This is a genomic window from Pseudomonas sp. Mn2068, from assembly GCF_049319725.1.
Lineage (GTDB): Bacteria > Pseudomonadota > Gammaproteobacteria > Pseudomonadales > Pseudomonadaceae > Aquipseudomonas > Aquipseudomonas gingeri.
Window position 1 is genome coordinate 168,752 of the sequence record NZ_JBMOUG010000005.1, and the last position, 115,343, is coordinate 284,094.

Genomic DNA, 115,343 nt, shown 5'->3' on the forward strand with positions numbered 1-115,343 from the left:
GGGAAAACACCTCGCTGACCGCCGAGGAAAAGATCGCCGTGACCGAAGTCGCGGTGGACGCCTCCAGGGGCCGCGTGCCGGTGATCTGCGGCGTTGCCGAGTTCACCAGCGTGCAGGCGGCCAAGGTTGCCAATGCGGTGCGCAAGGTCGGTGTCGATGGTGTGATGCTGATGCCGGCGCTGGTCTACGGCTCCAAGCCGTTCGAGACCGCCGAGCACTACCGCTATGTGGCCAGGCACGCCGACGTGCCGCTGATGGTCTACAACAACCCGCCGATCTACAAAAACGACGTGACCCCGGACATCCTGATTTCCCTGGCCGACTGCGACAACGTGGTGTGCTTCAAGGATTCGTCCGGCGATACCCGGCGCTTTATCGACGTGCGCAATGAAGTCGGCGACCGTTTCGTGCTCTTCGCCGGTCTCGACGACGTGGTCCTGGAAAGCATCGCCGTCGGTGCCGAGGGCTGGGTCTCGGGCATGTCCAACGTGTTCCCCAAGGAAGGCGAAACCATCTTCCGCCTGGCCAAGGCCGGCCGTTTCGCCGAAGCCATGCCGATCTACGAATGGCTGATGCCGATCCTGCACCTCGATGCCCGCGCCGACCTGGTGCAGTGCATCAAGCTGTGCGAGGCCATTGCCGGTCGCGGCAGCGCGCTGACCCGTCCACCGCGCCTGGCCTTGCCGGAAGCGGACCGGGTATTTGTCGAGCAGATCATGGCCAAGGCCATGGCCAATCGTCCGGCGTTGCCGGATGTGGGTCTCTGAATAAAAGGTTGGGAGCAGCCCGCCAGAGTGGCGGTGACTGTCCCGACGCCTTCGCGGGCAAGCCCGGCTCCTACAGAGCTTGAGTCGAATCCGGATCTTGTCGACGACACAAAACTGTAGGAGCCGGGCTTGTCCGCGAATAGGCCCTGCCCCCACAGGAAACCCAAAGAGCTCGACACGAGCCCCTGTCAATCGGAGTTCCCCATGCCCGAGATCCTCGGTCATAACTACATCGGTGGCACTCGCAGCGCTGCCGGCAGTGTCGTCCTGCACAGCCACGACGCCAGCAGCGACGAAGCCCTGCCCTATCGCTTTATCCAGGCCACCCCGCAAGAAGTGGACGCCGCCGCCCGGGCCGCCGCCAGCGCCTATCCGACTTATCGCGCCCTGCCGGCCAGTCGCCGCGCCGAGTTCCTCGAAGCCATCGCCAGCCAACTGGATGCCCTGGGCGACGACTTCATCCATCTGGTCACCCGTGAAACCGCCCTGCCCAACGCGCGCATCCTCGGCGAGCGCGGCCGTACCAGCGGACAGATGCGCCTGTTCGCCGATGTCCTGCGTCGCGGTGACTTCCATGGTGCACGCATCGACCGCGCGCAACCCCAGCGCCAGCCGCTGCCGCGCGCCGACCTGCGTCAATATCGTATCGGCCTCGGCCCGGTGGCGGTGTTCGGCGCCAGCAACTTCCCGCTGGCCTTCTCCACCGCCGGGGGCGACACCGCTGCCGCCCTCGCCGCCGGTTGCCCGGTGGTGTTCAAGGCCCACAGCGGCCATATGGCGACGGCCGAACGGGTCGCCGATGCGATCATCCGCGCCGCCGAACAGACCGGCATGCCCCCGGGCGTGTTCAACATGATCTACGGCGGCGGGGTCGGCGAAGCGCTGGTCAAGCACCCGGCGATCCAGGCCGTCGGTTTCACCGGCTCGCTCAAGGGCGGCCGGGCCTTGTGCGACATGGCCGCGGCGCGCCCGCAACCGATCCCGGTGTTTGCCGAGATGAGCAGCATCAACCCGGTACTGGTCCTGCCCGAGGCGCTGGCCATGCGCGGCGAGACCATCGCCCGGGAACTGGCCGCTTCGGTGGTGCTCGGTTGCGGGCAGTTCTGCACCAATCCCGGACTGGTTATCGGCTTGCGCTCGCCGGCGTTCAGCGCCTTTACCGAAAGCCTGGCGGCCTTGATGGGCCAGCAACCGGCGCAGAGCATGCTCAACAGCAGCACCCTCGGCAGCTATGAAAAGGGCCTCCAGGCGCTGCAGGCGCATCCGCGGATCACCCATCTGGCCGGTCTGCCGCAACAGGGCAGGCAGGCCTTGCCGCAGCTGTTCAAGGCCGATGTCAGCCTGTTGCTGGACGGCGATCCGCTGTTGCAGGAAGAAGTGTTCGGCCCGACGACCGTGCTGGTCGAGGTATCCGACCGGGCCGAGTTGCAACGCGCCCTGCAAGGACTGCACGGTCAGTTGACCGCGACGTTGATTGCCGAGCCCGGCGATCTGCAGGCGCACGCCGAGGTACTGCCGCTACTGGAACAGAAGGTTGGCCGGGTGTTGTTCAACGGTTATCCGACCGGGGTCGAGGTGTGCGAGGCGATGGTTCACGGTGGGCCCTATCCGGCGACATCCGATGCCCGTGGCACCTCGGTCGGCACCCTGGCCATCGACCGTTTCCTGCGGCCGGTGTGCTACCAGAACTGCCCGGATGCGTTGCTGCCCGATGTGCTGAAGAACGCCAACCCGCTGGGGATTTCCCGGCTGGTGGACGGTCGGAGCAGCCGCGAAAGCTGGTAGTTTCCGGACGCGAGAGCTGTGGGAGCGGGCTTGCCTTGATGCCCTTCAGTCAAGGCCGGCACGCTCCCTGTAGGAGCGCCTGGCTTGCCAGCGATGAGGCCCGTGAAGCCGCCAGAAGCTTCGGGGGCAAGCCCCCTCCCACATAGTCGCCTGCCACGCCGGCCCATTCCCACAGGTACAACCCTTCAAACCCAGCCCCAGGGCGCCGAGCCCTGTCAGGCCAACAGCGCCTTGAGGTCGTTGTACAAGGCCGTGGGAATCTCCACGCCGTCCACCCGGCTACGCGCCCGAGCCTCGTAACGCCGCTGCGACGGCAACCGGGCGCCCTGCCCCTGGATACTCTCGAACAGGCTTTCGGCACGGGCCAGGTGCTGTTCCGTGGCGTCGCCGAGAAAGCGCCGCGGGTCAAGGGCAATGATCAGTTCGCCATGGTACGGCGACGACTTGCTGCCGCCGTCGTGGGCCAGGGATTCGGCGCTGGTCAGGTCGCCGATCAGCGGTCCGGCGATCAATTCCACCATCGCCGCCAGCGCCGAGCCCTTGTGCCCGCCAAAGGTCAGCATCGCCCCCAGGTCGAGCACCACGTTCGGATCGGTGCTGGGCTGCCCCTGGGCATCCACGCCCCATCCCTCGGGAATGGCCTTGCCGGCACGCCGGTGCAGTTCGATCTCGCCCCGGGCAATGGCGCTGGTGGCGAAGTCGAAGACAAACGGATCATGACCCGCGCGCGGCCAGCCAAAGGCAATGGGGTTGGTGCCGAACACCGGCTGGTTACCACCGGCCGGTGCGACCCAGGCATGGCTCGGCGTGCAGGCCAGCGCCACCAGGCCGGCCTCGGTCAGTTGCTCGATCTCGACCCAGAGCGCGGAGAAATGCACACAACGGTTGATGGCCATGGCGGCAATGCCATTGGCCCGGGCCTTGTCCTTGAGCAAGGGCAAGCCGGCCTGGAAGGCCAGTTGGGAAAACCCGCCGGCCGCATCGACCCGCACGATGGACGGTGCCTGGTCGACCACCTCGGGCCGGGCATCGGCCTCGACCTTGCCGGCCTTCAGCGAAGCGACGCAACCGAGCACCCGGTACAGGCCGTGGGAGGCACAACCATCGCGCTCGCCGGCCGCCACCGTATCGGCCACGGCATCGGCATGGGCAAGGCTGAAACCATTGTGCAGCAGGATCAGTTTGGCCAGGGCATGGGCCTGGTCCAGCGTCAGTCGAGTCATAGGTCACTCCAGGAAGAAGGGTTCCAGAGTTGCCCATGGGCGAGCCCGAGGCTTGATCAGTTTGACTGCCCGGCATGACGAATTCGGCACAGCATCGCGACCGGGGATGCGGATGCAAAAACGCCACTCGGGCGAGTGGCGTTTTTGTGCAGCCTGTGGCGTTGACGCGGGTATTGCTTACAGCGCCATGTCAGCCTTCGGATTGTCCTCGGCCTTCGGCTTGTCGGCAGCGGCAGGAGCGGCCGGTGCCGCTGCGGTCTGGCCGATCACCGGAGGGGTGGTCAGTTGCAGGACTTCAGCCGTGTAGTTCCACTCTTTCTGCACAGCCTCGGGGCTGTTGTTCAGCTTGGTACCGTAGCTAGGCACGATCTGGTGCAGCTTTTCCTGCCAGGCAGGGGTTGCCACCTTGTCCTTGAAGACCTTCTCCAGGATGGTCAGCATGATCGGCGCGGCGGTGGAAGCACCTGGCGATGCACCCAGCAGGCCGGCGATGCTGTTGTCCTTGGCACTGACCACTTCGGTACCGAGCTTCAGGACGCCGCCCTTCTCTTCGTCACGCTTGATGATCTGCACGCGCTGACCGGCCTGCCACAGGCGCCAGTCTTCTTTCTTCGCCTGCGGGAAGTACTCCTTCAGGGCGTTGAAGCGATCGTCATCGGACATCATCAGCTGACCGCCCAGGTACTGGACCAGGTCGAACTGATCGATACCCACGCGGGTCATCGGCCAGACGTTGTGGGTGGTGGTGCTGGTCAGCAGGTCAAAGTACGAACCGTTCTTCAGGAACTTGGTGGAGAAGGTCGCGAATGGCCCGAACAGGATCACGCGCTTGCCATCCAGCACGCGGGTGTCCAGGTGCGGAACCGACATGGGTGGCGCTCCGGTCGAAGCGATACCGTAGGCCTTGGCCATGTGCTTGAGGGCGATATCCTGGTTATCGGTGACCAGGAACGAACCGCCGACCGGGAAGGCCGCGTAGTCGTTGGCCTCGGGGATACCGGACTTCTGCAGCAGGTGCAGCGCACCGCCACCGGCACCGATGAACACGAACTTGGCGTCGGTCTGGGTTTCAGTACCGTCTTTCAGGTTCTTGTAGACCACGCGCCAGCTGCCGTCTTCATTGCGCTTGATGTCCTGCACTTCGCTGGACAGCTTGAGCTTGAAGTTAGGCTGCTGTTGCAGGTGCGCGACGTACTGGCGGGTGATCTCGCCGAAATTCACGTCGGTGCCGATCGGAGTCCAGGTGGCGGCGATCTTCTGCTTCGGATCACGCCCTTCCATCATCAGCGGGACCCACTTCTTGATCTGCTCCTGATCTTCGGTGTACTGCATGCCGCTGAACAGCGGGCTGGTCTGCAGGGCCGCGTAGCGATCCTTGAGGAACTTGACGTTGTCATCGCCCCACATGAAGCTCATGTGCGGTGTCGAGTTGATGAACGAGTGCGGGTTCTTCAGCACGCCCTGGCGAACCTGCCAGGACAGGAACTGACGGGTGATCTGGAACGACTCGTTGATCTCGATCGCCTTGGAGATGTCGATCTTGCCGTCTTTGCCGTACGGCGTGTAGTTCGACTCGGCCAGGGCCGAGTGACCGGTACCGGCGTTGTTCCAGCCATTGGAGCTTTCTTCGGCAACGCCATCGAGGCGCTCGACCATTTCCATCGACCAGTCAGGCTGCAGCTCGTTGAGCCAGATGCCCAGGGTCGAACTCATGATCCCGCCGCCGATCAGCAGCACATCGACCTTCTTGGCCTCGGCCGCGAACGAGGACGTGACCCCTATCGACAAGGCCAGGCCCAACAGCGCCTTGTTCACTTTTTTCAACATATAGTCATACCTACGATAGATCGCCATCCGCTCCTCCACCCTTGCTCACACAGGATTCCGGGCTGATACAACGCCGTGGATTCCCGCACTCGAAAGAACTGGAGAATGGGCACACAAGGCCGCCATCACTGGCATAGGCCTCACTTTTTATGTCGCTCCTGCGCTGACTTCTTATCGTTGTTGGCTTCAGCTGACTTGAGTGACATGAATTCTGTTGGTGCGTGGTCGCACACATTGTCGGCATCGCTGCCATCAGACTCCGACACCATGGGACGAACAGGCCACTTGGCGACCGCGGGGTCGCGAAATGCCCGGCCTTGGCTGCAATCTCGCGCGGGAAAAGCGAAGAGACTGGCCAGCATCAATGGTGGCGGAAATGCCATTGTCCACGGGACGCGCAAATCCGTCAAAAAAAGCGTCTCACTCCTACCTTATTTTGACTAAAGCCTGACATCGTTTTCTTTCAAATCATGGTAGCTGAGCCTGCTCATATCGATCGTTCCCACGCTCCAGCGTGGGAATGCCTCACTGGACGCTCCGCGTCCGCCCTGCAGGTGACGCGGAGCGTCACGGGCTGCATTCCCACGCAGAGCGTGGGAACGATCAGACGCTCTAGCGTGGGAACGATCAGCACATGCAGCCGACACCTGACATCAAACTGTCATCGCTCCTTTACCTGATCGCCATCTTCGATCCGTACTGTCGCTGGCCAATGAGATCGATCTCAAGGAAGCGACAATGACCGATTTGAAAGATGTGGCGCGCCTGGCCGGCGTCTCCCGGGCGACCGCCGCCCGCACCTTCGCCAGCCCCGAAGTGGTGCGTCCGACCACCCGCGAGCAGGTCTTCGCCGCCGCCCGCGAACTGGGTTTCCGTCCCAACCACCTGGGCCGCCAACTACGCCTGCAGCAGACCAACCTGATCGGCGTGATGGTCCCCAACCTGCTCAACCCGGTGTTCGCCGAGCAGTTCCAGGCCATGGAGCGCGCGGCCCGCGCCTGGGGCTACAACCTGCTGCTGGCGACCACCGACTACGCCGCCGACCGCGAAAGCGCGGTGGTCGAAGAGTTGCTGCGCCAGCGGGTCGACGGCCTGATCCTGACCGTGACCGATGCCGAGCACAATCCGCTGCTGGAAAGCCTGGCCCAGGAGGAAACGCCCTTTGTGCTGGCCTACCACCAGCCGGACAACACCGACTACTGCGCGGTATCGGTCGACAACCGCGCCGGCATGGCCCTGGCCACCCGCTACCTGCTGGATGCCGGGCACACGCGGATCGGCATGGTCGCCGGCCCGGCCCTGCAGTCCGACCGCGCGCGCCTGCGTTACGCCGGCTACTGCGATGCCCTGCTGGAACGTGGCCTGACACCCCTGCCGGTGATTGAAATGCCTGCCCATACCAGCGCCGACTTCGCCGCACTCTCCCCGCTGCTGCGCGGCCCGCAACCGCCGAGCGCGCTGGTCTGTTCCAACGACTTGCTGGCCATCAGCCTGATCGCCGAACTGCGCCGCAACGGCTGGGGCGTGCCAGAACGCCTGTCGGTCATCGGTTTCGACGGCATCGCCATCGGCACCCAGATGCATCCGACGCTGTGCAGCGTGGTCCAGCCGATCACCGCCCTGGCGAACACCGCCATCGAACACCTGCTGGCGCGCATCAACGGCGCCAATCCCACTTCCCAATGCCTGCCCTGCCATATCCGGCCGGGCGAAAGCACCCGGCCCTACGAGGAAATGCGTCATGACCCAGCTCAGTAAGACCCTGGCGGCCCTGTTGCTCGGCGGCATCGCCAGCCTGGCCCACGCCGCCGAAACCGCCATCTGCTACAACTGTCCGCCGGAATGGGCGGACTGGGGTACGCAGCTCAAGGCGATTGCCGACAGCACCGGCGTCCAGGTGCCACTGGACAACAAGAACTCCGGCCAGGCCCTGGCCCAGCTGGTGGCCGAGCGGGCCGCACCGGTTGCCGACGTCGTCTACTACGGCGTGACCTTCGGCCTGCAGGCGCAGAAAGCCGGGGTCCTGGGCGACTACAAGCCCAAGCACTGGGACGAGATCCCGGCCGGCCTGAAAGACCCGGCGGGCCACTGGTTCGCGATCCACTCCGGCACCCTCGGCCTGATGGTCAATGTCGATGCCCTCGGCGGCCTGCCCGTACCGCAAAGCTGGGCCGACCTGCTGAAACCCGAATACAAGGGCATGGTCGGCTACCTCGACCCGTCCAGCGCCTTTGTCGGCTATGTCTCGGCGGTGGCGATCAACCAGGCCATGGGCGGCACCCTGGACAACTTCGCCCCGGCCATCGACTACTTCCGCAAGCTGGCAAAAAACGCCCCCATCGTGCCCAAGCAGACCGCCTATGCGCGGGTGCTCTCCGGTGAGCTGCCGATCCTGGTGGACTACGACTTCAACGCCTACCGCGCCCGCTACAAGGACCAGGCCAACGTGGCCTTCGTGATTCCCAGGGAGGGCAGCCTCAGCGTGCCGTACGTGATGAGCCCGGTCGGCAATGCCCCGCATCGGGCCAATGCCGAGAAGGTCCTCGACTTCGTCCTTTCCGACCAGGGTCAGGCCTTGTGGGCCAACGCCTATCTGCGTCCGGTGCGACAGATGAAAATGCCCGCCGAGGTCGCCGCCCGCTTCCTGCCGGACAGCGATTACGCCCGTGCCGGCGTGGTCGACTACGAGCACATGGCCGCCGTCCAGGAAGCCTTTGCCGCTCGCTACCTGAACGAGGTGAAGTAAGTGGCGACATCGGTCGACAAGGCCCTGGCCGTGCCCGCCGGCAGTTGGCCGCGGCTGCGCCTGCCGCCGGCGGTGACCTGGGCACTGGCCCCGGCCATGGCGATGCTGCTGGCGTTCTGGCTGCTGCCGCTGGCCCATCTGATCCTGCTCGGCGCAGAAAGCCGTGACACCGCCGGCAGCGGCTACTGGCAGGTGCTGGGCAGTGCGCAGTACCTGGGCAGCCTGGTGCAGACCGGCCTGCTGGCGGCGCTGACCACCCTGGTGGCGCTGCTGATCGGCGGTATCAGCGGCGTGTTCCTGGCCCGCCAGCAGTTCTTCGGCCGCTCGACGCTGGTGGCGCTGCTGACCTTTCCCCTGGCCTTTCCCGGCGTGGTGGTGGGTTTCCTGGTGATCCTCCTGGCCGGACGCCAGGGCCTGTTCGCCCAGCTCGGCCTGCAACTGGCCGGCGAGCGCTGGATCTTCGCCTACTCGTTGACCGGATTGTTCATCGGCTACCTGTATTTCTCCATTCCCCGGGTGATCCTGACGGTGATGGCGGCCTGCGAGAGCCTCGACCGCAGCCTGGAAGAAGCCGCGCACTCCCTCGGCGCCGGGCACTGGCGGGTGGTCTGCGACGTGATCGTACCGGGCCTGGCCCCGGCACTGGTGTCCTGCGGGGCGATCTGCTTCGCCACCTCGATGGGCGCGTTCGGCACCGCCTTCACCCTCGGTACCCGCCTCAATGTCACTCCGGTAGCGATCTACAACGTATTCACCAACTACGCCAACTTCGCCGTCGCCGCGGCGCTGTCCGTGGTACTGGGTGGCGTGACCTGGGCGGTGTTGCTGCTGGCGCGGCGCCTGGTCAAACAGTCGAGGACCGTCCTTTGAAACGCTCAGGCCTGTTTTTCGGGCAACTGTTGTTCACCCTGCTGGTCTGCGCCTTCATGCTGGTGCCGGTGCTGCTGTCCCTGCTCGCCGGAGTGACCCGCAACTACTTCCAGGGACCTTCCAGCGGCCTGACCCTCGACTGGCTGCTGCAGGTCTGGCAGGCCTATTCCGGCACCGTCTGGCTGTCCCTGCAACTGGCCCTGGCCTGTGCCCTCTGCGTGTGCATCATCGGCGTACCGGCGGCCTATGCCCTGGTGCGGATGAACAACCGCTTCAGTCGTGCCTTCGAGGAGTTGATGGTGCTGCCGGTGGCCATGCCGGGCCTGGCCAGTGCCCTGGCGCTGCTGCTGACCTACGGCCAGTTCGGGACCTTTCGTGGCAGCTGGCTGTTTATCCTGGTGGGCCACGTGCTGTTCACCCTGCCCTTCCTGGTGCGGCCGGTGATGGCGGTGATGCAGCGCCAGCATCTGCCGGTACTCGAAGAAGCGGCGGCCAGCCTGGGCGCCGGTCCGTTGCGACGCTTCTTTACCGTGGTGGTGCCCAACAGCCGCGCCGGCATTCTCGCCGGGGTGTTGATGGTGGTCACCCTGTCCCTGGGTGAATTCAACCTGACCTGGATGCTGCACACCCCGATGACCAAGACCCTGCCGGTGGGCCTGGCGGACAGCTACGCCTCGGCGCGGCTGGAAGTCGCCAGTGCCTACACCCTGATTTTCCTTCTGCTGATCGTGCCATTGCTGATTGCACTGCAGGCCATCAGCGCCCGTCTGTCCCGTGGAGAACGTCGATGACCGGCACCACCATTCGCCTGCAAGGCTGCCGCAAGGCCTTTTCCGACGGCACCGTCGCCGTGCATGACCTGAACCTGACCATCGAACCGGGGGAAACCCTGGCGATCCTCGGTCCGTCCGGCTGCGGCAAGACCACCACCCTGCGCCTGATCGCCGGACTGGAGCGCCCCGACAGCGGGCAGATCTGGTTCGGCGACGAGGACGTCACCCGTGTCCCCATCGAGCGGCGTGACGTCGGCATGGTGTTCCAGAACTATGCGCTGTTTCCCAATCTCAACGTCGCCGAGAACGTGGCCTATGGGCTCAAGGTCCGTGGCATGCCCGCGGCCGAGCGCCACAAGCGCTGCGCCGAGCTGCTGGAACTGGTCGGCCTGGGCGATCACGGCCGGCGGGGCATTCACGAACTGTCCGGCGGCCAGCGCCAGCGGGTCGCCCTCGCCCGCGCCCTGGCGCCACGTCCCAGGGTCCTGCTGCTGGACGAACCGCTGGCGGCCCTGGACGCACAACTGCGCGAACGCTTGCGCAGCGAACTGGACCAGTTGCTGCGCAGCCTCGGCATCACCTCGGTGTTTGTCACCCACGACCAGGGCGAAGCCATGGCCCTGGGCGACCGCATCCTGGTCATGGAACAGGGCCGCATCGCGCAACTGGGCAGTCCACGGGAGATCTACCAGAAACCGGCCAATCCGTTTGTCGCCGGCTTCGTCGGCAATCTCAATGCCTTCGCAGTGCTCGAACGTACCCGCGATGGCCTGAAAGTCAGCGGCGGCGAATTGCCCTGGAGCGGCTCGCACCTGCCCGCCACGGTCTATTGCCGCCCGGAACACCTGCGGGTGATGGAAGGCGACGGTCATTTGCGCGGCCGCTTGCTGGGGCAGTTTTTCCAGGGTGCCCAGAGCCGCCTGCTGGTGGACATCGGCGGCGCGCAACCCTTGCTGGTGGACAGCGCCGACCCGCAGGTCCACGCCACCGGGGCAGCCATCGCCCTGGCCATCGAACCGCAGGCGCTGTTCACCCTGCACTCGTGATGATTTCTCCGTACCAGAGGCTTTTGTGAATTCTTCGTTTCTTATTGCCCACATCAGCGACCTGCACCTCAAGGCCGGCCAGCGCCTGACCTACGGCGTGGTCGACACCCTCGGCGCCCTGCGCCGCGCCGTCGACCAGTTGAACGCCAGCATCCCGCGGGCGGACATCGTGGTGATCAGCGGCGACCTGGTGGACTTCGGGCGACCGGATGAATACGCCGTGCTGCGCCCCGAACTCGCCCGCTTGCAGATGCCCTGCTACGTGGTGCCCGGCAACCACGACGAGCGTGAACACCTGCTGGCGGGCCTGCCGGAGCACACCTACCTGCCCCGCTCGGCGCAGGGCCCGTTGGACTGGGTGGTGGACCAGCATCCGGTCAGGTTGATCGGCCTCGACTCGACTACGCCAGGCGCCCATGGCGGGTGTGTGCGCGACAGCCAGCTCGAGTGGCTCGATCAGCAGTTGATGCGCCGTCCCGACGTGCCGACGCTGGTGATCCTCCATCACCCGCCGTTTGTCACCGGCATCGGCCATATGGACCGCGAGTCATTTCAAAACGCCCCGGCGCTGGAGGCCGTGATCGCCCGGCATCCCCAGGTCGAACGACTGCTGTGCGGGCATATGCATCGGCCCATGCAGCGGCGGTTCGGGGGAAGCATCAGTTGTGTCTGCCCGGGCACATCCCATCAGATCGTGCTGGACCTGCAAGACACCGCGCCGGCGCATTTCAATCTGGAACCGGCGGGGTACCTGCTGCATGCCTGGCACCCGCAGCACGGGCTGGTGACCCATAACGGCGTGTTCGGAGAATATCTGGGGCCGTATCCGTTTTACGATGGCAATGGGTTGATCGACTGAGCCTTCAGAGACAGCTCACACCTCAGTGCCAAAGCCCCGGGGCAGAGGCAAACCAATGTCGTCGATTGACACCTGCTTTCGGCAATATCCGTAATCTTGCCGGATGTCCTTGAACCCAATGGAAGCCATCCCTCGGCGTCAATGCTGAAGGAATCGGTGATAACAGCAGAACACTGGCTTGACAGACACGACGTCGTCACAATGGTCATCTTGGTTCTCACCGGACCGTGAAGATACTCAACGGAGCTTGATAGAAATGGAATTCGATAACCTGAGCTGGCCTGCAAAGATATCTGAAACAATCGCCCTTCATGGACAGCCGTTTCAACCAAAGGAAGCGCCAGATTCAAGATTTTCGATACTGGCCAAGCAGCTTGAACACACCTGGATGTATGCGCGCGAAAATCTCTACGACAAGCGATCAGACGTCACCCTCGAGTTGCTGTTTCTCGACAACAAATTGATCAATGCCATTGCCCAGACCGCGAACAAGGGAGAGGACCTAAGCGACTTCATTATGATTTTCAGAGGTACATTGCTGGCAATCGTGGAAATCAGCAATCGGCTATTCAGCCGCTCAGACTTCATGCCTGATCTGGGCAACGTATTAGTAGAAAACAACAATCGGACCCACATCGCTCAGTGGTACGCGGACACCGAAGTAAGGTTCGCCCAACAGGTAATACCTTTAAATTCTGTCAGGCAGCAGGCCGCACAGGTGTTTTCCGCAGCAGTGGCCAGCTTTGTGTTTTTTCATGAACTGACCCACCTGAGAAACGGGCATACCGAACTTGGTAGATGTCAGTACAACCTGCCGGCCATTGCAGAGGATCATCGCGAGGAATCAGTCTCCCTGCCAATGGAGATCAAAAGAACGCTTGAGATCGATGCCGATACAGGAGCGATCATCCATCTGTACACCTACCTCAAACACCTTTCGTCATCCCCCCCGACAGATAAGGACTTCAACCCGCAGATCATCGCCAGCTTCTACGGCGACGAAAAGAGGCTTCGCCAAACCTGCCTCCAAATTATCGATGTGTACTTCAAGCTGTCCCATCAGGAAGGCTGGAACCCCGAGAAAGACAAAGACAAGACACATCCAGGTGCTGCTTTCAGACGATGGATGACATATCACACATTCAACCAGTTCTTAGGCAGAAACATACAGCACGTCAAGCACGATACACAGGCCTTCGTTGATCAGTTCGTGACACTGGCGCTAGAGATGGAGAGCATATTCTCGGACATGCTCAACCAAGCTCCGGATTTCAAGCAACTGACCTCCATGATAGAGCACCAGGAAAGTTTTAACGTACGGCTGGATGAGTTCAGGAGATGCTGGACGAGTCTAACCCCAAAACTGGAGCCCTTTGTCAGAGGGGGTGAGCTGAATCTAGTCGTATGATCGAACTTCCCGGTGTAAACGGTTGGCCACTTTTTTGAAAAATGACGATCGAAGGACATCAACTGGCACGCCACAGTTCACCCTTCACTGACACAGGAACGGTCGATAGTCGATGTCCAGTGGCACGGGCTTGTCCTGTACCAGGCTGGCGATGATACGGGCGACGATGGGCCCGGCGGTGAAGCCCATCCAGGGAAAGAAGCCCATGAAGAACCCCGGGACGCCGGGGGCTTCACCGAGAATCGGGCGCCAGTCGTCGGTACCGTTGACCACGGCGGCCCATGTGCGGATGACCCGCAACGGCCCCAGCGCCGGAACGGTCTGCAGGGCCAGGGCCATGTTCTGCGCCAGCGAGTCGGGATCGGTCACCGGATGCCCGCGACCGTGCCAGCGCGCCGGCCAGCCACCACCGATCAGCACCGAACCGATGGCGTTCTGTTTCAGCGTGAGCTTTTCCCCCGCCGAGTACACCAGATGCGGAATCAACGGTCCGGTCTGCTCGGTCACCGCGACCTGAATCGCAAAGCCCTGCACGTCCGTATGGATGCCCAGCATCGCGGCGATTCGTCCGGCATCGGCGCCCGCCGCGTTGACCACGCGCCGGGCCACCAGGTCCTCGCCGGCCAGCCGCACCCGGAAGTTCTGCTGGCCCTGCTCGATGCCGATGACTTCGCTGTGACGACGGAACTTCACCCCCAGGCGCTTCGCCGCATCGGCATACGCCAACGTTGCAATCAACGGACTGGCCTTGCCCTCGATCGGACAGAATGCACCGCCGAGGACCCGATCCGAGAGATACGGCGCCAGTTCGCGCACCGCACTCTGGTCGAGCAGGTCGATCTCCAGCCCATGCTCGCGTTCGAGCGTCGCCTTGGCCTCGATCTCACGCAATTGTTGCTCGCTGGTGGCCACCAGCAGACCGCCCTTGGTCGAGACTTCGAGATCGACACCAAGCTCCTTGGGCAATTCGTGCCACATGGCGATAGAGCGCGCCATCAACGCGATGCTCGGGGCAAACCGCCGCGCCCACTCCGGGCCCTTGTTGACGAAAGGGTCGTGGGGAATCTGCGCATGCAGGCTGCCGGCATTCGAACCCGATGCCTGGGTATTGAGTTCGGTACGCTCCAGCAGCAACACATCGACGCCGTCCCTGGCCAGGTAATAGGCCGTGGCGCAGCCGACCAGGCCGCCGCCGATGACAATCACATCGGCCATGGAAACAACTCCGCTTCATCACTCATGTGGCTTTCACCTGCGTGTGTACCTGACGGCGGGCGAGAAAAAAACCGTGGGATCTCGGCAACAGATCATGGGCGTCGGGGACCTGCAGTTCCAGCGCCGCGTGATAGGCGAAGCTCGGATCATCGAGCAATGCCCGACCCAATGCCACCAGGTCGGCGGCACCATCGACGATCACCTGATTGGCCTGTCGCGCCCCGGTGATCAGCCCCACCGCCATGGTCGCCACCCCGGCTTCGGCACGGATGCGCGCGGCGTACGGCACCTGGTGCCCCGGCAAGGCCACCGTGGCGGAACGTGCTACCGGGCCAAGGATCCCGCCCGCCGAACAATCCACCAGGTCAACGCCTTCGGCCGCCAGCAACGCGGCCAGGCGCACGCTGTCATCCAGGCTGATCCCGCCTTCACCGTCGTCCACGCAAGACGCCCGGTACCACACCGGCATGCTCGCCGGCACCACTGCGCGCACGGCTCGCACGACCTCCAGCGCAAGCCGTGCACGGTTGGAAAAGTCGCCGCCGTAGGCATCATCGCGACGGTTGGCCAACGGCGAAAAGAACTCATGGATCAGATAGCCGTGCGCTCCGTGGATCTCGACAAAATCCAGCCCCGCTTCAACCGCCCGGCGGGCCCCGTCGGCGAATGCCTGGACGACCTGCCGGATATCTTCGAGACTGGCCGCCTGCGGCGTCGGCCAATCAGCGGCATGGGCCAGCGTCGAAGGCGCCAGCGTCGGCCAGGCCGGGGTTGCCGAGCCTGCCGTCAGCGGACCACTGCCGAGCCACGGCACCGCCGAACTGGCCTTGCGTCCGGCATGGGCCAGTTGCACGCCCAGCGGCACGTCATGCTGATGATAGAGTTCGGCGAGGCGCCGCAGGCCAGGGATCTGCTGGTCGCTCCAGATCCCCAGGCAACCGGGGCTGATGCGACCGTCGCGCGTCACCGCGGTGGCTTCGAGCAACGCACCGCCGATCCCGCCCAGGGCGAACCGGGCGTGATGGGCGTAATGCCAATCGTTGACCAGGCCTTCGACAGCCTGGTACTGACACATCGGCGACACCACCAGGCGATTGCGAAAACGTACGCCGCGGGAGTCGAAAGGCGTGAACAATGGCGGACGGCTCATCCCTGCTCCCTGATCACTTCGCCGCTTGGGCGGCAACGTAGCTATTGATGTCGTCGATGATGCTGACGATCCGCGCGCGGCGATCCAGGCCTTCCTGTCCAAGCTCGGCGAACTGCGTCAACGGTGCGCGGACATCACCGACCGGATACCCCTGCGACGCCGCCAGGGCTTTCGAATAGCACTGATGGCCGTAGGTGGGGTGACCTTCGGCAATGATGTGATCGAAGCTGCTGATCATCGCCTGGATCTTGCCCGCCTCTTGCAGCTTGCCTTCGACCAGCGCTTCCCAGAGCCGGGTCGACGCCCGCGGAATGTAGTTGGCATACGGATTCACGTACCCCACCGCACCGAGCAGAAAGCTTTCGACCGGACGCTCGCCGGCAAACACGTTCATCACCCCCTCGGTGCCTTCGACGATGTCGTAGATACGCCCGACATCCATGCTCGCCTCCTTGATGTAGCGCACGTTGTCGAAGGCCTTGGTCATGCGCGCGACGAGCGCGGCGGACATGTCGACGTTGGTGGTCACCGGGTTGTTGTAGAGCATGATCGGCAGCGAGGTCGACTCGGAAATCGCCCGGTAGTACTTGAAGATTTCGTCTTCGGTCGGGGTGTAGTAGTACGGCGGCGCGATCATGAAACCGTCGGCGCCCAGCGCTTCGGCTTCACGGGTGTAACGCACGGCGTTGGGGGTGTAGGCGTCCATGGTGCCCACCAGCACGTCGATACGGCCGTTGACCAGTTTCACCGTGGTTTCGATGTACTGGGTGCGCTCATCGTCCGAGATGGTCAGGAACTCGCCGGTGGTACCGAGAATGATGATGCCCGGCGAACCCGAGGCGATTTGCCATTCGATAAACGCGGCCAGGGCCTTGTAATCGATCTGGCTGCCATCGGCGGTAAAAGGCGTCACTGTCACGCCATAGCTGCCGCGAAATTCTTTGCTCATGCTTGACTCCGATTTTCGTACGTTTGTGCGCGGAAAAGATCAACGTTCGCGCATTTATGTCAGTTAATGACGTTCTTACTGCAAAACTCACTCGAAAAGCCTTATTCGAAGCGACAGAATCCTGTACATCCTGAAACGAATGTTACCATGGCGAACATTAGTTCGCGTTATGTGGTTTAATTTTTTTCCAGCGAACCGGCCAATTCGGCAATGGTCACCGGTTTGACCGGCAGGCGTGGAGCGAAGCCGGACAGCTCCGAGCGTTGCGATCCATTGAGTTCACAGACTTTCTCGTCGAGAGTGGCCGCGCAGTAACGACCCTGGCAGCGGCCCATGCCAATCCGTGTATGCCGCTTGATGGCGCCGGTCGTACTGATGCCATCGTCCAGCGCCTGTTGCAGCGTGGCAAAACTGACTTCCTCGCAGCGACAAACCAGGCATCCGCCCTGCGCCGTCGCAGTCACCGCCGGCGGTTTTGCCTCGGCCTTGTACAACGTCCACAACGCCTTCTGGAATGCACGCTGCCGATTGAGTTCGGCTTCGGCTTCGCGGCTGCTTTCGTGCAGTTCGCCGGACAGTTTGAAACCACTGGAGACGGCGGCTTCCAGGCCGACCATGCGTCCTTCGGCCAATGCGGCCCGGGCACCGCCCAGCCCCGTGCAGTCGCCCAGGGCAAACACACCGTCGATGTCGGTCTGGCCGCGGGCATCGCGGCGGGTCACCAGTTGCTCACCCTGCGCCTGGATCCCGGAGACCAGTGCCTGGTGAATCATCCGGCCTTTACCCCGCAGCAATGCCAGGCGATACGCCAGGCCCTCCAGCATCAATCCCGGCGCGGCGATGGCCATGCGCGCCAGGCTGGCCAATGTCGCCAGACCCGGTGCGGCGGCCGCCTCGACCACCGCCACCACCGTCGCCCCGCCCGCCCGCAGCTCGGCCGCCAGTTGCAGGTTCAACGGACCATTGCCGGCGATCAATACCCGCCGCCCCGGCAAACGTCGGGCGGTGCGCCATAACGTCTGCGCCGCGCCGGTGGTCATCACGCCCGGCAAGGTCCAGCCCGGCACTTGCCAGCCACGCTCATAGGCACCGGTGGCGACCACCGTGCTGCGCGGTTTCCAGCGCTGGGTATGACCGTTGATCACGACACCATATTCGCCGGGTTCGAATGCCCCCCAGACCAGCGCGTCGCCGATCAATTCGACACCCGCTGCCCGTACCTCGGCGATCAACCGGGCGCCTTGTCGATGCTGGCGGTCGGGCGGCGCGATGTCTGGCCCCTCTACGCTGACCTGCTTGTAATACTGCCCCCCGGCAATGCTCCGCTCGTCCACCACGACCACGCTGGCCCCCGCCTGCCGTGCCGCCAACGCCGCCGACAGGCCGCCTGGCCCGGCACCGATCACCAGGACATCCGGCGTGCGCACCGGGATCGGCTCGATCACCACGTTTTGCGCCACATCCAGCGGCAACGGCATATTGGCGATGCTGCGCCTGACGTTGATCGGCGCCACGACCTTGGTCATGCACGCGCGCTGATTCGGCCGACCGTCGATGTCGACCAGACACTCCTGGCACACGCCCATCCCGCAGAAAAGACCGCGACAGGCACCGCTGCGGGTTTCCCGGAAATGCCGCACACCGCCAGCGATCAGGGTCGCCGCCAACGACTCGCCGGGACGAGCCGTGTACACGGTGCCTTCGAAAGTGATAGCAATGCCTTTCATCAAGCGTCTCCAACAGCTGTCGGTCCGCACGCCCCGCAACCGGCAGGGCGAGCAACACGGGATGAGTCGATTCGAGCCTCAGTGACGCAGGATCTTGCCGACGAATTCGCGAGTGCGCGCCTCGACAGGCGCCTCGAAAATCTGCTGCGGCGTGCCGATCTCGACGACCTGGCCCTTGTCCATCATCACGATGCGCGTCGAGACCTCACGCACGAAGGACATCTCGTGGGAGACCAGCAACATGGTGATCCCTTCCTTCGCCAGGGCGCGGACCGTGTCGAGCACCTCGTTGACCAGCTCCGGGTCGAGCGCGGCCGTGACTTCGTCGAGCAGCAGGATCTGCGGACGCAACGCCAGCGCCCGGGCAATCGCCACGCGCTGTTGCTGACCACCGGACAACTCGTCCGGATAGGCGTGATATTTCTCCCCAAGCCCGACCTTCTTCAGCAACGCCTTGGCCTCGAGTTCGACTTCGGCACGCGGGCGTTTCTTGATCTTGGTCGGCGCGATCGTGACGTTGCGCAGCACATCCATGTTCTGGAACAGGTTGTACTGCTGAAAGACGATGGCCATCTTGTCCCGCGCGGCACGCAGGCTGCTTTTCGACACGTAGTCGAGCGGCTCGTCATCGATCAGCACCCGTCCGGCCGTTGGCGGCAACAACCCCATCAGCACACGCAACAAGGTGCTTTTGCCCGACCCGGACGGCCCGATCAGGCTGATCACTTCACCGCGATCGACCGACAAACTCACGTTTTGCAGGACCGGAATTTGCGCGTACGCGCTGGACAGATTTACGACGTTGAGGTGAGGCAAGACGATTCTCCAGGTAAGCGCCCAATCGGCTGAGTGGGTAAGACAGGACGAAATAAGCAGCAAGTACGACGCCGTACACCAGGAACGGCGAATAACCTCGGTTCATCAGCACCTTGCCGGTGAACGTCAGCTCGACGACGCCCATCTGCGACGCCAGCGAGGTGTCCTTGATGAACATCACCATGAAGGCGAAGGCCGGCGGCAGGATGACTTTCCATGACTGCGGCAGGAGCACCATGAACAGCGTGCGGCTGAAGCCGAAGTTCATCACCTGGGCCGCTTCAAGCTGCTGCCGCGGCACCGACTCGAGCCCGGCGCGGATGATCTCCGACAGAAACGCGGTGGCAACCAGGCAGATCGAGACCGTCGCAATCGCCGACAGCGAAATGTTCGAGCCAAGCCCCTGCGAGGCGTACATCACGATGAACAGGATCACCAGGAACGGGATACGCCGGAACACCTCGACATAGACCGTCACCGCCAGCCGGAACAACATCATCCAGTTGCTGGTGGTACTGCGGATGACGGTAATGGCGAAGCCGGCCACGGCCCCGACCGAACAACCGATCACCGTCATCATCAACGTGCGGCCCATGGCTTCGAGAACGAAGACCAGCGTGTACCAGGTGAAGAATCGCGGAGCCTGGGAAATGATCAGATCAAACATCAGAACACCTTGATTTTTGCGCGGAACAGGTGACGGCCTACCAGCCCCAAGGCAATCGACGCAACAAAGGTCAATGCCACGTATATCGCTGCCACCACCGAGAAGGTTTCAATCGTTCGCAGGTTGGCGGTCGAAATGTTGATGGCCCGGCCGGTCAGTTCCTCGACACCGAAAATGGCCCCGATGGAGCTGCCCAGCACCAGCCAGACAAAGAAGTTGCACAGCGGCGCGTAAATGGTCTTGGCGATGTGCGGCAAGATCACGTAGCGCACGGTCTGCAGCCCGGACATGCCCAGGGTCACGGCGGTTTCGATCTCGGCCTTGCGCACCGACTCGACACCCGAACGCAGGATGTCGGTGAGGTAGGCACCGGAGTTGAGTGTCAGGCCGATCAGCACGGCGGTCATCGGCTCCAGCACGATGCCGACATCCGGCAAGGCGTAGAACAGGAAGAAGATCTGCACCAGCGCCGGGGTGTTGGTGAACAGCGTGATGTAGACACTGACCAGACCCCGCAACAGGCGCCCGCCATGCAACTTGGCCATGGCGCCCGCCAGACCGATGGCGGACCCGAGCCAGAACGAAACAAACGCGATTTCCAGTGTCAGCCCTGCCCCTTTCAACAGGTAAGGGAGGTTCTGGATGACGTTGGAGAACTGAAAGGTGTAGTCCACGAGGCTATCCGTCCTTTTCGCCGACCCGTACCGGGGTACGGGTCGGCGCGGGGGTTAGAAGTACGGGTTTGCATCCACGGGCTTGAGCATCGGCGCGCCGTATGCCTTCTGCCAGGTGGTATTGATGAAGCCGCTGCTGTGCATCTCGAACAGCACGACGTTCAGGTAGTCGCGCAGGCCGGTGCTGTTCTTCGCCACGCCGATGCAGTCGTATCCGACGGAAATCGGGTCCTTGAGCACGCGCCACTTCACGTCAGGATAGTTCTTGGTGAAGCTCATGAAGAAGTCGATGTTCTCGACAATCGCGTCGCCCCGCCCCTGGGCCACGGCACGCACGGTATCGGCGATGGTTTCCACCAGCAGGACGTTGGACTTGGGCAGCTCTTTTTTCAGGTAGTCGACCGACCAGTTGCCGCGCATGTTGACCAGCTTGATATCCGGACTGTTGAGATCCTTCCAGTTATCGACCTTGAGCTTGTCGGTGGTCAGCACCGCCATGGACTCGGTGTGCAGCGGCACGGTGAAATCGATCAGCTTGGCGCGTTCGGAGTTGCGCGTCAGGGCGCCGAGGGAGATGTCGATCCGATCCGATTGCAGGAACGGCACACGCTGGGCACTCTCGGTTGGCACGAACTCTGCCTTGACGTTGAGGTTGCGGGCGATTTCGTTGGCCGCGTCGATGTCGAAGCCCACCAGTTCGTTCTTGTCGTTGTAGGAACTCATCGGTGGAAAGTTCGGGTTGACGCCGACCCGCAGGGTGCCGCTCTGGATGATCGAGTCGAGGCTGCGTGCTTGCACGACGCCAGACACGGCCGCGGCAACAACGGCCAGCGAGAGAATGACAGCTTTGAATTTAAGCATGTGAAACTCCTGATTGGGGTTACAGGCGACGCCAGCGCTGACTGGAATCTCAATGTCTGACTTCGCCGCATCTATGTCAATAATTTAATGCGCAATACGAACAAAAGATGTCAATGCGCACTTTTGATTGCAGTCAATCGGCTCAACGAACGTAGCTGGCACCGTTCACATCGAGCGTGGCACCACTGAGGTGACGCGAACGCCCGCTGGCCAGAAACGCCACCAGCGCCGCGATGTCGCTCGGCGGCACCCACTCACCCATTGCCAGTTGCGCGGTGACCCCCTCCTCGCCGCCCTGGGTACGGGCAAACGACTCGGACATCTGCGTGCGCACCACGCCCGGCGCAACGATGTAGGCGAGGATTCCGTCCTTGGCATAAGCCCGGGCGACGGTCTGGGTCATCGACCGTACCGCGGCTTTCGACGCGGCGTAGGCGATGGTGTCCGGATTGGTCACCCCGCGCTGCGCCGCCCAACTGGAAATGGTGATCAGGATGCCGCCGCCATTGGCGTGAAAATGCTTCACCGCGCGGCGGATCAGGCGCGCCGGAGCCAGCACATTCACGTCCAGGGTTTCAGCCCAGACGCTGTCCCAGGTTTCATCGTCCGCGGCCATTCCGCCGTGCCAGCGCATGATCGCCGCGTTGTTGACGAAGCCATCGATACGGCCCTGCCAGGCCTGCGCCTGGTCCCACAAGGTTTCCACGCAGGCCAGGTCATGCAGGTCGGCCTGCAGGAACAGCTTGTCCGCGGCCGGCACATTGGCGAGCGCCTGTTCCGCCCCCGCCCGATCACCGCCGTAATGCGCGATCACCCGTGCGCCGGCCTCGCCCAGCGCCGTCGCGATAGCCGCGCCGATGCCTTTGGATGCGCCGGTGACAAGCAATGTCTTGCCCTTCAGGTCAAACATTGGAGACTCCATGCAATGGCCCGGGCATCGACAGTTCCTATGCACGGGCAAACAGGTTGTCTGGCCGGATTACCGACCGCCGATGTAAAGGTGAAATAACGCGCAGCCGGTGTTGGCGGACTGGCGTCGAGACAGGGCCCAGGGGGCTGGAGGAAGCGCGGGCACAAAGCCTCGCGCGGGTGTCAGGTGCATAAGAATCACTCCATCGCTTAATGTTTTTGTTGTCGATGTGAGTGTTAACTTATCGCACAATTGTGCGCATTGCAAACTAGTGTTCGCAAAATTCTGAAAGGGATTTGTAACAGCCGTGCCAGGCAAATCCCGGGCAAAAAAAACGCGCTCGATCAAGGATCGGAGCGCGTTATCGAGCAGTGACCAGGGGCTTATCCCTGGAGAGCCTGCGTGATGTTTTTCGAAGCTTCCAGCAGTTCGGTGAGTATCCGCGTGCTCATGTCCTGCAAGGTCACGCGTTCGGTCGGACACGGCACGTTGAGCGCCGCGACCACCTTGCCATCACGATCGCGAATCGGCACCGATATCGAGCGCAGGCTGATTTCCAGTTCCTGATCGACAATCGACCAACCGCGCAAGCGGGTTTCGTTGACCAGCTCACGCAGCTTCACCTTGGAGGTCACCGTATGCTCGGTGAATTTGGTCAACGTGGTCTTGTCCAGGTATTCCTGGAACTCCGCCTCGGGCAACGCCGCCAGCAGCACCCGCCCGGTCGAAACGCTGTGCGCCGGTGAACGACTGCCGATCGATATGCTGATGTTGACCACGCGCGTCGAGTTGGCCCGTGCCACGTAGATCACCGAATCGCCATCCAGCACGGCGGCGAAACAGGATTCCTGCAAACGGTCGGACAACGCACTCATGATCGGCTGCGCCACGTCCCAGATATTCATCGAGGACAAGGCCGAAAAGCCGATCTCGAGGATCTTCGGCTTGAGGCTGAAGTACTTGCCGTCACTGTCGGCATAACCTTCGCGCACCAGGGTCAGCAGGAACCGGCGCGCGGTGGCCCGGCTCATGCCGCTGGCCTCGGCGACCTCGCTGAGGGTCCGCCGCGGCGTATGCCGGGTGAACGTCTTGATGACTTCGAGGCCACGAGCGAAAGAACCGACATAATCGCGATCACGGTTCTCAAGGTCGTCGATCGATGATTCTGATTCGAGCATTTTTGACACCATTTCCTATTAAAAGCCTGTGCGACGTGCGCACAGAAGTTTAGACCGGAATATATCAGCTCACCTGGGCAACGCATACATATTTGAGCTCGGTGAACTCCTCGATGGCGTGGTGCGAACCTTCGCGACCGATACCTGAAGACTTCACCCCGCCAAAGGGGGCGCCTTCATAGGAAGTCGCACCGGTATTGACCCCGACAATGCCGACTTCGAGCGCTTCGCTGACGCGCCAGACCCGTCCGTTGTCACGCGTGAAGAAGTACGCCGCCAGGCCGAACTCGGTGTCGTTAGCCGCCGCGATCACCTCGGCTTCGGTCTCGAAGCGGAACACCGGCGCCACCGGGCCGAAGGTCTCTTCCACGGCAATGCGCATGCTGGCGGTCACATCGGCGAGCACAGTGGGCTCGAAGAAGGTCTGTCCCAGGGCATGCCGATGACCGCCCGTGACAATCCGCGCGCCCTGCGCCAGGGCGTCATCTATATGCTCCTGAACCTTGCGGACCGCTGCCTCGTCGATCAACGGTCCCTGCTGCACGCCTTCCGCCTGCCCATCGCCAACCCGCAGCGCCGCCACGGCCTCGGCGAAACGCGCGACGAAGCGATCATGGATACCGCTCTGTACATAGATGCGGTTGGCGCAGACACAGGTCTGGCCCATGTTGCGGAATTTCGAGGCGATGGCACCCGTGACAGCCACGTCGATATCGGCGTCGTCAAAGATAATCAACGGTGCGTTGCCGCCCAGTTCCAGCGCGACTTTCTTGATGGTGCCGGCCGCCTTGGCCATCAGCGAACGGCCGACCTCGGTCGAACCGGTGAAGGTCACTTTGCGCACCAGGGGATGTGTCGACAACTCGTCGCCCACTTCACCGGCAGCCCCGGTCACCACGCTGAATACGCCCTCTGGCAGCCCGGCACGACGGCCGAGTTCGGCCAGCGCCAGGGCTGAAAATGGCGTCGCGCTGGCCGGCTTGAGCACCATGCTGCAGCCGGCGGCAATCGCCGGTCCGGCCTTGCGCGGGATCATCGCCATGGGAAAGTTCCACGGCGTGATCGCCGCGCACACACCGATCGGCTGGCGCAGGACCAGCATGCGCTGGCCCTGCTGCGGCGCGGGGAGGATTTCGCCGTAGACACGCTTGGCCTCCTCGGCGAACCACTCGAAAAAGGCCGCGCCGTAGAGGATCTCGCCCCGGGCCTCGGCCAGCGGCTTGCCCTGCTCGGCCGTCAGGATCAACGCCAGGTCGTCGACATGCTCGACAATCAGGTCATACCAGCGCTTGACCACCTTTGCCCGCTCGCCCGCCGGACGTGCCGCCCAGGGACGGAAGGCCCGTTCCGCCCCTTCGATGGCCTCGACTGTCTCGGCGCGCCCCGCCTTGGGCACCCGCCCGACCCGCTCACCGGTACTCGGATTGGTCACCTCAATCCAGCCGCATCCCTCGGGAACCGACCACGCGCCATTGACGAAGATCGCTTGCTTGAGCAGTGAAGGGTCTTTCAAGTTCAGCATGATTTGTTTCCTCGTTGCAGGATTAAGGTGCTACATTTATGTTCGCACAACGCCCACAACACCGCAATGCGCACAAATAATCATCCGAAAACTTGGTTAGCAACTGGAGAGATCATGGATCCACGTACCCCATCGACCGATCTGCATGACTTGGATCGGCGTTATTTCCTGCACCCTTTCACCGCCCTGGCCGAGCACGAACGCAACGGCCCACTGGTGATGGTCAAGGGTGAAGGTGTCTGGCTGGAAGACACCAACGGTCGCCGCTACATCGACTCGATGGCGGGGCTCTGGTGCGTCAACGTCGGTTACGGGCGCAAGGAAATCGCCGACACCCTGCATGCCCAGGCGATGCGCCTGCCCTACTACCATTCGTTCTCGTCGATGGCCACCGATACGCCGATCCTGCTCGCCGAGAAGCTGATCCAGCTGTCGCCGGTGCCGATGTCCAAGGTGTTCTTCGGCAACTCCGGCTCCGATGCCAACGACACCCAGGTCAAGCTGGTCTGGTACTACAACAACGCTCGCGGCTTGCCGCAGAAAAAGAAGATCATCGCGCGCAATCGCGGCTATCACGGGGTGACGGTGGTCGCGGCGGGCCTGACAGGGTTGCCCGGCATGCACGCGGGCTTCGACCTGCCACTGCCGTTCATCCGGCACACCACGGCGCCGCACCGCCTGTGGCAGGCCGAACCCGGCCAGAGCGATGCCGCCTTCGTCGCACGCCTGGCGGCCGACCTGGAGAACCTGATCCTCGCGGAGGGCCCGGACACCGTGGCAGCGATGATCATGGAGCCGGTGATGGGCGCCGGCGGCGTGATCGTCCCGCCCGCCGGCTATTACGCCGCGATGCAGGCCGTGCTCGATAAATACGATGTATTGCTGATCGCCGACGAGGTGATCTGCGGCTTCGGGCGCCTGGGCACCCAGTTCGGCAGTGAAAAAATGGGCATGCGCCCCGACCTGATGACCGTCGCCAAAGGCATTACCTCGGCCTACGTGCCGTTGTCGGCCTGCATCGTTTCCGAAAAGATCTGGCAAGGCCTGCTGCTCGGCGGCGAAAAATACGGGGCCTTCGCCCACGGCTATACCTACAGCGCCCACCCCCTGGCCGCGGCGGTCGCCCTGACCAACCTGCAGATCATCGAGGAAGAAGGCCTGGTGGCCCAGGCCGGTGCGCGGGGCGAACTGATGCATCGTCTGTTGCGCGAAACCTTTGCCGATCATCCGGCCGTGGGTGAAATACGTGGCGTGGGCCTGATGGGTGCCGTCGAGTTTGTCGCCCGCAGGGATCCGGCCACCGCCTTTGACCCGGCACTGAAGGTCGCCCCGCGCATCGCCCGCGCGGCACTGGAAGAAGGCCTGATCACCCGCGCCCTGCCCCAGGGCGACTCGATTTCGTTCTCGCCGCCGTTCGTGATCAGCGAAGACGAAGTGGTTGAAATGGTCGCCCGTGCGCGCCGTGCAGTGGACAAGGTGTTCAGCCAACTGCACGCCGAAGGTCACTGGAAAGGCTGAGACAACCTCCAGCCGCTGGCGCAGGTCGCGCCAGCGGCTACCGACCGCGCGTCACAGGTTATTGTGTGCCGGGATGCTTGCGCTGATAGGCGCGCCAGGTCGTCGCCCAGCGGGCCGGGTCTTCGAGGGGGCCGGTATCAAGGCGACCGATGGGATGATTATGCGGCGCCGTGCGCACCAGGTCCGGGTTGTCATAGGCTTCCCGGCACACCTGCGCCAACACCGCGATCCAGTAATCGATATCTTCCTTCGACCACATCTCGCCGGCCTCGGGGGTAAACGGCTGCGCAATCACCCAGGGTTCATGGGCCAGCCAGAACGCATCGACACCGTAGTCGACCATGCGGTTCTGCACGTCGTAGGCACTGATGCCGGTCTCGCGCTCCAGGGTTTCCAGACTGTAGCGCGTCATTTCCAGGCGCCACGTCTTGATATGCGGGTGCGAACAGGTCACCCCGCGGATCTCGGCGAGCCTCTTGCCCATGTAGTTGTTGGCCAGAACCGACAGATCCGAGGCCTCGGCAATCCCCTCGATACCCATGGCCCGCACCCAGGCATATGCCTTGATGATCTGCGGCAGATTGCCAAGGAACTCGCGCACCCGGCCAATGCCCAGCTCATCACCCGCCTCCAGGCGAAACCTGCCCTGTTCCTCGACCAGTAACGGGCCCGGCAAATAGGGGATCAGTTCCTCGCTGCAACCATAGGCACCGACCGCCGGCCCGCCACCGCCCTTCGGTGCGCCGAAGGTCTTGTGCAACATGAACATGCAGGCATCGAAGCCCAGGTCCCGTGCCCGTACCTTGCTCATCACACCATTGAAATTGGCATGATCGTAGAAGCACAGGCCACCCGCCTCCTTGACCACCCGCACCCACTCGGCGATATCCGGATTGTAGATCCCCATGTCGTCGGGGTTATTGATCATCAGGGCCGCCGTACGCGACGACACCGCCGCCTTGAGCGCCTCTAGCGATGGATAACCGTTCTCCTCCAGCGGCAAGGTGATGATCTTGAATCCCGCCGTCGCCGCCGTCGCCGGATTGCACGGGTGCGACTGGATCGAGGTGATGATCTCATCGCGGGTTTCCAGCTCGCCGCGGGCGGCGTGATACGCGCGGGTCACGCAGACATGCAGAAACGCCGCATCGGCACCGCCCGCCGCCTGAAACACAAAGCGGTCCATGCCGGACAACGCCCGCAGATTGAGATCCAGGTTATGCATGACCTGCAGCGAGCCCTGCAAGGTCGAGTCGGGCTGGCGTGGATGCAACTGCGCGACATCATCGCGCGCGGTGATCGCTTCGTTGACCCGCGCGTTGTACTTCATCGTGCAGGTGCCAAACAGCGAGATCCCCATCATTCCCAAGGTTTGCTGCGACAGGTGCAGATAATGTCGCAACACATCGGGCTCGGACATTTCCGGCAGTTTGGGCAAGGTCTTGCGACGCATCGCCGCCGGGATCACGCTCAGATCGCAAGGCACCGCCGCCGTGGGAAACACCACGCCACGCCGGCCGGGACGCGACAAGGTCATCACCACCGGCTCATCCCACACGGCGGCCTGGTATCGGCGTAACTTGACGGATTCACTCATGGTTCAGTACCTCGCGAAGGGCGTCGATCAACTGGTCGATGTCCGCGTCCTGATGCAATTCGGTCACGCAGTACAGCGCGCTTTGCCCGAGCTCCGGGAACTCCCGGCTCAGGTCATGCCCGCCGAAGATGCCCCGTGCCAGCAAGCCCTGGTTGATGGCCGCCACCGACTGGCCGCTGGCGTTGAAATCCACCACGAACTCCTTGAAAAAACCGTCGCCATAGCGGATCGAAACACCTGGCAGCTCATTCAGGCGTCGCGCCGCCTGATGGGCCTGGGCAACGATCAGCTCACCGACGTCGACAAATCCCTGCGGCCCCATCAGCGACATGTACACCGCGTTGGCAATGGCCCACAGGTACACCGAGTTACCGGTCCAGTCCTTGCCGTTTTCGCGCAAACCATAAGACGACTGCTCGGCCAGGGACAGGCCGAAACCGACTTCACCCGGATGCGCGGTGGTGGTGATGCTGATCAGCAGCGTGGGGTATTCACGGGCGTAACGCTCTTCGTCGCGCGTGGCGATAAAGCCGCCCAGGCCGCCGCCGCCGTACATCGGAATGCCCAGCGTCTGGATGGTGCCCACCACGATATCGGCACCGTAATCCGGCGGGGCCGCCAGTACGCCAAGAGAGATCGGGTCGACGCCGACCACGAACTCCGCGCCCTGGGCGTGGGTCAACTCGGCAATGGTCGCGGCGGCGCCATCGATCAGGCCGAAGTAGTTGGGCGCCTCCAGGTACACCGCCGCCACATGGCTGCCAAGTTTGCCCTTGAGGTCCTCCAGGTCCATCACGCCGGTCACCGGATCCGCGGCGACAAACTCCAGCTGCAACTCATTGGCCATGTTCGGTTCGCAGTAGTTGCGGATCACCGCCAGCCGCTCCGGATCAATGATTCTCGGCAACAGCAGGGTGTGACGCCCGTTCAGGCGCGAGGCCATGCGCAAGGCATGCCCGGCGGCACAGCCCCAGCTGTAGACCGGCAGGCCGACATACTCGCATCCCACCAGTTCACCCAACTGGCTGCTGAACTCGAACCATGCCTGGCAACGTCCCTGGTCGGATGAAGGCGTGCCCCACACCGACGTCAGAAACTCACTGCGACCGGCAATCTCATTGCAGATGGCGGGCACATGATGCTGCCAGCAACCGCCACCGAGAAAGCTCAGGGTTTCGGCGCAATTGCGGTTGCGAGCGAGGATCTCGCGCAAATGACGGCTCAGGGTCGCCTCTGAGCGCATAGCGCCCATAAGTTCGGGCTTTTCCTGCAATCGGTGAGCCTCAGGAATCTGTTCGAAAAGCTCTTCAACAGATTCGATACCAAGGATATTCAACATCTCCTGCTTGATATCTGGCAGGGCGTTGGCCATAAACGGATGGGCTGATCTGGGTTGACTCATCTTACCTCCGGACGCAATATGAGGACGAATGCGAACTTAAGTTTGTATTGCGCACAATCTACGTGGCAATGCTGACACTCGCAACTGCTCAATCACCCGAAGGCGAGTATCGATGGCGTTCAAGATCGGCCTGCTCATCAATCCCTTCGCCGGACTCGGCGGAACCACTGGCCTGAAGGGCAGCGACGGCGCCGACATGGTGGCCCTGGCGCTGGAACTGGGCGCCCGCCCCAAGGCCCATGAGCGTTGCGTGCGCGCACTGCGACGACTGGTCGGTGGTGATGCGCAGGTCGTGACGGTGACCGGCGAAATGGGCGAACGCGCCTGTCATGAGGCCGGTTTGCCCGCGCAAGTCATCGCCACCCCACCCACCGAGCGCTCGGCGCGCGATACTGTGGAGGCCTGTCATGCATTGCTCGCCGAGACCGTCGACCTGCTGCTGTTCGCCGGTGGCGATGGCACCGCCCGCGATGTGGCGGCAGCCACTGCGACCACGCCGACGCTGCTGCTCGGTATTCCCTGCGGGGTGAAAATGTATTCCGGCGTGTTTGCCCGCTCGCCTGAGCATGCCGGTGAAGTCGCCCGCCAGTGTGCCGGTGGCGGGGTCGGCAGCCGCGAGGCCGAGCTGCTGGATATCGACGAAAACGCTTCCCGTAACGACCGTGTCAGCACCCGCCTCTACGGCTACGCGCGCGTGCCCGCCGACCCGCGGCACATGCAGGGTGCCAAGTCCGGCAGCGCCAATCCGGACCACGCCGTGGAGGCCGAGGCAGCTTTGTTCGCCGCCCGGATGCATCCGGAACATGTCTATTTCCTGGGTCCCGGCCGCACGATCCAGTCGCTGGCCAGGCACCTGAGTGGAGAAGCAACGCTACTCGGCGTCGACGCCTACCTCGGTCGGACATTGATTTGTCGCGACGCCAATGAAAGCGATCTGCTCGCACTCGCCACACGCCATCCCGCACATGTGGTCGTCAGCCTCACGGGCGGCCAGGGTTGCCTGTTCGGCCGCGGCAACCAGCAGATCAGCGCCGCCGTTCTCGCCCTGATCGCCCCGGCACATCTGCACGTATTGGCGAGCAGCGCGAAAATCGCCGCCCTGCCCCAGGGACAGTTGTTCGTCGACAGCGGCGATCCGGCACTCGACGCCCGTCTCAGCGGTTTTATCCGGGTACACACAGCACCGGGACGCAGCGCCATGGTGCGCGTCGTTCACTGATTTGTTCATCCTAAAAAAACAACAGGAGAGCCCATGAACCCATCCTCCCACGTGGTCGCCGTTATCGGCGCCGGCAGTATCGGCGTGGCATTCGCCATCGTCTTTGCCCGCGCCGGCTGGAGCGTGCGCCTGCAGGACCCGGACAGCCAACGCCTGAAACTGGCCAGCCAGGAAATCGCCAGTCGCTGCGCGGAGCTGGTTCACTACGGCCTGCTGCAGGAAACGCCCGACGTACTGGTGTCCCGGGTCAGCCTGTGCAGCGATCTGGAAAGCGCGGTGGCCGGCGCCGACCTGATTCAGGAATGCGCCCCGGAGCGGCTCGACCTGAAGATCGAACTGTTCCGTCAACTCGACAGCCTGGCCCCTCCCGACGCGATCCTGGCCAGTTCGTCCTCGGCCCTGACGGCTTCCAGTTTCGCCGACACCCTGCCCGGACGCAGTCGTTGCCTGGTCGCGCATCCGGGCAACCCGCCGTACCTGCTGCCGGTGATCGAGATCGTCCCTGCCCCGTTCACCGCCGTGCAGCCTGTCGAGCGGGCTCTGGCGTTGTACGCGCAAGCGGGCCTGACGCCCGTGCGCCTGCAAAAGGAAATAGAAGGCTTTGTGTTCAATCGCCTGCAAGGCGCGTTACTGCGTGAAGCCTATTGCCTGGTGCGCGACGGCATCACCTCGGTCGCCGACATCGATAAGGTCGTCAGCCAGGGCCTGGGCCTGCGCTGGGCATTCATGGGGCCCTTCGAGACCGTCGATCTCAACACCCGTGGCGGCATCGGTTCGCATGCCCTGAAGATGGGCCCGGCCTATGCCCGCATGGGCGCCGAACGCGGACAGCACGATCCCTGGACCGCCGACCTGGTGGCCATGGTCGAAGGACAGCGTCGGGCATTGGTGCCGCTGGAAAACTGGGAAGAACGGGTCGCATGGCGAGACCGCGCATTGATGGAGCGGGCCAGCGACCGGTTGAAGCGGGAAAGGCAACAGGGCCACGTCATCGATCAGCACGGTGCAGGTCACGTAGAAACAGAAGCATAGGGAGCCTCCGTCAGGGGGTCATCTGGCCTACTTATCGGTCCCTCCTCCACGGCATGATAAACGTGGAGTCTCCTGATATTCTCACTGAATCAGGGACCATGGATGACCACTCTGATTGAACTCAATTCAATACTCGCGGCAGCAGAAAAGATAAAGGGGGGAGTTGCCCGAACTGCGGCCACGCTGAGAGTCGTGCTGCCGCCGGCGGCGAAGTTTTTCCGCGATGAACAGATAAAATGAACCATTCTGAAAACAGTTCGACTATATCTTCTTCAGACAAGTCGATTTGTATCAGAACTGAAACCCGTTAAATGGAGTAAAGAGTCCCTTTTTATTAGCCTGTCGAGATATCATCAAGAACTTGTAGGAAAAGGACTTCGGGCAATAATACGAAACTCGCCGGCCAGAATGCGAAACTTTCGCATCATACTAATTAAAACAGCCATCCGGAGGCGACCAATGATTGTGACAAGGACGTCGGGCGGAATTTTTTCCAGCCCGTGGCAGCACCGGGAACTGCTGCTGTCAATGATCAAACGGGAGATACTGGGACGCTATAGAGGCTCGATGATCGGGCTCCTGTGGTCATTCCTCAATCCGTTGTTGATGCTGGCGGTCTATACGCTGGTATTCAGTGTGATGTTCAAGCAGAAATGGCAGGGAGGCAGCGAATCGCGGAGCGAATTCGCCCTGCTGGTATTTGCCGGCCTGCTGGTGTTCAACATCTTCTCGGAGTGCGTGCAGCGCGCTCCGACGCTGATAGCTGCCAACGCGAACTACGTCAGGAAGGTCATTTTCCCGCTGGAGATACTTCCCTGGGTGACCCTTGGCTCGGTGCTGTTGCATGCCATGGCAAGCTTGTCGATCTGGCTGGTTTTCCACCTGCTGTTCATCGGCCTCCCCCCCCTCACGGCCCTGCTGCTGCCCTTGGTGCTACTGCCCCTGGTGCTCTTTTGCATGGGCATCTCCTGGCTGCTGGCCGCCGTGGGCGTTTATCTGCGCGACATCGGCCAGGTGACCGGCGCCTTCACCACCGCGCTGTTGTTTGTTTCGGCGGTTTTCTATCCGATCAGCGCCTTGCCCGAAGCGTATCGGCCATGGCTGCTGCTCAATCCGCTGGCACTGATCATCGAACAGGTTCGCAATGTGCTGTTCTGGGGAGTGGCGATCAATCCATTGGACTGGGCGACCGGCCTGGTGCTGGCGTTCGCGATAGCCTGGCTGGGCTTCCAGTGTTTCCAGCGAATGCGCAAGGGATTTGCCGATGTCCTCTGATTTCGCGGTGCAAGTGACAGGACTGGGCAAGTGCTTTCATATCTACGACAGCCCCCAGGACAGGCTGTGGCAAATGCTGTCTCCCCGAAAGAAGCCGCGTTACCGCGAACTGTGGGCGGTCAAGGACGTCTCGCTCACCATCGAGAAGGGCGAGGCGATCGGCATCATCGGTCGCAACGGCAGCGGCAAGTCGACACTCTTGCAGTTGATCTGCGGCACGCTCGATGCCAGCCGTGGCACGGTTGTCAGCCATGGTCGCATCGCAGCGTTGCTGGAGTTGGGCTCGGGCTTCAACCCCGACTTCACCGGCCGTGAAAACGTGTTTCTCAACGGTGCCATACTGGGGCTGAGTCGCGCCGAGATCACCCAGCGATTCGACGACATCGCCGCCTTCGCCGGCATCGGTGACTTCATCGACCAGCCGACCCGGACCTACTCCAGCGGCATGCTCATGCGCCTGGCCTTCGCCGTTTCCGTCTGGGTGGAGCCCGATATCCTGATCGTCGATGAAGCACTCGCGGTTGGCGATGCTTCCTTCCAGTTCAAGTGCCTCCAGCGCCTTGAGGCGCTTACCCAGCGCGGCACCACACTGCTGTTCGTCTCCCATGACATGAGCATGGTCAAGCGCTTCTGCAAACGAGCGCTCTACCTTCGCGATGGCCAGGTCCGGGCCAACGGTCCGCCAGACGACGTCGCCGAACGCTACCTGCTGGACATGCGCGACGAGCAACGCCGCTGGGCCAGCGGGGACACGGTGACGGTATTGCCCAAGGAGCATCTGGCAAACACGGGCGGCATCGCCTTCGGCACCGACGAAGGGCGCATTCTTTCGGCCTGCTTCACCAATACCGGGGGGATGCACTCGACCTTTGTCCACGGCGAGATGATCGAAGTGCGCATTGAGGTGCTGATTCGTGAATCCATCGCCTTGCCAAGCATCAGCCTGACCATCCAGGAGCCACGCCTGCTGGTGATCGGCGGCGCCAACCTGGCACTCGAACCGCAAGCCGCCCATGCAGGCTGGCGCAAGGCATCCGTCACGGCCCGCTTCCCCTCGCGCTTCGCCGCCGGCCGATACCACATCACGCTGAAACTGATGAATGGCCATACCGAAGAAAGTGCCCACCTGATCGAAAAACAGGTCGCGCTGATGACGTTCGACACCCTGGTGGAGAGCAACGCCTTCCTCGGCATTGTCGACCTTGGAATCGAGCCGCTGTACCCCGCAACCAGCAGTGCACCGCTGCCAGAACACGAAGCAGAAAGGAGATGAGCCCCAGCGTGGAAAAGGTCATGAGCAGAGTCTGGCAGATAGCGATTCACGGCACCTTCGACGTAGAGAACTACGGCGATCTGCTGTTTCCTGTCATTGCCGAAGAAGAATTGTCCCGCCGCCTGGGTACGGTGCAGATGCACCGGTTCTCCTATCACGCAAAGAGCGCCGCGCAATGGCCCTACGCCGTGACCTCGCTGACCGAGCTGCCGAAGATTGCCCATCGCCTGGATGCGACCCTGATCGGTGGTGGCTTTATCATTCGCTTCGACAAGTTCGTTGCCGAGAACTACCTGCCCCCTTCCCCCTCCATTCATCACCCGACCGGTTACTGGCTCACCCCCGCCCTGATGGCCGTGCAACATGGCGTGCCGCTGATCTGGAACGCCCCCGGCATGCACTGCAACGATGTGCCGGAGTGGGCCAGGCCGCTGTTGAAACTCGTCATCGAACAGAGTCCCCACGTCAAGGTTCGCGACGCGCTGTCGCAAGCCACCCTGCAGCAGTTGACCGAGCACGGCCGTGTCGAAGTGCTGCCCGATACGGCGTTCGGCCTGCCACGGCTGCTGGATCTGCAAACCCCGTCCGCAGAGTTGAACAATCTTCGCAGCCAATATGGCCTGGACGGGCCCTATCTGGTGGTGCACGCCATCGGGGGCCTGGAGCGTTTCCTCGATCTCTGGCGCCGTCACAGTGCTGAACTCACCGATCTGCGTCTTCTGGTCGTGCCCATCGGGCCAGTTCTCGGTGACCACGCGTCAGCGCTGGGAGAGCCGCTGGATCGCTCGGTGACATTGCCATTCTGGCCCTCGCCGCTGCTGCTGGCCGAACTGATCGCTCACTCTGTCGGCGTGGTCGGCCACAGCTATCACCTGGCAATCAGTGCAATCGCCTTTGGCCTGCCGGTGTTCTGCTCGGCGGATCTGAAAAACGGCAAATACACGGCGTTGCCGGCCTACGGGCGCGTCTTCCAGGTGAGCCACGACCAGGAGCTGGACCCTCACTGGTTTGCCCGACAGCTCGGCAGGCGTCCCCTCCCCGCCGCCACCCGGCAAGCAGCAGCGCAGTTGGACGAGCACTGGGACCGGGTCGCAGAGCTTGTTGTCGCCGGCCGCGTCGCCGAACCGGAGGGGCTGAGCCGCTTCTGGCAATCCCTGCCAATGCAGCTCGAAAACTTGCAGGCACGACAGACCGAGAGCCTGCAGGCACAGCGGATTGAGCTGGAGGCCAGCAGACGGCAGTTGGCACAGTTGCCGATGTCGGACCTGCGACGTCTCTACCATCTGTTCAAGAGGTTTTTTGCAAGGAGCACGCAATGATCAACCTGGAAAAGATCGCCCGACAACAGTTGCAACACCATCCGTATCGCTGGGCAGAAATCGGTGGCCTCTACAGTGCCGAAGACGCTGCTGCACTGGCCGAAACCTATCCCCACGATCACTTCAAGGTGGTCCAGGGCTACGGCGGCGAGAAAAACTACGAGTACGAAGCCAGGCAACTGATCGACATGACCGACGGCGAGGTGGTCAACCCACAGGCTTTGAGCCCGCAGTGGCGACAACTCGCCCGGGATCTGCGCTCAGCGACCTACCGGCAGGCACTGGGAGCATTGACCGGGGTGGACCTGAGCCAGGCGCCCATGGAGGTCAACCTGTTTCACTACGGCCCCGGCGCGAACCTGGGGCCCCATCCCGACCTGTCCGACAAGGTGGTCACCCATATCCTCTATTTCAACGAAACCTGGGACCCCCGGTACGGCGGCTGTCTGCAGATCCTGAACTCGCGAGATCCCGGCAGCGTTGCCAGGGAGATATCTCCCCTCGTCGGCAACTCGGCGGTGCTGGTCCGCTCCGACACCTCGTGGCATGCCGTGTCACGGGTGATCGACAATTGCAGCGTCTCCCGTCGCAGCGTCACCGTGACGTTCTATCGCCCTGGCTCGACCAGCTCCATGTGGCCCGAGGGCGACGACACGCCACTGCATGACTACCCTCGGCAAAAATCTGCGTCCTCCGAAAACAGGACCGGCGCATATGGCTGAAAACGATATCCAGCCCAAGCCAACGATGAGTGTGGCCATGCGCCTGCTCGCACGCTATCGCCAACTGCCGCTACCCCGGCCATTGCGCAGGTACCTGTCGGCAATCTACCGGGGCGCGTTGCTCAGGCCCCTGCATCGATTGCGTCATCGGTTGCAGCAACGCGACACACTCGCGGAGATCAACCTCGAGACCCTGCTGGGGGAACCCCGATATCCCGACTACATCATCTGGGGTGTCATCGACTGGCATTTCCGCCATCAGCGGCCGCAACAACTGGCCAGAATGCTGAGTGCCAGCGGACGCCGGGTGTTTTACGTCTCGAGCACACTGAAAGAGTCGAAACACCCCGGATTCTCCATTTCCCCCCTGAACGAGCACGGGAATCTGTTCGAAATCCAACTGCACGTCAGCAGAGCTCCGTCCATCTATTCGACCGTACCCAGCGCGGAACAGATCACCCAATTACGAAAAGGCCTCGGCAAGCTGCTGCTCTGCACCCGGCCATCCGCCGTTGTCGCACTGATCCATCATCCGTTCTGGCTTGAAGTGGCCAAGGCAACACCCAACAGTCGCCTGGTCTACGATTGCATCGATCATCACGAGGGTTTCAGCAACACCCATCCAGGGATTCTCAAGCTCGAACAGCAATTGATCCGCGAAGCACAACTGACCGTCTACACCTCAGACTGGCTTGCCCGACAATGGGATCACACCCCATCGAAGCACAGCGTGGTGGTCAGAAATGCCGCGGACTACGGGTTCTTTTCCATCCGCCCGACCTCGGTCTATCAGGATCCGGCAGGCCGCAGGATCATCGGCTACTACGGCGCGATTGCCGACTGGTTCGATACCGGACTGGTTGCGGCGGTCGCCAAGGCCTTTCCCCAGCACCTGATACTACTGATCGGTGCCGATACCGCCAATGCCCGGCGTGAGCTGCGCCAGTACCCCAACGTCAGTTTCACCGGCGAGGTACCCTACGGCGTACTTCCCGGCTACCTGCATGCCATGGACGTCTGTCTCCTGCCCTTCCGGATAACACCGCTGACACTCGCCACCAACCCGGTGAAAGTCTACGAATACCTCAGTGCCGGCAAACCAGTGGTCGCCGTCGACCTGCCCGAGATCGAGCAGTTCGGCTCCCTGGTCCATCGTGCACGAAACGAAGATGAGTTCATTGCCAGCATCGCCCTGGGGCTGGCGGAGCAACCCGGCGAGCAAGGCCGCCAACGCCGGGCGTTCGCGGCCGAACAATCCTGGGCACAGCGCATTGACACCTTGCTTGGTGCGACCGAGGGCCAAAGGACGGCGAACGAGATCAGCGTGATTGTCGTGACCTACAACAATCTGGCCCTCACCCGGGAATGCCTGGCCAGCCTGATCGTCGATGGGCGAGGTAGCGAACTGGAAATCATCGTGGTCGACAACGGCTCCCACGACGGGACGCCGGAGTTTCTCCGGCAATGGGCCAAGGACAACGGGCAGCGGGTCATTCTCAACGCAACCAACCTCGGTTTCTCCGCGGCCAATAACCAGGGCCTCGCCGCCGCGACGGGGGACTACCTGGTACTGCTCAACAACGATACCCAGGTCACGCCCGGCTGGGCGGATACGCTGCGCAAGCACCTGGACCGCAACCCCGGTATCGGCCTGATCGGTCCCGTGACCAACAACATCGGTAACCAGGCCAGGATCGACATCGAGTACTCGCTGCCGGACATGGCCCGACAGGCCTGCCTGCATACCTACAAGCACCTCGGTGAATGGTTCCGCCTGCCGACAGTGGCATTCTTCTGCGTCATGCTGCGACGCAGCACCTATGCTCAGGTCGGCCCTCTGGATGAAGCCTTCGGCTGTGGTTTCTTCGAGGACGACGACTACTGCCGTCGCGTTGAGCAAATCGGCCTGTTCAATGCCTGTGCCCGCGATGTCTTCGTTCACCATCACCTGTCGGCCAGCTTCAACCTGATGGACGCGAAGGAGCGCACGGCCCTGTTCGAACGAAACAAGGCTATTTACGAAAGCAAGTGGGGAAAGTGGATCCCCCATAGCCATGGATGACATCAGATGAGTCAACGCAAGATAGTCGTCGTGGTGGGCACACGGCCGGAAGCGATCAAGATGGCGCCGGTCATCCATGCCCTCAGGCGCTCGAAGCAGTTCGCCTGCCAGGTGGTCGCCACGGCCCAGCACCGCGAGCTCATGGATCAGGCACTGTGGGAGTTCGACATAGAACCGGATCTGGATCTGGACATGATGCGGGCGAACCAGTCACTTTCCGAATTGACCAGCCGTCTGCTCACCGCCTTTGAACAGACCCTTCTCGAATCGCGTCCAGATGCAGTACTGGCGCAGGGCGATACCACTACCGTGCTCGCTGTCGCGCTGTCGTGCTTCTACCAGCAGATACCCTTCGGCCATGTAGAGGCAGGCTTGCGCACGGGCGACATCGCCAATCCGTTTCCAGAGGAACTGAACCGGACAGTGGCCAGCAGAATCGCCAAATGGCACTTCGCGCCCACCCAGAAAGCCCGCCACAACCTGCTGCGCGAAGGTATTGCCGAGCAAGCCATTCATGTCACCGGCAATACCGTGATAGATGCCCTGCTGCACAGCCTCGAACGGCCCCATGAAGCCGACGAGGCAAGCGGCGACGGCCAGCGTGTGCTGCTGGTGACCCTGCACCGCCGGGAAAGCTTCGGCGTGCCGCTGCTCAGCATCTGCACGGCCATTCGCAGCCTGGTGGAGCGTAACGACGATATCCGGGTGATTTTCCCCGTGCATCCCAACCCCAACGTGAAAGGACCGGTGGAGTCTGCGTTGGGCGGGCATCCGCGTATTGAGCTTTGCCCCCCGCGGGGTTATCACCGGTTCATACGAATGATGAAAAGTGCCTATCTGGTGTTGAGCGATTCCGGCGGGATCCAGGAGGAAGCGCCCGCGCTGGGTATTCCCGTCCTCGTGCTGCGCAATGAGACAGAACGCCAGGAAGCGATCGAACACGGCATGGTGAAGCTGGTCGGTACGGGCAGCGACGACATCGTGCAGGCGGTGCAGCAGTTGCTGGATGACGCCAACCACTATGCCGGAATGATCAGGCAGGAGTCGCCTTATGGCGATGGCAACGCCGCAGAGCGGATAGTCCAGATACTGGCGGAGTACTTTTCGACATGCGCCTGATCTATCTCTCACCGATGCCCTGGCACAGCTTCAGCCAACGTTCCCATGAGCTGGTGCGCTGCTTCCATGAAAAAACCGACGAGCCGGTGCTCTGGATAGAGCCTTATCCCACCCGTTTTCCGGCACTCGGTGACCTGCGCCAGTTGCGCCTGGCATCGGCAGGCGCAACACACCCACGCCCGACCTATCCCGAGACGCCTTCCTGGCTGACCGTTCTCCAGCCTCGCGCCCTGCCGATAGAACCCATTCCCGGTTCGGGATGGATCAATCGTCCCCTGTGGCAGCCCATTATTGTCCAGGCTCGCCGCTTCGCTCGACACCCCACGTTACTGGGTATCGGAAAGCCTTCGAGCCTGGCATCCAGGCTGCTGCGGGAACCGATCTTCGAAGCAAGCTTCTATGACGCCATGGATAATTTTTCCGAGTTTTACCGGGGCCTGTCGCGCAAGGCCATGGAGCGCCGCCAGCAGTCGACGGCCCGGGCAGTCTCGATGGTACTGACCTCCTCGTCAGCGCTACAGGCGCAGATGTCCACACTGTCCGGCAACGTCAGACTGCTCGGCAACGCCTGCGCCACCGAGCGCCTGCCAGAGAGACGGGAGAAGCGCAGTACACGCCTGGACAACCCGGTCCTTGGCTATGTCGGCACCATCGCCAAGTGGTTTGCCTGGGAAATAGTGGTGGCGTTGGCCAAGGCCTATCCCCACGCCGAAATACGCCTGATCGGCCCGGTGCACACCCGCCTGCCGGCGCACCTGCCCGGCAATATCCATTTCATTGGCGAGGTCTCCCATGAGGCGGCGATGGACGCCATGGCCGACTTCGACGTCGGCCTGATCCCGTTCAAGTGCGATGCCCTGACGCGGTTCGTGGACCCTATCAAGTACTACGAGTACCGCGCCCTGGGCTTGCCGGTGATCAGCACGGCTTTCGGAGAGATGGTGGGCAGGGACGCCTGTCCAGGCACCTTCCTGCTGGACGGGCCTGAGGACATAAGCCAGGCCATGGACCAGGCCCTTGGCTTCGATGAACCGGAAGAACACACCCGACGTTTTCGCTGTGACAACTCATGGAGGGCACGTTTCTCCCTGGCCATCCCCTGAATGACCGGGTTCATGGATAGCGGTGGAGTTGAGCCACAAGGCATCGCCGACTCGTGATTGCGCCGTTACCAGAAGACAAGCGTGGCAAATGGAGTGACGATATTGAATGCACTAGAACTGCCCGGCGTTGATGAACGGATCCGGTCTTCATTACAGGACGAGTGTGACGTGATCATCGTGAATTACAACGCAGGGGGACTATTGGCTGCTTGTGTCGACTCGGCATTTGCCGCCGGCGCCTGCCGGGTAATCGTGGTGGATAACGGCTCCCACGATGGCAGCCTGATGAAACTGGAGCCCCCTCAAGCCCCTGGCAAGGCGCTTCGGATACTGCATAACACAGCCAACCTCGGCTTCGCCGTGGCGTGCAACCAGGGTGCCCGGCTGTCAACGGCGCCCAACCTGCTGTTCCTGAATCCGGATGCCGTACTGGCCATCGATGCCATGGACCGCCTGCTAAGGGCGCTGCACCGCTCACCGGAGATCGGCGCGGTCGGAGGTTTCCTGTGCAATCCGGACGGCACCGAACAGGCCGGCGGACGCCGGGTGTTCCCGACGCCCAGACGGGCCTTCATGCGCGCCTTCGGACTCTCGCGGCTCACGAAGTTCTTCCCGGCCGTGTTTTCCGATTTTTTATTGCACAAGGAGCCCCTGCCTGCCGCCCCCATTGTCGTCGAAGCCATTTCCGGGGCCTGCATGCTGGTCAAGCGCGAAGCGATCGAAAGTGTCGGGCTCTGGGATGAAGACTATTTTCTGCATTGCGAGGATCTGGATTGGTGCATGCGTTTCCGCCAGGCAGGCTGGAGTGTTCTCTTCGTGCCGGATGCACGGGTCACCCATGTGTTCGGTGGTTGCAGTCGTGATCGGCCCTATTTCGTCGAGTGGCACAAGCACCGTGGCTTCCTGCGTTTCTATCGGAAGTTTTTCCGCCAGCGATATTCCCTCCTCCTCTGGATAGTAGTGGTCATCGGGGTCTGGTTTCGATTCAGCCTGATGGTATCCCGTCACGCGGTTATCCGGCTGTTGAATGGATTGTCCCCGGGAAAAGAGAACTGAATTGCACATAGGCATATTGGGCGCTTCCAGCTTCCTGGGTGAACATGCATTGCTGTCGCTGGCGCAGGCAGGCCATCAGGTCACTGCGTTCACCCGGCAACTGCCCAGGGCTTCCCGCAGGGGCATCAACTGGCAAAGCATCGACGACTGGCATGAGCTGGCACTGGACACCTTCCTGTCACTTGCCCCCATCTGGGTTGTACCGGAATATCTGGAGCGCCTCGCCAACACCGGGGTCAAGCGCGTGGTCGTCTTGTCCTCCACCAGCCGCTTCACCAAGCAAGCCTCGCCAGACGCCCGGGAAAGGCAACTGGCGCTGCGCCTGGGCAATGCGGAAGAACAGTTCGTGAAGTGGGCGATCGAACGGAAAGTCCAATGGGTGATCCTGCGACCGACAATGATCTACGGATTTGCACGCGACCAGAACATTACCGAGATCGTCCGCTTCATCCAACGCTTCGGGTTCTTCCCGCTGATCGGTGGCAGCAGAGGTTTGCGCCAGCCGGTACATGCCGATGATGTTGTTCAGGCTTGCCTGGCAGCCATGACCCTTCCGGAGTTGCACCATGGCGCCTACAACCTGTCCGGGGCAGAAGTCCTGCCTTATCACGCGATGGTAAGACGCATATTCCAGGCCCTGGGACGCCCGGAACGCACGCTGGCGCTCTCCACCAGGACATTGCACGCACTGGTTTGGCTCCTGCGATGCCTGCCACGCTACCGGCATCTTTCAGGGGCACTGGTGGAGCGCATGAACCAGGATCTGGTATTCGACCATGCGGACGCCAGTGACCAGCTCGGCTTTTACCCCCGGCCCTTTGAATTGAAACACGAAGACTTGCCCCTGCGATGAGACATGGTCACCGCGGCAGAACACCTGCCGCGCTGCCCATCCATCAGGGTCGCAGGGACTTTCCAGGATGTCATGCCCCCTTACAACGCCGACACAGCCCTCGCCGAAGTGCGTTGTATGGCCTGGGGCGGTTGCCCGAATGCCCGGAGAAATGCCTGGCGCATGCGTTCCCGGTCGCCGAAGCCGGTCTCGCGAGCAATGACTTCTATCGGGTGCAGCGTCGTCTCCATCAGCAAACGTGCGGCCTCGACGCGCAAGCGCTCGATGGCCTTGGCCGGCGACTGGCCGGTTTCCTCGCGAAAGACTCGACTGAATTGACGCGGACTCAGCCGTGCGGCTTCGGCCAGGGTTTCGACTGACAGGACACTGCCAAGATGCTCTCTTGCATAAGCGAGCGCCATCTGCACGCGGTCGGACTTTGCATCCAGTTCCAGGAGCGCCGAAAATTGCGATTGCCCACCACCACGGCGCTGATGCACCACCAGCTTGCGCGCGACCATGCGGGCAGTCTCCAATCCGAAATCCTTTTCAACGATCGCCAGGGCGAGGTCGACACCGGCGGTCATGCCCGCCGACGTCCAGATTTGCCCATCCACCACGAAGATGCGGTCTTCATCGAGCAATGCGCCGGGGTACTGCTTCTTGAACGCCTGGGCATGAAACCAATGCGTCGTGGCACGCCTGCCTTCGAGCAGACCGGCGGCAGCCAGTACGAACGCACCGGTGCAAATCGCCGCCACGCGCCTGCTCCGGCTTGGCGCCTGGCGTATGTAGTCAAGCAGGCTGGCACCCGGCAGGCGACAGTCATTGGCACCGGCGACAATGAGTGTGTCATAGGTCGAGTCCTGAAGCCGGTCGGTATTGACGGAAAAACCCTGGGACGTCATCACCGGCCCCCCGCCTTCAGAAACCAGACGGAAGTGATAGACCCTCTCGCCGCGCAAGAGATTCACGTATTCGAAAACGCTCGCAACGGCGAGCCCCAGAGACTGGAAATCCGGATAAACGACGAGTCCGACAGTGTGCATGATGGTCTCTCAAACGCAGCTCATGACGCCCGGCAGGCAACTCCCTGCAAGGACCGGTGCAACGAGACATGATGGCATGAATCATTGCATATATGTCATTGAGGACGCACCGCGTCAAATCCAGAATGACTACCGACCCGACATCCCGTCGGGCAAGCATTCTGAAAGAGAGACGACCATGACTTCCTCCGATATCTCCCCCAAAGGCACGGCGCTGATCACCGGGGCCTCCACCGGCATCGGCGCGGTCTATGCCGATCGCCTGGCCAAGCGTGGCTATGACCTGATCCTGGTGGCTCGCAACGCCGATCGCCTGAAGACATTGGCCGACCGCCTGACGACGCAGACCGGCCGCTCGGTGAAGACCCTGACGGCGGATCTCAACGACAAGGCCGCACGCTCGACCATCGAGAGCGTCCTGCGCGACGACAACCGCATCACCCTGCTGGTGAACAACGCCGGTGTCGGCTCGGTGGCTTCGATACTCAATAGCGATGTCGACGAAATGCAAGCAATGATCGACCTGAATATCACCGCGCTGACACGCCTGACTTATGCCGTGGCGCCGGTATTCGCTGCCAGGGGCTCGGGCACGATCATCAATATCAGCTCGGTTGTCGGCATCGCCGTCGAACTGCTGAACGGCGTCTACAGTGCCTCGAAGTCCTATGTCCTGAGCTTCGGCCACGCACTGCAACGCGACCTCGCCGACAAGGGCGTGCGCATCCAGACGGTCCTGCCGGCGGCGACGGCCACCGAGTTCTGGGATGTGGCGGGCTACGCCAAACAGAAAGAGGCGGCCAGTACGATGACCGCCGAGGATCTGGTCGACGCGGCACTGGCCGGACTCGATCAAGGCGAACTAGTGACCATCCCGACGTTGCAGGACAACACGGACTGGACACGCTGGGAAGCGGATCGCCGCGCGCTGGCGCCAAGCTTCGCCAACGCCAGGCCCGCTCCACGTTATGCCCTGTCGCCCGGGCAGGCCTGAGCCCCACAGGCAAAACAGGCCATCCAACTCACCGCTGAGCTAGAGAAGGATCTCGATATCGGCGGTGGGAAACGCCACGCAGGAATAGAACCAGTCGAAATCACGATCGGACTTGCGCAGGTGCGCCTCCCGGGGGTTGAACACCGACCCGGACACCAGCTTGACCCGACACAGGCTGCATTCACCGGAACGACAGGCGTTCTCGGCGAAATAGCCGTTGCGCTCCAGGGCATTGAGCAACGGCTCTCCCACCCGGCTCTTGAAAGCGCCACGACCTTGCACGGTCACCAGCACTTCATCGTCCAGTGTTACGCCTTCCGGCCAGCCGGGTTGCTCGTGCGGTGCCTTGGGCGCACCGTTGGCCTCGACCCGGATGCGCCGACGCTTGACGCCCAGCGCCGTGAGCAGCTCGATGCAGTGGTCGTTGAACGGCGTCGGACCGCAGATGTAGAACATCTTGTCGCCGAGGTCGCCCAGCAGTGCCTGCAGCAACGTCTCGTTCAGCCGCCCCGCATGGCCCCGGTAATCGGCCGGCGGACGGGAGATCACCTGGGAGAGAGTGAAGTGCTCGTGACGCCGGGCCAGGGCACGAAACGCCTCGTCGAAAATCACATCGTCAAGATGGCTGTTCACATAGACAAGATGGAAGCGATGCGCCAGGCCACGGTCGAGCAGATCCTGCAGGATGCTGCGGGCCGGCGCGGAGCCGGAACCACCGGCGAGGAACACCAGGTCATCGCCATGGTAAAGCGGGTTGTGATGAAACGTACCCATGGGCCCGGAACTGAGCAGCCGCTGACCCACCACCACCCGGTCCAGCAGGTAGTTGGAGACATAACCATCCCTCGCCCGCTTCACTGTCAGGTCGTAGTAGCCCTGCTGCGAGGGCGGCGAGGAAATCGCATAGGGCCGGGCTGTCGCGACACCGTCGATGTCCACGAACAGGTTGATGTACTGGCCGGCCAGGAACGGCGGCAGAACCTTGCGATCGACGGCGACCACCCGCAGCGTGCGGGTGCTGGAGGTCTCCTCGATGATTTCAGCGACCTCCAGTTGCAGGCGTTTCGGATGCAACTGGACGACCATGTTGCCGACTTCGCCCCTGATTTCGTAGAAGTCGCTTCCGCTCTGTTCCAGGGCCTGCTTGGCCTGCCGGGCCTCGCGGTAGCCGGCGACCAGGTCCATCAGGTTCTGTTCAGACATGCCGCACCTCCTTGACTTTCAACTGCTTGAGCACCGCCCTGGCGGTGGACTCGCCCGCCATGTAGGTCGGCTGGAAACCGCCCATGGAAGTCCACGAGCCGGCGATATAAAGCCCCGGCACCGCATCCAGGCGCTCGCGCAGCAGCGGCGAATCCTGGGTGCTCTGCTGGAAACCGTAGATGGCGCCGCCGGGGGTGTTGAGGTAGCGCATCATGGTCAGCGGCGTGGCCACTTCAACTTCCTCGATGTACTGGCGCACCTTCGGGTAGACCTTCTCGATCACTCCGATCAGCTTCTCGGCGAAGGCATACTTGGTCTGCGCATAACGCTGCGGCGGAACCGACTTCCAGACCTCGCCGTATTGCAGGCACACCAGCACCACCTGGCTTTTCCCGGCGGGCGCGGCATCGGGGTCCTCGAGGTTGTAGCAGGTGAGCATGCCGCCCAACGGCGGCTCCAGGCTGCCCATGCGCTGGTGGATCGCCTCCTCGTCGAGGGTCTCGTAGATAAAACTGGATGCCGTCTCCACGCCCAGTTCCTGTGGCGTGCAATCCAGCCCCAGGTAGATCACGAAGGCGGAAGTGCCCATGCGCCGGGAGCGGAAATCCTGCTGGACGCTCGGTGGCGGCTGGTCGAGATCCAGCAGTTCGTGGAAGGTCACCAGCGGGCTGGCGTTGGACACCACGGCGGCGCAGGTGACGGTTTCACCGCCCTCCAGGCGCACACCCCGGACCCGCCCCTCAGCGGTGATGATCCGCTCCACGGCACAGTTGAAGCGCACTTCGCCACCCGCTTCCAGGAACGACTCCACCAGCGCGGTGGACATCGCCTGGGAACCGCCCTTGATATGCCAGGGCTTGAACACCGCATAGGCGTAGATCATCGCCGCCACATCGGAAAACGGCAGCATGCTCGGCGGCACGCCGAGGTAGAGCCAGTAGGTCGCCAGGACGCTCTTGAGCCTGGCGTCATCGAAGAACTCGTCGAGCACCTCCTTCAGCGGCCGAAAGCCATACTCGACGAAGTACGGACACATCGACTTGAGCGCCGCTTCACTGTTGGAGCGGCGTGCCTGGGGCAAGGTGGTGAAACTCTCCACGGTGACCTTTTCGCAGACCAGCAGGAACCGCTCGATAGCCTCGCCCTCGGCCGGGAACAACTGCTGCAGCGTGCGCCGTATGCCCGACCAGCTCGCCGGCAGGGTGATATCGATTTCGCCGGGCACCACCAGCCGGTACAACGCGTGTTCCTGCACGAACGCCACCTTGTCCATCACCCCCAGCTTCTCGAACAACTGGCGCATGATGAACGGCTTGTCCGGGGTCCCCAGGCCGCTGAGCTGGTGCAGGGCCACCTCGAATTCGAAGTCGCCGCGCACAAAGGACGTCGCGCAACCACCGGGAATATTGTGGCGTTCGAGCAACAGCGTCCGGCAACCGCCACGCTGCAGGGCCGTCGCCGCCGTCAATCCGGCGTTGCCGGCGCCAATTACCACGGCGTCATAGTGCTTCATGATTCACCTCAAACTTATCACCGATAAGATTCAGCTGGAAAAACCGGCCTGCAGCGGCCACCGCACTTCCGTGCGCGGCGCTTTTCGGACTGTTGGTCCGAGGATGATCCCTTCCGGCCTTGTCATGGAGCGCAAGTTAAGGGCATATCTTTACACTGTCAAGATACTTCCCCATGTTAGGATTCCCGTCTGTTACAGGCCCTGATGACGCACCCGCACCGATGACCAAGACACCTCCCCGTACACGCGAAACCTACCATGTGGGCAATCTGGCTCCGCAGTTGCTGGCCACTGCGCGGGAGATGCTCGAAGAAGTGGGACCGACCAGGCTGTCGCTCAGGGCGGTATCGGAAAGGGTCGGCGTGAGCGCCACCGCGGCTTATCACCACTACGCCAATCGCGGCGAACTGATCGGTCACCTGGCGGCCCAGGGCTTCCACGAACTGGGCCGTACATTGGTCATCAAGGATGCGCAGAGCGCCGGCAAGCAACGGCTGCGCAACGCTACCCTGGCCTACTTCGGTTTCGCCCGGAAAAATCCGGCGCTCTACCAACTGATGTTCGGTCCTGAGTTCGCCGACGGCGGGATGATCCCGCAACTGCGCAGCGCGCGCGAGGAGGCCTTCGGCGAACTCAAGCGCATCATCGCCGAGCTGCTCGACTGCGAGGTCGACAGCGCCGAAGTGCGTCGGGCCTCACTCGCCAGCTGGTCCTACATCCATGGCCTGGCCTCGCTGGTCATCCACAACGTGCTGCACTTCCCCGCCGGGACCAGCGACGAGCGTTTTGTCGACAGCACGCTGCAAGGGCTCGAGCAGCTTTTCCAGTTGAAACGATGAATCTGACCGGGCACAACCTGTCACTCCCTGGCAGGTACTCACGCCACTTATGCCTGGCATATGAAGAATCGATTTCAACAATAAAATTCGCCTCAATAGGATGCCTTCGTTTCGAACTGAAGGTCTCCTGCCATGCTCAAGATCACCGCTCCCCGCATCCTGCACTACACCGTACTGACTACCGCACTGGCGCTCGGCACCCTCGTCGCCCCGACTGAGGCCCTTGCCGCCGCGCCCCAGGTCAAGACCCAGGCACCTGGCTTCTACCGCATCATGCTGGGCGACTTCGAGATCACCGCGCTGAACGACGGCACCATCGACGCGCCCTTCGACAAGCTGCTCAGCGAGCCCGCCGCAAAGACCACCGCAGCGCTGCACAAGGCCTTTCTCGGCGTACCGACCGAAACCTCGACCAACGCCTACCTCGTCAACACTGGCACGAAGCTCGTCCTGATCGATACCGGCGCCGGCGCGTTCTTCGGGCCGACGCTGGGCAAGCTGGTCGCCAACCTGAAGGCCGCCGGCTACACACCGGATCAGGTCGATGACGTGCTCATTACCCATATGCACCCGGACCATGTCGGCGGCCTCGTCGCCAACGGTGCCGTGGTGTTCGCCAACGCAACGATCCACGCCGATCAGCACGACGCCGATTACTGGCTCTCCAAGGCCACGCTGGATCATGCCTCGGCCGATGCCAAGAGCTTCGTGCCGGAATTCGTGAGGGACGCAATGGCCTCGCTCACCCCGTATATCGCCAGCGGAAAATTCCAGCCGTTCCAGGGCAGCGGGGAAATCCTGCCGGGCTTCAAGGCCTGGTCCAGCTATGGCCATACCGTGGGCCACACCAGCTATATCGTCGAGAGCAAAGGCCAGAAGCTGATCGTCGCTGGCGATCTTGTCCATGCCGGCGCGATACAGTTCGCCGATCCGTCGGTGACCATCGGCTTTGACACGGACAAGAAAGCCGCCTCAGCGGCCCGCGAGACGGTGTTCACCCTGGCGGCAAAAGAAGGCGCGCTGGTCGGGGCGGCACACATCTCGTTCCCCGGCCTCGGCCATCTGCGCTCTCGCGGCACCTCGTGGCAATGGGTGCCGGTGAACTACTCGACCGAATTGAAGTGACCCGCAGGCGGCCCGATCGCCACGTCGACCAGGCCCGCCTGATAGGCCTCGCGGGGAATCATGGAAATGAACTCCGACTTGAAGATGCCTTCCATTACCCGCATGAAATCCGCCGTCAACTGCGAGCGTTGCTGGTGGCCGGGAAACACCATGGAAATCTCGAAGGGTATGTCCTGATCGAGTTTTCTGAAGGTAATGCCCGGGTACTTCGAGTAGGACGCCGTGAACGGATCGCAGATCGTCAGTCCAAGTCCCCCCGCAACCATACCGCAGGCCGCGTGGGCCGCCGTGGTTTCCACGGAGGAACTACCTGCCACACCGCGGGCCTCCATCGCCGACGTGATGCGTCGCTGCAACGGATTGTTCGTATTCAGCGTTATCAAGCGACGGCCGTGCAAGTCATCCAGCGTGACGACATCTCCAGAGGCCAGTACATCGTCAACCGGCATCACACACACCGCGCTGACGTGCGGCAGCGGCACCACCTGGATACCTGGATAGTCTCCAGTCGGGATCTGGACGAAGCCGATATCGATCTGGTTGGCCGATGTCAGCTCCAGGATGCCCAGCGAGTTGCGCACATCCAGGGACGTTCTGACGTCCGGGTGTTTTCGAGCGAAACGGCACACCCCTTCAGCCACCACGCTCAGCCCCAAAGTGCTCATCGACGCTATTCTCAACGTGCCCGTGCGCAGCGTTGCCAGGTCCTCGGCGACACGCTCGATTCGCTCGATTCCCTGATAGAACTTGTCGACTTCCGCATACAGGACCTGTGCTTCCGCACCGGGAATGAGGCGATTGCCTTCGCGGCGAAACAATCGAAGAGAAAGGACTATTTCAAGATCGCGGATAAGCCGGCTGACAGCCGGTTGAGTTATCTGTAGCGCTTCAGCTGCGATGGTCATGCTACCCGTGAGCATGACCGTTCGAAAGGCTTCCAATTGGCGGGGATTCAATTTCATTGCAGCTCTCGTCCGGGTGTTGGAAGTCGCTATTCCACCAGCGTATAACATTTTGTTATGTGCGTCCAACATGTTACGGGTTTGCCATAATTGTATGACAGCGCGATGATTCAGTTGCGTAGTTTTACCTGACAGCAGTGTTCCACAATAAGTGCGGGACAACGCTGGCGCAAAATAAAAAGAGGATTACTCGTGCTGAATTATACCCTACGCAGGTTATTACTCCTGCTACCGATGCTACTGGGAGTATCCATTGTGATATTCCTGGTAATGCATTTCATCCCCGGAGATCCGGCACAACTAGCCGCCGGGCCCGATGCAACGGAAGCAGATATAGCACAGATACGGAAGAACTACGGCCTCGATCAACCGCTTGCCACTCAGTACATCATTTACGTAAAGAAGATTGCCAGTGGTGACTTCGGAGAATCATTCCAGACTTTTACCCCTGTACTGGAAAGTATTGCCAGAACGCTACCCGCCACTATTGAACTGACCGCGGCAGGCATGCTGCTTGCTGTCCTCATTGGTGTTCCGCTGGGTATTGTCGCCGCATTGAAACCCAGGGGGTTGCTGGACAGTTCATTAACCACGATTGCCGTCCTCGGCATATCAATACCCGGATTCTTCCTGGGACTCATATTGATGCTGATATTTTCGGCAAATCTGGGCTGGCTCCCACCCACCGGCAGAGGTGGACTGCAGCACCTGATACTGCCCGCCGTCACCCTTGGCCTGCCCTACGTCGCAACGTTTTCGAGGCTGGCCCGTTCGACAATGATGGATGTGTTGAAGGAAGACTATATCCGTACCGCGTACGCAAAAGGTGTTCCCGGCTACAAGGTCATTCTGAAACACGCACTTTCCAATGCCGCCATTCCACTGGTTACGGTCTTCGGCATGGACTTCGGCCGACTACTGGGAGGCGCTGTCATTGTCGAAACCGTATTTGCCTGGCCTGGCATGGGACGACTTCTTATTGATGCGATCATGGCCCGGGATATCTATGTAGTCCAAGGCACAGTCATCGTCTTTGCGGCCGCCGTAGTTATCATCAACTTAATTGTGGACCTCGTATATGGCATCCTCGACCCTCGCATCACCTACAACTGAGGCTGATATGCCAACAGCAAAAAAGCGTCGGCCGGGTTTTATCAGCTTCCTTGTAATCCACAAGCGCTGGTTCGCCCTGGGTGCATTTATTGTAATTCTGGCAATGGTGGCCGCCGCAGTATGCGCGCCCCTGTTGTTTGATTGGGACTCGGTTACCCGGATCAATCTGTCCAGGTCGCTTATCAGCCCTGGAACCGACTCTTTCCTGGGCACCGACCAACTTGGCAGGGATTTGCTGGGGCGAGTCCTCTGGGGCGCGCGCATCACTCTGACTGTCGCAGTTTCAAGTGTGGCTATTGCAATGATTATCGGCATCGCGGCAGGTGCATTTTGTGGTTATTACAATAATGCCCTCGCCAGCCTGGTAATGCGGATCATGGACTCCATGATCGCATTTCCCAGAACGCTGGTGGCGATCCTGGTGATTACCGTTGCGGGCAACAGCATATTGAGCCTGACACTGGCCATCGCCATTTCAAGCATTCCTATCTACGTCCGTTTTTTTGCCGGACCGGTAATGGCGCTGCGCAACCGCGAGTTTGTACTGGCCTCGAAATCCATCGGTGTCGGCGACCTGCGCCTGCTGCGGGTGCATATCCTGCCAAACATCGGTTCGCTGGTCATCATCCAGGCCACCGTATCGCTGGCAGAAGCCATCCTCATTGGTTCCGGGCTCAGCTTCCTGGGCCTTGGCCCGCCCCCGCCAACGCCGGAATGGGGTTCGATGATCGCCGAGTCACGGCCTTTGCTGACAACACATCCCTATGTGCTGTTCGCCCCCGGGCTCGCCCTGGTCCTGACAATACTGAGTTTCAACATTGTTGGCGATGCACTGCGCGACTACATAGACCCGAAATCGCGTAACGCTTAAACGAGATCGGCATGGCATGGCCGTCATGAATTTCCACAAGAATTATCCAGCGAGAAAGATTATGCGTCGCTTGAATCGCCTGACAGTATTCATACGCGGTTTTGCTGTTCTGGGCTTCATCGGATTGTCGACAGGTTTGCCGTCCGTTGCCAGCGCCAAGGAAATAGGACAGCTGACCTTCGTGCAGGGATCGGATATCGACACCCTGGACCCCGCTATTTCCCGTAGCGTGCCGTCGCTCAATGTGATTGATCATCTGTTTAATCGCTTGATCGCCTGGAACGGCCAGGACCGTACCCGCTTCATACCTGATCTGGCAGAGTCATGGTCCAGGTCCGAAGATGGTAAACAATGGACATTCGTGCTGAAACAGGGCGTGAAGTTTCACGACGGCACGGACTTCAATGCGGATGCCGTGAAATTCAACCTGGACAGGATTCGCGACCCCAAGCTGGGTTCTCCGCATCGCTCCTACTATGCGGACATTCTGTCGGTAGAGGCGGTATCGCCGTACCAGGTAAGGATCACCACAAAAAGCCCTTCGCCAACCATGCTGGAACTGCTGGCGAAACAATCATCGTCGATCAATAGCCCGGCAGCAGTTGCAAAATACGGACGGGCCTATGGGCATCATCCAGTCGGTACTGGCCCTTATGTTTTCGACAGTTGGATACCCAATGACCAGGCAGTTATTGAAAAGAACATCGCCTTTTATGGCGAAAGCGCAAAACCATCGAAAATAGTATTCCGTCCGGTGCGGGAAGACTCCTCACGCGTCATTGAGTTGCGGACCCGAAATGCCGATATCGCGGCAAATTTGTCACCGGAAGCCGCTATCGAACTCAAGGAGCTCAACAAGTCGACATTGCTGCGAATACCCAGCACCTTCCAGGTATTCTTTGAAATGAACCTGACGAAGCCGCCATTCGCTGATCCGCGTATCCGCCGCGCTGTCAGCATGGCCATTGATCGTCAGGCGCTGGTCGATAAAGTGCTGCTTGGATATGGCAAGGTTCCTACCGGTCCCTTTCCAGAAGGTACGCAGGCACGACGTGCCTTTGCGCCGGTGAAATACGACCCGGAGGCTGCCAGGAAGATTATCAATGAAGTCTATCCCGGTGGTTATCCGGGCACCATTGTCATGTGGACTCCGGCGGGCCGTTATACCAAGGACCGTCAGGTCGCCGAAGTTGTTCAAGGCTATCTCAATGCCGTCGGGCTCAAGACCGAGTTCAAGGTGTGGGAATGGGCCACGTATCAAAAGAACCTGTATCGGCCCGACTTAGACAAAAACACGGGCAAAGGCACCGGCAAAGGTAGCAATGAGGCAAACATGTGGTTACTGGGCACCGGTATTTCCGATGCCGATATCCGCCTGCGGCGCAAGTTGTCCAGCGGTGACCCACAAAACCTTACGGGCTACAGCGACCCCCATGTAGACAAACTCCTCCAACTTGCTTCCCGCGAGTTGGACCCGAACAAACGCATGTCCTATTACGGCCAAATACAACAGATCCTCTGGGAACAGGACCCGGACAATCTGCCTCTCTTTGACCAGGAGCAGATTATCGGTGTGCGTAAAGACTTGAATGGCCTGGATGTCGATTACGAAGGGACCATTGATTTCAAGCGTGTAGAACTTATTGAACGGTGATTTGAAATGTCCATTGCACATGACAACGAAAGCTTGTTGACCGACGCCCGCCTGAGCGCACCTGCGGCAGAGCGCATGGTCAGGCATCACGATATCCCGGCGCTTGAAACCGAGAAGCGTCAGTACCATGAGTTTGTCGAGGTTGACCTGGCTCACACCGTGATGCTGGTGGAGCAACAGATCCTTTCCAAACCGGTGGGACAAGCCATCCTGGCAGAGCTGCGCCTGATCCGGGACCTGTCGCCCGCGGACTTTCCCTTCGATGTGAAGAAAGGCAGCTTCTTGCTTCAGGTCGAGTCGTACCTGTTCTCCAGGATCGGCGAAGATTCGGCAGGACAGATGCACACCGGTCGCAGCCGTATCGACCAGGGGGCAACGGTGCGGCGCCTGTACGACCGCAAACGCATTCTTGCCGTGCTGGATCGCATCAATGAATTCCAGGTGGCACTGATCGAGAAGGCCGCGCGGCATGGCGACACGATCATGCCCGGCTATACCCACATGCAGCATGCACAGCCCTGGGTCTTCGGCCACTACCTGCTGAGCTTCACTTCAAGATTGCACGACAGCTTCAGCCGCCTGACCAACGCTTACGGCCGGGTCAATCGCAACCCGCTTGGCGCCGTGGGCCTGGCCGGTACATCCTGGCCACTGGATCGCGCTCGTACCACGCACCTGCTCGGTTTCGACAGCCTGGTCGAGAACTCCAAGCTGGGCCGTGAAGCGTGGTACGCGGCGGAGACCATCGGCGCCCTGTCATTCGTCATGGCAGACCTCAATGACCTCGCCACGGACCTGCATATCTGGTCGAGCGTCGAGTTCGCCACCGTCGAGAGCGACGACGGCTACTGTGGTACCAGCAGCATTTTCCCGCAGAAGAAAAACCCCAGCGGCCTGGAAACCATCAAGAAGGCCGCCGGTGGCTCGGTGACCTGGCTCAGCACGGCGCTGGCGACGTTCAGGTCCGAAGGAACCGGCGACCAGGCCATGCGTGACCTGCCATTGATCCATGATGCCCTGGCAATCACCGAAGGGATGCTGGACCTCTTCACCGGCATCATCGAAACCTTGGTGGTGCATGAGGACCGGATGGCGACCCTGCTCTCCGGGAGCTGGTGCACCGCCAGCAACCTGGCCGATGTCATCGTTCGAGAGCAAGGCATCTCCTTTCGCCAGGTCCACCATGTCGTGGCGCGCCTGGTCCGCAACTGCCTGCTCGCCGGTGTATCGCCTGCCATGGTAACGAGTGCGGCGCTGAACCAGGCCGCGATGGAAACCATCGGTTCGCCGCTCGAGTACACGGATGCACAGGTCCGCGACGCCCTGAACCCGCGCCGCTTCGTTGAAACCCGTGTCTCCGCGGGCGGGGTGGGCCCGGACGAGGTCAAGCGCCTGCTGTCGATCGCCAGGGACGAACTGGCGCAGGACTGCGAATGGGTGGCCACGAACAAGCTGAAGCTCGCCAGCGCCCGCGCTGACCTGGATACCGCCGTCGCGCGGATCGTCGATTGAAGGAGCGCCCCATGAACGAAAATCTGGTAGCTCGCGTCGAAAACCTGAGCGTGGCCTTCGGGCCCGCCACAAACGCATCGCCTGTCGTGCGGGACGTGTCCTTCGAGGTCCGGCGCGGCCAGACGCTGGCGATCGTCGGCGAATCCGGCTCCGGCAAATCCGTGACCTCGATGGCCATGATGGGCCTGATCCAGCGGGCCGGGGGAAGAATCGTATCCGGCTCGATGCACCTGCAGACCCGCGCCAACGAGGTCATCGACCTGGTCACCGCCCCCGAGTCCGTCATGCGTCAACACCGGGGATCGTCCATGTCGATGATCTTCCAGGAACCCATGACCTCGCTGAACCCGGTCTTCAGGATCTGCTCGCAGCTCACCGAGGCCATCGTCCTGCACAAGCGCTGCAGTCGGGCAGAGGCTCAAGCCCAGGCACTGCGCATGCTGGACCTGGTACGTATTCCCGATGCGAAGCAGATCATGAATCGCTATCCCCACGAGCTTTCCGGCGGGATGCGACAACGGGTGATGATTGCCATGTCGCTGGTCTGCGAGCCGACCTTGCTGATCGCCGACGAACCGACCACCGCGCTGGACGTCACCGTCCAGGCGCAGATTCTGCGCATCATCAGGGAACTGCAGGACAGCCTGGCCATGGGCGTGATCTTCATCACCCACGACATGGGCGTGGTGGCCGAGGTCGCCGACCACGTGATGGTGATGAAAAAAGGCGAAACCGTCGAACACGGCGCCGCGAGGGAAGTTCTGCAGGCGCCCCGGCAACCCTATACACAGGCGCTGTTGGCCGCCGTGCCGAAGATCGGTGCGATGAATGGCACCCATCTGCCGGCGAAATTCCCGTTGATCGACGACCTGGCTGGCACGATCCCGGCGGACTCGGTGCCGGCCCATGAGGTTGCCCCCGACTACGAAAGCCCGCCCCTGCTCAGCGTCAAGTCGTTGTCCATCCGCTATGACCTCAAGGCCGGCCTCCTTGGCAAAGTCAGGCGTCGCGTGCATGCCGTCGAAGCCATCGACTTCGACATCTATCCGGGCGAAACGCTGGCGCTGGTGGGTGAGTCCGGCTGCGGCAAGTCCACCAGTGCCCGGGCGATTGCCGGCCTCATGCCGATCCAGGGAGGCGATATCATGTTCGGCGGCAAGCACCTGGCCACGTTGAACAGGCACGGCCTGAAAACCCTGCGCCGGGATATTCAGATGGTCTTTCAGGATCCCTATGCATCCCTGGATCCACGCCTGACGATCGAAGACAGCCTGTTGGAACCGCTGCATGTCCATGGCATCGCCCGCGGCGCGGAAGCCCGCAGGCAAGTACGCGACCTGCTCGAACGGGTCGGGCTGCCCGCCGAATATGCCGGACGTTATCCCCACGAGTTTTCCGGAGGGCAGCGCCAGCGGATCTGTATCGCCCGAGCCCTGACGCTCTCGCCCAAACTGATCATCGCCGACGAAGCGGTTTCGGCGCTGGATGTCTCCATCCAGGCCCAAGTCATCAATCTGCTGCAGGACCTGCAGCGAGACATGGGCATTGCATTCCTGTTCATCTCCCATGATCTGGCGGTGGTCGAACGGGTCAGCCATCGGGTGGGCGTGATGTACCATGGCCGCATCGTCGAAATTGGTCCGCGTCGCTCGATCTTCGAGAATCCTCACCACGCCTACACCCAACGGTTGTTGAGTGCAGTGCCCTCGGCCGACCTCGACGTACCCAGGAAACCGTTCAGTCTGATGGAGGAGACGGTGCCCAGCAGGATCTACGATATCGATTACCAGGCGCCGGGCATGGACTACCTGGAAGTGGCGCCCGGTCATTTTGTGGCGTCGTCCGCCCTGATGTGATCCGGTGCTTTGACCGAGGCTCGGAAAGCCGCCTGCAACCACTCGCTGAAGCCTCGGGTCAGCGAACTCTTTTCACTGTCGCGGTGAATCAGGCAGACCCAGTCGGGCCCCGGAACCGTCTGTTCGCTCAAGGGCGTCAACAGGCCATTGGCCCGTGCATTCGCCGCCAGCAACTGACTGACCAGAGCAATGCCACTGCCCGCGCACGCCGCGTCGAGCAGCAGCCCCGGATCGGAAAAATTCAATCCGTTGCTGCGCTGGCCGACGTGCTCGCCGCCCTGCACTACCCAGTGACTCCAGTCCATTTCCCGCTCGCCATGCAAGGTGGTGCGCTGCTCCACCGGCAGTGCGAGCACGTCGGGATGACAGGCCGGGTAGAAGCGATCGTTGCACAGTTCCCGGTAGCTGCATTCGGCCTGCGGGCCGAGGTCGTCGCGGATCGTCAGGTCGATGGTCTGGGTCGCCATGTCCGGCGCGTCGAAGCTGGTGAACAGCCAGAGATCGACATCGGGGTACTGCCGGTGGAAATCGTTCAACCGCGGCAGCAGCCAGTGCCGGGCGAATGCCGGGGTGGTGTTGACCACCAGTTGGTTGGGCTTGCGGTACTGCTCCAGACGCCGGATCCCGACGGACATCTGCTGCAGCATCGACTGGGTCGTACTGTGCAGGTCATGCCCGGCATCGGTCAGGCTGACGCTGCGGCCGCTACGGAAAAACAGCGGCTGTTCGAGAAAGGTTTCCAGGCTGCGGATCTGCTGGCTGATGGCGGACTGGGTCAGGTGCAACTCTTCGGCCGCCTTGTGAAAACTGCCCAGGCGGGCAGCGGCTTCAAAGCCGCGCAGTGCATTCAAGGGAGGCCAATGCTTCAGCATATCGATAAGCCCTACTGATCAGTTGTGCGCTAAATCTATCGTTTGTTGCGACTTTTATGAAGCCATAGCATGGGTATCACTCCGCGATAGCGGTTTTCAGTCATAAATAATACTTAACTGAAAGGTGAGAAACATGCAGAGCAATGGCGTTCAGAGCACGGGCTGGTCGATGCCCGCGGAATGGGCCCCCCATGCGGCGACCTGGATGGTCTGGCCCCATAATCAAGCCTTGTGGGAGTCCGCCTGGGGCGTGACCCTGGCCCAGGTGCAGGTCGACTTTGCCCGTGTCGCCAATGCCATCGCCCGCTTCGAGCCGGTAAAAATGGTGGTCGATCCCTCGGCACGGGCCAGCGCCGCCGCCCTGTGCCAGGAGAACATCGAACTGATCGAACTGGCGGTCGACGACAGCTGGTGCCGCGACTCCGGGCCGAGCTTTATCTGCCATCCGCAACAGGGGCTGGCCGGGGTCAGCTGGCGCTTCAATGCCTGGGGCGGCAAGTCGGCCCACGACCTGGATGCGAGCCTGGGCCGGCGGGTCCTCGATCACCTCGGCCTGGAGGGGTTCACCACGTCCCTGGCCAACGAAGGCGGAGCGATCCACGTCGACGGCGAAGGCACGCTGATCACCACCGAGTCGGTGCTGCTCAATTCCAACCGCAATCCGGGCATGACCAAGGCCGAGATGGAGGATATCTTCACTCGCCTGCTGGGGGTGAAGAAGACCCTCTGGCTGCCGGGCGATCCGGACCATGTCACTGGCGACATGACCGACGGCCATGTCGATGGCGTCTGTGCGTTCGCCCGTCCCGGCGTCCTGCTGGTGGATGCCACCCATGAACGCGATTCCGTGTATGCCGAAGTGGTGCGGGAAAATCGTCGCGCCCTGGAACTGGCCAGCGATGCCCGGGGACGGCGTTTCGAACTGATCGACCTGTTCGAGGCCAGCGAAGCCGTCGACAGCGACGCCGAAGTGTTCTGCGCCTCCTACACCAATTTCTACCTCGCCAACGGCGCGGTCATCATGCCGGCCTATGGCGTTGACGCCGACCAGGCGGCGGCCGTCGTGCTGGCAGAAGCGTTCCCCGGTCGCGAAGTGGTGCCGGTGCGGATCAACCACCTGGCCCATGGCGGCGGTGGCGTGCATTGCATCACCCAGCAACAGCCGGCCTGGCCGGTCAAGGAGTGATGCCATGTACCCGCTGAAAATTGCCACGACCCAGATGCCCTGCTCCTGGGACCTCAGGCACAACCTCGATCAGGCCGAACAACTGGTGCGCGATGCCGCGGCCCGGGGCGCCCAGGTGATCCTGCTGCAGGAACTGTTCGCCACGCCGTATTTCTGCATCGAACAGGATCACAAGCACCTGGCGCTGGCCGAGGAATATCGCGACAGCAAGGTGCTCAGGCGCTTTGCCGCGCTGGCCGGTGAGCTGGGCGTGGTGCTGCCGCTGAGCTGGTTCGAAAAAGCCGGCAACGCCTTCTTCAATTCCTTGAGCGTGGCCGACGCCGACGGGCGCCTGCTGGGGGTCTATCGCAAGACCCACATCCCCAACGCCATCGGCTACCAGGAGAAGGAATACTTCAGCCCCGGCGATACCGGATTCCGCGTCTGGGACACCGCCTTCGGCCGCCTTGGCGTAGGGATCTGCTGGGACCAGTGGTTCCCCGAAACCGCGCGCTGCCTGGCGCTGCTCGGCGCCGAAGTACTGCTGTTTCCCACCGCCATCGGCTCGGAACCGGGGGCTGCCGCCCTGGACTCCCGCGATCACTGGCAGATGACCATGCGCGGCCATGCGGCGGCCAACATCCTGCCGGTGGTGGCTGCCAACCGCATCGGTCGCGAAGTGGCGACCACCGATGCGCAACTGCAAATGAGCTTCTATGGCTCGTCGTTTATCTGCAACCACAAGGGCAAGCTGCTCGCCGAGGCCGACCGTGACAGCAGCGGCGTGCTGGTGCACAGCCTGGACCTGGGCGCGATGCGCGAAGAACGCCTGACCTGGGGCATCTACCGTGACCGCCGTCCGGAAATGTACGGGGCCCTGCTGGGGCTGGATGGTCGGCACATCAATGCGCGCTGGAACACTCAAGGGGTATGACATGAACCTGAGCCAAAAATGGCTGCTCTGCTCCCTCGGGCTGGCGCTGAGCGCCGTCCTGTCGTCGGCGCGGGCCGAGGAAAAGATCCTGCGGCTGTACAACTGGTCCGATTACTTCGCCGAGGACACCCTCGCCGCGTTCACCGCCGAAACCGGGATCCAGGTGATCTACGACGTCATGGATGGCAGCGAGACACTGGAGGCCAAGCTGATGGCCGGCGGCAGCGGCTATGACCTGATCTTCCCTGGCGATACCGTGGGCGAGCGCCTGATGCATGCCGGCAGCCTGCAGCCGCTGGACCCGTCGAAGCTCACCGCCCTGAGTGACATCGAGCCCGGCCTGCAGAAGCTGCGCACGCATTACCTTTACTCGAACAAGGCCACCGTACCCTACACCTGGGGCACCATCGGCCTGACCTACAACACCGGGCAGATCGCCCAGCGCCTGCCCGATGCCCCGGTGAACAGCCTCGACCTGTTGTTCAAGCCGGAACTGGCGGCGAAGTTCGCCGACTGTGGCATCTCCATGATCGACTCACCGGACGAGGTGCTGGCAGTGGTGCTCAACTACCTCGGTCGCGATCCGCGTAGCGCCAGGCCAGAGGACCTGGCCGCCGCCAGCGGGTTGCTGCTCAAGCTGCGGCCGTACATCCGCAAGTTCCAGTCGCAACCGGTGACCGACCTGGTCAACGGCAACCTGTGCCTGTCCCTTGGCTACAGTGGTGATATGACCCAGGCACAACGGGCCGCCGATGCCGCCGGCAAACAAACCCGGTTCGACTATCACATTCCCCGCGAAGGCACGACGGTGTGGATGGACACCATGGCGATCCCCGTCGACGCCCGGCATCCGGAATACGCCTACGCCTTTATCAACTTCGTCATGCGTCCGCAGAACATGGCGGCCATCAGCAATTTCACCGGCTACCCGACCGCCAACGCCAGGGCCCGGGCGAACGTCGACCCGGTGATGCGCGACAACCCGCAGATCTACCCGGACGACGCCACCTTCGAGCGGCTGATTCCCGGCAAGGATATTCCCCAGGCCGACATGCGCGCCCGGATGCGCACCTGGACCAGGTTCAAGACCGCCGCCGTCAAGTAGGCAAAAGCCTGTACCCTCCAGCAGCCAGGAATTAACTAGCTGTTTTCAAACAAATTTATTTTCACAAGGGCTTCCCAGGGGCGGCGAAAGTTGATAAATTTCCGCCCACTCCTGCGATGGCCCTTACGGGGCTGACCACAACGGGAGCCGAGTGCCAGGCACTCTTCGCAACAGCTACAGGGGCGTCGCCAAGCGGTAAGGCAGCAGGTTTTGATCCTGCCATGCGTTGGTTCGAATCCAGCCGCCCCTGCCATTTTCCTTGTGTTCATTCCGATATGACCCGACCGGCAGCCCTTGCCGAGCGTCCGGGATATCTGTCTTTATCCTCCCCTCTCTCTTCCTTGCGCCCCTCCCGCAGAGCCTTGCACGCGAACGGTTTCTCGCCAATATCGTCGGCATCCCGGCATCTGTCGCGTGTTTTCAAAAATTAAACATATGGATATACGTATATTCGAATAATCGTATATATTACCGACGAGTACTCACTCCGAGGAGAAACCCATGAAAGTCCTGTTCATGTGCACGGCCAACAGCTGTCGCAGCGTGCTCTGCGAAGGCCTGTTCAATCACACAGCACCCGCGGGCATGAGCGCGGTCAGCTCCGGCAGCTTCCCCAGCGGGCGCCTCAACCCGCGTGCGGTCAGTACCCTGCAAGCACTCGGGGTAGACACTTCGGCGCTCTACAGCAAGGGTTCGGAAAGCTTCGCCGACACACCGCCGGACCTTGTCATCACCGTCTGCGACAAGGCTGGCGGCGAGCCCTGCCCGGTGTACTTCGGTCCCGCCATCAAGAGCCATTGGGGATTGGCTGACCCATCCGAGGTAACCGGCACCGACGCAGAGATCCAGGCCGCGTTCGATGCCACGGTGGCGCAGATCCGCCTGCGCTTCGCGGCCTTCTTCAGTCTCGATCTGCCAGCCCTCGACCCGGCAGCACTGAAGCAGGCACTGGACCGTATCGGAGCGCTCTGATGAACGACTTGAACAACGATTCCCCCGTCGATCTGCCAAGCCTGGACCTGTCCCTGCTCGACCTGCCGACACCGGAAAAACTCGCCCAGGGCGAGCACCCCGGACACAAGCCACGCATCCTGCTGTTGTATGGCTCGACCCGCGAACGCTCCTTCAGTCGACTGCTGACCGAGGAAGCGGCCCGCCTGCTCGAACACATGGGCGCCGAAACGGCGATCTTCGACCCCAATGGCCTGCCCCTGCCCGATGCCGTTCCCGACGACCACCCGAAAGTGCAGGAACTGCGCGACCTGGTGCTGTGGTCCGAAGGACAGGTCTGGTGCTCGCCGGAACGCCACGGTGCCATGTCGGCAGTGTTCAAGGCGCAGATCGACTGGATTCCCCTGGCGCTCGGCGCAGTCCGTCCGACCCAGGGCAAGACCCTGGCGGTGATGCAGGTATGCGGCGGCTCGCAGTCGTTCAACACGGTGAATCAGTTGCGTGTACTGGGCCGCTGGATGCGCATGGTCACCATCCCCAATCAATCGTCCGTGCCGAAAGCCTTCCTCGAATTCGACGAGAGCGGGCGGATGAAGCCCTCTGCCTACTACGACCGCGTGATCGACGTGATGGAAGAACTGATGAAGTTCACCCTCCTGCTGCGCGGTCGCGAGCACTATCTGGTGGACCGCTACTCCGAACGCAGGGAAAGCGCCGAAGCGCTCTCCAGCCGAGTCAATCAGCGCGCTATCTGAATTGACCGGACGCCGCGGCAGGCAACCCGTCCTGAGCCGTTATTGCTTGTGCAAGTCACTGGGTTTCCAGCTCTGGTCGAAGAACGCCTGCTTGGGTCCATAGAGCCGGACGATCACCAGGAACCCCTTGCCCGGGACCGTGCGGATCCAGTTCTTGCCCGTACCCGGTGACTCGGGCCCGAAATAGATATCGGTGGAGCCGTCGCCGTTCTGCACCGGCTTGTCCATCTGGTTCAGCGACGGGAACGGCTGGCCGTTGTCCAGGCCCGAGGCGGTCAGGCCGTCATAGGCGGTCACCGACCAGAACAGGGCTGCCGGGACATTGGCCGGCAGATTGAGCTTGTAGGCCTTGGCGCCATCGAGGAAATGCCCGTCGGCATCGCGCGAGGTCGCCGGGTACTTGGCCCCCGCGCCGACCAGATTCATCACCATCCCCGGGCTGTCGGAGTAGGCCGAGGTGAAGAACGCCACGCGCTGTTCGAGGTTGGTGAAGGTTCCGCTGGCCTGGAACTCGGTGTTTTCCCCGGCGAAGGTGTTCACGAACTGGCGGTCCTTGTAGTACAGCCCACCGGGCTCATTCACCAGCAGATTGTTGCTGATCACCTTGCTCATCTTGAAGGCGGTGCGCGCGGCCTGGTCGAGCAACTGGCGACGCGCGGCATCCGGCGCGAACGGTTTGCCCTTCTCGATACCGAGGGTGTGCAGGAAGCCGCGCATGTCCAGATCCGCCGGATCGACGGCTTCCGCCTCGATAAAACGCGAAAGCATCTCGAAGTAGCGACCGTCCTGCGCAAACAGCATGTTCACCGGCACGCTGGTGGCATCGGGAAACTCCATCGGCAGGGCCGAATCCTTCTTGCCGAGGGGATAGATCTTCGTCCGTTCGACTTGCGCCACCGGCACGGACAAGTCCTTCGGGTCCTTGAAGAAGGTACGCCAGAACAGGAACACGTTATAGGTCCGCGAACGGTAGACGTAGCCCTCGCTGGGCATCGGACCGCTGTAGCCCGGCGGCAGGATCACATAGGTGCCACCCTTGCCCTTGTCGGGCCCGGCCAGCCCGACGTCGCCACGCCAGGTCCGACCATCGAGCGTCGGACCGACCAGGGGACGCTGGAAGAAGTCATCGAACATCCCCTGCACGCCGGGCGGCGCCTCCACCACCAGCGGGCCGTACTTGTGCAGGTCCAGGTAACTCATGGCGTAGACCAGGTCGGAGTTCGGCGTGGTGACCAGGGTCTTGGCGTTGATACGCTTTTTCCATGTCGGCAGGATATTGTAGCCGGCACCGAACTGTTTCTCCGACGCTTCCTTCATCGACCAGATATTGATCGCCGGCAACGCCCACAGGTACGACTGCACCGCACGCTGGAACACCAGCTCGTCAGCCAGGCTGCGGGAGGTCTGTTCAGTGGGGAAACCATTCTCGAACGGCAGGTTGGCCAGTTCCTCGTAACGCGAATCCGCCTGGGCGAGGCTGCTCAAGGATACGGCCATGGCCAGGGCTGTCAGGGTAATGCGCAGTCCGTTCATATGAAGTCCTTGTGGGGTATGTTTGTACGGATGACACGTCGCGAATCCGGGCTCGCGACTCAATCGAGCTTGACCACCGCCGGTGGCGTCCACTGGCCGTCCAGGGTCGCCGGTTGCGGCCAGTAGGCGCGGACATAGAGCGAGAAATCCGTGCCCCTGGGCGCCGGCAACCAGTTGCTTTCCTTGTCCGCGCCTGGACTCTCATGCTGTACGTAGAGGGTCAGCGAACCATCGGCATTGTGTTTGAGCGACTTGTTCTTGGTACCGAGCGAGTAGCGCCCCAATGGGTTCTCGGCGAAGAAATGCTGCGGGTTGTACAGCGTCAGCGACCAGAATCCCTTGACCGGCGGCGTCTCGCCCTTGGCGAAGGTGACGGTGTAGCGCTGGTCGCCGTTGAGCCGGGCCCCACCCTGGTCGAGGTCCTGATAGAAATACTTGGTCTCGATCGACTTGTTGACGAAGATGTTCGAGCGCGCAACCGCCGTGCGCAGAAAGTAGTCGGTCCCGAAGGCGGCACCGTTGCCGATGGTGCTCCAGTGATGCGGCAATTGCTGGCCGTAGTTGCGGAACTGCAGCAGCGGCGTGACCACCTCGCTGTCGGCCTTCTGCGCCTCGTCGATCATCACCTGCTTCATGGCGGGGTCAGCCTGGGCGATCTTCGCCAGCGCGGCCAATTGCGCATAACGTGACGCCTCACCCGGCAGCGGTCGGGCATCCGCCAGAATGGCCGGCAACTCGTCGAAGAATTTTTCCGGCAACACCCAGCGGGTCTCTCCATCACCCTGGGCTTCGGCCGGGAACCTGGGTACCTTGCGCCAATCGCGTTGCTTGACCTTGCCGTCGTACTTCGACAGCGGGTACATGTCGATGCCCGACAGGTACGGTTGGATGGCCTGGCGATCCTCGCTCGTGTCGTCCTGGAAGACCCGCGGGATAACAAAGCCGGTGTTGGTCGGGGAACGGAACACCCGGGTGATGCCCGCCGGCACCTTGCCCTTCCAGTCCGGCCCGACCAGCAGGTAGAAACCGGGCTTGCTACCGTACATCTTGCCCAGCTCGGCAAAGCTGTCAGTGCGCAGGTCGACCACCTGGTACACCCAGAAGCGCTGCCCGAAGTCGGGCACCTGCAGCACCACCGGCTCCTGATCGAGGGCAATGCTGCCGGCGCCGTAGACCACGTCCTGGTTGGGACAGGCGACCAGCCGCTCTCCCGGCGCGATGTAGTCGGTGAGCATGGTCAGATGATTGATCGGTGCCACGGGCACGATGCCCCCCCATGAGTCCCGACTCCGGCAGGTCCTTGAACTTCTGCCGGCGATTGAACACATTCGCCATCGGCCAGCCCCAGACATACGCCTCGCGCGCCATCATGCGCACATAGGCCTCGGTCACCTTGACGTTGTCCTGTGGTCCGGCGACCTGGGCACCGGGTTCGGCGAGGGTGGGCACGACCGTATCGGCCAAGGCCCAGTGTGCGGGGGTGAGTGCCAGCAGAAAAACCGCTGTCGGAAAGACTTTCGACATTGTGCTTCCTCCATCCCTGGTGGCTCAGCCTTGCGCAATACGAAGGCTGCAAGATCAGTTGCAGTCCCTGGCGGACTACTGATCAAACTAGCAGCTAACATCCTGTTAGCCAGTCAATCGGATGGATTGGTTATGATTTGCCGTAGGGCGCGTCGACAATCAGCAGCGGATCAAGACTGCGGATACGGCTCTCAGAGTGGTAGGCGCCATCGTCGTTGTAGCGCAGATAGGCGCGCCCGCATTCCAGGCACTCCCAGACGCCGCACTGGTTGTAGGGGTAGTACAGCGGAGCGATCGGCGCATTGACCGACCAGTAGGAGGTGCCGTCCGGATGGTATTCATCGAGGGTGGCCTCCTCTTCCGCCAGTTCGGCCAGCGACCCGATCTGCCGCAGCTGCGCCTCGCGCAGGGAAACCGGCCATCCCTCCCAGCCGGCCAGGGATTTGGCGATGCACTGGCAGGTCTTGCTGATGGAGGCTGAGCGCTGGGCGATGTCGCGCAACGAAGGCAGGCCGAGAAGCGGTGACATGAGGGTCTTCCTGTCAGGTCATGTTCGTCGTCAGGGATGATCGAAAGCGCTCTGCAACGACACTTTTCACGTATCCCTCTCGTGATTGGAACCGTCCGCGCCCAGCACGATACCCGGCACGCTGGCAAAGTCGCCGTCCCGCAGCGAGCTGGCCGTGCGCTCCAGCAGGTAACGCGCCGGCGGCTTGCCGACCGCCTTGCGGAACATGGTAACAAAACCACTGGCGCTTTCGTAGCCGAGGTCCAGGGCCACCGTCTGCACACTTTCGCCCCGGCTCAGTCGACGCAGTGACAGGATGATATGCAACTGCCGGCGCCAGCGGCCGAAACTCACGCCGATCTCCTGCATCAGCAGCCGGCTCATGCTCCGCTCGCTCATGCCGATGCGCGTGGCCCATTCACTCATCGGGATCTTCGCCGAGGGATCGGCCAACAACTTCTGCGCCAACAACCGCAGTCGCCGCTCACGCGGCATGGGCAGGTGCAGGTCCTCCACCGGGGCCTCGCACAGCTCGTCGAGCAGGGTCGCGATCAAGCGGGCCTCGCGGCCCTCCTCGGCATATAACTGGGGAAAGCTCGCCGCCCGCAGCAGCAGTTCGCGCAGCAGCGGCGACACCGCGAGGGTGCAACAGGTGCTGGGCAGGCCCGGCACGGCATCGGGTTCGACGAACAGGCAGTAGCACTCGGTTTCGCCGGAACTGCGCGCTACATGGGGCATGTCCCCCGGTATCCACACCGCGCATTGCGGCGGGACGATCCAGACCCCGTCATCGATCTCGCAATTGAGGATGCCGCGCACCGAATACAACAGCTGTGCCTTGCGGTGATGGTGCTTGGCGTGTTCCCAGCCATCGGATACCAGGGAGGCATTCAAGGCGTACACGGCACGGGGTATCTCATCGACCTCCCGCGAGCCCGCCGGGTCTTCGGTTGACGTGTGAATCACGGAAAGTACACCTCGGCGACTGCTCAGGCCATTGGCCGGTTTGAACAATAGTGTGGCGATATTGTGCAATGACGTCCAGCCGGACGCTGAGTATCGTGGAGTTGATCCTATCTGGAGGGACAACCCCCATGCACATCCCCACCCACATCGTTGCCATCAGTACCGTTGAAATCCAGGCCGCGGAAGGTCACTCAGCCGACTTGCAGGCTCGACTGCACGCATTGGTCGAAGCCTTGCAGGGCGACTCCGGTTGTATTGCCTACCACCTGGCCCGCTGCTCTTCAGGTCGCGACGTCTGGATCATGACCGGCTACTGGAGCGCGCTGACGACCATGCAGGCGCATTTCGAACTGCCCTGCCTGACGGAGCTGTTCGCCCTGGCGAGAGAACGATTCGCCAGTGCCCTCACCTTCGGTACGTTCCGGCTCGGCACATTCGCGGCGAAGGACAACACGACAGGTCGCAGGCTCCAGCCCTGCGCCGTCACGGCGTTTCTGGAAAACTTTTGATACAAACTCTCGCCCCCCTGCGCAGCCACACACGGCCGGGATTTATAGCTATTAGCCATCAAGTGATCCATCCCACAAAAACCAACGAATTAATCCATTCGGCTGGCTAACGAAAAGTTAACTGCTAGGTTCATTTGTAGCTCGCCAAGCGCGCAGCCGGCCTTGCAACCCCCGTATTTTGTGGGGTTGAGCCACCAGGGATGGGGGGATACGATGTCGAGAGCCTTGCTTTTACCCACTTTTCTACTGGCCATGACACCCGCATTTGGAGTGTTTGCCGATAACGCCGATACCGCCAACAAGAGCAACAACCCGCTGAACCTGGCACCCGGTGCGAACCTGCAGGACTACTACACACCCAGGGTCTACGACAGCAATGTCCACACCAACGACCTGTTGCTGCGCGGCACCCTGCCGGTGGCTCCCGGCGAGTTCGTGCCCGTCCCGCAACTGCTGCGCGCCACCCTGCCCATCAGCACCCGCCCCGATCCCCATGGCGGCTACAGCACCGGCATCGGCGACCTGAACCTGTTCGATATCTTCCTGCTCAAGACCGAAGGCGTGCAGTTGGGCATCGGCCCGCAGATCACCGCCCCGACCGCCGCCCGCGATGAACTCGGCACCGGCAAATGGCAGGCCGGCCTGGCCGCGGTGGCCATCGACGCCTCGCCCCGCGGCCTGCTCGGCGCCCTGGTGCAGTACCAGAGCTCGTTCGCCGGCGACAGCGACCGCCAACGGGTGGAAACCGCCACCCTGCAACCCTTCATCATCCATAACCTGCCCAAGGGCTGGTACCTGCGCTCCACCGGCACCTGGACCTTCGACCTGAAGAACGACACCCGCTATATCCCCATCGGCTTCGGTGTCGGCAAGGCCAGCAAGGTCGGCCACAACATCTACAACTGGTTCCTCGAACCGCAATGGACAGTGGAACGCAAGGGTGACGGCCTGCCGCAATTCACCCTGTTCGCCGGGATCAATGTCACCCTCGGAAAATAAGGAATGCCCATGAATCCATGGATGCGCAACAGCGTTGCCGGTTTCGCCGTCAGCGTCATGGCGGTCAGTTGCGGAGTCGGCGCGCAGCCCCTGGAAACCCGTATCGGCCCGATCAACATGCAGGGCGAACTGCCGGCACCGGAGGCGATTGCCAGGCTGTATGCCGAGCTGGATTTCCAGCAGGCCAGCCAGGCCTACCTGTGGGCCCTGCCACTGGTGTCCTATGCCCAGTGGCAGGAAGAATTCCGCGACAAGCTCGGTGCCCGCAGCGGCGACCTGATGGTGCTCGACAGCTATGAAGACAAGCTCGGGGTCATCACCGCCAACGCCACCACTCCCTACATCCTGGGTTTTGTCGACCTCAACGAGACCGGGCCACTGGTGATCGAATTGCCGGCCGGCCCTACCGCCGGCGGCATTGGCGACTTCTGGCAGCGGGCGATCATCGACATGGGCCAGACCGGCCCGGACAAGGGCCAGGGCGGCAAGTACCTGGTGCTGCCACCGGGCAGCCAGCCACCGGCGGATGCCGATCAATACCACCTGGCCCGCTCGGAGACCATGAATGTGCTGGTGGGTTTCCGGGTGCTCGATCCGGATCCGGCCAAGGGCAAGGCGCTGGTCGAACAGTTCCGCATGTACCCCTACGCCCAGCGCGCCACACCGGGCAAGACCCGCCTGCTGACCCCGGGCGGCAAGCGCTGGTCCGGCACCCAGCCACGGGGCATGGCCTACTGGGAACGGCTGCACCAGATCATCCAGAAGGAGCCGGTGAACGAACGCGATCGTTTCTACATGGCGATGCTGGCCAGCCTGGGCATCGAGAAAGACCAGCCCTTCCACCCCTCCGACCTGCAGCGCCAGGCCCTGGAGCAAGGGGCCCAGGTCGGCGAACTGATGGCCAAGGCCAACACCTTCGCCAAGCGTTTCCCCCAGGCGCAGTACTGGAAGGACCGGCACTGGGACACCGTGCTGAACATCGCCGAACCGTCCCAGCGGGTGAAGTACTACGACCAGTTGTGGGAGCGCAGCGCCTGGTTCTATGAGGCGGTGACCAACACCAAGGGCATGGTTTCGAAAACCCCGGGGCTGGGGCAGACCTACCTCGGCGCCTACACCGACCAGCACGGCAACTGGCTCGACGGTGCCCGCACCTATCGCCTCAGGGTCGCCGCCAACCCACCGGCCAGGCAGTTCTGGTCGATGACCGTCTACGACAGCGACAGCCGCTGCCTGATCGACAATCCCCAGCGCAAGGCCGACCTGTCCTCGCGCCAGGACCTGAAGAAAAACCCCGACGGTTCGGTCGACCTCTACTTCGGCCCGAAAGCGCCCAAGGGTTTCGAAAACAACTGGGTGCAGACGCTGCCGGGCCGGCACTGGTTCAGCTATTTCCGGCTCTACGCGCCGACCGAAGCCTACTTCGACAAAAGCTGGAAGCTCGACGACATCAGCCTGGTGGAATGACAACCCTTGAAGGAGCAATGCCATGGGATCAGCTTTTCGACTGAGTGCATGGAGTGCCGCGGCGCTGGCCCTGGTCCCGGTGCTCGGCCATGCCGACAACGCCCGCGACTGGCAGAACATCCCGATCGACCTGAACATGGTCTTCGGCTACTACAACCGCGTCGACACCAACACGCCCATAGACACCTCGCTACCACTGGATGGCCTGTCGCTGAACGCCGACCTGTACATCCTGCGCCTGGCCCGCTCTTTCGCGGTGGACGGGCGCAACAGCGCCATCCAGATCGTGCAGCCCTATGCCGATGTCTCGGCGTCCTTCGACAACGCGCGCTTCTTCACCGGCACCAAGCACAACGGCGGCATGGGCGATACCCAGATCGTGCTGGCGCACAACATCTTCGGCGGCCCGGCGTTGACCCAGCAGGAGTTCGCCAACTGGACGCCGGAGACCTTTCTCACCGGGGCCTTGTGGATCACCACCCCGACCGGCGACTACGACAAGAACCGGGTGATCAACATCGGTTCCAACCGCTGGGCGATCAAACCGGAACTGGGCTTCGGCACGCCCTTCGGGCCGACCTGGCTGGAGATCAACACCTGGGTCTCGCTGTTCGGCGACAACAAGGATTATCACGGCGACAGCAAGCTGGAACAGAAACCGCTCTACGCCATCGAGGGCCACTACAGCTACACCATCAACCGCGCCCTCTGGGCCTCGCTGGACGCCACCTACAGTCGGGGCGGCGAGACGAAGATCGACGGCGACTGGCAGGACAACAAGCAGGAAAACGCCTTGCTCGGGGCCAGTGTCGGCTTCATGTTGTCGCCGCAGTTCGGCGGGATGGTCGCCTACTCCGACACGGTTTCCGAACGCAAGGGCTCGCCGGACGTGAACACCTGGACGCTGCGCCTGCAGTACGTCTGGTAGCCGGCCATGAACCCGGCCCTGATGCGCACCGGACTGACCCTGTGCAGCGCCCTGTTCGGTGGCATGGCCCAGGCCGGCCCGACGCTGCCCGAGCTGGGCGCGGCGCCCGGCGCCAAGGCCGATGCGCAGACCTGCCAGCAACTGCAACAGGACTTCGAGATCGACCTCAAGCAGGTGGTCAAGGCCGGTTGCGAGCCGTCCACCGAGCAGATCGCCAGGCTGATGGACAACCCGGTGGGCAACCTGGTGCTGCTGTTCAACCAGTTCGACTACACCGCTCTCAAGGGCCCCCACAGCAACGGCACCCGCTACCTGGGCAAGTACAGCTTCATGCCGACCTTCCCGGTCTCCCTGGGTGAGGACTGGAACCTGATCAACCGCCTGCCGGTGAGCTACGTCAGCGCCCCGGTCAACCGCAAGGCCGGCAACCTGGCCGGCCTCGGCCCCTACGAAGTGCTCACCGACCGCGACTTTCCCTCGGTGCTGCAGGACCCGTTCGAGCGTACCGGCGGCTTCGGCGACCTGGCCTATGTCGGGGTGTTCTCGCCCAAGCAGCCGGTGCGCTTTGCCAATGGCGGCAAGCTGGTCTGGGGCGTCGGCCCGACCGCGATGTTCCCCACCGCCGAGCATGACGTACTGGGCACGGGCAAGTACTCCCTGGGGCCGGCGTTCGTCGCCGCCTACCTGGGCCCGGACTGGACCCTGGGAGTGTTCCCCCAGCACTGGTGGTCGGTGGCCGGCGACGAGCGCCGCAAGGACGTCAGCCTGACCAACATCCAGTACTTCATCCAGCGCGCCATTCCCGGCCCCGAGCAGTGGCGGGTCGGCATGACGCCCAATGTCACCATCAACTGGAAAGCCGACGGCGGCAACCGGGTGACCTTTCCCATCGGCCTCGGCGCCGGGCGGATCTTCACCTTCGGCAAGCTGCCGGTGCGCATTTCCGGCGAGGTGCAGTACTCGGTGATCCATCCCGATGACCTGATCAGCAGCCGCTGGAATTTTCGCCTGTCGTTCATTCCCGTCATCCCGACCTTCATGTTCTGAGCAGGAGCTGCCATGCCAAGCCTTCACCGCCATGCTCTGATCACCTTGCTCGGCCTGATGCTGTGCGGCGGACCGGTCCGTGCCGCCGACAGCGAACTCAACGCCAACGCCCTGAGCGCCCTGCAACGCATGGGCACTTACCTGCGCAGCCTGACGCATTTCCGCATCAGTGCCAGCAGCCATACCGACCAGGTCCTGGACAGCGGCCAGACCCTGGAATTCTCCCACCGCACCGAGTTGCAGGCGGTGCAGCCGGACAAGTTGCAGATCACGGTGAGCAATGGCGAGCTGACCCGCAGCCTCTACTACAACGGCCAGACCTTTGTCCTCTACAACAGTCGCCACGGCTATTTTGCCCGCAGCGAGGCCCCTCCGCGCATCGATCAGTTGCTGGACCAGTTGAACGAGCGCTACGGCATCGAACTGCCCCTGGCCGACCTGTTTCGCTGGAACAGTACGACGGCCGCCGAAGTCGGCATCGATACCGCCCTGTATATCGGCAGCGAACAGGTGGACGGTGAAACCTGCACCCACTACGCCTACCGCCAACCCGATATCGACTGGCAACTGTGGGTGCGCGACGGTGACCAGCCACTGCCCTGCCGGCTGGTGATCAGCCGCCGGGACCTGGCCGAGCAACCACGGCACAGCGTGGATTTCCACTGGGACCTGAAACGCCCGAGCCCGGCCAGCGCCTTTGAATTCAATCCGCCCGCCGGCGCCCTCGCGGTGCCATTGCGCGCCCTGGATGCCGCCCAACCGGGCCTGGAGACGAAGCCATGAAAAGCGTCGGCACCTGCCTGCTCGGCATCGCCCTGTTCGGCCTGCTCGCCCCGCCGGCCGCCCAGGCCTGGAACCTGCGCGGGGGTGGTGGCGCCCGCACCTTCGTCGTGCCCCATGGCGGTGGCCATGCCCTGCAACCGATGCACCCACCGATGCCACCGGCACCGCGTCCGCAACCCCAGCCGCGCCCGCAGCCGCATCCCGAACCCGGACCGCATCCCTACCCCGGGCCGGGACCGCAGCCGGGTCCGCATCCTTATCCGGGACCGGGCCCACAACCAGGTCCCCATCCTTATCCAGGGCCACAACCCTATCCGGGACCGGGCCCCGGACCGGCGCCGCATCCTTATCCGATGCCGCCCCCTCCGCCGCCGCCACCGCCTCCCCCCCACGGCGATGACTGGTATCACCCCTGGGCCACGGCGGCGGTGATCGGTGCCACCACGGCCACGGTGATCGCCATCGGCACCCATGTCAGCGAGGTGCCGCCGGACTGCGTTTCGGTGATCGCCTACGGCGTGTCCTATCAACACTGCGGTGCCACCTGGTACCAGCCGCAGTACATCGGCAGCTCGGTGCAATTCGTGGTGGTCCGGGCGCCATGGTGAATCCAGGGAGAATCCCATGACAGTACGCAACGATATCAACGCCCTGCAGGCCAGCATCGCCGAAGCGGTGCTGGGCCAAGACGCGGTGATCCGGCAGATCCTGCTCGGACTGCTGGCCAACGGGCACCTGCTGCTGGAAAGCCTGCCGGGACTGGCCAAGACCCGCACGGTCAAGGCCCTGGCCCGCCACCTGGACGCGAGCATGAGCCGGATCCAGTTCACCCCCGACCTGCTGCCCTCGGACATCACCGGCGCCGAGGTCCTGCACCAGGTCGACGGGCATAACCAGATCCGCTTCCAGCCCGGCCCCCTGTTCGGCAACCTGATCCTCGCCGACGAGATCAACCGCGCTCCGGCCAAGGTCCAGGCGGCGCTGCTCGAAGCCATGGAGGAACGCCAGATCACCGTGGCCGGCGCCAGTCACCCGCTACCGGCGCTGTTTATCGTGGTCGCCACGCAGAACCCGATCGAACAGGAAGGCACCTACCCGCTGCCCGAGGCGCAGATGGACCGCTTCCTGATGAAAGTGCTGCTGGACTACCCCAGCACGGAAAACGAAAGCCAGGTCCTGCGCCTGCTGCGCAACGAGGAGCAGCAACACGCCGCGACCGCCACGACAGCCGGCTTTACCCTGGCCCAGGACGTGATCTTCGCCGCCCGCCGCGAAGTCAGCGCGGTGCAGGTGGCACCGGCCATCGACCGCTACCTGATCGACCTGATCAACGCCACCCGGCACCCAGGCGACTACGACGCCGACCTGGCCCGCTGGATCAATATCGGCGCCAGTCCTCGCGGTGGCATCGGCCTCGACCGCTGCGCGCGGGCCGACGCCTGGTTGCGGGGACAGGACTTCGTCACCCCGGAAAATGTCCAGGCAGTGGTCCATCCGGTGCTGCGCCATCGCCTGCAATTGAGCTACGACGCGGTCGCCGACGGGGTCAGTGCCGATCAGGTGCTGGACCGGCTGCTGGCCACAGTCGCGATTGCGGCCTGAGCAGGTGCAGCCCATGTCCAGCCCACGTCGGGAAGCAGATGGCCAGGTCTATGTCTCGCTGACGCAACTGATGGCGTTGCAGGCCCAGGCCCGCGACCTGAGCTTTCTCGCCCGGCAGCCGCGAGCCAGCCTGCTGGCCGGCAACCATGCCTCGCGCCTGCGCGGACGCGGATTGAACTTCGACGAACTGCGCCGCTATCAACCCGGCGATGACCTGCGCCACCTCGACTGGCGCGCCTCGTTGCGCAGCGGCAAACCGGTGGTGCGCACCTTCACCGAGGAACGCGACCGCCCGGCGCTGATCGTCGTCGACCAGCGCATGTCGATGTTCTTCGGCTCGCGCCGCAGCTTCAAGTCGGCCATCGCCGCCGAACTGGCGACCCTGGCGGCGTGGATGGTGTTCAACGCCGGCGACCGGGTCGGCGGCCTGGTGTTCAACGATCAACGTATCGACAGTGTCGCCCCGCTGCGTAGCCGCCAGCGGATCGAGGCTCTGTGCAGCCGGATCGTCGAACACAACCAGGCGCTGCACGCCGGCAATCCCGACAGCGAAGGCCAGGACCAACTGGACAAGGTCCTGCAGCACTGCGCCGCGCTCGCCGGCCACGACCACCTGATCTGCCTGGTCAGCGACTTCGCCGGTGCCGGGCCGCGTACCCTGCAATGGCTGCGGCAACTGTCGGCGCACAACGATGTGATCGCCATGCAGGTCTACGACCCGCTGGCCCTCAACGTCCCCGACCAGGGCCGGCTGCGGGTGACCCAGGGGCAGTTGCAGGTCGAGCTGGCCGTGGAGCAGCGCCGGGTCCATCAACCCCTGGGCGAATTTCTCGGCGGTCGCCTGCGGGACGTGGCCCAGTTGCTGCGCCGCAGCCAGGTGCCACTGATGATGTTCAGCACCGCCGAAACCGCCGCGACGCAGTTGCGTAACGAACTCGGTCGCCAGGGGAGTGCCAGGCGATGAGCGCGCCGCCGAGCCTTGACCAGTTGCAGGAAATGGCCCTGCCCGCACCGGTCAGCTATTGGCCGCAGACCTGGGGCTGGGCCGTGCTGCTCGGGTTGCTGCTGGTCGGCCTGCTGGCCTGGGGCGTGCGCCGCTACTGGCGCTGGCGGCAGAACCGCTACCGACGCGAAGCCCTGGCGCGGCTCGAACACTTGTCGCTCCACCTCGAACAACCGGCGGCGTTACGCGAACTGCCCGAACTGCTCAAGCGCGTCGCCCTGTCGATGCCCGGCGTGCCCGCGTCGACGGTCACCCAGCTCAGTGGCGAGCCCTGGCAGGACTTTCTCGCCAGGCATGGCAGCCATCCGTTGCCCGCCGATTTCAGCCGGCAACTGGCGGAACTGGCCTATGCCCCGGACAGCCGCCTGCTGGCCCTGCCACCGGAGCAACGGCAACAGTTGCTCGAACAGTGCCGGCACTGGGTGGAGCATCATCATGTGGCAGCTTGATTACCCCTGGCTGTTGCTGCTGGTGTTGCTGCCGGGGATCGGCTATCGCTACCTGCCCGCCTACCGTGAAGCCCGCAGCGCCGTGCGGGTGCCGTTCTTCGCCGCCATGAGCCAGGCTGTCGGCCAGGTCCCCGACGTTGCCGGCGGCACCCGCAACCGCGGGCAATTGCTGCTCAACGCCGTGGTCTGGGTGCTGCTGGTGCTGGCCCTCGCCCGGCCGGTGTGGATCGAGCCGCCCATCGAGCACCAGCAACCGGTGCGCGATCTGATGCTGGCCATCGATATTTCCCAGTCCATGGAAACCCGCGACTTCACCGATGCCGAGGGCCGCCAGGTCGATCGCCTGAGCGCCGTCAAGCAGGTGGTGCAAGGCTTTATCCAGCGGCGCCACGACGACCGCCTGGGACTCATCGTGTTCGGCAGCGGCGCCTATCCCCAGGCGCCCCTGACCCTGGACCACGCCAGCCTGGCAATCCTGCTGGCGGACACCGGCATCGGCATGGCCGGGCCCGACACCGCCATCGGCGATGCCATCGGCCTGAGCCTCAAGCTGCTGGAGCAGGCCCATGAACCCGAAAAAGTGCTGATCCTGCTCACCGACGGCAACGACACCAGCAGCGCCATTCCCCCCGAGCGCGCGGCGGCCATGGCCGCCGCCAAGGGCGTGATCATCCACACCATCGGCATCGGCGACCCGGATGCCGACGGCGAAGCCAAGGTCAATCTCGCCAGCCTGCAGCAGATCGCCCGGGTCACCGGCGGGCGCTTCTTCCGCGCCGAAGACCGCACGGCCCTGGACCAGGTCTACAGCACCCTGGACCAGTTGACCCCGCACCAGGTCAAGACCCTCAGCCACCAGCCCAAGCGCGAATTGTTCTGGCTGCCGGTGGCCGCCGCCATCAGCCTGCTGGCGCTCTATCACCTGGCCGCCTGGCTGCGACCACGGTTGCAATCGGCTCGTCGACGGCAGGAGGGCTGATGGATATCGACCTCGCGGCCCTGCATTTCCTTCGTCCCGGCTGGTTGCCGCTGGCGCTGCTCGGCCTGCTGCTGCCGCTGCTCTGGCGGCGCAGCCAGGGCCTGGAGCGGCGCCTGCGCGGGACCATCGACCCACACCTGCTGCCCCACCTGCTACTGACCCCGAACGACCCGCACCGCCTGCGCCCGGTGCACCTGGCCAGCGCCCTGCTGGTGCTGGGGGCCATCGCCGCCGCCGGGCCGACCTGGGAACAGGACCGGCCGGACTTCCTGGAAAACCGCGCGCCGTTGCTAATCGCCGTCGACCTTTCTCCGTCGATGGACGCTGGCGATATCCCGCCCAGCCGCCTGGAAGCGGTCAAGCACAAGCTGCATGAACTGATCCAGCGCCGCAACGGTGCGAAGACCGCGTTGCTGGCCTATGCCGGCAGCGCCCATCTGGTACTGCCGCCAACGGACGATCCGGCGTTGCTCGACAGCTTTGTCCAGGCCCTGGGCACCGACCTGATCAGTCATCCGGGGAAAAACGTCGCCGCCGTAATCGATGAGGCCAGGCGCCTGCTGGCCGCCGAGCAGGTGCCGGGCAGCCTGCTGCTGATCACCGATGGCGCCGATACCACGCAATTGCCGGGGCTGGCCCGGCAACTCAACGGTAGTCTGCTGCAGGTGCTGGTCCTGACGGTCGGCAGCGAGGACGGCGGCATCCTGCGCGATGCCTCCGGACAACCACGCACCGACAGCAGCGGTCGTCCGCAACTGGGGCGCTTCGACCGCGCCGGATTGCAGCAATTGGCCAAGGCCCTCGACGCCCCCCTGGGCAGCCTGACCCTCGACGACAAAGACCTGGAATGGGTCGAGTTGCACGCCAGGCAGCACTTCCAGGCCGCCAGCGCCGAACAGCAGCAACTGCGCTGGAAGGACGCCGGCTACTGGTTGAGCTGGCCGCTGGTAGTGCTGGCGTTTTTCACCCTGCGCAGGGGTTGGAGCCTGAACTGGAGCGCCGCCGTGCTGCTATGCCTGGCGGCCGGCCTGGCACCGACGCCGGTTCGCGCCGGAGTGCTGGCCGATGCCTTCCTCACCCCCGACCAACAGGGCCGCCTGGCCTTCGAACAGCAGCACTACCCGGCCGCCGCCGCGCATTTCAGCGACCCGTACTGGAAAGGCATCGCCGCCTACCAGGCCGCCGACTACGATCTGGCCCTGGCCAGCTTTGCCCGCCTGGACAGCGCCGCCGCGTATTTCTACCTGGGCAATATCTACACCCGGCGCTTCAAGTTCGACCAGGCCATCGCCGCCTACACCCAGGCGCTGAAATTGCAAGCGCAGTTCCCCGAAGCCAGCGCCAACCTGGCCCTGGCCATCGCCCTGCAAAAAGACACCGACAGCGCCGCGCAGAACGCCCCCGAGGTCAAGCCCGACCAGGTGCAGTTCGACAAACCCGCCGGCAAGGGCAAGACCCAACAGGTACAGACCCCACAGGCAGCCAGCGACGAACTCTGGCTGCAGAACCTCAGCACCTCGCCGGCGCGTTTCCTGCGCCAGAAATTCAGCCTGCAGGACCAACGGGAGGCAAGCCGATGAACCCCCGCTTGCCGGCGATCACCGCCCTGCTCTGCGCCCTGGCCTGGCCCGTGCTGGCCGAGGAACCGCAATTGCGGGTACAGGCCCGACTGCAACCCGGCACCACGGCGGTAGTCGGTGAAACCCTGAGCCTGCAGGTCGATGTACTCACCGACACCTGGTTTACCCGTGCCGCGAATCTACCCGCGTTGACACTCGCAGGCGCCCAGGTCGAGCCGCCGGGCAGCGAAGCCGAGCACCTGAACCTGACGCTGGAGGGCAAGCCCTTCTTCGGCCTGCGCTACAGCTACCGGATCACCCCGCAGCAAGCCGGCGAGTTCGTCATTCCGGCGCTGACGGTGCGGGCCACCCCCGGCCAGGCCAGCCACGAACTCAGCGCGCAGATCCCGGCACAGCACTTCAGCGCCCGCCCACCGCCGGGTTTCGATCCGGGCGAAACGGTACTGGTGGCCCGCGGGCTGCGACTTTCGCAAAAGATCACCCATTCATCCGACCCGCCCACGGTCGGTGACAGCGTCACCCGCGAACTGACCCTGCAAGCCGACGGCACACCGGGCATGGCCTTGCCCGCACCGGTGCTGCAGCAGGTGCCGGGCCTGAGCCGCTACCTGAAGACACCCGCGATCAGCAACCTCGACGATGGCCGCGGCAACCTCGACGGCGGGCAGCGCGTCGACCAGGCCAGCTACCGCATCGAGCATCCGGGCCACTTCCAGCTGCCGGCGGTGCAACTCAAATGGTGGGATAGCACCACCCGGCAGGCACGCACCCTCGAAGTACCGGCGGTGAGTTTCGACGCCATCGCCAATACGCACTATCGCCCGGTGTTTTCGGTCGCCGAAGACGTCCAGGCCCTGGCCCGCCAGGGCCGTATCCATCTGTCACGACACTGGCTGACCTGGGGCCTGGCCGTGCTGGCGCTGGGGTTGCTGGTGCGCCTGGGTCCGCCCCTGGCCCGTCGCGGCGGCCGCGCCTGGCAACGCTGGTGGCGCGCCCATCGCTCAACGGGCCTGCGCCCGCTCAATCCTCGTCTGGAGAAGGAGTTCCCATGACCCGTCCATCGCCGCTCTATCGTCGTGGCTGGCTGCTGTCGCTGCTGTTCACGTTGTCGCTCCTCACGTTACAGGCCCTCACGTTACAGGCCCAGGCCGCCGCCGATCCGTTGCCGTCATGGCAGGAAGGCCCGGCCAAGGCTGCCATCATCGAGTTTGTCCGGGCCGTCACCGAGCAAGGCTCGAAGGACTTCGTCAAACCCGCCGAACGCATCGCCGTGTTCGACAACGACGGCACCCTCTGGAGCGAACAGCCGGCCTATTTCCAGGTGCTGTTCGCCTTCGATGAAGTGCGGCGCCTGGCCCCGCAGCATCCGGAATGGAAGAGCCAGCAACCGTTCAAGGCGGTGCTGGAAAACGATCAGAAGGCCCTGGCCGCCAGCGGCATGGACGGCCTGCTGAAGATCATCGGCGCCACTCACACCGGGATCACCACCGAAGCCTTTATCGACCGTGCCCGAACCTGGCTGGCCCAGGCCCGGCACCCGAAGACCGGCAAGCCCTACACCGAGATGATCTACCAGCCGATGCTGGAAATGCTCGACTACCTGCGCCGCGAAGACTTCAAGACCTACATCGTGTCCGGCGGCGATACCGCGTTCATGCGTGCCTTCGCCGAGACCGTGTACGGCATTCCACCAGAGCAGGTCATAGGCTCCGGTTTCATCACCCGCTTCCAGCTGGACAACGGCACGCCGTCGATCCTGCGCACCGCCAAGCTGGCCCACAACGACGACGGCCCGGGCAAGCCGGAAAGCATCGACGCGATCATCGGCCGCCGCCCGCTGCTGGCTTTCGGCAACTCCGACGGCGACTTGCAGATGCTGCAATGGACCGCCGCCGGCGGCGGCAAGCGCTTCATGGGCCTGGTGCATCACACCGATGCCAGGCGCGAGTGGGCCTATGACCGGCAATCGAACATAGGGCGCCTGGACAAGGCCCTGGATGAGGCCAACCAACGGGGCTGGACCGTCGTCGACATGGCGAGCGCCTGGCGCAAGGTCTACCCCTTCGAGGCCGCCCCCACCGAGCAAGTGCAGTAAGCGGAAAACGTAACTCAGGAAGGTAGAAACGTTGGTCGTCGCAGGACGGCTCAAGCTAGCGCAAAAGGAGCAAGTCATATGACTGGCATACGCAAGTGGCTTCCCCAGCTCGCCCTGGTGACGGCTTCAGTGATGGGGCTCTCGGCAGGCGCCGGGGCCGCCGAAAAACCCAACATCCTGGTGATCTTCGGCGACGACATCGGGCAGACCAATATCAGCGCCTACTCCATGGGAGTGGTCGGCTACAAGACGCCGAACATCGACCGGATCGCCAAGGAAGGCATGCTGTTCACCGACTACTACGCGGAGAACAGTTGCACCGCCGGGCGCTCGTCCTTCATCACCGGGCAGACACCGCTGCGCACGGGGCTGTCCAAGGTCGGTATCCCCGGCGCGCCGGTGGGTTTGCAGAAGCGCGATATCACCATCGCCCAGGCCCTCAAGTCGCAGGGCTACGCCACCGGCCAGTTCGGCAAGAATCACCTGGGCGACCGCGATGAGTACCTGCCGACCAACCATGGTTTCGACGAGTTCTTCGGCAACCTCTATCACCTCAACGCCGAAGAGGAACCGGAACGCCCCTACTGGCCCAAGGACGACGCGGAGTTCGTCAAGGCCAACTCTCCGCGCGGGGTGATCCACAGTTTCGCCGACGGCAAGATCGAAGACACCGGCGCCCTGAACACCAAGCGCATGGAAACCATCGACGACGAAACCACCGCCGCCGCCCAGGCGTTCATCGAGAAACAGGCCAAGGCGGACAAGCCGTTCTTCGTCTGGATGAACACCACCCGCATGCACGTGTTCACCCACGTGCGCGACTCGATGAAGGGCCAGAGCGGCATGCCCGGCAACGAGTACGCCGACGGCATGCTCGAGCATGACGGCGATGTCGGCAAGCTGCTCAAGACCCTCGACGACCTGAAGATCGCCGACAACACCATCGTGGTCTACACCACCGACAACGGGCCGAACCAGTTCTCCTGGCCGGACGCGGCGACCACGCCGTTCCGCAACGAGAAGAACTCCAACTGGGAAGGCGCCTACCGGGTGCCGGCGATCATCCGCTGGCCGGGCAAGATCAAGGCCGGCGAAGTCTCCAACGAAATGTTCTCCGGCATGGACTGGTTCCCCACCTTGCTGGCGGCTGCCGGCGATGCCGGGGTCAAGGACAAGCTGCTCAAGGGCTGGGCACCGGTGACCGGCGGCACCAGCTTCAAGGTGCACCTGGACGGCTACAACCAGCTGCCCTACCTGACCGGCCAGCAACCCAAGGGTGAACGCAAGGAGTTCTACTACTTCAACGACGACGGGGTGCTGGTGTCGATGCGCTTCGACAACTGGAAGGTGGTGTTCTGCGAACAGCGCGAGCCGGGCGGTTTCCGGGTCTGGAGCGAACCGTTCGTGTGCCTGCGGGTGCCGAAGATCCTCAACCTGCGGATGGACCCGTATGAGCGGGCAGACGTGGTGTCCGACCAGTTCTACGACTGGAACACCAAGAACGTCTACCTGGCGGGCGTTGCAGTGACCAAGTCGGCGAAGTTCCTCGAGACCTTTATCGAGTACCCACCCAGCCAGAAACCGGCGAGCTTCAGCATCGACCAGATCCGCGCGGCGGTGGATGCAAAGATCGCCGAGAAGATGAAAGCGCAACCCAAAGAGTAATGGCAGGACCGCCGCCCGCCACCACGGCGGGCGGCCCTATCGAGTCCCCCAGCACAAGGCAACCGCACCATGTCCGTACCTCGCAGCGCCACCCTGTCATCGGCCCAGTCCGCCCCCGTCGCGACGACCTGGCGCCTGCCTGCCCTGCTGCTGTTCGTTTCCGGTGCGGCGGCCCTGGTCTACCAGGTGCTGTGGATCAAGCAACTGTCGCTGGTGGTCGGCGTCGAGGTGTATGCGATCACCACGGGCATCAGCGGCTTTTTCGCCGGGCTGGCACTGGGAGGCCTGTTGTTCGGCCGCTGGGCCGACCGCATGGCGCAGCCGCTGCTGCTGTACGCCGCCCTGGAGTTGTTGGTCGCCGTGCTCGGCATCGCCGCCACTGTCAGCCTCGGCCAGGCCGCCGCGCCGTTCGCCTGGCTTGAGCAGCAACTGGGCCTGGCCGCCTGGCTGTTGCCCTTCAGCCTGGTGGGGATTCCGGCCTTCCTCATGGGCGGCACGCTGCCGGTGCTGATGCGGGCCCTGGCCGCCGATCCGCAACAATTGGGCCGGGCCGGCGCGCGCCTGTATGCCGCCAATACCGCCGGGGCAATTGTCGGCACCCTGCTGGCCGCCTTTGTGTTGATCGCCAGCCTCGGCGTGCGCGGCAGCGCCATGGCCGCCGCCCTGCTCAACCTGCTGGCGGCCGCCGGCGCGCTGTGGCTGCTGCGTCGCGAGCGCCCGCTGCCGCCAGCAGTGCCGGAACGGGCCCAGGCCGAACAACCGCCGGCGCGCCTGGCCATGTGGCTGTACGCCGTCGCCGGTGGCGTGGCCCTGGGTTATGAAGTGGTGTGGTCGCAGTCCATCGTACAGTTCATGAGCACCCGCACCTATGCCTTTGCCGTGGTGCTGGCGACCTACCTCGCCGGGCTGGTGCTGGGCAGCAGCCTGATGGCCCGGCGGGTCGACCGCCTGCGCGATCCCTGGGGCGTGTTCGGCTGGTTGATCAGCGCCGCCGGATTGATTGCCTTGCTGGAGATCGCCCTGCTCGGTCGCTGGCTGGTGCTCCTGCAGACCCAGGCCGAAGCCATGGTGCTGGCCCTTGGCGGCACGCCCCTGGCCGGCATGAGCGGCCGCTTTGCCGTGGCCGCGCTGAGCATCGTGTTTGTCCCGACCCTGCTGCTGGGCGCCGCCTTTCCCCTGGCCCTGCGCCTGGGCGTGCAACAACGCCAGGTCGGCCGCGATGTCGGCAAGGTGGTGGCGCTCAATACCCTCGGTGGCATTGTCGGGGTCATGCTCTGCGGGTTCGTGCTGATTCCCTGGCTGGGGCTGGTGCGCACCCTCGGCGTGCTGGCGCTGATCGCCGCCGCGGTCGGCTACCTGGCTGTCAGCCGGGGCCGTGCGTTGCGCAAGGGCAATCGTCAGGGCGTGGTGGTCCTCGGCCTGTTGTCACTGACCGTGGCCTGGCTGACACCCGTGGATCGCCTGGCCGAACTACTGCCCGGAGCCCGCAACGGCCAGTTGGCGTTCTACCAGGAAGGCCGTGGCGGGACCGTCGCCGTGGTCACCCAGGGCAGTGGCCAGCGGCAGTTCCAGCGCCTGTATATCCAGGGCGTGTCGAACACCGGCGACGCCATGCCGTCGCTGCGTTACATGCGCATCCAGGCGCTGCTGCCGCTGCTGATCCATCGCGGCGAACCGGACTCCGCCCTGGTGATCGGCTTCGGCACCGGGATCACCGCCGGCGCGCTGTTGCAGTACCCGTCGCTGCACCAGCGCGTCGTCGCCGAACTGCTGCCGACGGTGGTCGCCGCCGCGCCGTTGTTCAAGGGTAATTTCCAGGCCACGGCCGACCCGAACCTGCAGATCCGCCTGCGCGACGGGCGCCAGGAATTGCTGCGCAACCCGCAACGCTACGACCTGATCACCCTCGAACCCCCACCACCTTCCGCCGTCGGCGTGGTCAACCTCTACTCCCGGGACTTCTACCAGTTGGCCGCCAGCCGCCTGGAAAAAGACGGCCTGCTGGCCCAGTGGTTGCCGCTGCCGACGCAGAACATCGAGGACTCACAGGCCCTGGTACGCAGTTTCCTCGACGTGTTTCCCCATGCCACGCTGTGGACCAGCGAGTTCCACGAAATGCTCCTGGTGGGTTCCCTGCAACCGATCGAACTGGACGCGACACGGATCGCCGAACGCTTCGACCGGCCCTCGGTGCGCAGTGCCCTGCAGGACGTGGGCATCAGTTCGGCCAGCGCGCTGCTGGCGACCTGGGTCACCGACCGTAGCGGCCTGGAACGCTTTGCTGGCGAAGTAGCCGCCGTGACCGATGACCGGCCCTCGATCGAATACGCGCCCTGGGTCCGTGCCGGGGAAATCAGCCGGGTGCTTCCAGCCCTGCTCGACCTGCGCCAGCCTATCCCCCTGCAGAATGCGGACAAGCTGTTCACCGATTACCTGCAGGGTTACCAGCAGAACCTGATGCGTTTCTACCGCGCCAGCCTGCACGCCTATGCAGGGGATCGCCAGGCCTGGGCCCGGGAGATGAGCGAGGTGATGCGCGACGAACCGGGCAATCCGTACTACCGCTGGTTCGGCGGACAGGCCCGATAGTCATCCGCGGCCCAGACGAACGCCATCGCCGGCAAGCCGGCTCCCACAGGTTTTCTCGTCTTACACAAACATCAGGTACAACTCGAACAAGGTGGGAGCTGGCTTGCCAGTGATGAGGCCAGGGAGGTCTTGCATCAACCTCTCGGACGCCATCGCCGGCAAGCCGACTGTTACCGGTTCTTGAGTTTGAGATACGACTGGTGCATGTCCGAAGCCCAGCCGTCGATCACGTTTTTCACGTCGGAGGGTTGCATCACCTGGCTGTCGTTTTCCAGCGGCTTGCCGGTGCCCTGGCGGACCACTTCGGCGAGCACTGCCTGGTTCTGCCCATCGAGGAACACGGCTTCGGTGCCCAGGGTGGTTTCCTGGTCACGAATCCCCGATGCGGTGCTGACCGCCGCTGCCACCAGCGCCACCGGGATCAGCTCATAGGGCTTGAGGCTCTCGGTCTTGCTGCTCACCGCCGTGATTGCCGCGCGTACCACCACCACGCCGGGGCCCGGACCATTGGCCAGGGGCAGGGATTTGCTCAGCTCACGCTTGAGTGCCTGGTCATAGTAGTGAGTGATGCCCTGCAGGGTCGCCTGGGGAATTTTCACGGTGGGTTGTGGTGCGGGATAGAACTGGGTGGGTTCGATATAGGCACTGGTGTATTTGCCTACGTCGAGCTTGGGATCGATCCAGCGCATCACCTCGACACCCGACGGGCTCTTCTCTTCCTTGAGGCGACTGTAGTCCTTGAGAAACCCCGAGTAGTGATCGGGTTGGGCGGACTGGCTCGAACAGCCGACCACGGCAAGGGAGGCGATACACAGCGCACTGATCATGAATCCTGACTTCATGCCGAAACTCCTTCTGGCTAGCCGGTACCGCTGCCGGCACGGGAAAGGTAGGTATAGCCAAGGAACGCCGCGCCGGCCCGAAAATGTCGATTATTGCGCGCGCAATGTGGGCCATTTCTCAAAGCTCATTTGACAGGAGCCGCCGCGCCGTCAAAGCTGGACCCAGCGTCGATGCTCGCCTGGCGGGTCAATGCAGTTGGACAACGGATGTATCAATGCCCAAGCAAAAAAAACAAACCGCACCCTCCGCTTCCCCTTCGCGCCTGTCCCGCTACCTGCTCCCCGTCACCGCCGCGCTCCTGCTGCTGGTGACCGTGGGCATCTGGTGGTCCCTGCAAGACAGCACGCCCGTACGGGCACTCCCCTCCGCGCCCCCTGCCGGCCCGCCAGCGGTGGCGCAGGCCCCTGCGGCTCCCGTCGCGCAAATGGTCGACGAACAACAATGCCAGGGCTGCCACGCGCCCCAGGCCAAGGACTGGCAAGGTTCCCACCACCAGTTGGCGATGCAGGCGGCAACAGCGGAAACGGTACTGGGCGACTTCGCCGATGTCAGCGTGAACCTGGAACAGCAGCAGACCCGCTTCTTTCGTCGCGACCAGGACTTCTGGGTCAACACCCAGGGCGCCGACGGTGTCGCCGCCGACTTCAAGGTCGCCTATACCTTTGGCATCGCGCCGTTGCAGCAGTACCTGCTGGAAGCCCCCGGTGGCCGCCTGCAGGCCCTCGGCGTCGCCTGGGATACCGAGAAGCACCGCTGGTTCCACCTCTACCCCGGCCAGGGCGTGGACTTCAAGAACCCGCTGCACTGGAGCAAGCCGAGCCAGAACGCCAACTTCATGTGCGTCGAGTGCCATACCACCGGTTACCAGCGCAACTTCGACGCCGCCGGCAACCGCTTCGCCAGCCACTGGAACAGCCTCGGCGTCGGCTGCCAGGCCTGCCATGGCCCGGCGTCGAATCACCTGCAATGGACAGCCGCAAAGAGCGACCTGATCCACAAGGGGTTCGCCGTCGACCTCGCCAGCAAGGACGCTACCGTCGAGATCGAGACCTGCGCCCGCTGCCATGCCCGTCGTGCCCCGCTGGGTGACGGCTACACCGTGGGCAAGCGCTTGATGGACGACTACCTGCCCAGCGTGCTGACCCGCGAACTCTATGCCCTCGATGGCAAGATCAAGGACGAGGTGTTCGAGCACGGCTCGTTCCTGCAGAGCAAGATGTTCGACAAGGGCGTGCGTTGCAGCGACTGCCACAACCCCCACAGTGGTGAACTCAAGGCCACGGGAAATGGCGTGTGCCTGCAATGCCACAACCCCTCGGGCAAGAGTGCCGTCGCCGGTGTCGACGGCCGTGGCCTGCACGCAAAAGACTACGACTCGCCCGAGCACCATCGGCATCAACCCGGCCAGCCGGGAGCGCAATGCACCGACTGCCATATGCCGGGCAAATTCTATATGGGCAACGACTTTCGTCATGACCACAGCTTCAGTATTCCCAACCCGGAACGGGCCAGGGTCCTCGGCACGCCGGATGCCTGCCTGGGTTGTCACCAGGGAGCGGCGGGCGACAAGGTCACCGCGCAGTTCAAGCTCTGGCACGACAGCTCGGCACCCGCCTCCCCCCGTTACGACAAGAGTCTGCTGTTGATCCGTGACGGTCGCCCCGGCGCGGCCGAGGCCCTCTACCAACAGTTGCAACGCAGCAACCTGCCGGCGATCCAGCGCGCCACCCTGCTGGCCGAATTGCCGTCCTACCCCAGTGAGCAGGCCTTGAAACTCGCCAGCAAGGATCTGGCCCATGGTGAACCGCAGGTGCGTGAAAGTGCCCTGCGCGCCGTCAGCGCCTTTGTCCCGCCGGCCGAGCGCACGGCCCTGCTGGCACCGCTGCTCGAAGACCCGGTCAAGGCCGTGCGCATCAGCGCCGCACGCGAACTGCTGGGTGCTTCGGCCACCGGCTTGGGCGCCGCCCAGCCGGCCTGGAACAAGGCCATCGGTGAGTACGAACAGGTGCAGTCGAGCCTCAGGGAACGCGCCGAGGCCAGCCTCAACCTGGCGATGCTGTATCAGGCCACCGGCCGCGGCCCCCAGGTCGAGGCACTGCTGCGGACCGCGTTGCTGCGCGATCCGGACTTCCTGCCGGCGCTGGTGACCCTGGTGCAATGGCTGGAAGCCAACGGACGCGGCAGCGAGGCCGGGCAACGGCTGGACCAGGCCCTGAAGGAACACCCCGATGCCGCGTTACTGCAACACGCCCGGGGCCTGGCGCTGATCCGCGCCGGCAACACCGCGCAGGCCCTGCCGGCCCTGCGCAAGGCCGCACGCCTGGAACCGCAGAATCCCCAGTACGGTTATGTGCTGGCGGTGGCGCTGCACGACAGCGGCCAGGTCGAGGCCGCCTGCGCCGAACTGGAAACGCTGCTCAAGCACCAGCCGACCCAGCGCAATGCCCGGCTCTCATTGATCCAGTACTACCTGGAAAACGGCCACGAACCCAAGGCCCAGGTCTTGCTCCAGGCCTGGAAACAACTCAATCCGGGGGACCCTGCGTTGAAATAGCGACATGAAAGACGGCCTCAGGACGAACTGCCCAAGGCCTTCAACAGCAGCGGATCGCGTGCATAGATATCCGGCGCATAGAGCAAGGCGCCGTCACCGTCGACCTGGACCGTCCAGTAGCCGAGCAGGATCGGCACCGGTGCCGCCAGGCGGAACTCGTGGGTGGTGCCGCTGGCCAGCAGTTCGTCGGTCCTGGCCCGCTCCACCGGGGTCAACAGCAGGTCGCGCAGGTGCAGCGGTTGCTCGACCCGCACGCAGCCCGAGCTGAAGGCCCGGGGCCCCTTGGCGAACAGGGGTTGGCTGGGCGTGTCGTGCAAGTACACCGAGAACGGATTGGGAAAACGCAGGACGATCTTGCCCAGCGGGTTGCGCGGACCGGCTTCCTGGCGCAGGAGGATATTGCCCGGCCGCTCCCAGTCGATGCTGTCCGCCGCCAGCGGATGGCCTTCGCTGTCCAGCACTTGCAGGTTCTGCTGGCTCAGGTACGCCGCCGGGTCCAGGCGGATGGCCGGCAGCTTGTCTTCGCGCAGGATGGTCGGCGGCACAGTCCAGGTCGGGTTCAGGGTCAGGCGGGTGACCCGCGATTTCAACAGCGGCGTCTGCCGCTCGGCCCGGCCGACCTGCAGGCGGGTCTGCCAGATCGGCGCGCCTTCGTGGTAGACGCTCAACTGCGCCGCCGCGACATTCACCAGCACGCCTTCGGGCTCCAGGTCCGGCGCCAGCCAGCGAAAGCGTTCGAGGTTGATGCGCAACTGCTCGCGGCGCAGCGCCGGGCTGATATTCAGCTCGGTCAGGGTGCCCGGTCCGATCACGCCATCGGATTGCAGCGAATGCCGCAGCTGGAATTGCCTGACCGCATCGGCCAGTTCTTCGCCGTAGGTCTTTTCCGGACCGCCGGGCAGGCTTTGCAGGTAGCCTTCGGCCAACAGCCGCTCGGCCAATACCGGCACCCGCGGGTCCTCCATGCCCGGACGCAGCAAGGGGCCGCCGGCCACCATTGGCCAATGCAGCAGTGGCTGCAGGCGCTGTTGCGCGTAGATGCGCCGCAGGCTGAGGTACAGCTCGGCATTCGGCCGCGCCTGAGCGAACCCCCGGGCCATATCCTGCAACCCGGTCGCGGCCAGCGTCAGCAACCGGGCGTCCGCGTCCTGCGCGGCCGGCTGGGAGTGCCAGACCGGCTCGAAACGGGCCTGAGACAGGCGACCGAAATGCAGGTCCTGCAGGACTTGCAGGTACTGGCGGCTGATCTCGATATCGGTGCACAGCGCATTGCCCGCATCGGTGTCACGGGGCAACGGATAGCGTGCCGGATCGAGGCCGTCATCGGCCAGCAACGGTAGTTGCGCCTGCAACGCCGACAGGCGGTCATTGCCGGACCAGAGCGGCACATTGTCGTGCTGCAGATAGAACGCCTGCAGGCGCAGACGTGCCGGCGCATCGAGTTGCACCGCCAGCGCGGGGCAGTCGGTCGACAACTGTGCCAGCGCCGATTGCAACGGCGTCGACGGCTCGACAGGCAGATCCTCCGCCGTCGCGACCAGCGGTGCAACGAGCAGGCAAATGCTCAAGTAACATGCGTGTTTTTTGAACAAAGGCTTGGCTCCAATCCACGGTCATTCCATGGGCGGTCTATAGTTACGACAGAGGCGACAAGCCCTCAAGGCAGCCCGTGATCGTGCTGTTCCGGGACCGATGGGATGCGCAGGCCTGCACCAACGGCGGAGACGCTCCCTATATGCTGACATCTTGCTACCGACTCTGCCTGAGCATTCTGAGCCTGTTCATTATGACCCTGGCCGCGCCCGGCAGTTCTGCCCTGGCCGCCAGCGCTCCGAAACCGACGCTGTATGGCAGCCTCGCGCACGCCGCGCCGGAACTCAACCCCCTGGTGCTGAAAAGCGCCCTGAACGCCATGCAATGCGCGATCAATCAGGGCCATGGGCAATCCGAACGCCTAGCCGTGATCGACTACTCGCAACCCTCGACGGCGCGGCGCCTGTGGATCTTCGACCTGCGCAAGAGAACCCTGGTGCTGCGTGACCTCGTCGCCCATGGGCAGAAATCCGGGGAAAACTTCGCCACCCGGTTCTCCAACCGGATGGGCAGCTACCAGTCGAGCCTGGGCCTGTTCCGGACCCAGGAAAGCTATGAGGGCACCCACGGTTACTCGTTGCGCATGGACGGCCTGGAGCCGGGCTTCAATGACCTCGCCCGCGACCGTGACATCGTGATTCATGCCGCCGACTACGTCAGCCCGCTGTGGAGCAGGCGCGAAGGTCGCATCGGCCGTAGCCAGGGCTGTCCCGCCGTGCGCCCGCAGGTGGCGCGACAGGTGGTCGACAAGCTCAAGGACGGCCAGTTCATGTTCTCCTGGTATCCCGACCGACGCTGGCTGAAGTCCTCGCCCTACCTCAACTGCAAGCCCCAGCAGATGGCCAGTGCCAGCGGCACCCAGGGCGGTTGAAGCCGCGGCGAACCGCGCCAGGTCGATAACGTGCCGCCGGGCGAGTGCAAGTCGCGCTAATAGCGGACAATCTCCAGGCCTTCGGTTTCCCCAGGGGCGCTGAAGTAGCTGGAGATCAGGTCGAATTCGGCATCCGTTGCCGCAAAGTCATGATCGCCCCTGGCGTTTCGCTCATGCAGGCGAGCCCGGCAGGTGGCATCATCCAGATCGATGAAATGCAGGTTGTGGCCGGCCCCGGCCTCGTCGGCCAGGGCCCGCAGCCACAGGCGATCAGCGGCCGTATTGGCAGGAAAATCCAGCACCACCGACAGGCCCTTCGACAGCATCCCGGTGACCAGCGGGCCCAGCACGCCGCGAATTCGCCGAGCGCAACGGACATAGTCGGCCACCGAGGCGATCTCCCCCGGATAGAGGGTGGCCAGCCACGGGTCTTCGCCCAGCAGAATGGCGTCGTGGGCCTCGGCGAGGGTTCTCGCCAGGGTGGACTTACCCGAGGCGATCTTGCCGCACATCAGGTGCAGCCGGGGCTGGGCCATGGTTCTCACTCCTTGATCAGAACCCCGGATAATGCCCAGTGACCGGGACGCGGGCAACAATAGATGCAGACAACCCCATCCTGCCGATAAGGCCCTGCCCCTTGAGTCGCCACGACGCTCCCGAGTCACCCCTGCCCGCGGCTTGCCTCACTGGCATCGTGCTGGCGCGCATAAGCGGCGCCGATCAGGTAGAAACAGCCGCCGGCGATGATAAAGCCCGCCAGCATGTAGAACATGAAATGCGGCGCCCACCAGGCCAGGGCAAAACCGCAGAGCACCGGGCCCAGCGCACCGCCCAGGGTGGACAGGTTCTGCGCGCCGTAATACATGCCGCGCAGGTGCTGGGGAGCGATACGGTCGATAAACATGTACTCGGCGGGAAACACGATGATTTCCCCCAGGGTGAACACCGCCATGGCCAGCGACCAGTGCAGCACCGTGCTCGACAGGGCAAACCCGGTCACCCCGAGCAGGAACAGGCTGAAGCCCGCTGTCAGCCACAGGTTCAGGTGCTGTTGGCTGATGCGTTTGCCCACCACGAACTGCAGGCAGATGACCACCACCGCATTCACCGCCACCACCGAACTGATGATGCTGTAGGCGAACTCCGGGGTGCCGGTGGTCACCAGGAACTGTGACAGATAGGCGGTGAACTGGCCGAACACCACGGCGCTGAGCAGGCCGCCCAGGGTGAAGCAGACCAGGCGCTTGTCACGCAGCAGGATCCGGCCCACACCGATAAAGGACACCGGCGCCCGGGCCCGATCGACCGGGCTGAGCTGCCGGTCACCGAAGTTGTAGTAGGTCAGCAATGACACCACGCCCAACAGGGCGGAGACCACAAAGGGCAAGCGCATATCGAGGTGCGCCAGGCCCGCGCCGATAAACGGCCCGACCGCATAGCCGATATTGATCAGCGTGTAGCGCACCGAGAACACGCTGGCCTGTTCCGCTTCCGGCAGCACGCGGCCCAGGGTCGCCTTGACCACCACGTCGATCACCGAGTAGGCGAAGTTGAACAGCACCAGGAATATGAAGAACAGCCAGAGCCGGTGGGTCATGCACATGCCGATAAAACCGAGCACGAACAGCGCCGTGAAGCCCAGGATCAGGTGGAAGCTGGAACCCTTGTCCGTCAGGTAGCCGCCATACACGCTGAGCAGCGACCCCGCCACCAGCGCAATGCCGACCACCAGGCCGATCTCGCTGATCCCCAGGGAAAACTGCGAGGACAGGAAGATCACCAGGTAGGGCAGCGTGATGGCCCGTCCCAGGGTCAGGATCAACGAAGAAGCCAACAGCAGATTGACCGAAGTCGGGTAACGCCTGAGTACCGCCAACATCCTGATCCGGCTCCTTGCGGCCCGCGCACTCCGGCACGGACCTGATTTCGATATCGCCCTGGGGCGAAAGCCTCCCAGTATCGCTCAAGGCGCGAAACCCGTCATGCTCCCGGTTCAGTTTGTCGAGACCAGTTTGAGCCCGATAACCCCCGCCAGGATCACGCCGATGCAGAGGATGCGCAGCGGCGCCATCGAGTCGCCCAGCAACGCCATGCCCAGTATCGCGGTGCCTGCCGCGCCGATCCCGGTCCACACCGCATAGGCCGTCCCCACCGGCAACGTGCGCAGCGCCAGCGAGAGCAGGACGACGCTCGACAGGCCGCAGGCAACCGTCAGCAGCCCGGGGACCAGGCGGGTAAAACCTTCGGAGCCCTTCATGAAGAAGGCGAAGGCGATTTCGAGAATGCCGGCAATGCCCAACAGTGCCCATGCCATAAATGCCAATTCCTTCGAAGTGGTGGGCGCCAGGCCAGGGGTCGGGCGCCACGGGGTGGGTATCAGGCCTTGCCAGCGGCCACGGGAGTCGAACGGAAGGTCACGCCAAAGCGGTTGAAGGCGTTCATCAGCCCGATGGCATAGGTCAGGTCGGCGAGTTCCTTGTCGCTGAACTCGGCCGCCGCCGCGGCATAGTCGGCATCCGGCACGCCGCTTTCGGCGACCCGGGTCACGGTTTCCGCCCACGCCAGGGCCACCTGCTCGCGGTTGCTGAACAGCGCTCCGGCATCGCGCCATACCGGCACCAGCACCAGTTTCTCGACGGCCACGCCGAGCTTGAGCAGGTCACGGGTGTGCATGTCGATGCAGTAGGCACAACCATTGAGCTGAGACACCCGCAGATAGACCAGATCGATCAGTTCGGCGGAAAAACCACACTTCTGCAGGTACACATAGACGCCTCCAAAAGCCTTGTAGCCTTCGGGCGAAGCGGTAGCGTAGTCGAGACGTTGAGTCATGATGAATCCTTGTATTGGCTGTTTGAAGGGTTCTATCCTGCGACGACTTGGCCCATTGAAAAAGATCCATGATTAGCCTTTAGTTATAGGCCATGAGCCATTCTCTTCCAGAACCATAGCGACCATGACCCGACCGACTCCGCGTTTCTCCCCCCTCGATCCCGATTCGAAGGAGCCCGTCTACCGTCAGCTCTACTGGCGCTTTCGCGGGGCGATCAGTGACGGCCTGCTCAGCCCCGGCGAACGGATTCCCGCCGCGCGGGCGCTGGCCAAGGAGCTGGGCCTGGCCCGTGGCACCATCGACACCGCGTATTCCCTGCTCAGTGCCGAGGGCTACATCCAGTCCCGGGGCCAGGCCGGCACGGTGGTATCACCGGACATCAGGAGCCCGGTACTCAAGAGCCATCCGGACCAGGGACCCAACCCGGTCGAAGGCCTGTCGATCCGGCACAAGGCACCGGTCCTGCCGTTTCAGATGGCCCTGCCGGCCCTGGACGCCTTTCCCCGGAAAATCTGGGCGCAGTTGGGCGCACGCTGCGTGCGTGCCACGCAGATCGCCGACATGGCCAACCCCTCGGTGCTCGGCCTGGAGTCCCTGCGCACGGCCATCGCCAGCTACCTGCAGGTGGCACGGGGCATCGCCTGCCTGCCCTCCCAGGTATTCGTCACCTCGGGCTATCGCAATACCCTGGCGCTGATCGCCCATGCCCTGCTCGAACCGGGAGACCGCGTGCTGGTCGAGGACCCGGGCTATGCGCCGACCCGACAACTGCTGGAGTACCTGCGCATGGAAACGGTCGCGGTCGCGGTCGACCAGGATGGCATGCGGGTCGGCGACGGCATCGAACGCTCCCCCGCCGCCCGCGCGGCGGTGGTCACACCGGCCCACCAGAGCCCGCTGTCCGTATCGCTGTCCCTGCCCCGGCGCCTGGAACTGCTGGAGTGGGCCGGCCGCCAGCAGGCCTGGATTGTCGAAGATGACTACGACGGCGAGTACCGCTACGTCAGCCGGCCATTGCCCGCGCTCAAGAGCCTGGATCGCGAGGGTCGGGTGCTGTATGCCGGGACCTTCAGCAAGGTGCTGTTCCCTGGCATCCGGATCGCCTACCTGGTGGTGCCCCCGGCACAAGTGGAACGTTTCGAACAGGTTGGCCAGATGTTTCTCGGCAACTGCCCGGAGCTCACCCAGGCCATCGTCGCCACGTTCATGAGCGAAGGCCACTTCGCCCGGCATATCCAGCGCATGCGCAAACTCTACGCCGAACGCCGGGAAGCGACCGTCAGGGGTTTGAACAAGGCCTTGGGCCAGGAGGTGCGGATCGATGCCCAGCCGGGTGGCATGCACCTGATCCTGCGACTGGCGCCGCAGCAGTGCGACCGGGCGCTGGTGGCCCGCCTGCGACAGGCCGGCATCTACGCCGAAGCCCTGAGCGAATGGAACATCGAGGGGCAAACCGGCCCAGCCCTGCTGCTCGGGTTCGCTAACATCGACTCGCAGGCGCACGCGGAACAGATGGGCAAACGCATCCTGGAACTGCTCTAGCGCACACCCGCCAGCGTGCTCATGGCCTATTCGAACAGACGGTTCTTGGATCTTCTTCAGGGGGCCGGGAGCCCCCATCATGGCCATTCTGACAGCCAGCCAGCAAAGGATTCATCCATGAGAGTACTGCACGTGACCTGCAGCCCCAGGGGCCGCGCCTCGGAAAGCCAGCGGCTTTCGCAAACCCTGATCAACGAGCTGATCGAGCATCATCGCGGTCATGACGTCGTGATCACCGAACGGGGTGTCGGCGCACTGGCGCATATCGATGGCGCACATGCACAGGCTTCGAGCAAACGCAGGGAACCTGCCGATACCCTGGGCGCGAGCGGCACCCTGCTGCAATCCGAACAGTTGATCCGCGAGCTGGAAAGTGCCGACTACGTGGTGATCGCCACGCCCATGCATAACCTGACGGTGCCCTCGACGCTGAAGGCCTGGCTCGACCATGTGGTCCAGGTGGACCGGACCTTCCGCATCACCCCCGCCGGCAAGGTCGGCACTCTGCGCGACCGTCCCGTGCTGGTGGCCATCGCCTCCGGCGGCCTCTTCTCCAGCGAAAACGCCCAGCAGCCAGACTTCCTGCGGCCCTACCTGAAAGCCGTACTGGCGACCATCGGCCTGCTCGATGTGACATTTTTCAGTGTCGAGGGCACGGCACAGCACCCGGACGCCCTGGACCTGCGGCGGGAAAAAGCGCAACAGGCCGTGGTGCACCACGTACTGAACCATCTCACCAAGCCGCCGGCTCCAGGCCCCCTCGCACAGAAACACGCAACCAGCCATCCGGAAACATAAAGTTTCAATTTTCCCGACCGATACCTCTGCTGTGACCTAATCAATCGAGGGCCAGGCGCCCTCCTATCAGCGGTTCGTACCGGCGGAGATTGTTCAATGCTTGCCCCCATTAACAGGATGCTGGAGAACATAAGCGTCAGAGCCAAGCTCGCCCTGGGCTTTGGGATCGTCATGGTGCTGACCCTGTTGATCGCGACAACCGGCTGGCTGGGTATCAAGTCGCTGAGTGAACGCAGCGACCGGATCCTCGATATCGCCAAGCTCAACGATCTCGCCCGGGACATGCGCAACGGTCACCTCTACTACAGCCTCAACCCGGATGCCGAACGCGCCGCGGCGGTGGTCAAACTGCTGGACAGCCTCGACAGCCACCTGGCCCACAGCCGTTCGGTATTTGTTTCTCCGGTCAGCATTCCCTACCTCGAAACGGCGATCACCACGGTCAAGAGCTACCGCGCCCACTTCAACGATTTCACCCAGGCGGTCCAGGCCCGCGATGCCACTCGCTCGGTGTTTGGCGGTCACGCCGACGACGCCGTGGCCGAACTGAAAAAGCTCATGGAGATCGCCACTTCGCCCATCGGCGACCAGGCCCAGATCGACGACCTGGTGAAAGCGCAGACCGTGGTCCAGCAGGCGCGCTTCCAGTTGCGCGGCTACAGCTACAGCCTCAAGGCCGAGCTGCAACAACCGGCCAAGGACGCGATCGACCAGGCCATCGCCTATATCAAGACCCTCGGCACCCTGCTGCCCGCCGCCGAAGCTGACGGTGTGCAGCGCCTGCAACAGGCCATGGTCGACTATCGCGCGACCGTCGGCCTGTTCAGCGATGCCCAGACCAAGGCCGACAGCGCCCAGGTGCAGCTCAATGGCGATATCAAGAACCTGCTCGCGACGACCCAGGAGTTGTCGCAGGACCAGATCGACCAGCGCCTCGACGATGTCCTGAATGCCCGCAATCTGCTCGGTGGCGCCGTCCTCGCCGCATTGCTGCTGGGGATTATCGCCGCCTGGGTGATCACCCGCCTGATCGTCAGCCCGCTGATGGAAACCCTGCGCCGCGCCGAACGCGTGGCCGGCGGTAACCTGACCGACGATGCCGTGGTCTCGCGCCGCGACGAACTGGGCATGCTGCAACTGAGCATGCAACGCATGACCCTGAACCTGCGCGAACTGATCGGCGGCCTGCGCGATGGCGTGGTGCAGATCGCCAGTGCCGCCGAAGAACTGTCGGCGGTCACCGAGCAGACCCGTGCCGGGGTCAACAGCCAGAAACTGGAAACCGACCAGGTCGCCACCGCCATGAACGAAATGGCCGCGACCGTCCAGGAAGTCGCACGCAACGCCGAACAGGCTTCCAGTGCCGCGGTCAACGCCACCCATGAAGCCCGCGAAGGTGACCAGGTGCTGGCCCAGGCCATGGCGCAGATCGAAAAGCTCGCCGGCGAGGTGAACAACTCCACGGCGGCGATGAACGACCTCAAGCAGGAAAGCGACAAGATCGGCAGCGTCCTCGACGTCATCAAGTCCGTGGCGCAACAGACCAACCTGCTGGCGCTCAACGCCGCCATCGAGGCGGCGCGGGCCGGCGAAGCGGGTCGCGGCTTTGCCGTGGTGGCCGATGAAGTCCGCAGCCTGGCGCAACGCACCCAGACCTCGACCGAGGAAATCGAGCAACTGATCACAGGCCTGCAAGGCGGCACCGACAAGGTCGCCATCAGCCTGGAAAGCAGCCGCACGCTGACCGACAGCAGCGTCGAACTGACCCGCCGTGCCGGCAACTCGCTGAACGGCATCACCCAGTCGGTACTGGCGATCGAATCGATGAACCACCAGATCGCCACGGCTGCCGAACAGCAGAGCGCGGTGGCCGAGGAAATCAATCGCAGCGTGATCAACGTCCGCGACATCTCCGAACAGACCTCGGCGGCCAGTGAAGAAACCGCCTCGTCGAGCATCGAGCTCGCGCGTCTGGGCAACCACCTGCAGATGCTGGTGGGCAAGTTCACCCTGTGACGTCATGACGCCAGGGATGGCGAGCCCAAGGTACTCGTAACAAGGTTCTGCAAGGGCTGGGAGCCAGAACGGCCCCAACCCCTCGAGGACAGCTACCTGGCAGCGGCCAGTGCCGGGGTACGCGGCGGGATCAGGCGCTTGCTGCCGGTGGCCTCGTACGCCGCGGCCAGGCGCAGCAGCGTCGAGTCGTCATAGGCACGGCCGGCGAAGGTCAGGCCGACCGGCATGCCGATATCCGCCATGACGCCCATCGGCACGGTGACGGTCGGAACACCCAGGTGCCGGATCGCCAGGTTGCCGTTGGCGACCCAGATGCCGTTGCTCCAGGCGATGTCCGCCGACACCGGATCGACATCGGCATTGGCAGGACCGACATCGGCCACCGTCGGGAACAGCACCGCGTCGAGACCGAGGCGCTCCATCCACTCTTCCAGGTCGATGCGCCGCGTCTCCTCCAGACCGCGCAGGCCATCCGGCACGGTGCTGATCTCGTTCCATGGCGTGATGCCGCGCTCGGCCATCCGCACATACTCGTCCATGCCGGCGGCCAGGTCCCCCTCGCGATTGGGCAGGGTGCCAGGGTCGTGGGGGAAAATCAGCGGACCGTCGACATCCACCAGGCGGTTCAGCTTGGGGTCGCCGTTGGCCTGGAGGAAATCGTCGAAGGCCCAGGCGGTCAGGTCCCACAATTCATGGTGCAGGAACTCCTTGGACACCAGGCCGCGGGTAAACACGGTCGGCGCGCCGGGACGATCCCCCTCACAATTGGACACCAGCGGGAAGTCGACCTCGACCACCTCGGCACCGGCGGCTTCGAGTGCCTGGCGCGCCGCCTGCCAGAGATCGATCACCGAGGCGCGGGTGTTGATCCGCTGCCCGGTCGGGCCACCGATACCGGGAGCTTCGCTGGTGCCCGCCTCGGGGTCGGCATTGATAAACATGCGCGGCACGCCCAGGCGCTTGCCGGCCAGGGCTTCGGCACCGACAGCGAGCGAGCCATAGGATTCGGGCCGTACCGAGGCCACGCTCGGGATCGGCACCCAGGGTTGCAGGCGCCACAGGTCGCCACGGGTGTCGCTGTCTTCTGCCACCACCACATCGAGAACTTCGAGCAGGTCGGCCATGGTCCGGGCATAGGGCACGACCACATCCATGGTTGGCGTCAGCGGCCAGTTGCCACGTACCGAGATCACCCCGCGCGATGGGGTGTAGGCGCACAGGCCGTTGTTCGAGGCCGGCCCGCGACCGCTTGACCAGGTCTCTTCAGCCAGGCCGAAGGCGGCAAAGCTGGCGGCGGTTGCCGTCCCGGCACCGTTCGACGAACCGGAGGCAAAGGGTGCGGTGAGGTAGTCGGCGTTGTACGGGCTTTCCGCCCGGCCATAGACCCCGCGCTGCATGCCGCCATTGGCCATGGGCGGCATATTGGTCTTGCCCAGGCAGATCGCCCCGGCGGCGCGCAACCGCTCGATGGTGAAGGCATCGCGATAGGCGACCAGATTGGCGAAGGCCGGGCTGCCGGACGCGGCGGTCAGGCCCTTGACCAGGTAACTGTCCTTGGCGGTATAGGGAATGCCGTCGAGCGGCCCCAGGGTCTCGCCCCTGGCCCGACGGGCATCGGACGCTCGGGCCTCTTCGAGCGCGGCGGGATTGCGCACCACCACGGCGTTGAGGGCGGTGGGCGTATCGGCGCCGTCATAGGCATCGATCCGGGCGAGATAGGCCTGGACCAGCTCGACCGCCGTTGTCTGGCCGGACTCGAGCGCCGCGCGCAATTGCGCAATGGAAACCTCGGTTACTTCGATCATGCTGTTACCGTCGATTGCTGATGGGGACGCGGTGATTGGAATGGCCGATATCTTACCCCAGCCGTGGTCGACAGGCGCCACGACCTCAGGCGCTCGTCCCTGGAAGCTCACGAATCACCCCGGCGAGAATCCGCACGCCCTCGTGAATGTCCTGGGTCGTCAGGCCGGCATAGCCCAGGATAAGCCCGGCGGGCCGTCCCTGTGCGGCTGACGCGGGAACGGCGAACAGCGGCGAAAGCGGATAGACACCCACCCCGCGCTCCAGCGCAGTGGCCCGCAATGCGGACTCATCCGCGGCGCGCAGTGCCGGTAACAGCAGCACGCCATGCAGCCCGGCGGCCATGCCGACCAGTTGCCCGCACCCCGCCAGATGCTCTTCAACCGCCTCCAGCAAGGCGCGGCGCCGTCGTTCGTTCTCCCGGCGCAAACGGCGGACATGACGTTCATAAGTGCCACTTTCGATCAGCGCGGCGAGCACGTTCTGTTCCCAGCGTGCCGAGTGTCGATCGGTCAGTCGCTTGGCTTCCCGGAACACCCGGACCAGCTCGCGCGGCAGCACCAGATACCCCAACCGCAACTGCGGCGAGAGCGCCTTGGAGAAGGTGCCGACGTAGATGACGCGGGCCTCCGTGTCCATCGATTGCAGCGCGTCGATGGGACGCTGGCCATAACGGAACTCGCCACCGTAATCGTCCTCGATGATCCACGCACGATGCCGACTCGCCCACGCCAGCAGTTCCAGGCGGCGTGCGATGGGAAGCACCGCGCCCATGGGAAACTGGTGCGACGGCGTCACATAGGCCAGGCGCACGCGGTCGTCTTCCGGCAACGTGCCGGTATCCAGCCCGTTGGCATCGACTGGCGTCGGCAGCACCGTCGCGCCCGTGGCCTCGAAGCAGTAGCGGGCCATACGATAACCCGGTTCCTCGAAGGCGAAGGTGTCGCCGGGGTTGAGCAGAAGCCGGGCGCAGAGATCGAGCCCCTGCTGCGAGCCGTGCACCACCAGAATCTGCTCGGCCTCGCAGGTCAGGCCCCGGGCCCGTCGCAGATAACCTTGCAACGCCCGACGCAGGCGCTCCTCCCCTTCCGGCTGGCCGTAATAGAGGGTCGGCTGGCGCTTGACCAGTTCGGCGCGATAGGCACGCTGCCAGCCCAGGGCCGGAAAATCGCCCGAGGCGACCGAGCCGTACCTGAAATCGATGCGCGCGCCCGGCGAGGCCACGGTGTAGGGCGTCAGCGCGGCAACCCGCTGGCCGTACAGGGAAAGCGCCGGCGGCAATTCTTTGCGCGGCGTGCGGTCTGAACGGACGCCCTCGGACGAGGCAGCGACCACCTGTGCGACCCGTGCCGCCTTCCCCGCCGTGGTCACGACAAAACCCTCGGCGGCCAGTTGCTCGTAGGCAGCCGTCACCGTGGTTCGCGACACCCCGAGTTCGGCCGCCAGGGCCCGTGTCGAGACCAGTTTCGCACCGGCGGCAAGGGTGCCGTCCTCGATCTGCTGGCGCAGCCTGGCATAGATACGCCGCTCGCTACCGCGGGAGGATGCATTCGGAGAAGAAAACTGGCCCATGGAAAAACCTCGAAACTGGCACTTTTCATTGTGCAGGTCATGGCCGAGATTATGGCCTCCCAGCCAGCCAAAATGAATTCCCCATGTACATTCCCGAACACTTTGCAGAGCGGCGCCCCGAGCACCTGCACAGGATCATCCGCGACAATCCGCTGGGCATCCTCGTGAGCCAGGGCGAAAGCGCCATGGATGCCGACCACCTGCCCTTTGAACTGGACACCGCCCATGGCGCCCACGGCCTGCTGAGCGCCCATGTGGCCCGCGCCAATCCGCTGTGGCAGCGCTGTGACGGCAGGCAGGTCCTGGTGATCTTCCGTGGCGCGCAGGGCTACATCTCGCCCAACGGCTATCTATCCAAGCATGAAACCCATCGCCAGGTCCCGACCTGGAACTACGAGGTGGTGCATGTGCAGGGTGTCCTGCGGGTGATGCCGGAAGAAAAGCTGCTACGTCGCACCCTGGCCCTGCTGACCCGACAGCACGAGGCCGGTGAGAGCAAGCCCTGGAGAATGGGCGACGCACCTCGGGACTATCTGGACGAGATGGTCGCGAAAATCGTCGGCATCGAGATCGAGCCGCTGCGCCTCGAGTGCAAGCGCAAACTCAACCAGAACAAGGACCACCGCGATCGGCTATCCGTGATCTCGCACCTGCGCGAGCGCGGCCACGAAGCCCTGGTATCGGCCATGCAACAGGAATAGGAAAACAGCACCTTGGAACTCGAACTGACCACCACCACGGTCCTTGTCACCTTCGCCGGCGTATTCCTGATTTGCTTCATGAAAGGCGCGTTCGGCGGCGGCTTTGCCATCGTCGGCATCCCGCTGCTGTCCCTGGTGATGGACCCGATCACCGCCGGCGGCCTGCTCGCCCCGCTGTTCATCGCCATGGACCTGTTCGGCCTGCGCTACTGGAAGCCGTCGACCTGGTCCAAGCCGGATCTGAACCTGCTGGTGCCGGGCCTTGTCGTCGGCATCGGCGTGGGCTACCTGCTCTTTCGCGTGATGGACCACCGCGCGGTCGCCATCGTCATGGCCACGATCACCCTGGTGTTTGTCGGCCTCTGGTTCAAGGCCGGCGCGCAAGTCCGGGTACGCCCGCGCTCCTCGCCCAAGGCAGTGGCGGCCGGCGTCACCTCGGGCATCACCACCATGGTCGCGCACTCCGGCGGACCACCGCTGGCGATGTACCTGCTGCCGCTGGGCCTGAGCAAGCAGGTCTATGCCGGCACCACCAGCATGTTCTTCACCGTCGGCAACCTGCTCAAGGCCGTGCCCTGGCTGCTGCTGGCCAGGCCGACCGGCAATGTACTGAACCTGGCGCTGATCTGCCTGCTCGCCGTGCCCTGCGGCGTCTGGCTAGGCTGGCGGTTGCACGCCAGGCTGGACCAGCGCCAGATGTACCGCGCGTGCTATGGCCTGCTTGTGGTCACGGCCATTAAACTGCTGTGGGACGGTGTGTCCGGGTATATCGCCTGAGCCTCACGGTTGCGGCTCGCCACCCGGACGACTTCAGGGGTGGAACACCAGGCGCTGCGACAGACCGGCCCGGCCGGCCTTGTCGCCCCAGGCAATCTGCCGGGTCATTTTGCGGCGATGCACTCGACCTCTACCCGTGCGTCGGCGGCCAGGCCGCGCACGGCTACGGCGCTACGGGCAGGGTAAGGTTTGCTGAAATAAGTGGCGTAGACCTCATTGAACGCTGCCCACTCGGACATATCGGCCAGGAACACCGTGCATTTGATGATGTTGTTCATCTGGTAGCCACTGGCCTTGGTGTCTGCCTTGATGTTTTCCATGACCTGCCTGGTTTCTGCGCGAATACCGCCCGGAACAAGCTCGTCCTGGCCGGGAACGATACCAAGCGCACCGGAAAGAAACAGCAGGTTGCCCACGCGGGAAGCATCCGAGAAGGGGTAACTGCCATTATTGCCAAAGTCGAGGATTTCGACATTTTGTTGCGATTGGGCAACGGCTTCAAAGGCCATCAGCGAGGCGAAAAGAGGCAACAACCACAGTGGCTTTTTCATATTGAACTCCATGGATAAAAAAGAAGACTATTGCGACTTACTTGTTTATTGCCTTGAGCAATTCCGGGTAAAACCGTTGAGGGGCTTGCAAGTGCGGTGAATGCCCAAGGTCATCGAACTCCACCAGTGTCGACCGGGGAATACGTTTTGCCACGGACTTGCCCAGTTCGGGATAGTTGGCCAATCGAGCAATGGTCGCCGGCGATGCACCATGGGTAATAGCGGTCCTGTCAGTCAGGCCGATAAACAGTGTTGCAGGAACTTTCAAGTTCTCGAATTCGTAGAATACTGGCTGATTGAAAATCATGTCATAGGTCAGCGCCGCGTGATGCGCAATCAGAGGCAGGCCAGGTCCGCCGAACATCCCCGCTTGCATCTCGACCCAGCGATCAAACTCTGGCCGCCATTCTCCGTTGTAATGTACCCGTTGCTGATAGGTCTTGAGCTCCTGGGCGGAGGTTTCGAGTTCCTCCGCGTAGTAACCGTCGACGCCCAGGTAAGGCACGCCAAGGGCTTTCCAGTCTTCAAGGCCCAGTGGATTGACCAGCGCCAGGTGTTCTGTTGCGTCGGGGTACATCAGCGCGTAGCGAGTAGCCAGCATCCCGCCCATGGAGTGGCCGATTACCGTGCTGCGGGTGACGCCCAGGCTTTGTAGTAACGCGTGGGTGTTACTGGCCAACTGTTGAAAGCTGTATTGATAACCTTGGGGCTTGGTTGATTTGCAGAAGCCGATCTGGTCTGGGGCGATGACACGAAAACCCTCCCGGCTCAGGGTCTTGATGGTATCGCTCCAGGTATCGGCACAAAACAACTTTCCGTGCATCAACACCACGGCGCGGTTTTTTGCTGTGCTGCCCTTGGCTGCAGGCACATCGACATAAGCCATCCGAACGCTTTTGTCTTGCGAGCTGAAACTGTAGTGCTTGACCGGATAAGTGTAGGTAAACCCCTCAAGTTCAGTACCATAAGCCGGTTGGTTTTTTGCCTGGACGAGGGAAGGCATGGCACTGATGGCATATAAGGCGCCGACCAATATCAAACAAGGGGTTTTATTTCTGATTGGAAAATTATTCATTCGTCGTATCTATCTCAGCAGCGGGCAATAGTGCCAGGAGATGAAATAGGCCGTTTCGAAAGTTATTTCAAAAGCAGATATGTTACGGCGAATAACATTGCTTCACAGCAGGCGGCAGCGTGGCCTCTCCGCCTGAATCTATCAATGTAAGCAGTTGTGATTCGAGCATGGTTGTCGGCGATTCGCCTTCAACGGCCACCAATGAAGTCCCGAGCCACCTTGATGGTTCGCGTCTGTGCTTCCTCGAGCGCTACGCCAGCCTATCCAACTCCACCAACAGTTCTGGCGTAATCAGCAGTTCACTGGCGCTGAGGTTTTCCTGCAGGTGCGCCACCGACGAGGTCCCCGGAATCAGCAGGATGTTGGGCGAGCGTTGCAGCAGCCAGGCCAGTGCCACACGCAAAGGCGAGGCATCCAGGCGTTGCGCCACCCCGGACAGGGTCTCCGATTGCAACGGGTTGAAACCACCCAGGGGGAAGAACGGCACGTAGGCGATACCCTGTCGTGCCAGCTCAGCGATGAGGGCTTCGTCGGCGCGGTGGGATAGGTTGTAGTGGTTCTGCACACACACCACCGGCGCTATGTCCTGTGCCTGCTTCACCTGCGCGGCCGACACGTTGCTCAGGCCGAGATGACGAATCAGGCCCTGACGTTGCAACTCGGCCAACGTGCTGAAACCTTCTTCGATCGAGGCGTCATCAGGGGCGTGCATCGTTCCCCAGGCGCGATAATTCACTACGTCCAGGACATCGACATTCAGGTTGCGCAAGTTGTCATGCACCGCCCGGGTCAACTCGGCGGGACTGTGCGCCGGGTTCCAGGAAGCGTCTGCCCCCCTCGAGGCGCCGACCTTGGTGACGATGACCATGGCCTCGTCATAGGGATACAGGGCTTCGCGTATCAACTGGTTGGTGACATGGGGGCCGTAGAAATCCGAGGTATCGATATGATTGACCCCTGCCGCCCGAGCGGCACGCAATACCGAGAGCGCCGCCGCGCGATCCCTGGGGGGGCCGAATACCTGTGGGCCGGCGAGCTGCATGGCGCCATAGCCCATGCGGTTGACGGTGCGATCACCGAGTGAAAAGGTTCCTGCCTGGTTGGCGTTGCTCATGTCATCGACCTTGTACAGTGGGGGTGACATTCACTATATGGGTTGACCACTTCGCTGATAATGCGTTGCAATCGGCACGGGCTGTACGGGAATACGAACAATGCCAACCGACATTCAAGATGTGCAGGCCTTTATCGCCGTGGTCAATGCCGGCGGGTTTCGCGAAGGGGCGCGGCTGAGCGGGAAATCCGCTTCGAGCCTCAGTGACGCGGTGCGGCGCATGGAGGCCGGGCTGGGGGTGCGCCTGCTCAACCGCACCACCCGCAGTGTAAAACCCACCGAGGCCGGCGCGCGGCTGATGGAGCGCATCGTCCCGGCACTGGGCGAAGTGGAGTCGGCACTGGATGTCGTCAACGATTACCGGGACCGCCCCTCCGGCACCCTGAAACTCAATGTGCCCTTGAGCGCGGCGCGGCTGGTGCTGCCATCGATCATCGTCCCGTTCCTGCAAACCTACCCTGACATCCGTCTCGAAGTCATCGCCGAAGAAAGCTTCGTTGATGTGCTGGCGGCCGGTTGCGATGCCGGCATTCGCTACGACGAGCGCCTGGAACAGGACATGATCGCCATCCCCATCGGACCACGCTGGCAACGCTGCGCCACCGCGGCGTCACCAGCCTACCTCAACGCCCGCGGTCGCCCGGAACACCCGCGCGACCTGCTGCAACATGCCTGCCTGCGCGGCAAGTTCCCCAGCGGCGCGATGCCCTTGTGGGACTATGAACGCAACGGCGAAACCATCAGCCTCGATCCCACCGGGCCGTTGGTCGTGCGTATCGGTGGGGCGGTCGACCTGGCGGTGCAAGCGGCGATCGATGGCCTGGGAATCATTCACCTGTTTGAAGACTGGCTGCGTCCACATCTGGAAAGCGGCGCATTGGAGCCGGTACTCGAACCCTGGTGGCAGGACTTCTCCGGCCCCTTTCTCTACTATCCCGGCCGCCGCTACCTGCCCTCGCCGCTCAGGGCCTTCGTCGACTTCATCAAGGCGTCGGCCACTCCCTGGACCCAGCCCCCATCGATGATGAAGAAAAGTCCAACCATTTAAAATAAGGTAGCTCAGTCATGCGGCAATCCCGGCACCTGCTTTCCGACGTTGGCACCTCATTGGCGATGGCCTGCCCCTGCGTCCAGGCGAACGGCCTATCCAGCGAACACAAACCCTTCGGCAAGACCAGCGACGGCACCGCCGTCGAGCAATACATATTGCGCAACAGCCATGGCGTGCAAGCCACGGTCATCACCTACGGAGCGGTATTGCAGTCGCTGAAAGTGCCTGACAAACACGGCAAGCTGGACGACGTGGTACTGGGTTTTGACGACATCCAGGGCTATCAGGGCGGTACGGCGTTCTTCGGTGCCACCATCGGCCGCTTTGGCAATCGCCTGGCCGGCGGCGCCTTCGAACTGGACGGCAAGCGTTACCAGGTGCCGCTCAACGATGGCCCGAACGCGCTGCACGGCGGTGCCCAGGGCTTCGACAAACGCGTATGGAAAGCCAGGCCGGTCAAGGGCGAGGATTCGGTCGGTGTCACCCTGATCTACCTGTCCAAAGACGGTGAAATGGGCTTTCCCGGCAACCTGACAACCGAGGTCACCTACAGCCTCAACGACAAGAACGAACTGCACATCGATTACAAGGCCACCACCGACAAGCCCACGGTGCTGAATCTCACCAACCACAGTTACTTCAACCTCGCCGGTGCTGGAAACGGCGATGTGCTCAAACAGCTCGCCACCTTGCACGCCAGCCACTACACGCCGGTCAACAACACCCTGATTCCCACCGGCGAACTGGCCCCCGTGGCCGGCACGCCTATGGATTTCCTGAAACCCACCGCCATCGGCGAACACATCAAGGATAATCACGCCCAGCTCAGATTCGCCGAACCGAAACAGGGTGGCTTTGACTTCAACTGGGCCCTGGATACCCGGGGTGACATCAGCAAGCTGGCCGCCGACGTGCACGACCCGCAGTCCGGACGCCGCTTGCAGCTCTACACCACCGAACCCGGTGTGCAGTTCTACACCAGCAATTTCCTCGATGGCTCGGTCAAGGGCAAGGCCGGCAAGACCTACCACCATTGGGGTGCGTTTACCCTGGAGACCCAGCACTTCCCCGATGCGCCCAACCAGCCGGGCTTCGCTTCGACGCGCCTGGACCCGGGCCAGACTTACACGCAGAAGACCGTGCTGAAGTTCTCCGTCGATTGAATATGCAGGGCGGCGCTCAGTGGACCGCGGCCTGGGCGCCCTGCTGATACTGCCGGGGTGTACAGCCGAACTCGCGACGGAACACGGTGTGCAGGTATTGCGCCGACTTGAAGCCACAGTTCTGGGCGATGTCGGCAATCGCCGAATCGGTATTTTCCAGCCCGTTGGCCGCGGCCGCCAGTTTGAAGCGCAGTATCTCGTCGTGCACGCTGCAGCCCCGCACCTTGCGAAAGTGCGATTCCAACGATGAGCGCGACACCCCGACATACCCCGCCACCTGTGCGGTCTTGATGCCCTGGCAGGCGTACTGGCGGATAAAGAGCAGTGCCTGCATGACATAGGGATTGCCCAGCGGTTGATGCAGGCTCGAAGCCTGCACGTTGATCGCATCCGGGGCGATCAGCGTCTGCGTGCCCGTGGACGGCATACCATGCAGCATCTGGTGCAACAGATGCGCGGCGGTCCGGCCCATGGTTTCGGTGCCTTGAATGACCGAGCTCAGCGGCACCCGCGTCAGACTGCGGGTCAGCGGGTCGTTGTCAATGCCGATCAAGGCCACCTGCTCGGGCACGGCAATCCCGGCGGTCAGGCAGGCTTGCAGCAATTGCCGGGCACGCGCGTCACTGACGGCGATGATGCCGATGGGTTTGGGCAGGCTTTGCAACCAGGCGACCTGCTGTTCGACGGCGCTGTCCCAGAGCGGCGCGCTGGTGCCCATGCCGCGAAAGACCTCGCCATGCAAGCCATCGCGCCGCAGCAGCCGGCTGAAGGCTTTTTCCCGTTCCTGCGCCCAGCGATTGGCTTGTGCTTCCGGCAGGCTGAAGCAGGCAAAGCGTGTCAGCCCGGCTTCGATCAGGTGCTCGTACGCCAGCTTCATCAAGGCATGATTATCTGTGGCGACATAGGGAATGCCCTTGGGATAGGCGCGCTTATCCTGATAGGACCCGCCCACCGCCACGACCGGCAGCTTGATCCCGGCCAACGCCTCGCCGATCAGCGGATCGTCGAAATCGGCAATGATCCCATCGCCCTGCCAGCGTTCGATCCCTTTCAGGCGACAGAGGAAGTCCTCCTCCAGGAACAGGTCCCAGGACGCGCGGGTGCTGCTCAGGTAGTTGCCGATACCACTGATGATGCCGCGATCGTAAATCTTGCTGCCGTTGAACAACAGCGCGATGCGGTGAACGGGCGGGACGGTTTTCATTGTTTTATCGAGCCGGTAAACGCAGAAGCGATGGACACAGACTAGGCGCCGGAACGACGAATCTCAATATACAAAATCGCACCGCGTGTTGGTGATTTTCATAATCAGCGACCACCGGGCCGTTGCTAGTATCGAGACACGCCAAGAACAACAAGGAAATCGCTAATGCCGTACTTCCCGACTGTCGACAAGATTCGCTACGAAGGCCCCGCCAGCGACTCTCCCCTTGCATTCCGCCACTACGAGGCCGACCGGCTGGTCCTCGGCAAACCCATGCGTGAGCACCTGCGCATGGCGGCCTGCTACTGGCACACCTTCGTCTGGCCTGGCGCCGATATGTTCGGTGTCGGCACCTTCCAGCGCCCCTGGCAGCGCAGTGGGGATCCGATGGAACTGGCCATCGGCAAGGCGCAAGCGGCCTTCGAGTTCTTCTCCAAGCTGGGTATCGACTATTACAGTTTCCACGACACCGATGTCGCCCCGGAAGGCGGCTCGCTGAAGGAATACCGCAACCACTTCGCGCAGATGGTCGACCACCTGGAACGCCACCAGGAACAGACCGGGATCAAGCTGCTGTGGGGCACCGCCAACTGCTTCAGCAACCCGCGCTTTGCCGCGGGCGCCGCCAGCAACCCGGACCCGGAAGTATTCGCCTGTGCCGCCGCCCAGGTGTTCAGCGCCATGAATGCCACCCAGCGTCTCAAAGGGGCCAACTACGTCCTGTGGGGCGGTCGCGAGGGTTACGAGACGCTGCTCAATACCGACCTGAAACGCGAGCGCGAACAACTGGGCCGCTTCATGCGCATGGTGGTCGAGCACAAGCACAAGATCGGTTTCAAGGGCGACCTGCTGATCGAACCCAAGCCGCAGGAGCCGACCAAGCACCAATACGATTACGACAGCGCCACGGTGTTCGGCTTCCTGCAGCAGTTCGGCCTGGAAAACGAGATCAAGGTCAATATCGAGGCCAACCACGCGACTCTGGCCGGGCACAGCTTCCATCACGAGATCGCCACGGCCGTGTCGTTGGGCATCTTCGGCAGCATCGATGCCAACCGCGGCGATCCGCAGAACGGCTGGGACACCGACCAGTTCCCCAACAGCGTCGAGGAGATGACCCTCGCCACCTACGAGATCCTCAAGGCCGGTGGTTTCACCCATGGCGGGTTCAACTTCGACTCCAAGGTCCGGCGCCAGAGCCTGGACGAAGTCGATCTGTTCCACGGCCACGTCGCCGCCATGGATGTGCTCGCCCTGTCCCTGGAGCGCGCGGCGGCCATGCTGCAGAACGATCCGCTCGAGCACTTCAAGGAACAACGCTACGCCGGCTGGCGGCAGCCGTTCGGGCAGGCCGTGCTGGCGGGTGACTTCAGCCTCGCAGCGCTGGCCGAGCATGCTTTCGCCCATGAACTGAACCCGCAGGCCGTCAGCGGCCGGCAGGAAATGCTCGAAGGTGTGGTGAACCGGTTTATCCACCCCTGACGGCAGGCCAGTCCTGGCGTCGCGGTGACATTCTCACGACAAATCCATGCCCGCGGCGCCCGGCAACCCTCTACAGTTCCACCGGCGATTGATTCATCGTCAGGCAGTGTCTTTCCAACAACAATAAAAGGACGCACCATCATGAACACCCTGAAACGCACGCTGCTCGCCAGCGCCCTCGCCCTGCTCTCGCTGCCGGTCATGGCCGATGCCGCCCACCCGAAGATCGGTTTTTCCATTGATGACCTGCGCCTGGAACGCTGGTCGCGAGATCGCGATTACTTCGTCGCGGCGGCGGAGAAAATGGACGCCAAAGTCTTCGTGCAGTCGGCCGATGCCAACGAGCAGAAGCAGATTTCACAGATCGAGAACCTGATCTCCCGTGGCGTCGATGTGATCGTCATCGTGCCGTTCAACGCTACCGTGCTGACCAACGCCGTCGCCGAAGCCAAGAAAGCCGGGATCAAGGTGGTGTCCTATGACCGGCTGATCCTGAACGCCGATATCGACGCCTATATTTCCTTCGACAACGAGAAGGTCGGCGAAATGCAGGCCGGTGGCGTGCTGAAGGCCGCGCCCAAGGGCAACTACTTCCTGCTCGGTGGCGCGCCCACGGACAACAACGCCAAGGTCCTGCGCGAAGGCCAGATGAAGATCCTGCAACCGGCCATCGACAAGGGCGACATCAAGATTGTCGGCCAACAATGGGTCAAGGAATGGAACCCCACCGAAGCCCTGAGCATTGTCGAGAATGCCCTGACCCGCAACGACAACAAGATCGATGCCATCGTTGCCTCCAACGATGCCACCGCCGGCGGCGCGATCCAGGCCCTGGCCGCGCAGAAACTGGCCGGCAAGGTGCCGATCTCGGGTCAGGACGCCGACCTGGCGGCGGTCAAACGGGTCATCGATGGCACCCAGACCATGACCGTCTACAAGCCGCTGAAGCTGATCGCCTCCGAGGCCGCCAAGCTCTCGGTGCAACTGGCGCGCAACGAGAAACCCACCTACAGCTCGCAATACGACAATGGCAGCAAGAAGGTCGATACCATCCTGCTCACGCCGACCCCGTTGACCAGGGACAACATTGACCTGCTGGAAAAGGACGGCTTCTACACCAAGGCGCAGATTGCCGGACAGTGACCCATCCAGCTGTCCAGTGTGAGTATCGCGCCATGTCCGACTACCTGCTGCAAATGAATGGCATCGTCAAGACCTTTGGCGGTGTCAAAGCCCTGAACGGCATCGACCTCAAGGTCAGGCCGGGGGAATGCGTCGGCCTGTGCGGCGAGAACGGTGCCGGCAAGTCGACGTTGATGAAAGTCCTCTCGGCGGTCTATCCCCATGATACCTGGGAGGGTGAGATCCTCTGGGACGGACAGCCGCTCAAGGCCCACTCCATCCGCGAGACCGAAGCCGCCGGGATCGTCATCATTCACCAGGAACTGACCCTGGTCCCCGACCTGTCGGTGGCCGAAAACATCTTCATGGGGCACGAGCTGACGCTGCGCGGCGGGCGCATGAACTACCCGGCGATGATCCATCGTGCCGAAGCGCTGATGCGTGAGCTCAAGGTGCCTGACATGAACGTCTCGCTGCCGGTTTCGCAATATGGCGGCGGTCACCAGCAACTGGTGGAAATCGCCAAGGCGCTGAACAAGCAGGCGCGCCTGCTGATCCTCGATGAGCCCTCGTCGGCGCTGACCCGATCGGAAATCGAGGTACTGCTGGACATCATCCGCGACCTCAAGCGCAAGGGCGTCGCGTGCGTCTACATCTCCCACAAGCTGGATGAGGTGGCGGCCGTGTGCGACACCATCGCGGTGATCCGCGATGGCAAACACATCGCCACCACCGCCATGGCCGACATGGACATCCCGAAGATCATCACCCAGATGGTCGGACGGGAAATGAACACCCTCTACCCCACCGTCCCCCATGACATCGGCGAAGTGATTTTCGAGGCACGCCATATCACCTGCCATGACGTCGACAATCCCGGGCGCAAGCGGGTCGACGATGTCTCGTTTGTCCTCAGGCGCGGGGAAATCCTCGGCATCGCCGGGTTGGTCGGCGCCGGTCGCACGGAACTGGTGTCGGCACTGTTCGGCGCCTACCCCGGCCGCCACGAAGGCGAAGTCTGGCTGGACGGCCAACCGATAGACACCCGCACGCCCCTCAAATCCATCCGTGCCGGCCTGTGCATGGTCCCCGAAGACCGCAAGCGCCAGGGCATCATTCCGGACCTGGGCGTGGGCCACAACATCACCCTGGCCGTCCTCGACAACTACGCGAAGATGACCCGCATCGACGCCGAGGCCGAACTGGGCAGCATCGACCGGGAAATCTCGCGCATGCACCTCAAGACCGCGAGCCCATTCCTGCCGATCACCAGCCTCTCCGGCGGCAACCAGCAAAAAGCCGTGCTGGCGAAGATGCTGCTGACCCAACCGCGCGTGCTGATTCTCGATGAGCCCACCCGCGGGGTCGATGTCGGTGCCAAGTATGAGATCTACAAATTGATGGGCGCGCTGGCGGCCGAAGGCGTGTCGATCATCATGGTCTCTTCGGAGCTGGCCGAAGTGCTGGGGGTTTCCAACCGTGTACTGGTGATCGGCGAAGGCCAGTTGCGCGGCGACTTCATCAATCACGACCTCACCCAGGAACAGGTGCTCAGCGCCGCCCTCGGCCATCCCGATGACCATAACAATAATGATCGGAAAACCGCGTAGATGAATCAGCTCAAACAACTCTTCACCCGCTACAAGATGCTCGCGCTGGTGATCGCCGTGGCGATCATCTGGTTGTTTTTCAGCTGGCAGACCGACGGCGGGTTCCTGACCCCGCGCAACCTCTCCAACCTGCTGCGACAGATGTCCATCACCGGTATTCTCGCCTGCGGCATGGTCCTGGTGATCATCAGTGGCGAGATCGATCTGTCGGTGGGTTCCCTGCTGGGCCTGCTCGGAGGCCTGGCAGCGATTCTCGACGTGATCTTCCACGTACCGCTATGGGCGAACCTGGGCATGGTCATCCTGTGCGGATGGGTGATTGGCCTGGCGAACGGCTGCATGACCGCCTACCTGCGCATCCCGTCGTTCATTGTCGGCCTGGGGGGCATGCTGGCGTTCCGTGGCATTCTGCTGGGGATTACCGGCGGAACCACCATTGCCCCGGTCTCGCCGTCGCTGGTCTACATCGGCCAGGGTTATCTGTCGCACACGGTCGGCACCGGACTCGGCGTGCTGCTGTTCGCCCTGACCCTTTTCCTGACCTGGAAACAGCGCCGCAACCGTGCCCTCCATGGCCTGGCGGCCCACTCATGGGGCCGTGACGTGTCGCGCGTGCTGTTGATCGGCGCGGTGCTCGCCGGTTTCGTCCATACCCTGAACAGCTACGACGGTATCCCGGTGCCAGTGCTGCTCCTGCTGATTCTGCTGGGCGTGTTCAGCTACATGACCAGCCAGACCGTGTTCGGACGACGCATCTACTCGGTGGGCAGCAACATGGAGGCCACGCGCCTGTCGGGCATCGATGTCCAGGCCGTGAAGCTGTGGATCTTCGGCATCATGGGAGTGATGTGCGCCCTTGCCGGCGTGGTCAACACCGCGCGCCTGGCCGCGGGCTCACCCTCTGCCGGCAACATGGGCGAGCTCGATGCCATCGCCGCCTGCTTCATCGGTGGCACCTCCATGCGCGGTGGCTCCGGCACGGTTTACGGCGCCCTCCTCGGCGCGCTGGTCATCACCAGCCTGGACAACGGCATGTCGATGCTTGATGTCGACAGCTATTGGCAGATGATTGTCAAAGGCAGCATCCTGGTACTGGCCGTGTGGGTGGATGTCAGCACCCGGACCGGGCGACGCTGATCCAGGTACAACAAGGCCTCCCGCTCAGGGAGGCACCGCTTGCTGCCTGAGCCGATGGGTCGCTGACCAAGGCTCGCCCCGCAGCTTTCCCAGTCCGCGATTCCGGTCACTAGCGAAACGACTGCGCCAGAAACTCGGTGATCAGCGATACGACCTGCTGCTGGATCACCTCGCGTGGGCGAGCACCTTCGCCATCCAGGCAAATCATGCCATCGCCTGGTGATGCCTTCTCGATCAACTCCACCGCGCCAGGCTTGCAGACCGACATAAAGCTGAAGTGAGTGGCGTCGCTGATCTCGACGTAGCGCGTCGTCGCCTGGGGCAGGCGCTTGGCCAGGTCGGCGGACTCCAACCGGGCGGGCATATCCTCGGACGGCACGCCCCCGGCGATCACCAGTGTCGGTACAGGCAGCGCCGCCAGGCTCGCATCGGTCATCCCGCGTGACAGACCCAGGTCCAGCGAGACAATGGCGGTGACGCGCTTATCGCGCAGATCGGCGGCCAGTTGGGCCTTCGATGCCGGGCTGCTCGCCGGGTTCATCTGCTGGTAAGCGGAACAACCGCCCAGTTTCGGGTGAACCTGGCAGTCCTGGGCAAAGTGCTCGGGGTCGAAACGTGCCCCGGCGATTTCCAGGGTGGTCCAGCCGCCGAGGGAATGCCCCACCACGGCAATCTGCTGCTTCGCGACCGCACCAAACCGTTTCGGCTGGGCGATGACCGCATCGATGGC

100 protein-coding genes, 1 tRNA gene and 2 pseudogenes (2 of these 103 running past the window's edge) are annotated in these 115,343 nt (G+C 63.1%); 66 read left to right on the forward strand and 37 right to left on the reverse strand.

The genetic code is table 11. The features are described from left to right. Positions 1-767, forward strand: the 3' portion of a protein-coding gene (locus ACL9RJ_RS13905) for a dihydrodipicolinate synthase family protein (RefSeq protein WP_017129056.1). It extends 151 nt beyond the left edge of the window; only the last 767 of its 918 coding nucleotides appear in the window; its start codon lies beyond the left edge, outside the window; it ends in the stop codon at positions 765-767. Between the two features lie 204 nt (positions 768-971). After that, positions 972-2,552, forward strand: coding sequence for an aldehyde dehydrogenase (NADP(+)) (locus ACL9RJ_RS13910; RefSeq protein ID WP_017129055.1), 1,581 nt, complete (start codon positions 972-974; stop codon positions 2,550-2,552). A gap of 215 nt (positions 2,553-2,767) precedes the next feature. On the opposite strand, the gene ACL9RJ_RS13915 is transcribed toward ACL9RJ_RS13910, so the two are convergent. Then, positions 2,768-3,775 carry an Ldh family oxidoreductase gene (locus ACL9RJ_RS13915; RefSeq protein WP_103033120.1) on the reverse strand — a complete coding sequence of 336 codons (1,008 nt, stop codon included), beginning with the start codon at positions 3,773-3,775 and terminating at the stop codon, positions 2,768-2,770. A 177-nt stretch (positions 3,776-3,952) separates the two neighbouring features. Continuing rightward, positions 3,953-5,602 carry a malate dehydrogenase (quinone) gene (mqo, locus tag ACL9RJ_RS13920; RefSeq protein ID WP_042936924.1) on the reverse strand — a complete coding sequence of 550 codons (1,650 nt, stop codon included), beginning with the start codon at positions 5,600-5,602 and terminating at the stop codon, positions 3,953-3,955. Positions 5,603-6,340: 738 nt separating this feature from the next. Between mqo and ACL9RJ_RS13925 the strand changes: the two genes are divergently transcribed. The 7 genes from ACL9RJ_RS13925 (at position 6,341) to ACL9RJ_RS13955 (ending at position 13,304) form a co-directional block, all read left to right on the forward strand. After that, on the forward strand, positions 6,341-7,360 hold the full coding sequence (locus ACL9RJ_RS13925) for a substrate-binding domain-containing protein (RefSeq protein ID WP_177108564.1): 1,020 nt from the start codon (positions 6,341-6,343) through the stop codon (positions 7,358-7,360). Continuing rightward, positions 7,344-8,348, forward strand: a complete 1,005-nt coding sequence (locus ACL9RJ_RS13930) for an ABC transporter substrate-binding protein (RefSeq protein WP_017129050.1) — start codon at positions 7,344-7,346, stop codon at positions 8,346-8,348. The genes ACL9RJ_RS13925 and ACL9RJ_RS13930 overlap by 17 nt, the downstream gene beginning before the upstream one ends. A gap of 96 nt (positions 8,349-8,444) precedes the next feature. After that, complete coding sequence (locus ACL9RJ_RS13935) at positions 8,445-9,218, forward strand: ABC transporter permease (RefSeq protein WP_042936921.1); 774 nt, start codon at positions 8,445-8,447, stop codon at positions 9,216-9,218. Beyond that, entirely contained in the window at positions 9,215-10,009 is a 795-nt protein-coding gene (locus tag ACL9RJ_RS13940) for an ABC transporter permease (protein WP_177119458.1), read from the forward strand. The genes ACL9RJ_RS13935 and ACL9RJ_RS13940 overlap by 4 nt, the downstream gene beginning before the upstream one ends. After that, complete coding sequence (locus ACL9RJ_RS13945) at positions 10,006-11,037, forward strand: ABC transporter ATP-binding protein (protein ID WP_103033118.1); 1,032 nt, start codon at positions 10,006-10,008, stop codon at positions 11,035-11,037. Before ACL9RJ_RS13940 ends, ACL9RJ_RS13945 begins: the two co-directional genes overlap by 4 nt. Before the next feature lie 25 nt (positions 11,038-11,062). Then, positions 11,063-11,896: a phosphodiesterase gene (locus ACL9RJ_RS13950; RefSeq protein WP_422765352.1), complete on the forward strand. Its 834-nt coding sequence runs from the start codon at positions 11,063-11,065 to the stop codon at positions 11,894-11,896. Positions 11,897-12,152: 256 nt separating this feature from the next. After that, positions 12,153-13,304, forward strand: coding sequence for a hypothetical protein (locus ACL9RJ_RS13955; protein WP_422765353.1), 1,152 nt, complete (start codon positions 12,153-12,155; stop codon positions 13,302-13,304). 84 nt (positions 13,305-13,388) lie between these two features. Here ACL9RJ_RS13955 and ACL9RJ_RS13960 read toward each other — a convergent pair whose 3' ends face one another. The 11 genes from ACL9RJ_RS13960 to ACL9RJ_RS14010 form a co-directional block, all read right to left on the reverse strand. Further along, entirely contained in the window at positions 13,389-14,519 is a 1,131-nt protein-coding gene (locus tag ACL9RJ_RS13960; RefSeq protein ID WP_422765354.1) for an NAD(P)/FAD-dependent oxidoreductase, read from the reverse strand. Between the two features lie 22 nt (positions 14,520-14,541). Next, on the reverse strand, positions 14,542-15,669 hold the full coding sequence (locus ACL9RJ_RS13965; RefSeq protein WP_422765355.1) for an NADH:flavin oxidoreductase/NADH oxidase: 1,128 nt from the start codon (positions 15,667-15,669) through the stop codon (positions 14,542-14,544). Positions 15,670-15,682: 13 nt separating this feature from the next. Next, positions 15,683-16,618: a dihydrodipicolinate synthase family protein gene (locus tag ACL9RJ_RS13970; RefSeq protein WP_017129043.1), complete on the reverse strand. Its 936-nt coding sequence runs from the start codon at positions 16,616-16,618 to the stop codon at positions 15,683-15,685. Between the two features lie 176 nt (positions 16,619-16,794). Beyond that, the gene (locus tag ACL9RJ_RS13975) at positions 16,795-18,345 is read right to left on the reverse strand and encodes a 2Fe-2S iron-sulfur cluster-binding protein (RefSeq protein ID WP_422765356.1); all 1,551 of its coding nucleotides are present in this window, start codon (positions 18,343-18,345) and stop codon (positions 16,795-16,797) included. A 78-nt stretch (positions 18,346-18,423) separates the two neighbouring features. Beyond that, positions 18,424-19,098: an amino acid ABC transporter ATP-binding protein gene (locus ACL9RJ_RS13980; RefSeq protein ID WP_244861850.1), complete on the reverse strand. Its 675-nt coding sequence runs from the start codon at positions 19,096-19,098 to the stop codon at positions 18,424-18,426. After that, positions 19,073-19,828, reverse strand: coding sequence for an amino acid ABC transporter permease (locus ACL9RJ_RS13985; protein WP_017129041.1), 756 nt, complete (start codon positions 19,826-19,828; stop codon positions 19,073-19,075). The genes ACL9RJ_RS13980 and ACL9RJ_RS13985 overlap by 26 nt, the downstream gene beginning before the upstream one ends. Next, the gene (locus tag ACL9RJ_RS13990; protein WP_103032806.1) at positions 19,828-20,502 is read right to left on the reverse strand and encodes an amino acid ABC transporter permease; all 675 of its coding nucleotides are present in this window, start codon (positions 20,500-20,502) and stop codon (positions 19,828-19,830) included. Before ACL9RJ_RS13990 ends, ACL9RJ_RS13985 begins: the two co-directional genes overlap by 1 nt. A 54-nt stretch (positions 20,503-20,556) precedes the next feature. Continuing rightward, the gene (locus ACL9RJ_RS13995) at positions 20,557-21,363 is read right to left on the reverse strand and encodes a transporter substrate-binding domain-containing protein (RefSeq protein ID WP_017129039.1); all 807 of its coding nucleotides are present in this window, start codon (positions 21,361-21,363) and stop codon (positions 20,557-20,559) included. A 142-nt stretch (positions 21,364-21,505) separates the two neighbouring features. Beyond that, the gene (locus tag ACL9RJ_RS14000; RefSeq protein ID WP_017129038.1) at positions 21,506-22,273 is read right to left on the reverse strand and encodes an SDR family NAD(P)-dependent oxidoreductase; all 768 of its coding nucleotides are present in this window, start codon (positions 22,271-22,273) and stop codon (positions 21,506-21,508) included. A 383-nt stretch (positions 22,274-22,656) separates the two neighbouring features. Next, positions 22,657-23,451 carry an IclR family transcriptional regulator domain-containing protein gene (locus ACL9RJ_RS14005; RefSeq protein ID WP_017129037.1) on the reverse strand — a complete coding sequence of 265 codons (795 nt, stop codon included), beginning with the start codon at positions 23,449-23,451 and terminating at the stop codon, positions 22,657-22,659. Positions 23,452-23,515: 64 nt separating this feature from the next. Then, the gene (locus ACL9RJ_RS14010) at positions 23,516-24,970 is read right to left on the reverse strand and encodes an NAD-dependent succinate-semialdehyde dehydrogenase (RefSeq protein ID WP_275936907.1); all 1,455 of its coding nucleotides are present in this window, start codon (positions 24,968-24,970) and stop codon (positions 23,516-23,518) included. 117 nt (positions 24,971-25,087) lie between these two features. Between ACL9RJ_RS14010 and ACL9RJ_RS14015 the strand changes: the two genes are divergently transcribed. After that, positions 25,088-26,491 (forward strand): aminotransferase, encoded by a 1,404-nt coding sequence (locus ACL9RJ_RS14015; protein ID WP_017129035.1) that lies wholly within the window; start codon positions 25,088-25,090, stop codon positions 26,489-26,491. Positions 26,492-26,549: 58 nt separating this feature from the next. On the opposite strand, the gene gcvPB is transcribed toward ACL9RJ_RS14015, so the two are convergent. Together gcvPB and gcvPA are read right to left on the reverse strand one after the other, a co-directional pair. Further along, positions 26,550-28,088, reverse strand: coding sequence for an aminomethyl-transferring glycine dehydrogenase subunit GcvPB (gcvPB, locus tag ACL9RJ_RS14020; RefSeq protein WP_422765357.1), 1,539 nt, complete (start codon positions 28,086-28,088; stop codon positions 26,550-26,552). Then, entirely contained in the window at positions 28,081-29,490 is a 1,410-nt protein-coding gene (gene gcvPA, locus ACL9RJ_RS14025; protein ID WP_042936803.1) for an aminomethyl-transferring glycine dehydrogenase subunit GcvPA, read from the reverse strand. The genes gcvPB and gcvPA overlap by 8 nt, the downstream gene beginning before the upstream one ends. Before the next feature lie 112 nt (positions 29,491-29,602). Between gcvPA and ACL9RJ_RS14030 the strand changes: the two genes are divergently transcribed. The 12 genes from ACL9RJ_RS14030 (at position 29,603) to ACL9RJ_RS14085 (ending at position 42,523) form a co-directional block, all read left to right on the forward strand. Next, entirely contained in the window at positions 29,603-30,709 is a 1,107-nt protein-coding gene (locus tag ACL9RJ_RS14030) for an ATP-NAD kinase family protein (protein WP_177086149.1), read from the forward strand. A gap of 33 nt (positions 30,710-30,742) precedes the next feature. Beyond that, positions 30,743-31,741 carry a 3-hydroxyacyl-CoA dehydrogenase gene (locus ACL9RJ_RS14035; RefSeq protein WP_177086150.1) on the forward strand — a complete coding sequence of 333 codons (999 nt, stop codon included), beginning with the start codon at positions 30,743-30,745 and terminating at the stop codon, positions 31,739-31,741. Between the two features lie 102 nt (positions 31,742-31,843). Further along, positions 31,844-31,981 carry a hypothetical protein gene (locus ACL9RJ_RS14040; RefSeq protein ID WP_177086152.1) on the forward strand — a complete coding sequence of 46 codons (138 nt, stop codon included), beginning with the start codon at positions 31,844-31,846 and terminating at the stop codon, positions 31,979-31,981. Between the two features lie 219 nt (positions 31,982-32,200). Next, on the forward strand, positions 32,201-33,016 hold the full coding sequence (locus tag ACL9RJ_RS14045) for an ABC transporter permease (protein WP_422765428.1): 816 nt from the start codon (positions 32,201-32,203) through the stop codon (positions 33,014-33,016). 73 nt (positions 33,017-33,089) lie between these two features. Then, positions 33,090-34,289, forward strand: a complete 1,200-nt coding sequence (locus ACL9RJ_RS14050) for an ABC transporter ATP-binding protein (RefSeq protein ID WP_422765358.1) — start codon at positions 33,090-33,092, stop codon at positions 34,287-34,289. Continuing rightward, positions 34,286-35,608, forward strand: a complete 1,323-nt coding sequence (locus ACL9RJ_RS14055; protein ID WP_422765359.1) for a polysaccharide pyruvyl transferase family protein — start codon at positions 34,286-34,288, stop codon at positions 35,606-35,608. Before ACL9RJ_RS14050 ends, ACL9RJ_RS14055 begins: the two co-directional genes overlap by 4 nt. Beyond that, positions 35,605-36,330: a 2OG-Fe(II) oxygenase gene (locus ACL9RJ_RS14060; protein ID WP_422765360.1), complete on the forward strand. Its 726-nt coding sequence runs from the start codon at positions 35,605-35,607 to the stop codon at positions 36,328-36,330. The genes ACL9RJ_RS14055 and ACL9RJ_RS14060 overlap by 4 nt, the downstream gene beginning before the upstream one ends. Beyond that, positions 36,323-38,392, forward strand: a complete 2,070-nt coding sequence (locus ACL9RJ_RS14065) for a glycosyltransferase (RefSeq protein WP_422765361.1) — start codon at positions 36,323-36,325, stop codon at positions 38,390-38,392. The genes ACL9RJ_RS14060 and ACL9RJ_RS14065 overlap by 8 nt, the downstream gene beginning before the upstream one ends. 6 nt (positions 38,393-38,398) lie before the next feature. Further along, a complete protein-coding gene (gene wecB, locus ACL9RJ_RS14070; RefSeq protein WP_422765362.1) occupies positions 38,399-39,511 on the forward strand; it encodes a non-hydrolyzing UDP-N-acetylglucosamine 2-epimerase in 1,113 nt (370 codons plus the stop codon). Further along, positions 39,502-40,614, forward strand: coding sequence for a glycosyltransferase (locus ACL9RJ_RS14075; RefSeq protein WP_422765363.1), 1,113 nt, complete (start codon positions 39,502-39,504; stop codon positions 40,612-40,614). The genes wecB and ACL9RJ_RS14075 overlap by 10 nt, the downstream gene beginning before the upstream one ends. A 102-nt stretch (positions 40,615-40,716) precedes the next feature. Beyond that, entirely contained in the window at positions 40,717-41,670 is a 954-nt protein-coding gene (locus tag ACL9RJ_RS14080) for a glycosyltransferase family 2 protein (RefSeq protein WP_177106338.1), read from the forward strand. A 16-nt stretch (positions 41,671-41,686) separates the two neighbouring features. Then, the gene (locus tag ACL9RJ_RS14085; protein ID WP_422765364.1) at positions 41,687-42,523 is read left to right on the forward strand and encodes an SDR family oxidoreductase; all 837 of its coding nucleotides are present in this window, start codon (positions 41,687-41,689) and stop codon (positions 42,521-42,523) included. A gap of 80 nt (positions 42,524-42,603) precedes the next feature. On the opposite strand, the gene ACL9RJ_RS14090 is transcribed toward ACL9RJ_RS14085, so the two are convergent. After that, complete coding sequence (locus ACL9RJ_RS14090; RefSeq protein ID WP_212810892.1) at positions 42,604-43,551, reverse strand: GlxA family transcriptional regulator; 948 nt, start codon at positions 43,549-43,551, stop codon at positions 42,604-42,606. A 178-nt stretch (positions 43,552-43,729) separates the two neighbouring features. Here ACL9RJ_RS14090 and ACL9RJ_RS14095 point away from each other — a divergent pair, with 178 nt between their 5' ends. Continuing rightward, positions 43,730-44,545 carry an SDR family NAD(P)-dependent oxidoreductase gene (locus tag ACL9RJ_RS14095; protein WP_017129021.1) on the forward strand — a complete coding sequence of 272 codons (816 nt, stop codon included), beginning with the start codon at positions 43,730-43,732 and terminating at the stop codon, positions 44,543-44,545. A 39-nt stretch (positions 44,546-44,584) separates the two neighbouring features. On the opposite strand, the gene ACL9RJ_RS14100 is transcribed toward ACL9RJ_RS14095, so the two are convergent. Next, entirely contained in the window at positions 44,585-45,748 is a 1,164-nt protein-coding gene (locus tag ACL9RJ_RS14100) for an FAD-binding oxidoreductase (protein ID WP_177086167.1), read from the reverse strand. Then, entirely contained in the window at positions 45,741-47,261 is a 1,521-nt protein-coding gene (locus tag ACL9RJ_RS14105; RefSeq protein WP_178991002.1) for a phytoene desaturase family protein, read from the reverse strand. Before ACL9RJ_RS14105 ends, ACL9RJ_RS14100 begins: the two co-directional genes overlap by 8 nt. Before the next feature lie 221 nt (positions 47,262-47,482). On the opposite strand from ACL9RJ_RS14105, the gene ACL9RJ_RS14110 reads away from it, so the two are divergent. Both ACL9RJ_RS14110 and ACL9RJ_RS14115 read left to right on the forward strand, forming a co-directional pair. Further along, complete coding sequence (locus tag ACL9RJ_RS14110) at positions 47,483-48,100, forward strand: TetR/AcrR family transcriptional regulator (RefSeq protein ID WP_422765365.1); 618 nt, start codon at positions 47,483-47,485, stop codon at positions 48,098-48,100. 132 nt (positions 48,101-48,232) lie between these two features. Continuing rightward, positions 48,233-49,225 carry an MBL fold metallo-hydrolase gene (locus tag ACL9RJ_RS14115; protein WP_212810888.1) on the forward strand — a complete coding sequence of 331 codons (993 nt, stop codon included), beginning with the start codon at positions 48,233-48,235 and terminating at the stop codon, positions 49,223-49,225. Here the strand turns inward: ACL9RJ_RS14115 and ACL9RJ_RS14120 are convergent. Further along, the gene (locus ACL9RJ_RS14120; protein WP_422765366.1) at positions 49,204-50,187 is read right to left on the reverse strand and encodes a LysR substrate-binding domain-containing protein; all 984 of its coding nucleotides are present in this window, start codon (positions 50,185-50,187) and stop codon (positions 49,204-49,206) included. The two genes, ACL9RJ_RS14115 and ACL9RJ_RS14120, sit on opposite strands and share 22 nt — an antisense overlap. 192 nt (positions 50,188-50,379) lie before the next feature. On the opposite strand from ACL9RJ_RS14120, the gene ACL9RJ_RS14125 reads away from it, so the two are divergent. The 5 genes from ACL9RJ_RS14125 to ACL9RJ_RS14145 are packed head-to-tail and all read left to right on the forward strand — an operon-like array spanning position 50,380 to position 57,193. Further along, positions 50,380-51,300, forward strand: coding sequence for an ABC transporter permease (locus ACL9RJ_RS14125; protein WP_177106345.1), 921 nt, complete (start codon positions 50,380-50,382; stop codon positions 51,298-51,300). 7 nt (positions 51,301-51,307) lie between these two features. After that, positions 51,308-52,171, forward strand: coding sequence for an ABC transporter permease (locus ACL9RJ_RS14130; protein WP_422765367.1), 864 nt, complete (start codon positions 51,308-51,310; stop codon positions 52,169-52,171). A gap of 16 nt (positions 52,172-52,187) precedes the next feature. Further along, positions 52,188-53,825: an ABC transporter substrate-binding protein gene (locus tag ACL9RJ_RS14135; protein WP_422765368.1), complete on the forward strand. Its 1,638-nt coding sequence runs from the start codon at positions 52,188-52,190 to the stop codon at positions 53,823-53,825. 6 nt (positions 53,826-53,831) lie between these two features. Then, entirely contained in the window at positions 53,832-55,337 is a 1,506-nt protein-coding gene (argH, locus tag ACL9RJ_RS14140) for an argininosuccinate lyase (RefSeq protein ID WP_246356534.1), read from the forward strand. Between the two features lie 11 nt (positions 55,338-55,348). Continuing rightward, positions 55,349-57,193: a dipeptide ABC transporter ATP-binding protein gene (locus tag ACL9RJ_RS14145; protein WP_178991005.1), complete on the forward strand. Its 1,845-nt coding sequence runs from the start codon at positions 55,349-55,351 to the stop codon at positions 57,191-57,193. Here the strand turns inward: ACL9RJ_RS14145 and ACL9RJ_RS14150 are convergent. After that, positions 57,163-58,065, reverse strand: a complete 903-nt coding sequence (locus tag ACL9RJ_RS14150) for a LysR substrate-binding domain-containing protein (protein WP_422765369.1) — start codon at positions 58,063-58,065, stop codon at positions 57,163-57,165. The two genes, ACL9RJ_RS14145 and ACL9RJ_RS14150, sit on opposite strands and share 31 nt — an antisense overlap. A gap of 133 nt (positions 58,066-58,198) precedes the next feature. On the opposite strand from ACL9RJ_RS14150, the gene ACL9RJ_RS14155 reads away from it, so the two are divergent. The 6 genes from ACL9RJ_RS14155 (at position 58,199) to arsH (ending at position 62,975) form a co-directional block, all read left to right on the forward strand. Beyond that, positions 58,199-59,251 carry an agmatine deiminase family protein gene (locus tag ACL9RJ_RS14155; RefSeq protein ID WP_017129009.1) on the forward strand — a complete coding sequence of 351 codons (1,053 nt, stop codon included), beginning with the start codon at positions 58,199-58,201 and terminating at the stop codon, positions 59,249-59,251. A gap of 4 nt (positions 59,252-59,255) precedes the next feature. Next, positions 59,256-60,164 (forward strand): N-carbamoylputrescine amidase, encoded by a 909-nt coding sequence (aguB, locus tag ACL9RJ_RS14160; RefSeq protein ID WP_017129008.1) that lies wholly within the window; start codon positions 59,256-59,258, stop codon positions 60,162-60,164. A 1-nt stretch (position 60,165) separates the two neighbouring features. Further along, a complete protein-coding gene (locus ACL9RJ_RS14165) occupies positions 60,166-61,269 on the forward strand; it encodes an extracellular solute-binding protein (protein ID WP_177118491.1) in 1,104 nt (367 codons plus the stop codon). Between the two features lie 178 nt (positions 61,270-61,447). Continuing rightward, positions 61,448-61,522 (forward strand) — tRNA-Gln (locus ACL9RJ_RS14170). 248 nt (positions 61,523-61,770) lie between these two features. Continuing rightward, positions 61,771-62,241 carry an arsenate reductase ArsC gene (locus ACL9RJ_RS14175; protein ID WP_017128999.1) on the forward strand — a complete coding sequence of 157 codons (471 nt, stop codon included), beginning with the start codon at positions 61,771-61,773 and terminating at the stop codon, positions 62,239-62,241. Continuing rightward, positions 62,241-62,975 carry an arsenical resistance protein ArsH gene (gene arsH / locus ACL9RJ_RS14180; protein ID WP_017128998.1) on the forward strand — a complete coding sequence of 245 codons (735 nt, stop codon included), beginning with the start codon at positions 62,241-62,243 and terminating at the stop codon, positions 62,973-62,975. Before ACL9RJ_RS14175 ends, arsH begins: the two co-directional genes overlap by 1 nt. A 39-nt stretch (positions 62,976-63,014) precedes the next feature. On the opposite strand, the gene ACL9RJ_RS14185 is transcribed toward arsH, so the two are convergent. The 4 genes and pseudogenes from ACL9RJ_RS14185 to ACL9RJ_RS14200 form a co-directional block, all read right to left on the reverse strand. Next, positions 63,015-64,508, reverse strand: a complete 1,494-nt coding sequence (locus ACL9RJ_RS14185) for a DUF1254 domain-containing protein (protein ID WP_178991006.1) — start codon at positions 64,506-64,508, stop codon at positions 63,015-63,017. A 59-nt stretch (positions 64,509-64,567) separates the two neighbouring features. Continuing rightward, a pseudogene (locus tag ACL9RJ_RS14190) lies at positions 64,568-66,032 on the reverse strand (DUF1254 domain-containing protein). Positions 66,033-66,162: 130 nt separating this feature from the next. After that, positions 66,163-66,561 carry a hypothetical protein gene (locus tag ACL9RJ_RS14195; RefSeq protein WP_017128996.1) on the reverse strand — a complete coding sequence of 133 codons (399 nt, stop codon included), beginning with the start codon at positions 66,559-66,561 and terminating at the stop codon, positions 66,163-66,165. 66 nt (positions 66,562-66,627) lie between these two features. Next, positions 66,628-67,506 carry an AraC family transcriptional regulator gene (locus ACL9RJ_RS14200; protein ID WP_177086194.1) on the reverse strand — a complete coding sequence of 293 codons (879 nt, stop codon included), beginning with the start codon at positions 67,504-67,506 and terminating at the stop codon, positions 66,628-66,630. Positions 67,507-67,634: 128 nt separating this feature from the next. Here ACL9RJ_RS14200 and ACL9RJ_RS14205 point away from each other — a divergent pair, with 128 nt between their 5' ends. From ACL9RJ_RS14205 to ACL9RJ_RS14280, 16 genes are all read left to right on the forward strand, one after another. Further along, entirely contained in the window at positions 67,635-68,015 is a 381-nt protein-coding gene (locus tag ACL9RJ_RS14205) for an antibiotic biosynthesis monooxygenase family protein (protein ID WP_212810881.1), read from the forward strand. Positions 68,016-68,228: 213 nt separating this feature from the next. Continuing rightward, positions 68,229-69,014 (forward strand): hypothetical protein, encoded by a 786-nt coding sequence (locus ACL9RJ_RS14210; RefSeq protein WP_042936786.1) that lies wholly within the window; start codon positions 68,229-68,231, stop codon positions 69,012-69,014. A 9-nt stretch (positions 69,015-69,023) separates the two neighbouring features. Beyond that, positions 69,024-70,481 carry a DUF1254 domain-containing protein gene (locus ACL9RJ_RS14215; RefSeq protein WP_212810880.1) on the forward strand — a complete coding sequence of 486 codons (1,458 nt, stop codon included), beginning with the start codon at positions 69,024-69,026 and terminating at the stop codon, positions 70,479-70,481. A gap of 22 nt (positions 70,482-70,503) precedes the next feature. Further along, positions 70,504-71,409 carry a transporter gene (locus tag ACL9RJ_RS14220; RefSeq protein ID WP_017128991.1) on the forward strand — a complete coding sequence of 302 codons (906 nt, stop codon included), beginning with the start codon at positions 70,504-70,506 and terminating at the stop codon, positions 71,407-71,409. A gap of 6 nt (positions 71,410-71,415) precedes the next feature. Continuing rightward, on the forward strand, positions 71,416-72,456 hold the full coding sequence (locus ACL9RJ_RS14225) for a hypothetical protein (RefSeq protein WP_017128990.1): 1,041 nt from the start codon (positions 71,416-71,418) through the stop codon (positions 72,454-72,456). A 12-nt stretch (positions 72,457-72,468) separates the two neighbouring features. Continuing rightward, the gene (locus tag ACL9RJ_RS14230) at positions 72,469-73,239 is read left to right on the forward strand and encodes a DUF2092 domain-containing protein (protein ID WP_017128989.1); all 771 of its coding nucleotides are present in this window, start codon (positions 72,469-72,471) and stop codon (positions 73,237-73,239) included. Further along, complete coding sequence (locus tag ACL9RJ_RS14235; RefSeq protein WP_422765370.1) at positions 73,236-73,847, forward strand: hypothetical protein; 612 nt, start codon at positions 73,236-73,238, stop codon at positions 73,845-73,847. The genes ACL9RJ_RS14230 and ACL9RJ_RS14235 overlap by 4 nt, the downstream gene beginning before the upstream one ends. Positions 73,848-73,863: 16 nt before the next feature. After that, on the forward strand, positions 73,864-74,841 hold the full coding sequence (locus ACL9RJ_RS14240) for an AAA family ATPase (RefSeq protein WP_212810878.1): 978 nt from the start codon (positions 73,864-73,866) through the stop codon (positions 74,839-74,841). A 13-nt stretch (positions 74,842-74,854) separates the two neighbouring features. Further along, positions 74,855-75,805 carry a DUF58 domain-containing protein gene (locus ACL9RJ_RS14245; protein WP_178992537.1) on the forward strand — a complete coding sequence of 317 codons (951 nt, stop codon included), beginning with the start codon at positions 74,855-74,857 and terminating at the stop codon, positions 75,803-75,805. Continuing rightward, positions 75,802-76,293: a DUF4381 domain-containing protein gene (locus tag ACL9RJ_RS14250; protein ID WP_017128986.1), complete on the forward strand. Its 492-nt coding sequence runs from the start codon at positions 75,802-75,804 to the stop codon at positions 76,291-76,293. Before ACL9RJ_RS14245 ends, ACL9RJ_RS14250 begins: the two co-directional genes overlap by 4 nt. Further along, positions 76,280-77,272, forward strand: coding sequence for a vWA domain-containing protein (locus tag ACL9RJ_RS14255; protein ID WP_422765371.1), 993 nt, complete (start codon positions 76,280-76,282; stop codon positions 77,270-77,272). The genes ACL9RJ_RS14250 and ACL9RJ_RS14255 overlap by 14 nt, the downstream gene beginning before the upstream one ends. Further along, positions 77,272-78,852 (forward strand): VWA domain-containing protein, encoded by a 1,581-nt coding sequence (locus ACL9RJ_RS14260; protein ID WP_422765372.1) that lies wholly within the window; start codon positions 77,272-77,274, stop codon positions 78,850-78,852. The genes ACL9RJ_RS14255 and ACL9RJ_RS14260 overlap by 1 nt, the downstream gene beginning before the upstream one ends. Then, positions 78,849-79,904: a hypothetical protein gene (locus tag ACL9RJ_RS14265; RefSeq protein WP_422765373.1), complete on the forward strand. Its 1,056-nt coding sequence runs from the start codon at positions 78,849-78,851 to the stop codon at positions 79,902-79,904. The genes ACL9RJ_RS14260 and ACL9RJ_RS14265 overlap by 4 nt, the downstream gene beginning before the upstream one ends. Continuing rightward, a complete protein-coding gene (locus ACL9RJ_RS14270; RefSeq protein ID WP_422765374.1) occupies positions 79,901-80,947 on the forward strand; it encodes an HAD family hydrolase in 1,047 nt (348 codons plus the stop codon). Before ACL9RJ_RS14265 ends, ACL9RJ_RS14270 begins: the two co-directional genes overlap by 4 nt. 78 nt (positions 80,948-81,025) lie before the next feature. Continuing rightward, positions 81,026-82,612 carry an arylsulfatase gene (locus tag ACL9RJ_RS14275; protein WP_422765375.1) on the forward strand — a complete coding sequence of 529 codons (1,587 nt, stop codon included), beginning with the start codon at positions 81,026-81,028 and terminating at the stop codon, positions 82,610-82,612. A 69-nt stretch (positions 82,613-82,681) separates the two neighbouring features. Beyond that, positions 82,682-85,201 (forward strand): fused MFS/spermidine synthase, encoded by a 2,520-nt coding sequence (locus ACL9RJ_RS14280; RefSeq protein WP_422765376.1) that lies wholly within the window; start codon positions 82,682-82,684, stop codon positions 85,199-85,201. Positions 85,202-85,371: 170 nt separating this feature from the next. Here the strand turns inward: ACL9RJ_RS14280 and ACL9RJ_RS14285 are convergent, their stop codons facing one another. Next, the gene (locus ACL9RJ_RS14285) at positions 85,372-86,043 is read right to left on the reverse strand and encodes a DUF3313 domain-containing protein (protein ID WP_177127608.1); all 672 of its coding nucleotides are present in this window, start codon (positions 86,041-86,043) and stop codon (positions 85,372-85,374) included. A gap of 215 nt (positions 86,044-86,258) precedes the next feature. Here ACL9RJ_RS14285 and ACL9RJ_RS14290 point away from each other — a divergent pair, with 215 nt between their 5' ends. Then, positions 86,259-88,598, forward strand: coding sequence for a tetratricopeptide repeat protein (locus ACL9RJ_RS14290; RefSeq protein WP_422765377.1), 2,340 nt, complete (start codon positions 86,259-86,261; stop codon positions 88,596-88,598). Between the two features lie 17 nt (positions 88,599-88,615). Here the strand turns inward: ACL9RJ_RS14290 and ACL9RJ_RS14295 are convergent, their stop codons facing one another. Beyond that, on the reverse strand, positions 88,616-90,190 hold the full coding sequence (locus tag ACL9RJ_RS14295; RefSeq protein ID WP_422765378.1) for a L,D-transpeptidase family protein: 1,575 nt from the start codon (positions 90,188-90,190) through the stop codon (positions 88,616-88,618). A gap of 143 nt (positions 90,191-90,333) precedes the next feature. Here ACL9RJ_RS14295 and ACL9RJ_RS14300 point away from each other — a divergent pair, with 143 nt between their 5' ends. Beyond that, complete coding sequence (locus tag ACL9RJ_RS14300) at positions 90,334-91,062, forward strand: murein L,D-transpeptidase catalytic domain family protein (protein WP_370590958.1); 729 nt, start codon at positions 90,334-90,336, stop codon at positions 91,060-91,062. Positions 91,063-91,118: 56 nt separating this feature from the next. Here the strand turns inward: ACL9RJ_RS14300 and ACL9RJ_RS14305 are convergent, their stop codons facing one another. The 4 genes from ACL9RJ_RS14305 to ACL9RJ_RS14320 all read right to left on the reverse strand — a co-directional run bounded on the left by ACL9RJ_RS14305 (position 91,119) and on the right by ACL9RJ_RS14320 (position 93,894). Further along, complete coding sequence (locus ACL9RJ_RS14305) at positions 91,119-91,598, reverse strand: AAA family ATPase (protein ID WP_017128976.1); 480 nt, start codon at positions 91,596-91,598, stop codon at positions 91,119-91,121. A gap of 125 nt (positions 91,599-91,723) precedes the next feature. Next, positions 91,724-92,941 carry an MFS transporter gene (locus ACL9RJ_RS14310; RefSeq protein WP_178990446.1) on the reverse strand — a complete coding sequence of 406 codons (1,218 nt, stop codon included), beginning with the start codon at positions 92,939-92,941 and terminating at the stop codon, positions 91,724-91,726. A gap of 114 nt (positions 92,942-93,055) precedes the next feature. Further along, on the reverse strand, positions 93,056-93,376 hold the full coding sequence (locus ACL9RJ_RS14315) for a DMT family transporter (RefSeq protein ID WP_017128974.1): 321 nt from the start codon (positions 93,374-93,376) through the stop codon (positions 93,056-93,058). Between the two features lie 62 nt (positions 93,377-93,438). Beyond that, entirely contained in the window at positions 93,439-93,894 is a 456-nt protein-coding gene (locus tag ACL9RJ_RS14320) for a carboxymuconolactone decarboxylase family protein (RefSeq protein WP_017128973.1), read from the reverse strand. Between the two features lie 124 nt (positions 93,895-94,018). Here ACL9RJ_RS14320 and ACL9RJ_RS14325 point away from each other — a divergent pair, with 124 nt between their 5' ends. The 4 genes and pseudogenes from ACL9RJ_RS14325 to ACL9RJ_RS14340 all read left to right on the forward strand — a co-directional run bounded on the left by ACL9RJ_RS14325 (position 94,019) and on the right by ACL9RJ_RS14340 (position 98,251). Continuing rightward, positions 94,019-95,437, forward strand: coding sequence for a PLP-dependent aminotransferase family protein (locus ACL9RJ_RS14325; protein ID WP_422765379.1), 1,419 nt, complete (start codon positions 94,019-94,021; stop codon positions 95,435-95,437). A 117-nt stretch (positions 95,438-95,554) separates the two neighbouring features. After that, complete coding sequence (locus ACL9RJ_RS14330) at positions 95,555-96,235, forward strand: FMN-dependent NADH-azoreductase (protein WP_422765380.1); 681 nt, start codon at positions 95,555-95,557, stop codon at positions 96,233-96,235. A 171-nt stretch (positions 96,236-96,406) separates the two neighbouring features. Beyond that, positions 96,407-97,396, forward strand: a pseudogene (locus tag ACL9RJ_RS14335) (methyl-accepting chemotaxis protein); the annotation flags it as partial. A 150-nt stretch (positions 97,397-97,546) separates the two neighbouring features. After that, positions 97,547-98,251: a methyl-accepting chemotaxis protein gene (locus ACL9RJ_RS14340; RefSeq protein ID WP_422765429.1), complete on the forward strand. Its 705-nt coding sequence runs from the start codon at positions 97,547-97,549 to the stop codon at positions 98,249-98,251. Between the two features lie 92 nt (positions 98,252-98,343). Here ACL9RJ_RS14340 and ACL9RJ_RS14345 read toward each other — a convergent pair whose 3' ends face one another. Next, the gene (locus tag ACL9RJ_RS14345) at positions 98,344-100,056 is read right to left on the reverse strand and encodes an amidase (protein ID WP_178990452.1); all 1,713 of its coding nucleotides are present in this window, start codon (positions 100,054-100,056) and stop codon (positions 98,344-98,346) included. Between the two features lie 85 nt (positions 100,057-100,141). Further along, positions 100,142-101,626: a PLP-dependent aminotransferase family protein gene (locus ACL9RJ_RS14350; protein WP_177118987.1), complete on the reverse strand. Its 1,485-nt coding sequence runs from the start codon at positions 101,624-101,626 to the stop codon at positions 100,142-100,144. Between the two features lie 83 nt (positions 101,627-101,709). Here ACL9RJ_RS14350 and ACL9RJ_RS14355 point away from each other — a divergent pair, with 83 nt between their 5' ends. Both ACL9RJ_RS14355 and ACL9RJ_RS14360 read left to right on the forward strand, forming a co-directional pair. After that, on the forward strand, positions 101,710-102,327 hold the full coding sequence (locus ACL9RJ_RS14355) for an FMN-binding negative transcriptional regulator (protein ID WP_177118988.1): 618 nt from the start codon (positions 101,710-101,712) through the stop codon (positions 102,325-102,327). Between the two features lie 12 nt (positions 102,328-102,339). Next, positions 102,340-103,104: a sulfite exporter TauE/SafE family protein gene (locus tag ACL9RJ_RS14360; protein ID WP_017128964.1), complete on the forward strand. Its 765-nt coding sequence runs from the start codon at positions 102,340-102,342 to the stop codon at positions 103,102-103,104. Positions 103,105-103,208: 104 nt separating this feature from the next. Here ACL9RJ_RS14360 and ACL9RJ_RS14365 read toward each other — a convergent pair whose 3' ends face one another. The 3 genes from ACL9RJ_RS14365 to ACL9RJ_RS14375 form a co-directional block, all read right to left on the reverse strand. Next, positions 103,209-103,655 (reverse strand): Rid family detoxifying hydrolase, encoded by a 447-nt coding sequence (locus tag ACL9RJ_RS14365; protein ID WP_017128963.1) that lies wholly within the window; start codon positions 103,653-103,655, stop codon positions 103,209-103,211. A 37-nt stretch (positions 103,656-103,692) separates the two neighbouring features. After that, the gene (locus ACL9RJ_RS14370; RefSeq protein ID WP_083875471.1) at positions 103,693-104,730 is read right to left on the reverse strand and encodes an alpha/beta fold hydrolase; all 1,038 of its coding nucleotides are present in this window, start codon (positions 104,728-104,730) and stop codon (positions 103,693-103,695) included. A gap of 250 nt (positions 104,731-104,980) precedes the next feature. Beyond that, on the reverse strand, positions 104,981-105,844 hold the full coding sequence (locus tag ACL9RJ_RS14375; protein WP_017128961.1) for an aldo/keto reductase family oxidoreductase: 864 nt from the start codon (positions 105,842-105,844) through the stop codon (positions 104,981-104,983). A 100-nt stretch (positions 105,845-105,944) separates the two neighbouring features. Here ACL9RJ_RS14375 and ACL9RJ_RS14380 point away from each other — a divergent pair, with 100 nt between their 5' ends. Continuing rightward, complete coding sequence (locus ACL9RJ_RS14380) at positions 105,945-106,892, forward strand: LysR family transcriptional regulator (RefSeq protein WP_017128960.1); 948 nt, start codon at positions 105,945-105,947, stop codon at positions 106,890-106,892. 17 nt (positions 106,893-106,909) lie between these two features. Further along, positions 106,910-108,058, forward strand: coding sequence for an aldose epimerase family protein (locus ACL9RJ_RS14385; RefSeq protein WP_017128959.1), 1,149 nt, complete (start codon positions 106,910-106,912; stop codon positions 108,056-108,058). A gap of 16 nt (positions 108,059-108,074) precedes the next feature. On the opposite strand, the gene ACL9RJ_RS14390 is transcribed toward ACL9RJ_RS14385, so the two are convergent. Then, positions 108,075-109,262, reverse strand: a complete 1,188-nt coding sequence (locus ACL9RJ_RS14390) for a XylR family transcriptional regulator (RefSeq protein ID WP_017128958.1) — start codon at positions 109,260-109,262, stop codon at positions 108,075-108,077. A 165-nt stretch (positions 109,263-109,427) separates the two neighbouring features. On the opposite strand from ACL9RJ_RS14390, the gene xylA reads away from it, so the two are divergent. From xylA to ACL9RJ_RS14410, 4 genes are all read left to right on the forward strand, one after another. Then, positions 109,428-110,744, forward strand: coding sequence for a xylose isomerase (gene xylA, locus ACL9RJ_RS14395; RefSeq protein ID WP_017128957.1), 1,317 nt, complete (start codon positions 109,428-109,430; stop codon positions 110,742-110,744). Between the two features lie 141 nt (positions 110,745-110,885). Continuing rightward, positions 110,886-111,887 (forward strand): D-xylose ABC transporter substrate-binding protein, encoded by a 1,002-nt coding sequence (gene xylF / locus ACL9RJ_RS14400; RefSeq protein ID WP_017128956.1) that lies wholly within the window; start codon positions 110,886-110,888, stop codon positions 111,885-111,887. 32 nt (positions 111,888-111,919) lie between these two features. Then, positions 111,920-113,476, forward strand: a complete 1,557-nt coding sequence (xylG, locus tag ACL9RJ_RS14405; protein WP_017128955.1) for a D-xylose ABC transporter ATP-binding protein — start codon at positions 111,920-111,922, stop codon at positions 113,474-113,476. Next, the gene (locus tag ACL9RJ_RS14410; RefSeq protein WP_017128954.1) at positions 113,477-114,613 is read left to right on the forward strand and encodes a sugar ABC transporter permease; all 1,137 of its coding nucleotides are present in this window, start codon (positions 113,477-113,479) and stop codon (positions 114,611-114,613) included. A 109-nt stretch (positions 114,614-114,722) separates the two neighbouring features. Here ACL9RJ_RS14410 and ACL9RJ_RS14415 read toward each other — a convergent pair whose 3' ends face one another. Further along, positions 114,723-115,343: the 3' portion of an alpha/beta hydrolase family protein gene (locus tag ACL9RJ_RS14415; protein ID WP_042936769.1), read on the reverse strand. Its footprint extends 417 nt past the window's final position; the window shows 621 of its 1,038 coding nt (coding positions 418-1,038); its start codon lies off the right edge, out of view — the gene reads right to left on this strand; its stop codon occupies positions 114,723-114,725.

Bases quoted from the DNA above. Each gene is read 5' to 3' on its own strand.
- ACL9RJ_RS13910 (WP_017129055.1), top strand. From the start codon at position 972: ATGCCCGAGATCCTCGGTCATAACTACATCGGTGGCACTCGCAGCGCT.
- ACL9RJ_RS13915 (WP_103033120.1), bottom strand. From the start codon at position 3,775: ATGACTCGACTGACGCTGGACCAGGCCCATGCCCTGGCCAAACTGATC.
- mqo (WP_042936924.1), bottom strand. From the start codon at position 5,602: ATGTTGAAAAAAGTGAACAAGGCGCTGTTGGGCCTGGCCTTGTCGATA.
- ACL9RJ_RS13925 (WP_177108564.1), top strand. From the start codon at position 6,341: ATGACCGATTTGAAAGATGTGGCGCGCCTGGCCGGCGTCTCCCGGGCG.
- ACL9RJ_RS13930 (WP_017129050.1), top strand. From the start codon at position 7,344: ATGACCCAGCTCAGTAAGACCCTGGCGGCCCTGTTGCTCGGCGGCATC.
- ACL9RJ_RS13935 (WP_042936921.1), top strand. From the start codon at position 8,445: ATGGCGATGCTGCTGGCGTTCTGGCTGCTGCCGCTGGCCCATCTGATC.
- ACL9RJ_RS13945 (WP_103033118.1), top strand. From the start codon at position 10,006: ATGACCGGCACCACCATTCGCCTGCAAGGCTGCCGCAAGGCCTTTTCC.
- ACL9RJ_RS13955 (WP_422765353.1), top strand. From the start codon at position 12,153: ATGGAATTCGATAACCTGAGCTGGCCTGCAAAGATATCTGAAACAATC.
- ACL9RJ_RS13960 (WP_422765354.1), bottom strand. From the start codon at position 14,519: ATGGCCGATGTGATTGTCATCGGCGGCGGCCTGGTCGGCTGCGCCACG.
- ACL9RJ_RS13965 (WP_422765355.1), bottom strand. From the start codon at position 15,669: ATGAGCCGTCCGCCATTGTTCACGCCTTTCGACTCCCGCGGCGTACGT.
- ACL9RJ_RS13970 (WP_017129043.1), bottom strand. From the start codon at position 16,618: ATGAGCAAAGAATTTCGCGGCAGCTATGGCGTGACAGTGACGCCTTTT.
- ACL9RJ_RS13975 (WP_422765356.1), bottom strand. From the start codon at position 18,345: ATGAAAGGCATTGCTATCACTTTCGAAGGCACCGTGTACACGGCTCGT.
- ACL9RJ_RS13985 (WP_017129041.1), bottom strand. From the start codon at position 19,828: ATGTTTGATCTGATCATTTCCCAGGCTCCGCGATTCTTCACCTGGTAC.
- ACL9RJ_RS13995 (WP_017129039.1), bottom strand. From the start codon at position 21,363: ATGCTTAAATTCAAAGCTGTCATTCTCTCGCTGGCCGTTGTTGCCGCG.
- ACL9RJ_RS14000 (WP_017129038.1), bottom strand. From the start codon at position 22,273: ATGTTTGACCTGAAGGGCAAGACATTGCTTGTCACCGGCGCATCCAAA.
- ACL9RJ_RS14005 (WP_017129037.1), bottom strand. From the start codon at position 23,451: ATGCTCGAATCAGAATCATCGATCGACGACCTTGAGAACCGTGATCGC.
- ACL9RJ_RS14015 (WP_017129035.1), top strand. From the start codon at position 25,088: ATGGATCCACGTACCCCATCGACCGATCTGCATGACTTGGATCGGCGT.
- gcvPB (WP_422765357.1), bottom strand. From the start codon at position 28,088: ATGAGTGAATCCGTCAAGTTACGCCGATACCAGGCCGCCGTGTGGGAT.
- gcvPA (WP_042936803.1), bottom strand. From the start codon at position 29,490: ATGAGTCAACCCAGATCAGCCCATCCGTTTATGGCCAACGCCCTGCCA.
- ACL9RJ_RS14030 (WP_177086149.1), top strand. From the start codon at position 29,603: ATGGCGTTCAAGATCGGCCTGCTCATCAATCCCTTCGCCGGACTCGGC.
- ACL9RJ_RS14035 (WP_177086150.1), top strand. From the start codon at position 30,743: ATGAACCCATCCTCCCACGTGGTCGCCGTTATCGGCGCCGGCAGTATC.
- ACL9RJ_RS14040 (WP_177086152.1), top strand. From the start codon at position 31,844: ATGACCACTCTGATTGAACTCAATTCAATACTCGCGGCAGCAGAAAAG.
- ACL9RJ_RS14045 (WP_422765428.1), top strand. From the start codon at position 32,201: ATGATTGTGACAAGGACGTCGGGCGGAATTTTTTCCAGCCCGTGGCAG.
- ACL9RJ_RS14050 (WP_422765358.1), top strand. From the start codon at position 33,090: ATGCTGTCTCCCCGAAAGAAGCCGCGTTACCGCGAACTGTGGGCGGTC.
- ACL9RJ_RS14055 (WP_422765359.1), top strand. From the start codon at position 34,286: ATGAGCCCCAGCGTGGAAAAGGTCATGAGCAGAGTCTGGCAGATAGCG.
- ACL9RJ_RS14060 (WP_422765360.1), top strand. From the start codon at position 35,605: ATGATCAACCTGGAAAAGATCGCCCGACAACAGTTGCAACACCATCCG.
- ACL9RJ_RS14065 (WP_422765361.1), top strand. From the start codon at position 36,323: ATGGCTGAAAACGATATCCAGCCCAAGCCAACGATGAGTGTGGCCATG.
- wecB (WP_422765362.1), top strand. From the start codon at position 38,399: ATGAGTCAACGCAAGATAGTCGTCGTGGTGGGCACACGGCCGGAAGCG.
- ACL9RJ_RS14075 (WP_422765363.1), top strand. From the start codon at position 39,502: ATGCGCCTGATCTATCTCTCACCGATGCCCTGGCACAGCTTCAGCCAA.
- ACL9RJ_RS14090 (WP_212810892.1), bottom strand. From the start codon at position 43,551: ATGCACACTGTCGGACTCGTCGTTTATCCGGATTTCCAGTCTCTGGGG.
- ACL9RJ_RS14095 (WP_017129021.1), top strand. From the start codon at position 43,730: ATGACTTCCTCCGATATCTCCCCCAAAGGCACGGCGCTGATCACCGGG.
- ACL9RJ_RS14100 (WP_177086167.1), bottom strand. From the start codon at position 45,748: ATGTCTGAACAGAACCTGATGGACCTGGTCGCCGGCTACCGCGAGGCC.
- ACL9RJ_RS14105 (WP_178991002.1), bottom strand. From the start codon at position 47,261: ATGAAGCACTATGACGCCGTGGTAATTGGCGCCGGCAACGCCGGATTG.
- ACL9RJ_RS14110 (WP_422765365.1), top strand. From the start codon at position 47,483: ATGACCAAGACACCTCCCCGTACACGCGAAACCTACCATGTGGGCAAT.
- ACL9RJ_RS14115 (WP_212810888.1), top strand. From the start codon at position 48,233: ATGCTCAAGATCACCGCTCCCCGCATCCTGCACTACACCGTACTGACT.
- ACL9RJ_RS14120 (WP_422765366.1), bottom strand. From the start codon at position 50,187: ATGAAATTGAATCCCCGCCAATTGGAAGCCTTTCGAACGGTCATGCTC.
- ACL9RJ_RS14130 (WP_422765367.1), top strand. From the start codon at position 51,308: ATGCCAACAGCAAAAAAGCGTCGGCCGGGTTTTATCAGCTTCCTTGTA.
- ACL9RJ_RS14135 (WP_422765368.1), top strand. From the start codon at position 52,188: ATGGCCGTCATGAATTTCCACAAGAATTATCCAGCGAGAAAGATTATG.
- argH (WP_246356534.1), top strand. From the start codon at position 53,832: ATGTCCATTGCACATGACAACGAAAGCTTGTTGACCGACGCCCGCCTG.
- ACL9RJ_RS14145 (WP_178991005.1), top strand. From the start codon at position 55,349: ATGAACGAAAATCTGGTAGCTCGCGTCGAAAACCTGAGCGTGGCCTTC.
- ACL9RJ_RS14150 (WP_422765369.1), bottom strand. From the start codon at position 58,065: ATGCTGAAGCATTGGCCTCCCTTGAATGCACTGCGCGGCTTTGAAGCC.
- ACL9RJ_RS14155 (WP_017129009.1), top strand. From the start codon at position 58,199: ATGCAGAGCAATGGCGTTCAGAGCACGGGCTGGTCGATGCCCGCGGAA.
- aguB (WP_017129008.1), top strand. From the start codon at position 59,256: ATGTACCCGCTGAAAATTGCCACGACCCAGATGCCCTGCTCCTGGGAC.
- ACL9RJ_RS14165 (WP_177118491.1), top strand. From the start codon at position 60,166: ATGAACCTGAGCCAAAAATGGCTGCTCTGCTCCCTCGGGCTGGCGCTG.
- ACL9RJ_RS14175 (WP_017128999.1), top strand. From the start codon at position 61,771: ATGAAAGTCCTGTTCATGTGCACGGCCAACAGCTGTCGCAGCGTGCTC.
- arsH (WP_017128998.1), top strand. From the start codon at position 62,241: ATGAACGACTTGAACAACGATTCCCCCGTCGATCTGCCAAGCCTGGAC.
- ACL9RJ_RS14185 (WP_178991006.1), bottom strand. From the start codon at position 64,508: ATGAACGGACTGCGCATTACCCTGACAGCCCTGGCCATGGCCGTATCC.
- ACL9RJ_RS14195 (WP_017128996.1), bottom strand. From the start codon at position 66,561: ATGTCACCGCTTCTCGGCCTGCCTTCGTTGCGCGACATCGCCCAGCGC.
- ACL9RJ_RS14205 (WP_212810881.1), top strand. From the start codon at position 67,635: ATGCACATCCCCACCCACATCGTTGCCATCAGTACCGTTGAAATCCAG.
- ACL9RJ_RS14210 (WP_042936786.1), top strand. From the start codon at position 68,229: ATGTCGAGAGCCTTGCTTTTACCCACTTTTCTACTGGCCATGACACCC.
- ACL9RJ_RS14215 (WP_212810880.1), top strand. From the start codon at position 69,024: ATGAATCCATGGATGCGCAACAGCGTTGCCGGTTTCGCCGTCAGCGTC.
- ACL9RJ_RS14220 (WP_017128991.1), top strand. From the start codon at position 70,504: ATGGGATCAGCTTTTCGACTGAGTGCATGGAGTGCCGCGGCGCTGGCC.
- ACL9RJ_RS14225 (WP_017128990.1), top strand. From the start codon at position 71,416: ATGAACCCGGCCCTGATGCGCACCGGACTGACCCTGTGCAGCGCCCTG.
- ACL9RJ_RS14230 (WP_017128989.1), top strand. From the start codon at position 72,469: ATGCCAAGCCTTCACCGCCATGCTCTGATCACCTTGCTCGGCCTGATG.
- ACL9RJ_RS14235 (WP_422765370.1), top strand. From the start codon at position 73,236: ATGAAAAGCGTCGGCACCTGCCTGCTCGGCATCGCCCTGTTCGGCCTG.
- ACL9RJ_RS14240 (WP_212810878.1), top strand. From the start codon at position 73,864: ATGACAGTACGCAACGATATCAACGCCCTGCAGGCCAGCATCGCCGAA.
- ACL9RJ_RS14245 (WP_178992537.1), top strand. From the start codon at position 74,855: ATGTCCAGCCCACGTCGGGAAGCAGATGGCCAGGTCTATGTCTCGCTG.
- ACL9RJ_RS14250 (WP_017128986.1), top strand. From the start codon at position 75,802: ATGAGCGCGCCGCCGAGCCTTGACCAGTTGCAGGAAATGGCCCTGCCC.
- ACL9RJ_RS14255 (WP_422765371.1), top strand. From the start codon at position 76,280: ATGTGGCAGCTTGATTACCCCTGGCTGTTGCTGCTGGTGTTGCTGCCG.
- ACL9RJ_RS14260 (WP_422765372.1), top strand. From the start codon at position 77,272: ATGGATATCGACCTCGCGGCCCTGCATTTCCTTCGTCCCGGCTGGTTG.
- ACL9RJ_RS14265 (WP_422765373.1), top strand. From the start codon at position 78,849: ATGAACCCCCGCTTGCCGGCGATCACCGCCCTGCTCTGCGCCCTGGCC.
- ACL9RJ_RS14270 (WP_422765374.1), top strand. From the start codon at position 79,901: ATGACCCGTCCATCGCCGCTCTATCGTCGTGGCTGGCTGCTGTCGCTG.
- ACL9RJ_RS14275 (WP_422765375.1), top strand. From the start codon at position 81,026: ATGACTGGCATACGCAAGTGGCTTCCCCAGCTCGCCCTGGTGACGGCT.
- ACL9RJ_RS14280 (WP_422765376.1), top strand. From the start codon at position 82,682: ATGTCCGTACCTCGCAGCGCCACCCTGTCATCGGCCCAGTCCGCCCCC.
- ACL9RJ_RS14285 (WP_177127608.1), bottom strand. From the start codon at position 86,043: ATGAAGTCAGGATTCATGATCAGTGCGCTGTGTATCGCCTCCCTTGCC.
- ACL9RJ_RS14290 (WP_422765377.1), top strand. From the start codon at position 86,259: ATGCCCAAGCAAAAAAAACAAACCGCACCCTCCGCTTCCCCTTCGCGC.
- ACL9RJ_RS14300 (WP_370590958.1), top strand. From the start codon at position 90,334: ATGCTGACATCTTGCTACCGACTCTGCCTGAGCATTCTGAGCCTGTTC.
- ACL9RJ_RS14305 (WP_017128976.1), bottom strand. From the start codon at position 91,598: ATGGCCCAGCCCCGGCTGCACCTGATGTGCGGCAAGATCGCCTCGGGT.
- ACL9RJ_RS14310 (WP_178990446.1), bottom strand. From the start codon at position 92,941: ATGTTGGCGGTACTCAGGCGTTACCCGACTTCGGTCAATCTGCTGTTG.
- ACL9RJ_RS14315 (WP_017128974.1), bottom strand. From the start codon at position 93,376: ATGGCATGGGCACTGTTGGGCATTGCCGGCATTCTCGAAATCGCCTTC.
- ACL9RJ_RS14320 (WP_017128973.1), bottom strand. From the start codon at position 93,894: ATGACTCAACGTCTCGACTACGCTACCGCTTCGCCCGAAGGCTACAAG.
- ACL9RJ_RS14325 (WP_422765379.1), top strand. From the start codon at position 94,019: ATGACCCGACCGACTCCGCGTTTCTCCCCCCTCGATCCCGATTCGAAG.
- ACL9RJ_RS14330 (WP_422765380.1), top strand. From the start codon at position 95,555: ATGAGAGTACTGCACGTGACCTGCAGCCCCAGGGGCCGCGCCTCGGAA.
- ACL9RJ_RS14340 (WP_422765429.1), top strand. From the start codon at position 97,547: ATGGCCGCGACCGTCCAGGAAGTCGCACGCAACGCCGAACAGGCTTCC.
- ACL9RJ_RS14345 (WP_178990452.1), bottom strand. From the start codon at position 100,056: ATGATCGAAGTAACCGAGGTTTCCATTGCGCAATTGCGCGCGGCGCTC.
- ACL9RJ_RS14350 (WP_177118987.1), bottom strand. From the start codon at position 101,626: ATGGGCCAGTTTTCTTCTCCGAATGCATCCTCCCGCGGTAGCGAGCGG.
- ACL9RJ_RS14355 (WP_177118988.1), top strand. From the start codon at position 101,710: ATGTACATTCCCGAACACTTTGCAGAGCGGCGCCCCGAGCACCTGCAC.
- ACL9RJ_RS14365 (WP_017128963.1), bottom strand. From the start codon at position 103,655: ATGAAAAAGCCACTGTGGTTGTTGCCTCTTTTCGCCTCGCTGATGGCC.
- ACL9RJ_RS14370 (WP_083875471.1), bottom strand. From the start codon at position 104,730: ATGAATAATTTTCCAATCAGAAATAAAACCCCTTGTTTGATATTGGTC.
- ACL9RJ_RS14375 (WP_017128961.1), bottom strand. From the start codon at position 105,844: ATGAGCAACGCCAACCAGGCAGGAACCTTTTCACTCGGTGATCGCACC.
- ACL9RJ_RS14380 (WP_017128960.1), top strand. From the start codon at position 105,945: ATGCCAACCGACATTCAAGATGTGCAGGCCTTTATCGCCGTGGTCAAT.
- ACL9RJ_RS14385 (WP_017128959.1), top strand. From the start codon at position 106,910: ATGCGGCAATCCCGGCACCTGCTTTCCGACGTTGGCACCTCATTGGCG.
- ACL9RJ_RS14390 (WP_017128958.1), bottom strand. From the start codon at position 109,262: ATGAAAACCGTCCCGCCCGTTCACCGCATCGCGCTGTTGTTCAACGGC.
- xylA (WP_017128957.1), top strand. From the start codon at position 109,428: ATGCCGTACTTCCCGACTGTCGACAAGATTCGCTACGAAGGCCCCGCC.
- xylF (WP_017128956.1), top strand. From the start codon at position 110,886: ATGAACACCCTGAAACGCACGCTGCTCGCCAGCGCCCTCGCCCTGCTC.
- xylG (WP_017128955.1), top strand. From the start codon at position 111,920: ATGTCCGACTACCTGCTGCAAATGAATGGCATCGTCAAGACCTTTGGC.
- ACL9RJ_RS14410 (WP_017128954.1), top strand. From the start codon at position 113,477: ATGAATCAGCTCAAACAACTCTTCACCCGCTACAAGATGCTCGCGCTG.